Source organism: Kitasatospora sp. NPDC056273 (genome assembly GCF_042268845.1).
Lineage (GTDB): Bacteria > Actinomycetota > Actinomycetes > Streptomycetales > Streptomycetaceae > Kitasatospora.
Genome location: NZ_JBHJSJ010000005.1, coordinates 122,288 through 231,923 on the forward strand (window position 1 = coordinate 122,288; position 109,636 = coordinate 231,923).

Here is a 109,636-nt window from a genome sequence, read left to right on the forward strand (position 1 = left end):
GGTCGTGCTCGCCCGCCGCGGCCCCGAACAGGCCGTGCTCGAACTGCTCGCCCTCGACCGGCGGTTCCACCTCTTCGCGGACGCCGTGACCGGACGGGACGGCCTGGTGCACCGCTGCACGCCGGGCGGCACGGTGGAACTGTGCGCCGCGGGCACCAGCGCGATGCCCCCGCTCGACCTCGCCGAGGCGGCCCGCCGGCTCTGGCTCACCGGCCGCCCGTTCGTCGGCTGGACCGACCCCGGCGACCACCGGGCCCGGGTGCTCTACCGCCGCTTCGACGGCCACTACGGCCTGATAGCGCCGGTATCGGAGGGCCGGATCGGGGCAGGAACCCTGTCGGCACAGGACTGACACCACGACCCGACGACCACACCACCAACTCTCCACGACAGGGGCCGGGACCATGGACTGCGACGAGGTCATGCTGACCGTCCGGATCACCGCCGCCGAGCGCGCGCTGCTGCGCGACCTCGCGCGCGGGCACGGCGGCGACGTCTCCGACGTGGCGGTGGACGGGCTGCTGGAGGTCATCCCCGCGCTGCACGACGACGCCTGCGTCCTGCCGCTGCTACGCGTTCTGGCCAGACCGGCGCCGTTCGCGCTCACGCTCTGGCTGCCCGCGGCGGTCGCGGACCTGCTGCCGCTGCTCGGCGAGCGGCTGGTGCGGACCGGCGGCCCCGCGGCCGGGCCGGCCAGCGCCGCGCTCTCGGCGGCCCTGCGGCTCTGGCTCGGCGGGGACCGGGTCGTCCTGGCGGCCGGGCTGGCCCGGCTGCACGGGGGCTGCGGCACCGGCGCGACGGCGGCGGTACGGCCCTGGGCGGGTGCGGCGGCCTTCGGTGCGGAGCCGGTGAAGGCCGCGGCCTGACCGTCCGGCGATGTGACGGTGCGTCGGATCTGACGGTGCGTCGCAGCCTGGCTGGCAATGGCATGTCCGGGGCGGAAAATCCGCTGGTCAGAGCACTGGTCAGCACCTGCCGACGGGTCTAGCATTCCGTCACGGCCGACGGAGTCGCACGCCCCGGGACTCCGGCCGGGTGGCCGCCACCACCTCCTGCCGGGGAGCGCCCGCCCCCCTGCTCGCGCTCCCCGGCTCCGCCCCCTGTTCGCTCCCCGGCTCCGCCCTGCGCGGTTGCGCCTTGCGCCCAGGGCCGGTTCGGCGTCCCCGGCCGCCATTCGATCGAACGGCCCGGGGATTTTCGCAAGAGGTTTCTGTTATTCCCGCTCGCCCCTCCCGCTCTCCGGAGTGTCGGAAGGCCCGAGCCCCTCCGTCGCAGGGGCACGGGCCGTCGCGCGAGGAGAGGAACGCGATGGGACACCGGAGCAGCGGGCCGCGCCGACGCCGCCGGCCCACCCGCAGGGCGCCCTGGCCGCCGCGACCCCGCCCCCGACCCCGCCCCCGACCCCGGGGGGGACCGGCTCCCGAGGCGGCCTTCAGTCAGATCACGCCGAATTCCGCCGACCCGGGCCGCCGCGCCGTGCTTGGCGGCACGGCGGCCCCGGTTCGGCGCACCACCCGGCTGCCGCACCCCGAAGCGGCCGCGCGGACGTGTCAACTCGCCGCTGACGGAGGCGGGTTCACCCTCGACGCGGGCGGTGGCCGGAGTCTCCGCAGTCGAACGGCGGCCTCTCTTACCAGAACTGTTCGTTGCTGAAGTCCTCGTGTGCCGAACGGGGTAAGGCTGTTCCTGTGAGCCCGTAAAACCGGTCGGCCCGTACGCCGGCCGAACCCTCCGACCCGAGCCGCCGACGCCCGCGGGCCCCAAGACCCGCAGGCCCGAAGGTCCGTCGCGCCGGGACCGGCCGCCGCCCACCCAGTGGCGGGCCGTTCCCGGCGCCGGCCGTTCCCAGCGTCCCTGCCCCCACACCGCCCCGAGGACCCTCCCGTATGCGAACCCGCCCCCACCTCAGCGCCCTCGCCCTCGCCGCGGCGGCCCTGCTCGCCGCCGCCGCACCCGCCGCCGCCCACGGCGAGAGCGTCCACCTGGACGTCACCGGCCAGCAGAACGGTCGCGTCAGCACCGTCGCCACCTGGGAGAACGACCACGACCCGGTGACCGGGGAGTTCGCCGGCACGCTCTCCGCGACGGCCACCGACGGGCGCGCCGTCGGCCCCTGGCGCCTGGTCACCGCCCCCGGCCGTCCCGGGACGTACACCACCCGGGAGATCCTGCCCGTCGGGCACTGGCGGGTGACGGTGGACTGCTCTTCCCCCGCCCCAGGGCACGGCGAGGGCGAGCTCGACATCGACACCGCGGTGGTCGCCGACCCGGCGCCCGCGGGGACGGGGGGCTCGCCGCTCGTCGAGGCCCAGCCGGGGGACGGCTCGCCACGCTCCGCCGAGGTGACCCCCGCCCCGCTCCGGGAGACCACCGCCGGGACGGGGACCACCGCGGCCCCCGTCTCCGCCCGGGAGGCCGCGCCCGGCCGCGTCCACGCGACCACCTCCGACGCCACCGCCTGGGCGGCCATCGGCACCGCCTGCGCGGCCGTCGTCCTGGTCGCCACCGGCCTCTGGCTGCGCCGCCACCGCGGCTGAGCCGCCCGGCGCGGGCCGGCCGTCTCAGGGGGAGCGGCCCCGTCGTGGAACCGGCCGGGTGCGAACCGACGTCCCTTCCGGTCACCGGGCGCCACCTGGCGCCCGGACGACCGCAAGGGAGCGCTCGCGCATGAAGAAGGTCCTGATCACCGGCGGCGCGGGATTCATCGGCAGCACCGTCGCCTCCGCCCTGCTCGACCGGGGGATCACCCCGGTCGTGCTGGACGACCTCTCCCGGGGGCGGACCGAGTTCGTCGCGGACCGGCTCTTCTACCGGGGCGACATCGCCGATGCGGCCCTGCTCGACCGGATCTTCGCCGAGCACCCCGACATCGACGCCACCGTGCACTGCGCCGCGAAGATCGTCGTACCGGAGTCCGTGGCCAAGCCGCTGTACTACTACCGGGAGAACGTCGCCAAGACGGTCGAACTCCTGGACGCCCTCCAGCGCCACGGCTGCACCCGGGTCGTCTTCAGCAGCTCCGCCTCGATCTACGCCCCCACCCCCGACGCCCGGGTCGACGAGAGCAGCCCGGTCGACGCCGGCAGCCCGTACGCGCGCACCAAGCAGATGATGGAGCAGGTCCTCCAGGACTGGACCCGGGGCGAGGGCGCCGAGCGCCAACGCGTCATCGCCCTGCGCTACTTCAACCCGATCGGCGCCGACCCGCAGCTGCGCACCGGCCTCCAGGACCTCCGGCCCACCCATGCCCTCGGCAAGCTGATCGAGGCGCACACCACCGGCACCCCGTTCACCGTGACCGGCACCGACTGGGCGACCCGCGACGGCTCCGGCATCCGCGACTACGTCCACGTCCAGGACCTCGCCGAGGCGCACGTCGCGGCGCTGCTCCGGTTCGACGAGGTGATCGCCCCGGGCGTGGCGGACCGCTACCGGGTGATCAACGTCGGCACCGGCGACGGGACCACCGTGCGGGAGCTGATCGCCGCCTTCGAACAGGCCGTCGGCGCCAGTCTCGAGGTGCGGGAGGCCGGGCCGCGGCCCGGGGACGTGATCGGCTGCTACGCCGTCGTGGACACCGCGCGGGACCTGCTCGGCTGGCAGCCGCGGCGCGGCATCGCCGAGGGGGTCGCCGACGCGCTGGCCTGGCGGAGGGTCTGGTCCGCCCGGATCGCCGTCAGCTGACCGCCCGGAGGCGCTACTTCACGGCCTCGCCGGACTTCGACCAGTTGTCCCGCAGGCGGTCGAGGTAGGACTGCGCCTGGGAGCCGATCTTGACGCCCCGGGCGAAGGCCAGCATGTTGCCCGCGCCCGCGTTGTAGCCGAGGGCGACCAGTTCGTCCCGGCTGAGCGACACTCCCGGGCGCGCGGGAAGTTGGGCGGCGAGGTCGTGCAGGTGCCAGGCGGCCGCCTGGACGGCCAGGTCCCGGTCGTCCGGGAGCTCCTCCCACTGGCGGGAGGCGAAGGGGCGGCCGGGCTTGGTGTCGTCGAAGGCGGCCCGGTGCATGTTGGCGATGCCGAAGGAGGCGTCCGGTTTGCCGCGCTGCCAGGCCCGTTCGAGTTCGGGGTCGTGCGGCTTGTACGACTCGTTGTAGAGGATCGCCATCAGCAGCTGCGGGTTGACCCCGGCCTCGGTGGCGTACCGGCGGACCGGCTCCGCGTAGTCGGCCGGGTCGTAGCGGCCCGAGGGCTTCGAGGGCTTCGCGGAGCCGCCGGCCGACGGCGCGCCGCCGGACCCGGGGACGGACGGGGCGGCGGCGGTCGGGGAGGGGTCGGCGGAGGCCGCGCCGTCGTGGTCGTTGCCGCGCAGGAGGCCCAGCCCGACCACGACCGCGACGGTGAGCACCAGCCACTGCCCCCAGCCCGGCCCCTTCTTCTCCTCGCTCACCGCTGCCGCCCCTCCCCGTTCGCCCGTGCGGTCGTTCGACCGTCGTGCGGCCGATCGTGTCCTGCGGCAGGTTACTCGGCGGGCTTCTGGTCGCCGTCGAGGTTGCGCAGGAAGTCCTTCGCCTTCTCGACGCCGGTGTCGATCTGCCCGCTGTACTTGCCGTCCGTGCGGTCGTCGATCGCGTCGCCGACCTTGTCCAGGCCCTGCCCGATCACGTCGCCGTGGTCACGGGCGAGGTCGGTGGCCTTGCCCGCGAGGTTCTTCAGACTCTCAAACATGGTGACGCTCTGCTCCTCTGATGCGTTCCTGATGGTGTGCCGACGTGGCGGGGATCATGACCATCCTAACGACGGTCCACCAGGCGGTCGGTCGCTGCCGGGTGGCAGCGGATGACTTTGCTGAAATGGGTTTTGTATGCTCCAGCCCAGCCTCTACAGCAATGTAGAGGCTTGGTCCCCACCAGGACGTCACCAGGGCGCCGCCAGGGCCCCGGCAGGACCGACGGCGTCCCGGCACGCGCGGTGGTGCGATCGCGCCGCCGCAGCCGCAACGATCGAGGGAAGTGCGCATGGCCGGTCAGCGGGCGAGAACGCCGTACCAGGACGCGGGGCCCCGCACCGAGGACCGCGCCCTGCCCGCCCAGCGCTCCTGGCCGGCCGGTGCGGGAGCCGCAGGCGCCCCCGGGAGGCGCGCGGACACCGCGGCGCCCCGGCAGGTCCGGTCGCCGCGCCCCGGGGCGGCCCGCCGCAGGCAGCAGGCGCGCCGGCGCGGCGGGACGGCGGCCGCGTTCTCGGCGGTCGGGCTGCCGCTGCTCGGAGCGGTCGCGGACGAACTCGACGGGCCGGGCGTCGGCCTCCTGTTCGCGGTGGGCTCGGTGCTCGGGACGGCGGCCGCGGCGCTGCTCTGCAGCCGCACCGGCCGGTGGTGGGTGGTGACGGCCGCTCCGGTCGTGGTGCTGCTCACCGCCTCGGGCGTCGAGTACCTGGCGCACCCCGGGAAGTATCAGGGGAGGAACCTCGGCACCGGCGCGCTGCGCTGGGTGGTCGGGGCGTTCCCGGTGATGGCCGCGGCCGTGGCGGTGGCGCTCGTCGTGGTCGCGGTCCGGGTCACGGCGGCCCGCCGCCGGGCGGTGCCGGAGCGCCGGCGGACCGGCAGGACGGCTGTCCCGGCCGGAAGGGGCCGCCGTGGCTGAGCGCGGCAACAGCCGTACCGGCGGCCGCGGCCAACACGGGCAGCGCGGTCTGCGCGGCCGGCGCGGCTACGACCCGCGCCGCGCCGCCGCCCCGCTGACCGTCGCCGGGCGCACCCTGGCCTGCACCGTCTCGGTCGCGGTGCTCGGCGCCAGCGGCTTCACCTGGTACGAGTACCGCAGCCTGGACGACGGCATGATCAAGTCCACCGCGCTGAGCGAGGCCAGGAAGAACGCTCCGCCGCACCTCGACAAGTCCGTCAACCTGCTGCTGATCGGCCTGGACAGCCGCAAGGACATGGACGGCAACGACCTGCCCCGGCAGTTCGTGGAGGACGAACTGCACGCCGGCTCCAGCGAGATCGGCGGGTACAACACCAACGCCCTGATCGTGCTGCACATCCCGGCCAACGGCGGCAAGGTCACCGCGCTCTCCGTCCCGCGCGACGACTACGTGCAGACCGTCGGCGCGGACGGGAAGATGCACAAGATCAAGGAGGCGTACGGCATCGCCAAGGAGGCCGCCGAGCAGAAGCTGGCGGGCAAGGGGCTCTCCAAGGCGGCGCTGGAACGGCAGAGCCGCGAGGCCGGCCGCTCGGCCACCATCCGGACCGTGCAGAGCTTCCTGGACGTCCCGATCGACCACTTCGCGGAGGTGAACCTGATCGGCTTCTACGACATCGCCAAGGCGGTCGAGCCGGTCCAGGTCTGCCTCAACCACCCCGTGGACGACCCGATCATCGCCCGGACCGCCACCCACGAGGGCGGCGGCACCGGCCTCAAGCTCCCGGCCGGGATCAGCTCCCTCGACGCCGCGCAGGCGCTCTCCTTCGTCCGCCAGCGCCACCACCTCACCAACGGCGACCTCGACCGCACCCACCGGCAGCAGGCGTTCCTCTCCTCCGTCGAGTACCGGCTCAAGCAGCAGGGCATCCTGAACGACCTCGGGCAGATGCAGAAGCTGTTCGCGGTGGTGAAGAAGGACGTGGTCATCGACAACGAGTGGAACATCCTCGACTTCGCCCAGCAGGCGCCCAACCTGACCGGCGGCAACGTGGAGTTCAACACCCTGCCGATCAGCGGCTTCAAGACGGTTGGCGGGCAGGAGGTCAACACCGTCAACCCGGACCTGATCAGGAAGATCGTCCGGCAGCTCTTCAAGCACGAGCCGGCGCCGGCCGTCCCCGCCGTCGTGCCCGTCGCGCCGTCCGGGGACGCGCCGGGCGAACCGGCCCCGTCGCCCTCCGCGACCCCGACGCCGAGCGCGACGCCCAAGGCGGTGGTCGACATCAACGCGGTCGCGGGGGCGGGGGCGGCGGCCAACGAGTCCCGGGCGCTGGCCGAACTCGGCTACCAGACGGGCCGGATCGGCGACGCCCCGGCCAGGACCCGGGCCACCGCGGTCGGGTACGGAGCCGGGGCCAAGGCCGAGGCGCAGCGCCTCGCCGCCCGCTACGGGGTGAACGCGGTCTTCTCGTCGGGGATCCCCGCGGGACGCGTCCTGCTCACCCTCGCCGTCTCCCGCACCCCGAGCCCGACGGCCGTACCGTCGGCCGCGCCGGGTGAGACCTCCGCCGACTCGGCGGCGGGGCTGCCGATGCAGGGGCCGGCGGTGAAGGCGGGCGGGATCCCGTGCGTGGACTGAAGCCCCTGCGGCGGCGGGGAGTTCAGCCCCGGCCGGGGCTGGTGTCCCGGAGTGGCCGCCGGGTCGAGGGCCTCGACGTACCCGATCCGCCCGCCGACGACGTCCGGGACGAGCATGCCGTGGGCCGGCGGGAGCGGACGCACCGGTGGTCCGGACCGTAGGGCCGGCCGTCCGGGTGCGGTTCCGTCACGGGCGTGCTGCCGTCACGGGCGCGGCGCCGTCACGGGCGCGGTGCCTTCACGCCGTGGACGGCGGCGTACTCGGCGGCGAGCCAGGGGCCCAGGTCGTCGACGAGCACGGTGAGGGCGGCCCGGTCGGGGGTGCGGCCGCGGGCGAGGGCGGCGGCGAGGCGTGCTTGGGCGGCGCGCTCGGGGTAGTAGCCGGCGAATATCTCGGCGGAGGCGGCGAGGTCGCTGGTCCAGCCGCCCCAGCGGGGCATGACCAGGGTGAGGCAAGTGCGGACGAGGCGGCGGGAGACGGCGCGGGTGAGGCCGCGCAGTTCGGCCTCCGTGGTGGCGGCGGCCAGGCGCTCGTGCCAGAGCGGGAGGACCAGGGCCAGGTCGCCGTTGGTCTCCCGGGCGAGCAGCGAGGTGGGGCGGTAGCGGGGGAGCCGGGCGGCGAGGTCCTCGCCGAGCAGCGGGGTGCAGAGGCAGGCGACGAACCAGCCGAGGTCGTGGCGTTCGAGCTCGCTCAGCAGGGTGACCGTGCCGGCCAGCACCACGCCGACCCCGTTCACCTGCGCGAACTCCCCGTCCAGCGCGGCTTCGAGGGCGTCGGCCTCCGCCCGGTCCGCGGCGGTGGGCTCGTGGCGCAGGGCGAGCAGCAGGTCGAGGTCGGAGACGCCGGGGGTCGCGGTGCCGCGCGGGAGGCTGCCGTAGAGGTAGGCGCTGTGCAGCCGGTCGGGGGCGAAGGCCGCGGCGATCCGCTCCCGGGCCGCGGTGACCACCGGCGCGAACGCCGGCGGCACGCGGTCGAGCGAGCCCTCCCGTGCGATGTACCCGTCCCGGTCCAGCCCCTGAATCGTGGTCATGGGGGCACTCTGCCCCACCGCGGTTGGCCCTGACCAGCGAATATCCCTCGGCCCGGCCGATTGTCAGTGCCGTGTGCAAGCATCCGTCGCACACGAACACGAACGGCGTGAGGGGATCGGCATGGGCACCTGGGACATCGGGCACTTCGACAACGACTCGGCGGCGGACTTCTGCGGCGGACTGGATGACGCGGCGCCGGGCGAGCGGGAGGCGCTGCTCCGGTCGGCGCTGCTGTACGCCGTCCGGGCGGAGGAGTTCCTGGACTCGGACGAGGCGGTGGAGGCGGTCGCCTCCGCCGCGCTGGTGGCGGCGCAGTGCCCGGGCGGGGCGGCGGTGACCAGCGCCTACGGGCCCAAGGAGCCGGTCCCGCCGCTCTCCGCCGAGCTGCGCCCGCTCGCGGTGGCGGCGCTCGACCGGGTGGTCGCGGAGGAGTCGGAGCTCGCGGAGCTGTGGGACGAGTCGGGGGAGGCGGCGGCCTGGCGCGAGGGCATACGGACGCTGCGGGAGGTCCTCGCCGCGGCGTCGGCGGCGGAGGCGCCGGTGGCGGACGCGTAGGTGACGTACGCGTAGGGGCCGGAGGCCGGTGGCCGATCGGCCGTCAGCGGCGGGCCGCCGTCCACCAGTAGCCGAGCGCGGTGAGGCTGGTGGCGGCGCCGAGCAGGCAGACGGCCGTCCAGCCGCCGTGGTCGTAGACGACGGTGGACAGGATCGCGCCCGCGCCGCATCCGGCGGAGTAGAGCAGCATGTAGCCGGCGGTCAGGCGGCTCTGCGCCTCCGGGCGGACCTGGTAGAGGAGGTGCTGGTTGGCGACGTGGACGGACTGCAGGCCGTAGTCGATCACCACCATGGCGAGCACCAGCCACCAGACCGAGTGCGGCAGCAGCGCGGCCGGGAGCCAGCCGACCAGCATGGCCAGCAGACCGATGCCGGCGGTGCGTTCGGCGCGGCCGCGGTCGGCCTGGCGGCCGGCGTATCCGGCGCCGAGCGCTCCGGCGGCGCCGGCCAGGCCGAAGAGCCCGATCTGGGTGTGGCTGAGGCTGAAGGGAGGCGCGGCGAGCGGGAGCACCATCGGGGTGAGCAGCACGGTGACGGAGGTGAAGCCGAGCAGCGCGAGGACGGCCCGGACCCGGAGCACGCGCTCCTGGGCGAAGAGCGTGAACACCGAGCCGACCAACCGCGGGTAGCCGATCCGCTCGGCCGCCCGGTGCCGCTCGGACGGGACGGCGGCCGCGACGGCGAGGGCCATGGCGGCGGTGGCGACGGCGGAGACCACGTAGACGGCGCGCCAGCCGGCCAGGTCGCCGATGGTCCCGGCGACGGTGCGGGCGAGCAGGATGCCGACCACGATGCCGCTGGTCACGGTGCCGACCACCCGGCCCTGGTCGCCCGGGGCGGCGAGTTGGGCGGAGTAGGCGACGACCACCTGGGCGACGACGGCGAGGACGCCGACGGCGGCCATCGCGAGGAGCAGCAGCGGAGCGGAGGGGGCGAGTGCGACGGCGAGGAGGGCGAGGACGGACAGGCCGAGCTGGGAGGTGATCAGGGTGCGGCGGTTGACGTGGTCGCCGAGCGGCACGAGCAGGAGCAGGCCGAGGGCGTAGCCCGTCTGGGTGAGGGTGCCGACCAGGCCGATGGTCGCCGGGGCGATGACGTAGTCCCGGGCGATCAGGTCGAGCAGTGGCTGCGAGTAGTAGACGTTGGCCACGGCGAGGCCGCAGGCGACGGAGAGCAGCCAGGCGACGGTCGGTGACAGGCCGCGCGGCGGGGCCCCGGTGGGGGTGTCGGCCGGGGCTTTGGCCAGGGCGTCGGCGGTCGGGTCGGCGGCGGTCGGGTCCTCGGCGGACGCGCGGGCGGGTGAGGTCATGGGCGGGACTCCCTCGAAGGGGCATGGTGGTTTCAAAGTGCTACCGCGACACCATGGCATACCCTGGTTTTAATAAGCAACCACGCTCTGATCGGTACGCTGGGCGCCGACCGGTGAGAGCTGAGAGGTGGGAGAAGTGCCGAAACGCACCACGCACGAGGAATCGGCCTGCCCGGTCGCCCGTCCGCTCGACGTCGTCGGCGACGGCTGGACGCTGCTGATCGTCCGTGACGCCTTCGACGGACTGCGCCGCTTCGGGCAGTTCCAGAAGAACCTCGGCCTGGCCAAGAACATCTTGTCCTCCCGCCTGGCCGGCCTGGTCGCCAACGGCGTGTTCGAGCTCGCGCCGGCCGCCGACGGCAGCCCGTACCAGGAGTACGTGCTCACCGAGAAGGGCCGTGCGCTGTTCCCGGTGATCACGGCGCTGCGGCAGTGGGGCGACCAGTGGTTCTTCGAGGAGGGCGAGCCCCGGGCGCGTCTGGTGGACCGCGAGTCCGGTGCGCCCGTCGCGCCGGTCGAGGTGCGCTCGGCGGACGGCCGGGTGCTCGGGCCCGAGGACGCGAAGGTGCTGCTGCCCTGAGGTCCGTGCCCTGAGGCGCGCCGCTGCCACCGGCCGGGTGAGGGTCGATGGCAGCGGGGCGGAGTGGGGCGTGCGCCGGGTCAGCTCGGCGTGGCGGCGCTCGCGGTCGGGCAGGGCGGCAGGGTGGACGGCGCGGTGCTCGCGCAGGTCGCGGTCGGCGCCTGGGTGGTGGTGGTCGCCGTCGTGGTCCCGGTTGCCGTCGTGACGGCGGTGGTCGTCGTCGCGGGGGAGGGCGTCCTGGTGACCGGTGTCGGCGTCTGTGTCTGAGTCTGAGTCGGTGTGCCGGTGGTCACCGTGGACGGGGGCGGGGTGCTGGTCGTCGTGGCCGTCCCCGGCGGCTGACCCGAGCTGGTCGGGGACGTGGCTCCGGGGGTCGTCGGGCCCGAGGAGGTGACTCCGGCGCCTGTGGAGCCTGAGGGGGTGGCACCCGAACTCGTCGGCGTGCCGGGCGATGGCGTGCCGGGTGGGGTCGTGCCCGGCGATGTTGCACCCGGTGACGTTGCACCGGGCGAGGTCGTGCCGGGGGAGGTCGTACCGGGGGAGGTCGAGGAGGTGGCCGAGGGTGTGGACGGCGTCCACGGGCCCGGCGGCGGGATGCCGGGCACCAGGGGCCCCTTCGGGGGTTCGGCCGGTCGGTCCACGACCTCGACCCGCCCGGTCATCCGGGAGAACCACCCGCCGGTCTCGACGTTCACCAGGATGATCTCGGTCACCGGTCGGGCTGCCGGCACCACGATGATCAGCGTGGACGGCTGGAAGCCCGCCCAGGCCTTCCCGGTGTACCTCGCGTTGCTCACCAGCGCCGGCGGCTTCAGCGGGTTGCCGCAGGAGCAGCGCACCCGGGGCACGCCCTGGGCGTCCACCAGGACGGCGGTGCCCGCCTGCAGTGCGGACTGGTACTCGACCACCGCGCCGCTCTTGTAGGTGTGGTTGGTCACCCGGGTGTCCACCCGCAGGTAGGCGGAGGTCAGCGAGCGCAGGTAGCCGGGGACGTCGGCCTGCGCGATGCCGGCGGCGGAGGCCCAGGCGCGCCCGGTGTCCCCGGTCGAGAGCATCCCGACCAGGCGCTCGGTGTCGCAGCTCGGCTTGCCCATCGACCCGGCGTACAGCCCGGCCGAGCTGCCCTCGACGCTGTGGAGCGCGGTCGGCGAACCGCTCCGGGACGAGGCGCCGCCCGGGTGCTGCGCCGTCGGGGTGACGGTCGGGGCGGGGGTCGGCACGGCGGTCGGGATGGCGGAGCCGGGTGCGGGGGCGCTCACCCCCTGGGTCTCCACCGACGGGGTGAACGGGTCCGGCCCGGGATCGGCCGGGGCCTGCAGGGCGACCTCGTTCGCGGTCGGCACGGCCGGGTGGTTGCCGCCCTGGTTGTTGACGATCAGCACGGTGGCCACCACGGCCACCGCCACCGTGCCCGCCGCCAGCGCCAGCCCCTTCCCGGAGCGCCACCACGGCGTGCGCGCCCCGCGTCCGGGCCCGCCGGACGACGGCCCGCCGGGCCCGCCCGCGCCGCCCGGTCCGGACGGCCCGCCCGGCCCGCTCGCACCGCCGGGACCACTCGCACTCCCGGCCCCACCCGCCCGGGCGGCGCCGGACGGGCCCGAGGGCGGAGGGGGCGTGGACGGCGGACCGGCCGTACCGCCGCCGGACGGTTGACCGGCCAACGGCCCGGACGGGGGACCGGACGGCGGACCGTGCGGAGGTTCACCAGGCGGGCCGGGCAGGCCGGACGGAGGCGGTTGGGCGGTCATCGAGGCTCCGTTTCGCAGGCGGTCGGCCGACCGGGGCCGGCTCGGGAGGCTCCTGCCAGTGGCTTCCCTTTCTCCCCCGTTGCCCCGTTCGCCGCAACAGCAGGTGCCGGGGCGTCGCCGAGCGTGCCCGCCGACCGTCGGCCACCCTGGAAACCCGGCCGGAACCCGGCCGGGAGTCGACCGGACGTAGAACGGGCGTAGATCGGAGATCGATCGCGCCGCGCCCGGGCCGGACCCCTGTGCACCCCGCGAGCGACGAGGAGGCGGCATGCAGCAGCCCACCACCCGGGCCGCGGGCCCGCCCGGCGCCGTACGCGGCTGGCTGGACGCGCTCGCCGTCGTGCTGGCCGGGCTGGTCGCGATGGCGGCGGTGGCCGCGCTCGGTCTCTGGCTGGCCGGCGCCGACGACCTCCCGGACGGCGGCTTCCCCGCCGTGCTGGCCGCGACGCTCGCGCTCGCCGTCGGCGGCACCGTCGAACTCGACGGCGGGGCCGGGGACTTCGCGGCGGTCGGGGCCGGGATCAGCGCGATGCCGCTGAGCGTCTCGGTGGTCGGCGCGGTCGCGATGGCCGAGGTGTTCCTGCGCCAGCTGCGCTTCCGCGCGGTCGCGGGCGGCGGTGAGCTGCTCGGGCGGATCGGCCGGACGCTGCTGCTCTGGGTGCTCGCCCTGGTGCTGCTCACCCTCGGCGCCCGGCACAGCTTCGTCGTCCCGCTCGGCGGCGACCTGGCCCAGTCGATCGGCGGCGCGCTCGGGCTGACCCCGGAGGTCGGCTTCCGCGCGGACGGCCCGACCACCGTGGGCATCGGGCTGGCCTGGCTGCTGGTGGTGCTCGCGGTCACCTTCGCGGTGTCCCGGCGGGCCCCGCTGCCGCCCGCCCTGGTGCGCTACCAACTCGCGGTCCGCCCGCCCGCGTTCGCGCTCTGGCTGGTCCTGCTGGCGTACCTGGCGATCGGTGCGGTGGCCGGGGTGCTGACCGCGGTCGTGCACGGGAACCCCCGGCAGACCCTGGCCGTGGTGCTGCTCGCGCTGCCCGACCTGGTCTGGCTGGCCTTCGGCATCGGGCTCGGCGCCACGTGGCACGGGCGGCTGGTCGGCGGGCTCGGCCTGCCCGTCCCCAAGCCGCTCAGCGCGGTGCTGCGCACCCCCGGGGGCGGGCCGGCGACCATCGACCTCGGCACCCTCGCGGAGCAGGACGCCCGCAGCTGGTGGCTGCTGCCGTTGGCCGCCGTCCTGCTGCTCGCCGCCGCCTTCCTGGCGGCCCGCCGCGCGCCGCGCACCGTCCGGCCCTGGCGGCACGCCGTCCGGTTCGCGCTCGCCACCGCCGTCACCGTGCTGCTGGTGGGCCTGTGGACCCGGGTGGACGCCGACTACGGGCTCTCCGTGCTCGGTGTCGGCCTCGGCCAGGGCGGCCTGGGCGACCTGCTGGGCGCCGTGCTCGGCGGCGGCAACCCGCTGGCCGGTCTGGGCGGCGGCAGTCTCACCCTGCGCCCGGTGCTCTGGACGGCGGTGCCGCTCGCGGCGGGCTGGGGGCTGCTGACCGGCGCGCTCGGCGCCCTGCTCGCCACCCGGGTGCGGCACCGCGGCGAGGTACCGGCGGACGCCGAGTGACGGGCGTGGGGGGCGTGGCCCGGCTCAGAACAGCCGGTGGCCCCGCACCCACATGGTCTTGCGGCCGTCGGCCCGGATGAGCCGGAGTTTCCCGATGCCGTCGTGGATGCCCGCACTGAGCAGCAGCGACGGTCCGACGACCACGCCCGCGGCGGCCAGCGCGAAGAGCAGGCCGATGTTGTCGACGGCCTGCTCGTCGCCCTCCTCGACGGTCCGGCCGCCCAACTGGACCAGCATCGGGACGAGGGCCAGCAGCGAGAGCACCAGCAGCCAGCCCACCGTCCGGTGGACCAGCCGCTTGACCCGCGCCCTGGTGGCGGTCTCCACCCGGACGGAGAAGGAACGCCGGCAGCGCGGGCAGATGACGCCGATCTCCTTGTTCCCGCCGGTGGGCCGGGGCGAGCCGCCCTCCGGCAGGTGTGCGACGCTCCAGCTGACCTTCGTCGAGGTGAGGCCCTGCTGGACGCTCACCCGACAGCCGAGGCCGACGACGTACCGGTCGGTGATCGGGATCTTCGCCACTGCTGCCACCCCCAGCCGCCGCGACCGTCGCGGGGTAGGCGGAGTTTAGCCGTACGCCTGAAGAGATGGTGATGAAACGTCAGAAAGCCTCCGTCAGAAGGATGATCGGCGCCGGGACGGCCTGGCCGAGTGCACCGCGCCACAGCTTCGGCTCCGAGGTGAACAGGGTGATCCCGCCCGCGACCATGAACGCGGCGACGTAGAGCACCACCGCCCGCCCGGCCTCCGGGTGTCCGGTGTGCAGCAGGACCAGGCCGGCGACCAGGCCGAGGGCCAGGAAGAGGTTGTAGAAACCGACGTTGACGCGCCACAGCCGGACCTCCGGGGCGTCCGCCGTGCTGCCGGTCAGCATGCGGCGCACCCGCGGGTGCCCGTACAGGAAGCTCTCCAGCGGCCAGACGATCAGGTGGATCGCCGCGGCGACCACGGCGAAGACCTGGCTCACGGCGTTCATGACGGACGGCTCCCTGCGGGCGGCGACGGCGGCGGGTGGACGACCGGCGCGGCCCAGGCGGGCGGCCCGGGCACCGGGGTCGGGTCGGGGGCGAGCGCGGGGACGACCCGGGTGGGCGGCCCGTCGGCGCGCCACGGTTCCGGCGCGGCGGCGGTGCTCGCCGCGCGCAGCTCGGCGACGAAGTCCAGGCAGTTCGGGTACCGCTCCCCGGGCGTCTTGGCCAGCGCCCGGGCGACCACCGCCCCGACGGCGGCCGGCAGGTCGGGCCGGTGGTCGCGCAGTGCGGGCGGCGGGTCGTTGAGGTGCGCCCAGAGCAGCGCGAGGTCGCTCTCCCGGCGGAACGGCGGGGCGCCCGCGAGCATCTCGAAGACCACGCAGCCGAGGCCGTACTGGTCGCAGCGCCCGTCCAGCGGCCTGCCGGAGATCTGCTCGGGCGCCGCGTAGTCGAGCGTGCCGACGATCTGGCCGACGGTGGTCAGCCCGCTGAGCGAGAGGGACTTCTTGGTCAGGCCGAAGTCCGCCAGGTACAGGTGCTCGGGGTGCTCGCTGTCCGTCCCGGCGGCGACCAGGACGTTGCCCGGTTTGACGTCCCGGTGCACCAGGCCGTGGTCGTGCGCGGCGTCCAGGGCCGAGGCGATCTGGAGGGCGAACCGGACGGCCCGCCCGACCGGGAACGGGCCGGAGCGGTTGATCAGGGCGCGCAGGTCGCCGCCCTCCACGTAGCGCATCGCGAGGTACAGGATGCCGTCCTGCTCGCCCGCTTCGAACACCGGGATGATGTGCGGGTGGTCGATCGCGGCGGCGGCCTCCGACTCGTGCATGAACCGCTGCCGGAACACCTCGTTGCGGGCCAGCTCGGGGGCGAGCAGCTTGACCGCGACGGTCCGGCCGAGCCGCAGGTCCTTGGCCCGGTAGACCACGGCCATGCCGCCGCGCCCGATCTCGTTCTCCAGCCGGTAGCCGGCGACCCGCCGCCCGACCAGCCCGGCGGGCAGACCGGTGGCGTCCCGCTCGGTGGCGTCCCGCTCGGGGGCATCCCGCTTGGCGGCCTCGCGTGCGGCGGACGGCCGCTCGACGCCGTCGCGCTCGGCGGAGGTCACGGCTCACCGGTCCGGGTGGGGGCGGACGGGCCCTCCGCGGGCGGGCCAGGCGAGGGGCTGGGTCGGTCGGTGGCCGCGTACGTCTGGAGCTGGAGCCCGTCGCCGTAGCACCAGCGGTCGTGCACCGGGTCGAACAGCCAGACCGCCTCGCCGTCCACCACCAGGCCGATCCGCAGGCCCCGGGTGCGCTCCCGGAAGGCCCCCAGGTCGAGGGCGCCGCCGGCGAGGTCCTCCAGCAGGGCGCGGTAGTGGTCGAGTGCGCCCCCGGCCTCGGCGAGCGCCGGTCGCGGGTCGGCGGTCCGCGCGGGCGGGCCGCCGGCGGCGGGCGGTGGCTGCGGCAGCGCGACCAGCAGGCGGCCGTCCACCCAGGCGGTCCAGCCGTTGGAGCAGAGGATCCGCGCCCAGTCGCCCCGGCGGTCGAGCAGTTGCAGCGGCAGCAGCGCGTCCAGCCGGGCGTCGGGCCGGGCCGGGTCGGGTGCCGCCCAGGAGGCCATCCCGTCCGGCGGGGCGACGTGGGTGGGGCGGAACGCGAGCTCGTCCATGCGGCGGTCGCCCTTCCGCTAGCGCCGCATGATGCTCGGCTCGTGCCGCCGCAGCAGGGCCAGCACCACCAGGCCGTACAGCAGCGAGAGCGCGGGCAGCAGCGCGATGCCCACCAGCCAGCCGGAGCGCTGGTGCCGGAACATCGGGTCGGCGGTGATCGCGTTCGGGAAGATGCCGTGCAGCTCGACGGTGCGCGCCATCGCCGACAGGCCCCAGCGCGACGGGACCAGCCAGGCGAACTGCTCCAGCCCCGGGACGCCGTGCAGCTTGAGCATCAGGCCGCTGAAGACGATCTGCACCACCGAGAGGAGCACCAGCAGCGGCATGGTGGCCTCCTCCTTGCCCACCAGCGCCGAGACCACCAGGCCGAGCATCATCGCCGAGAAGGCGAGCAGCGCGACCGCGAGGATCAGTTCGGGCAGCTGCGGCATCACCACCCCGGTCGGCACCGCGAAGGAGAGGTCCACCCCGGCCAGGCCGACCACGGTCAGCACCGCGGCCTGGGCCACCGTGACCGTGCCGAGCACCACCACCTTGGAGACCAGGTAGGCCGATCTGGACAGCCCGACCACCCGCTCCCGCCGGTAGATCGCGCGCTCCTTGACCAGCTCGCGCACCGAGTTGGCGGCGCCGGTGAGCAGCCCGCCGATGCAGAGCGTGAGCAGGCAGTTGACGGCGTTGTCGGGGGAGAGCCGGGAGCCGGCCATCGCCCGGCACATCAGGCCGATCACGAAGGGCAGCACCACCATGATGGTGAGGAAGAGCCGGTCGGCGGCCAGCACCGCGGTGTACCGGCGTACCAGGGTGCCCAGTTGGGAGAACCAGCCCTGCGGCTTGTCCCAGTCGATCACGGGAGGGGCGGGCGTGGCCGACGCGGCGGGCTCGTGCGGGGGCGGGTGCGAATGCGGGTGCGGACGGGGGGACGGCGTCGGCCCGCCCTCGGCCGCCACGTAGCGCGCGTACTGCGGGGAGCCGCGGAACCGCTGCTGCCAGCTGTCGTGGTCCTCGTCCTCGAAGGCCTCGAAGGCCTCCGGCCACTCCTCGTAGCCGAAGAAGCCCAGCGCCTCGCCGGGCGGCCCGTAGTACGCCGTCCGCCCGCCCGGGGCCAGCACCAGCAGCCGGTCGCAGACGCTCAGGCTCAGCACGCTGTGCGTCACCACGACCACCGTCCGGCCGTCGTCGGCGAGCCCGCGCAGCATCCGCATCACCGAGCGCTCCATGCCCGGGTCCAGCCCGGAGGTCGGCTCGTCGAGGAAGAGCAGGGACGGCTTGGTGAGCAGCTCCAGCGCGACGCTGACCCGTTTGCGCTGGCCGCCGGAGAGGCTGGCGATCACCTGGTCGGCCCGGCCGTCCAGGCCCAGTTCGTGGATCACCTCGCGGACCCGGGCCTCCCGCTCGTGCGGGTCGGTGTCGCCGGGGAAGCGCAGCTCGGCGGCGTAGGACAGGGCGCGGTGGACGGTGAGCTGGGTGTGCAGGATGTCGTCCTGCGGCACCAGGCCGATCCGGCGGCGCAGCTCGGCGTAGTCGCGGTAGAGGTCGCGCCCGTCGTACAGCACCGTGCCCTGGTCGGCGGGGCGCAGCCCGGTGAGCGCGTTGAGCAGGGTGGACTTGCCCGCGCCGCTCGGCCCGGCCACCGCGAGCAGCGCCTTCTCGGCGAGCGGGAAGCCGACGTCGTCCAGCAGCACCCGGTGGTCGGGGCCGACCCGGACCACCAGGTGCCGGACGTCCAGGGAGACCTCGCCGGTGTCGGTGTACTCGACCAGCCGGCCGTCGGCCAGGCAGAGCGCGGAGTGGCCGATGCCGACGATGTCCGCCGGGCCGACCGGGGCGCGCTGGACGGGGCGGCCGTTGAGGTAGGTGCCGTTGTGGCTGTCCAGGTCGACGATCTCGTGGCCGCCGTCGGGCAGCGCGCGCAGTTCGGCGTGGTACCGGGAGACCACCAGGTTGTCCAGGACCAGGTCGTTGTCGCGGGAGCGGCCGATCCGGACGGTGCGGCCGAGCAGCCGGTGGACGGCGCTCGGACGGCGGAAGGTGCCGGAGAGGTGCGGGGCGACCAGCGACGGCCGCTTGTGCGCGGTGGGTGCCGGAAGGCCGGCGAAGGCCGCGGACGGGCCGTCGGCCGGGTCGCCGAAGCGCAGCCGGGTGCCCGGGCCGACCTCCTCGCGGCTGACCCGCCGGCCCTCGTCGTACGTGCCGTTGGTGCTGTCGACGTCCTCCAGCAGCCAGTGCCCTCCGGTGGCGCGCAGGATCGCGTGGTGCCAGGACACCCGGGGGTCGTCCAGGACGATCTCGCTGGTCGGGTCGCGGCCGAGGTGGTAGGCCCGGGTCGGGTCGATCACCCGCGACGCGGTGCCGGTGACCAGGACGAGGGGCGGCGCGGAGGGTGCGCCGGGGCGCTCTCCCATGCTGCGCATTCTATCGCCGTCGCTGTCGCCGCACCGGCCGAAGAGCCCTGCCGGAGTGCGGGATTGGACTGGACCACTGCCTCCGCGCGCCACTATCGTTCGGCGTGCCCGCGGATCGCGCGCCGCCGGAACGCGCCCGCGCGTCACCGGGAGTCGTCGAGTGCTTCGGAACGGAACCCATGAGCATCTGGCCGCAGTTGCGAAGATCCCGGACCGTCCGGGCCGGGCACGCCACCGGCCGGGTGCTGCGCTGCGGGCTGATGGACACCATGCTCGCCGACCTCGCCGTCTCGGTCGTGCTCTGCTTCGAGCACCCGCTGGACGACGACCGGCTCGCCGTCGGCCTGGCCCGGGCGCTGGAGCGGGTGCCGGTCTTCGCCGGAAGGCTGCGCACCGTCGAGGGCGTCCTGGAGGCGGTCTGCGACGACACCGGTGTGCCGTTCGAGGTCTACACCGTGGAGGGCACGCTCGCCGAGGCGATGGGCCGGGCGACGGCGGCCGGCGCCGAACTGGTCGCCCCGCTGGACGCCCCCGCCGCCCGCGACGGCGGCGTCCCGCTGCTCACCGTGCGCCTCACCCGCACGGCCGACGGCGGCACGGTGCTCGGCTGCTCCTGGCACCATGCGATCGGCGACCTGCACAGCTTCATGCTGCTGCTGCGGACCTGGTCCGCGGCGGTCGAGGGCGAACCGCTGCCGAAGGCCGAACTCGTCGACGACCAAGACGAGTTGCTGGCCGAGGTACTCCCGGACGGGGACTGCGGACGGCCCGGCTTCCGGCTGCCCTCGGCGGCGGAGGCGGAGCTGCTGGCCCGCGAGGTGGCGGTCGGGCCACGCGCCAACCGGATCGTCCAGATCGCCTTCACCGACGCCGAACTGGCCAGGATGCGCGAGGAGTTCGGACTGGCGGCCGGGCGCCGGCTCTCCTCCGGGGATGTGCTCTGCGCCCACCTCCTCAGCACCCTGCGGGAGTTGGACGGGGACGACGCCGAGCGGATGCTGACCGTGCCGGTCAACGCGCGCCGCTGGCTGGGCCTGTCGCCCGCGCTGCTCGGCAACCTCCTCAGCGAGGTCCATCTGCCGCACCGGCCCGAGGAAGGACCGGCGGTGCTCGCGGGCGCACTGCGTACGGCGGTCGAGGAGTTCCCGACCGCACACCTCAACCTCCGCGCCAACCTGTGGTTCCTGGCCACCCTCGGCCGCTCCCGGCTGCGCGACTGCGTGCCGCTGGGCTTCGACCCGGCGGCGCGCCGGTTCAGCTTCTCCAACTGGAGCGGCTTCGGCGCCTACGCGGTGAGCTTCCAGGGGAAGCGGCCCGTGCTGTTCAGTCCGGCGGCCAACTATCCGATTCCCTGGGTCTGTTGGACGGTCGAGGGGTTCCGGGGCGAGGGCCGGCTGGCCACCGTGGTGCTGCCGGCCCGGCTCGCCGCCCGGGTGCGCGGGGCCGAGGGCCGGGCGGCGCTGCACCGGTTCCGCAGGGCCGGGGACCGGCCGCCCGCCTCGGCCGGGGTGCTGCCCAAGGTGCTCTGAGCCGCCCCGGCGGCGCGAGTGCGAAGGCAGGCCCCGGCGGCGGAAGGGCGCCCACGGGGGATGTCGGTTCCCCATGGGCGCCCTTCCGCAGTGGCCGTGGACGTCCTCCGGCAGGCCTCAGAAGGACTGCTCGATCGCGGTCCACAGCTGGAGCCGGGCGCGCAGCGCGGTGCGGACCGTCTCGGCGCAGGAGTCCCACTTGTCCTGGTCGTCGCCGCACAGGTCGATCAGCATCTGCATCGCCATCGGGGTGTGCTGCTCGCCGTCGACCTCGATGTGACGGGCCAGGTAGTCCTTGAAGACGGTGAGCGCGCCCTCGGGGTCGTCGATCCGGATGACCTGGGTGAACATGTCCGGGATCAGGTCCTCGCGGCCGAAGGCGAAGGCGGCGGCCCGGCAGTGCACCGGCGCGTTCTCCACGATCGACCAGGTGGTGGAGGTGAAGTCCAGGGCGGGCTGCGGCACTCCGGCGTTCTTCAGGGCATCCGGTACGGCGGTGCCGGAGCCCAGCAGGGCCAGGAACTCCTCGATCGGGCGCGGGTCGGCACCGGCCTGCCGCATGCCCTCGACGTACAGCTCGAAGTGGCTGGTGTAGCCCTCGCCGAGCTCGTCGCTCTCCTCGACCAGCACGATCTCGTTGATCAGCCGGCGGCTGGCGGTCGGGCCGTTCGGGACCCACGGCACGTCCACACAGGTGAGGTCGCGCTGGAGGCTCTTGAGCAGCGACATGAAGTCCCAGACGGCGAAGACGTGGCTGCCGAGGAAGGTGCGGACCCGCTCGATGCCGGTGAGCGAGCGGTACACCGAGTGCTCGACCACCTCGCGGCGCAGCGGGTCGATGGCCTGCTGGAGGCTGGTCAGGCCGGGGTGCGAGCGGTCCCAGTGGTAGCGGTTCGTGGACAACGGGGCTCCTTGGTCGGGCTGTTGGGCGATCGACGTGTTCGGGGTGCGCGAGGCACGCGGGGGCTGCGCCGCGTCGGGGCGCGGTCAGCGGTGCTTCAGCACGAGGTCCAGCGCGTGCCGCAGCTGCTCGCGGCCGGGCTGGACGGCGCGGTCGAGGGCGGGGGCGAAAGGCAGCACGGCGCCGTCCGGGCGGGTGATCCGGCGGGGCGGGGCGACCAGGCGCATCTCCTCGGCGGCGGTGGCCAGCACCTCGGCGCCGAAGCCGCAGCTGCGGTTGGAGTCGTCCAGGACGACCAGGCGGCCGGTGCGCTCCAGCGAGTCGGCGAGCGCCTGCCAGTCGAAGGGGTACACCGTGCGCGGGTCGAGGACCTCCACCGAGACCTCCGGCGCCAGCTCCTCGGCCACCGCGAGGGCGTCGTGCACCAGGTGCCCGAGGGCGACCACGGTGACATCGCTGCCCGGCCGGTGGATCCGGGCCCGGCCGAGCGGGACGGGGACGAGGTCCCAGGTGACGGTCTCGCGCACCGGCATCGCGGCGGCGGGCGCGAACACCACGACCGGGTCCGGGTCGCGGATCGCCGAGCGCAGCAGCCCGTAGGCGTCGGTCGGGGTGGCGGGCACCACGGTCTTCACCCCGGCGTGCGCGAACAGGCTGTACGGGTGGTCGGAGTGCTGCCCGGCCCAGCCGTCCCGGGAGCCCGAGCCGGGCACCAGGCAGGTCAGCGGGACGGCGGCCTGGCCGCCGGTCATCAGCGAGAACTTGTGGGCCTGGTTGACGAGTTGCTCGAAGACCAGGAACAGCAGCGACGGGATCTGGAACTCCAGCACCGGGCGCCGGCCGGCCAGCGCGGCGCCGACCGCCATCGAGGTGAAGGCCTGCTCGGACAGCGGGGTGTCGACGATCCGGCCCGGCCCGAAGCGGTCCAGCAGGCCGAGGGTCGGCCCGGCCAGACCGGCGCCGATGTCCTCGCCGAAGACGCAGACCGCCGGATCGGCGGCGAGTTCGTCGGCCAGCGCCCGGTTGAGCGCCTTGGTGTACGAGAGCCTGGTCACGGCGTCGCCCCCGCCCGGGGCCGCAGCCCGTCGGCGTACAGGTGGTCCAGTGCGCCCGCCGGGTCCGGGTGCTCCGAGGCGAGCGCGAACTCCTCGGCGGCGGCGAGCTGTTCGGCCACCGAGCGGTCCAGCTCGGCGACCGTCGCCGGGTCGAGCAGGGCGGCGGCCCGGGGGAGCGGGTCGCGCTCGCGCCAGGCGTCGACCTCCTCGGGGGAGCGGTAGCGCAGCTTCATCCGGCGCTCCATGGTGTGGTGGCCCTCGTATCGGTAGGTGCGGCAGGCCAGGAAGCCCGGGCCGCGGCCGCCGCGGGCCCGGTCGACGGCGCGCAGCGCGGCGGTGCGGACGGCCTCGGTGTCCATGCCGTCCACCTCCTCGGCGGGGATGCCGAAGGCGGCGGCCCGGCCGGTGGCGCTGCCCGCGACGGCGGTGGCGGCGGGCAGGGTGGTGGCGTAGCCGTTGTCCTCGCAGACGAACAGCACCGGCAGGCGCCACATCGCGGCGAGGTTGAGCGACTCCAGCAGGACGCCCTGGTTGAGCGCGCCGTCGCCGAAGAAGGCCACCGCGACCGGGGTCCGGCCGGCCTCCGGGCCGTCGGTCCCCGGGCCGTCGGTTCCCGGCCCTTCGGTTTCCGGCCCTTCGGCCGTCGTCCGTCCGGGATTGACAGCCGCCCAGGCCGCGCCGACCGCGATCGGGGCACCGGCGCCGACCATGCCGTTGGCGCCGAGGATGCCCAGCGAGAAGTCGGCGGCGTGCATGGAGCCGCCCCGGCCGCCGTTCGACCCGCCGACCCGCCCCAGGAGTTCGGCGAGCAGCCGGTGCGGCGCGGTGCCCCGGGCGAGCACGTGGCCGTGGCCGCGGTGGGTGCTGGCGAGCCGGTCGCCCGGGCCGAGCGCCGAGCAGACGCCGACCGCGACGGCCTCCTGCCCGATGTACGGGTGGATGCCACCGGGGATCGCGCCGGACTTCACCAGGCCGAGCGCCAGCTCCTCGAAGCCGCGGATCAGCCGCAGCATCCGGTAGCGCTCGGCGGGGGTGTCCAGCGGGGCAGGGCTGTCGGGCAGTGCGGCGCCCTCGCCGGCCGGGTGCGCGGGAGCGGTCACGGCCGCCCCCGCCAGACCGTCGGGCAGAACCGCGGGTCGGCGTAGTCCGGCCGGCCGTCGTCCGTACGGCCCACCAGCACGTCGTGGTTGTACACCACCGGCTCGCCGTCCGGCCGGTCGTGCCGGCGGTACTCGTTGGCGCCGTCCTGGAGGTGCAGCGAGACCGCCCGGCGCGGGAAGGAGGCGAGGTTGGGGCCGCTGCCGTGGTAGGTGCGGCAGTGGTGGAAGGACAGGTGGCCGCGCGGGATCAGCATCGGGACCTTGCGCACCCGCTGCCCGTTGTGGGCGGCGTTGGCGGCCAGGATGGACTCCAGCTCGGAGCCGTCGCGGTCGGCGAAGTGCCGGGTGGAGTCCTCGCCGGAGGGCAGCTCCCGCCAGCGGTGGCTGCCGTCGACCATGGTGATGGTGCCGTTCTCCTCGCGGCAGTCGTGGAACGGGATGAAGGCGGTGAGCATCTCCTCGGAGCCGCAGGTCTGCCAGTAGTGCTTGTCGAAGTGCCACGGCACCCGGTTGCTGGGCTCCTCGGGCACCGGGGGCTTGTAGATGAGCGTCGACTGGAAGACCCGGATCTCCTCGGTGCCGGCGAGCAGCGCGGCCACCGCGCCGACCAGCGGCTTGCGCAGGATCGCGCCGATCGCGTCGCTCTCGTAGTGCACGTAGTCGTTGTGCCGCTGGACCGGCCCGTCCTCGGGCCGCCAGGAGGCCAACCGGGGCGGCCGGACGGGCAGTTCGCGGTCCCGGTGGCCGGCGTAGTACGCCTCGGTGGCGGCCTGGAGGGTGTCCAGCTCCTCGTCGCTGAAGAGCCTGCGGGAGAGGTACCAGCCGTGCTCGCGGTAGTGCGCCACCTCGTCGGGGGTGGGCAGCAGGGCGCGCTCGGCCTCGGTGAGCCGGAACGCGGGGGCGGCGGCCGTCGGCCGGGCCTGCTTCGGCTGTGCGGGGGCGGGCCGGTCCTCGGCGGCGGGGCCGTGCCGTTCGACGGCCTCGTAGAGGGCCTTGATGTTCGCGGTGCCGAAGGTGCCCGCTCCCTGCCGTTCGATCAGTTCGAGGAAGTAGGTGCGCCGGGGGTGGGTCGAGCGGGCGAAGATCTGGAACAGCTGGCCGCCGTGGTCCTGGTCGACCAGGACGTGCAGGTCGCGCAGGGTCGCCACCGGGATGGCCGTCTCGCCGAAGCGGTCGGCCAGGGCGTCGAAGTAGGCGTCCGGCGTGGTCAGGAACTCCACGCCGCGCTCCCGGGCGGTCCGGACGGCGCCGGCGATGTCGCGGGTACTGAAGGCGAGGTGCTGGACGCCGGCCCCGCCGTGGGCGGCGAGGAACTCGTCGATCTGGCCGGGGCGGCGGGTGGTGTCGGGCTCGATCAGGGTGAAGGTGACGCCGCCGGAGGCGCTCTGCACCACCTTGGAGTCCATCGCCTGCTCGCCGACCTCGATGTACTCCTCGAAGATCGTGCGGAAGTCCAGCGCGTCCTCGCAGAACCGTACGGCCTCCGCGAGCGTGCCGGCCGGCAGGCAGATCGCGACGTGGTCGAGGCCGTCCAGCAGGCGGGGCTCCGGGGTGGCCTCGGCGTCCGGCAGCGGGACCAGGCGCAGCGCGGTGTCGCCGAAGCCCTCGATCAGGGCGCCGGCCCGGTCGAGCACCCGGGCGCCGTGCCGCTCGGCCCGCTCCAGTGCGGCCGCCGGGTCGGCGCAGCCGAGGGCGAGGACGGCGACGCCGTCCCCGTGCCGGGTGACGTACTCGGCCACCGGGTGCTCCGGGTCGGCGGCGGAGGTCAGCCGCAGCCGGATGGTGCCCTGGCGCAGCCCGATGGTGCGGGAGCCGTCCGGGGCGGTGGCCGGGGCGTCGGCGGTGAAGCCGAGGTCGGCGCTGAGTCCGGCCGCGGTCTTGTCGGCGTCCGCGCAGTGGAACTCGACGTGGGTGATGGTCTGGATGGACAACGGGATCTCCCCCCGGGAGGGATGGTGGATCGAGGATCGGGGCGCGCCGGCGCCGCGCGGCGGTGCGCGGCGGGCGACCGCGGTCGGGTGGCGGCAGTCGGACGGCGGCTGTCGGCGGTACCGCTAGCGGGCGGTCCGGGTGGAGGCCGGGCCGAGGATCAGGCTGAGGTTGTGGCCGCCGAAGGCGAAGGCGTTGCTCAGCGCGGCGCGCACCGGGACGGTCCGGGCGGCGCCCCGGACGTGGTCCAGGTCGCAGGCCGGGTCGGGGTCGGTCAGGTTGAGGGTGGGCGGCAGCGTCCCCCGGGCCACCGCCAGGGCGGTCACCGCCGCCTCCAACGCGCCCGCGGCGCCCAGCAGATGGCCGGTGGCGCCCTTGGTGGAGCTGACCGCGGGCGGCTCGGCGCCGAAGACGGCGCGCAGCGCGGCGGTCTCGGCCACGTCGCCGAGTTTGGTGCCGGTGCCGTGGGCGTTCACGTAGTCGATGTCACCCGGGGCCAGGCCCGCGTTGGCGAGCGCGGCGCGCATCGCGTCGGCGGCGCCGGTGCCGTCCGGGCGGGGCATGGTCGGGTGGTGGGCGTCGGTGGAGGCGCCCCAGCCGAGGACGTCCGCGTAGCCGGCGGCGCCGCGCGCCTCGGCGTGCTCGGCCCGCTCCAGGACCAGGACGGCGCTGCCCTCGCCGAGAACGAAGCCGTTGCGGCGGGCGTCGAAGGGCCGGCTGGCCTGCTCGGGGTCGTCCCAACCCTGCGCCAGGGCACGGGCGTTGGTGAAGGCGGCGGCGATGGTCGGGTGCAGCGAGGACTCGGTGCCGCCGCACACCACCACGTCGGCGTCCCCGGCCCGGATCAGCCGCAGCCCCTCGGCGATCGCCTGGGCGCCGGCCGCGCAGGCCGTCACCACGGCGGAGCTGTAGCCCCGGATGCCGTGCTTGATGGCGATCCGGGCGGCGGCCATGTTGGAGAGCATGCCGGGCAGCAGGTACGGGCTGACGCCGGGGCGGCCGCGCTCCAGCCGGCGGTGCGACTGCTGCTCGAAGGTCTCCAGTCCGCCGCCGCCGGTGGCCAGCACCACGGCGGTGCGGTGCGGGTCGGCGTCCCGGCCGACGGCCAGTCCGGCGTCGGCGAGCGCGTCGTCGGCGGCGGCCAGGGCGAGCAGCACGAAGCGGTCCACGCAGCGGGTCTCGGTCGGCGGCAGCACCTCCCGGCCGTCCAGGGCGGGGGCGAGCCCGGCGGCGGGCAGCCAGCCGTGCGCGGCGTGGCCCTCGGGGACGGCGCGCAGGCCGGTGCGGCCGGCGGTGAGCGCCTCGAACACCTCGGCGGGCTCGCGGCCGAGCGGGGAGACCAGGCCGATGCCGGTGACGACGGCGCCGGGGCGCGCGGTCGTGCGCCCACCCCGCTCGCCTGCTCGCACACTCCGCTCGCTCATGCGCCCACCGCCGCGAGGTGGGTCTCCCGCAGCAGGACCTTGCGGACCTTGCCGGTCGGGCCGAGCGGGATGTCGTCGGGGGAGACCACCAGCACCTTGCGGACGGTCGCGGCGGCGGCCTCGTCCAGGGCGGCGACGACCGCCCCGGTGCGGTCCGCGGCCGGATCGGCGTCCGCGGCGAGGAGCAGCAGCACGTCGGTGACGACGCGCTCGCCGTCCCGGACCGCGACCACCGTGCAGTCCAGCACGTCCGGGCAGGCGGCCAGCACCCGCTCCTCCGACATCGCGGTGAACAGCCGCTTGCCGCCGCCGAGTTCGACCGAATCGACGGCCCGGTCCACGTGGTAGTAGTAGCCCTCCTCGTCCCGGTACATCAGGTCCCCGGTGAGGAAGCGGCCGCGCAGCCGGGTGCGGAAGGTGGTGGCCGAGTCGTTCCAGTAGCCGAGCGCCAGGGTCGGTGAGGCGGTGGCGAGTTCACCGACTTCGCCGGGCCCGAGCGGCTCGCCGTCCGGGCCGACCACCTCGCAGTCGACGAAGGCGTGCGGGCGGCCGACGCAGCGGCCGTAGCGCTCGGTGCCGGGGCCGTGGGTGATGAAGAAGTGCGAGTGCCCCATCTCGGTGGAGCCGAGGCCGTCCACGAACAGCGAGCCGGGCAGCCGGGTGCGGCCGGCCCGGGTGACGGTCTCCCGGCTGCCGGTGGCGATCAGGCGGCGGATGTGCACCTCGTGGGCGCAGTCGCCGGTGTTCCACCAGAGCGCCACGGAGGTCAGGTCGCGGGTGGCGAGGTCGTGCCGGGCGAGGTCGGCCCAGGTGGCGGCGAAGCCGATCACCCCGGTGGGCCGCCACCGCTCGACGGCCTCCAGCACGCCGTCGCCGGACTGCCGGGAGAGCACGGCGAGTTCGGTGTGCGAGCTGAGCGCGAGGTTGAGCGCGATCAGGGTGGCGGCGTGCGGGGCGGGCAGCGCGCTGAGCATCCGGTCCTGGCCCTGCGGGCGGGGCAGCCGCAGCCGGTGGCGGATCGCGGCGTACAGGCTCGCGTGGGAGTGGACGACGGCCTTGGGCATGCCGGTGGTGCCGGAGGAGTGGGTGATCGCCACCGGGTCGCCGGACCAGTGCCGGTACGGCTCCGGGGCGGCGTCCGGGTCGCCGGCGCCGAGGGTGGCGATCTCGGGCAGCAGCGGCGCGCCCGGGTCGTGGCCGGCCAGTGCGGCCAGGTGGGCGGGGTCGGCGAGGACGCCGGCCGCGCCGAGGCGGGCGATGTAGCGGGCGGCCCGTTCGCCGTCCAGGTTGGGGTTGAGCAGCGCGGGGACGGCGCCGAGCCGGGCCAGGGCGAGGAAGGCGAGCACGTGGTCGGCGGCGTCGCTCGCGTACACCACCACCGGGTCGCGCCGGGTGATGCCCAGGCCGTGCAGCGCGGCGGCGCGGGCCCGGACGGCGCGGTCCAGCTCGCGCAGGGTGAACGGCTGCCAGGCGGGGTGGTCGTCCACCGGGGTGTCGAAGCTGAGCAGCGGTACGTCCAGGTCGAGCCCGAGCGCGATCCGGGCGGTGAGGACGTTGCCGGCGCCCACGTCGGGGTCGTCCGCGAGCTGGGTGCGGAGGCTGCGGATGGTCACGGGGGTGGATCCCTCCCTCGGGGCCGGTGGACGGCCCGGGCGGCTGATCGGGTGGCAGGGTCGGTCGGCCGCGCGGGGGCGGCGGGTGCGGTCGGCTGCTCGGGCGGCGTGCGACGAATGGCGTGCGGCGAGTGGCGGGCTGCGTGCGGTCGGTCGCTCGGGCGGTGGGTGCCGGGAGCGAGGCGGGGACGGGCGGGGGCGCTGGTGTGCCGGGTGCGGCTGCGTCAGGCGCCGGGCCTCGATGGTTCCTACGGCCGGGGGCGGTCGCGGGGTTCAGTCCGGGTGGCGGTTCGGGCGGCGGTTCGGTCCGGTCGGACGGTTCGGAGGGGTCAGTCCGGCCGGTTCCCCGCCGCCGGACCGGCGAGCAGGACGGCCGCGGCCAGGTCCCCGTCGGGCGTCTGCTCGACGGCCACGGCCAGCACCAGATCGGCGTCGCCGTCCTGGAGCAGCAGCGCGGCGAGTTCGAACGCCTCGGCCGGGACCACGCCGGGTTCGGCCTCGGCCGGGCAGATCGCCACGATCGGGCCGGTCAGGCCCCAGCGCGCGGAGACGTGCCCGAGGACGGCGTTGGGGTTGGACTGGAAGAACAGCAGCGGGCCGGTCCGCTGTCCGGGTTCGGCGCTGCGCTCGATGGCCCGTGCGGTGTCGAGGTCGCCGCTCGTGCTGGCGAGCAGCAGGGCGGTCCGTCCGGGGGCGGGCGGTTCGCCGTGGTGGGCGCGCAGGCAGCGTTCGGCGGTGTCGGCGACCAGCGGGTTGAAGGCGGAGGCGGCGAAGCCGGGCAGCGGTGGCGGCGGCCCGTCCAGGCCGGGTGCGGGGCGGCGGGCCTCGGCGAGGATCCGCAGTCCGTGGGTGTGGTCGGCAGGGGTGTTCTCGGCGGTGGTCATGGCGGTGGCGGTCATCCCGGGGCCAGCAGGAGGGCGGTGTTGGCGCCGCCGAAGGCGGAGTTGAGGCTGAGGGCGTACGGCGGCCTGGCGGCGTGCGGGCCGTCCAGGACGAGGTCCAGCGCGAGGTCCGGGTCGGGGCCGAGCCAGCCGGCGTTGACCGGGAGCAGGCCGGTGCCCAACGCGCCGATGGTGACGGCGAGTTCGAGCAGTGCGGAGGCCTCCAGGGCGTGCCCGTGCACGGACTTGCTGGAGCTGACCGGCAGACGGTCGGTGTGCGGGCCGAACACCCGCCGCAGGGCGCGGGCCTCGGCCCGGTCGGCGAGGGTCGAGCCGGTGCCGTTGGCGTTGACGTAGCCGACCTCGGCCGGATCGACGCCCGCGCGGGTGAGCGCGGCCCCGATCGCCCGGGCCGTCCCGTCGCCCTCCGGTTCCGGGCGGCAGACGTGGTGGGCGTCCCCGGCCCGGCCCCAGCCGGCCAGCCGGGCGAGCGCGGGAGCGCCGCGCCGTTCGGCGGCCGGGGCGGACTCGACCAGGACGGCGGCGGCCGCGTCGGCGAGCAGGGTGCCGGTGCGGCCGGCGCTGAACGGGCGGGCCTCGCCGTCCCGGGCCAGCGCCCGTCCGGCGTCGAAGACCGCGAAGACGCCTGGTCCGACCAGGTGCCCGGCCGCGACCAGGACCCGCTCGTGCCGCCCGGCGGCGACCAGGGCCGCCGCGTCGGCGACGGCGGTCGAGGCGGCCACGCAGGCGCCGTTGTACACCCGGGTGACACCCGGCGCGCCCCACCCGGAACGGACCCCGGCGGCCACCGCGTCGGCGGTCGCCCGGGTGCGCTCGTCGCTGTGCAGGGCGAGCAGGACGGGCAGGCCGGCGCCCTCGGCGGCGGTCAGCCCGGCCTGCCCGCAGGCCTGGCCGATCGCGTCGAGCACGGCCCTGGCCAGGGGGAAGGTGCAGGCCAGGGGCACGGTGTCGGGGAACAGCGCGGCCCGGGTGGTTCGGCGGGCGCTCACGTCGAAGCGGGTGACCGGGCCGGACAGCGCCTTGCCGTGGGTGGCGGCCTCGGTGAGCGCGGCGAGCCCGCGCCCGGCGGCGCTGAGCACCCCGACGCCGGTGACCACCGGGCGGTCGGCCGCCCGGCCGGGCGGGCCGGAGCCCGTGCCCCCGGGGATCACGGCCGGGCGCCCGCGCGGTCGGCGAGGACGGCCTCGCGCAGCAGCCCGGTGGCGTCGTCGACGGTGCGCACCGCGCCGAAGCGGTCGTCGTCCAGGTCCAGCTGGAGTCCGTACCGTTGCTCGAACTCGGCGACGAGCCAGGTGAGTTCGAGCGACCCGAGGTCTTCGGGCACGGTGTCGACGGCGCGCTGCCCGAACGCCGCCAGCATGGTCAGGACCTCGGCCCGGTCCGGCAGGGCGTCGGGGAGCGGGGAGCCGGTCACGCGGCGCTGCCGGAGGTGGCGGCGAGGGCGTCGACCCGGCGGGCGACGTCGCCGGTGAACTCGTCCAGCGTCATCAGCGCGGTGGTCTCCATCTCGTCCAGGTCGAACTTGATCCCGAACTCGTCCTCGACCTGCACCGACAGGTCGGCCAGGGCGAGCGATTCGAGGTCCAGCCCGGCCGGGCCGAGGTCAGTGTCCCCGGTGACCTCGGAGACGTCGTACTGCATCTCGGCGAGTGCCGCCAGGACGAAGGCGCGGATGCGGTCCTGCATGGTGGGCTCCTTGTCGGGGTGGTGGTGCGAAGGGGTCGGGGCGCGGCCGGGTGCGGCCCGCGCGCCGGTGGGCGCGGTCAGCCGGCGGTCGCGGTCGCGCGCAGGGCGGCCGGGTCGCGCAGCAGCTTTCCGGTGGCGGTGCGGGGGAGGCGGTCCAGTCGGGCGAGCCGGCGCGGCCGCTTGTAGGCGGCCAGGCGGCGGGCCAGCCCGTCCTGGACGGAGGAGAGGTCGGTCCCGGGTTCGGTGGCCAGGTAGGCCTCGATCGCGCCGCCGTCGAAGACCACCACGGCCTCGCGGACGTCGGGCAGCGCGGTCAGCGTCTGCTCGACCTCGGTGAGGTCGACCTTCAGGCCGCCGATCGAGACCTGGGAGTCCAGCCGGCCGAGCACGGTGACCGGGCCGTCGGCGGCCAGCTCGGCCGCGTCCCGGGTGTGCAGCCAGCCGTCGGACCAGCGGGTTGGATCGTCCAGTCCGGGGTATGGGGAGGAATCCGTGCCGATCTGCAACTCGCCCTTCACCAGGCGCAGTCGCATGCCGTGCACGGGCCGCTTGGCAGGGTGGAGCGTACCGGAGAGGTCGGTGGCGATCACCCCGGTCTCGGTCATGCCGTACATGGTGCCGAGCGGGACGCCGTACCGTTCGGTGAACAGCGCGGGCAGTCCCGGGCGGACGAGTTCGCCCGCCACGACCATCCGCCGCAGCCGGGGCAGTGGCGGGGGAGCGACCGCCCCCGCCAGCAGTTCGGCGTGGAAGGGCACCCCGATCACGGTGGTCGGCCGGTCGCTCGCGGCGACCTCGGCGAGGATGCCCGCCGCCGTCATCCGCTCCGGCACGGTGAGCGCGACCCGGGCGTGCAGGCTGTTGAGCAGCCCGCCGACCAGGCCGAGCACGTGCACCACCGAGGAGAGCAGGACGACCCGCTCGCCCTCGCCGGGGAACTCCACCAGCCTTCGGTAGCAATCGAGTTCGCGCAGCAGATCGGTCGCGGTGCGGGCGATGACCTTGGCCGGACCGGTGGATCCGGAGCTGAGCTGGATCAACGCGTGTCCGGTGCGGGCCGGGCGCCCGTCCGCCAGCGGGACGGCCACCGGCTCGACTTCGGAGAAGCCGCGCAGGGCCGCCGCCGACCGATGGGCGGAGCCTACCAGCACCTGCGGGGCCAGCCGGGCCACCGCCGCGTCGATCTCGTGGTCGGTCAACCGGTGGTCGAGCAGGGCGACTTGGGCGCCGAGGCGCCAGCACGCCAGCAGCACCGCGACGAACGCCACCGACGGCGGCAGCCGCAGCGCCGCCGTCCCGCCGGGTCCGAGCCCGGCGGCCGTCAGTCGTTCGGACTGCTCCTCGACCAGGGCGCGCAGGGCGTCCCGGTCGAGCGGTGCGCCGAGGCGCAGGCACTCCTCGCCGCCGGGTCCGGCCAGCAGCAGCCGGTCGACCCAGGAGTCCGGGGCGTCGGAGTGCGGCAGGAGGGCAGGCGGAAGTACGGAGGGGAGAAAGCCGGTCAACGCGGCTCCACACAAGTGAGGGGATTTTGACATGAACGCCGTTAACAAATCCGAACGGCCAATTCCGTGGCCAGACCTTGGCACAGACGTTTGGTCAAATCAAGGTCTATACCAATGTGGTCGTTGCTCCTACGCTGCCGAAGCAGGACCGGCCCGCGTGTGGCCGTCCTGGAACGAGGAATGCCCGTGGGACTTCTCACGCTGGCCGGGATCGAGCGTGCGGCGCACGCCCAACTCCCACCGGAAATCTGGGATTTCATCGAAGGCGGAAGCGGCGCCGAACGCACTCTGACGGCCAATCGGGAGATGTTCGGGCGCCATGCGCTGCGCCCGCGCACCCTGGTCGACGTCTCCGCCTGCGACCCCGCGCTGACCCTGCTCGGCGCACCGCTGCGCCTCCCGCTCGGCATCGCCCCGATGGCCTACCACCGGCTGGTCGACCCGGAGGGGGAGACCGCCACCGCGCGCGCCGCCGGCCGGGCCGGCGCCCTGCTGGTCGCCGGGATGTTCGCCAGCCGGACGCTGGAGGAGATCGCCGCGGCCGCCACCGGCCCGCTCTGGCTCCAGCTGTACTGGCTGCGCGAACGCGCCGTCCTCGCCGCCCTGGTGGAACGCGCCGAGGCGGCCGGCTACGGCGCGCTCGTGCTGACCGTGGACGCCCCCAGGATCGGCCGCCGGCTGCGCGACCTGCGCAACGGCTTCGCCGTCCCGTCGGCCGTCCGCGCGGTCAACCTGGACCAGGCCCTGACGGCCACCAGCCACCGCGCCACCGCCGGACGTTCGGGCATCGCCGAGCACGCCCGCGAGCAGTTCGACCCCGTACTGAGCTGGACCGACCTGGCCTGGCTGCGCGAACGCACCCGGCTGCCGCTGGTCCTCAAGGGGATCCTCACCGCCGAGGACGCCCGGCTGGCCGTCGAGCACGGCGTCGACGCCGTCCTGGTCTCCAACCACGGCGGCCGCCAACTCGACGGTGCGATGCCGGCCCTGGCCGCCCTCCCCGAGGTGGTCGACGCCGTTCCCGCCGAACTGCCGGTGCTCTTCGACGGCGGCGTGCGCAGCGGCACCGACCTCGCGATCGCCCTCGCCCTCGGCGCCCGCGCCGTGCTGGTCGGCCGCCCCGCGCTCTGGGGCCTGGCCACCGACGGCGAGGCCGGGGTGCACCGGGTGCTCGACCTGCTGCGCGAGGAACTGGAGCACACCATGGCCCTGTTGGGCCGCCCCCGGCTCGCCGACCTGGACCGTACGGTCCTCGCGCCCTGGCCCTGCCCGGCCGGCTGAACCCTGGCCCCCCGTGCGGCCGTTGAACCCGTACCCCCGCGCGGCCGGCCGGGCCCGAGCCCCGCGCGGCTGTTGAACCGCGCGGCTGTTGAACCGTGCAGTCGTTGAACCACGCGGCCGTTGAACCGCACCGCCGTTGAACCGCGCCGTACCCGAACCGCGTTCTCCCCCATGGAGGTCCGACACATGACCGAGCAGAACGAACGATTCCCGGGCTGGGACTGGGACGACCCGGACGGGCTGGCTCCCCGGCTGGACGCCTTCAGCGAGCAGGTCGCCACCTGCGACACGCTCGAAGCGCACCCCGGCGGGCTGCCGCGCGACCACCAGGGCCTGCGCGAACTCGGCATCACCGGAATCGAGTTCGCCGCCTTCCGGACCGCCCACCCGGAGGGCCTCGGCACCGACCTCGCCACCCTGCGCAGCCCCGACGCCGCCACCGCGCCCGGCACCCTCTACCGGGTCGACGGCGACCGCTGGTTCACGCAGCTCGACATCGCCGAACCGCTGCCCTTCGCCGACGCCAGCGTCGACTGGGTGTACGCCGAGCACCTGATCGAGCACGTCACCATGCCCGTCGCCGTCGGCTGGCTGCGCGAGGCCCGCCGGGTGCTGCGCCCCGGCGGCGTCCTGCGCCTGACCACCCCCGACCTCGCCCGCTACCTGGTCGGCTACGCCACCGGCGACGGCTTCCTCGGCAAGCACCGGCGCCGGCTGACCACCCTCGGCTTCGGCCCGCCGATGCCCGAGCGCCCCGCCTTCCTGGTGAACCAGATCTTCCGGTACTTCGGGCACCAGTGGATCTACGACCTGGACGAGCTGCGGCACGTCCTCACCCGGGCCGGCTTCGACCCCGACGGCATCCGTCCGTGCGCCTACCGGCAGGGCGCCCGTCCGGACGTCGCCGACCTCGACACGGCCTTCCGCACCGACGAGACCGTGTACGTCGAGGCAGACTGCTGAACCCGCCGCCGAGCCCCGCGCACCGAACGGATCCGCCCATGCCCCTGCACCCCCAGGCCGAGGCGCTGCGCGCCCGGCGCGCGAGCAGCGGGACCCCGCCGCTCTACACCCTCACCCTCGCCGAGGCCCGTGCCGCCGACCTCGCGGACATCCGCGCGGTGGCCGGCACGCCCGAGCCGGTCGCCGCCGTCGAGGAGCACCGCGTCCCCGGCCCCGGCGGCGAACTCGCCCTGCGGCTCTACCGCCCCGAGCCGCCCAGCCGCCGACTGCCTGTCCTGCTCTACCTGTTCGGCGGCGGCTGGACGCTCGGCTCGCCCGACACCAGCGACGCGATCTGCCGCCGGCTCACCAACGCCGTCGGCTGCGTCACCGCCTCCGTCGGCTACCGGCTCGCCCCCGAGCACCCCTTCCCCGCGGCGCTCCACGACAGCCGCGCCGCACTGCTGCAACTCGTCGAACGGGCCGAGGAGTTCGGCGTCGACCCGGACCGGATCGCGGTCGCCGGCGACAGCGCCGGCGGCAACCTCGCCGCCGCGCTCACCCTCCTGCTGCGCGCCGAGGGCGGCCCCGCCCTGCGCCACCAGCTGCTGGTCTACCCCAACACCGACCACGGCGCCGACACCCCGTCGCTGCGCGACCACGACGACCCGGCACTGTTCAACCGCCGCTCGGTGGACTGGTACTGGGGGCACTACCTGGCCGACCGGGGCGACGGCGCCAGCCCGTACGCCTCCCCGCTGCGCGCCGCCACCCTGGCCGGCCTGCCGCCCGCGACCGTGCTGACCGCCGAGTACGACCCGCTGCGGGACGAGGGCGAGCAGTACGCCGAGGCGCTGCGCGCCGCAGGGGTCCCGGTCGAGCTGCGCCGCTACCCGGGCATGCCGCACGGCTTCTTCGCCATGACCGGCACCCTGGACGACGCCGCCGAGGCCCAGGCCTTCGCGGCCGGCTGTCTCCGGGAGGCGCTGCGGTGACGGCTCCGCCCGCTCCGGGAGGCGCCGCGGCGGACCTCCGACTGGACGACCTGCACGCCTCCCTGGCCGATCCGCTGCTGGACGCGATGACCTTCCTCAACGAGGTCACCACCCGCTACCCGGACGCCGTCTCCTTCGCCCCCGGCCGCCCCTACGAGGGCTTCTTCGAGCCCGAGGACGTCCCGGCCTACCTGGAGACCTACCTCGCCCACCTGGCCGACCGCGGCCTCGGCCGGGACGCGGTGCGCACCGCGCTGTTCCAGTACGGCCCGACCAAGGGCCTCATCAACGACCTGGTCGCCCGCGCGCTGGCCAACGACGAGGGCCTGACCGTCGACCCCGGGTCCGTGGTGGTCACCGTCGGCGCCCAGGAGGGCATGCTGCTGACGCTGCGCGCCCTGTGCGCCGGCCCGGAGGACGTCCTGCTGGTGAGCTCGCCCTGCTACGTCGGCGTCACCGGCGCCGCCCGGCTGCTCGACCTGACCGTCCGCCCCGTCCCCGAGGGCCCGGACGGCGGCCCCGACCCGGCGGCGGTCCGCGCCGCCGCCCGCGCGGTGCGGGCCGAGGGGCGCCGTCCGCGCGCCCTCTACGTCGTCCCGGACTTCGCCAACCCCTCCGGCACCAGCATGCCGGTCTCGGCCCGCACCGGGCTGCTGGAGGCCGCGGCCGAGGAGGGCGTGCTCGTCGTCGAGGACAACCCGTACGGCTTCTTCTCCCGCACCCCGGGGCAGCGGCCCACCCTCAAGGCGCTGGACCGCCGCCGCCAGGTCGTCTACCTGGGCTCGTTCGCCAAGACCTGCTTCCCCGGGGCCCGCCTCGGCTACGTGGTCGCCGACCAGGAGGTGGCCGGCCCCGACGGGCGGCGCAGCCTGCTCGCGGACGAGCTGGCCAAGCTGAAGAGCATGACGACGGTCAACACGCCCGCGCTCAGCCAGGCCGTCATCGGCGGCATGCTGCTGACCCACGACTGCCGCCTGCGGGCCGCCAACGCCCCTGCCACGGCCCACTACGCGGCGGGCATGGACACCCTGCTGCGGGAGCTGGACCGGCACTTCCCGGCCTCCGTGCGGCGCCGGCTGGGCATCTCCTGGACCCGGCCGGACGGCGGCTTCTTCGCCGTGCTGACGGTGCCGTTCGTCGCCGACGAGGCGGCCATGGAGCGCTGCGCGCGCGACCACGGGGTGCTCTGGACGCCGATGGCGCCGTTCTACCCGGCGGGCGGCGGCGAGCACCGGCTGCGGCTGTCCGTCAGCTCGCTGACGCAGGCGCAGATCATCGACGGTGTGGCGAAGCTGGCGGCCTTCCTGACCGCCTGAGGTCGCGACGGGGACGACGGAGGGGCCCGGCTCATCGCGAGCCGGGCCCCTCCGTGTCGTCCGTCAGCGCACCCGGGTGGAGAACAGCCGGGCCGACCAGTACACCGCCAGGACGGTCATCACCGTGACCACCAGCAGCCCCTGCCAGACCACGTCGTCCCCGGCGTGCCCGGAGAACAGCGCGCGCATGCCCTCCACCGCCCAGTAGAAGGGGTTCCACCTGGCCGCCTGCTGCTGCCACTCCGGCGCCAGGGTGAGCGGCAGCAGCACCCCGGACAGCAGCGCGATCGGCTGCGCGATGGTGTTGACCACCGGGGACATCGCCGCGTCGGTCGGCACCATCAGCGCGATGCCGAAGGAGATCGCCGAGGTCATCAGCGCCAGCAGGCCCAGCAGCAGGTAGGCGAGCAGCAGGTTCAGCGGGCTCACCCGCAGCCCGAACGGCAGCGCGATCAGGGTGATCAGGACGGCCTGCACCAGCAGCGCCACCATCTCCCGCATCGCCCGCCCGAGCAGCAGCGCCAGCCGGCTCACCGGGGTCACCCGCGAGCGCTCGATGATGCCGGACCTGAGCTCGCCGAGCAGGCTGAAGCCGGTGTACAGCCCGCCGAAGATGCACAGCACCGCCAACAGGCCCGGTACGTACACCTGGTAGACGTCGGCGTAGCTGCGCGCGCCTTCCGAGGCGAGCACCTTCTTCAGCAGCGGGGCGAACAGCAGGAGGTAGAACACGGGCTGGATGATGCCGACGGCGATCCAGATCGGGGTGCGGATCATGAGCAGCAGCTGGCGCTGGAAGACCAGCCAGGTGTCGCGGGCGAGCTTCACGGTCTCCCCAGGGAGGTGTGCGGGGCCGGGTGGTGCGGGTCCGGGTGGTGCGGGGTCGGGACTGCCACGGCGGGCGGCCGCTGCGGGCCGGGACTGCTGCGGCGGGCGCCCGGTGCGGGGTCAGGACTGCTGCAGCGAGCGCCCGGTGCGGGCCAGGAACACGTCGTCCAGGCTGGGCCGTTGGAGCTGCACGGTGCCGGGCGTCAGGCCCGCCGCGTCCAGCGCGCGCAGCAGCTGGGGGATGGCGGCGGCGCCGTCCTCCAGGTACAGCCGCAGCCCCTCGTCGCCGTTCTGCTCCAGCCGGTGCAGGTACGGCTGCGGGCGCAGCACCGCGGCCGCGCGCTCGAAGGCGGCCTCCGCGGCGTCCAGCCCGACCAGGACGACGTCGCCGGAGATCTCGCGCTTGAGCGCCTCGGGGGTGCCCTCGGCCACCACCTGGCCGTGGTCGACGATGGCGACCCGGTCGCAGAGCGCGTCGGCCTCGTCCAGGTAGTGGGTGGTGACGACCACCGTCATGCCCTCGGTGCGCAGCCGGCGGATCTCCTCCCAGACGTACGCCCGGCTGGCCGGGTCCAGCCCGACCGTGGGCTCGTCCAGGAACAGCACCCGCGGCTGGTGGATCACCCCGAGCGCGATGTCCACCCGGCGGCGCTGGCCGCCGGAGTAGGTGGCGCACGGGCGGTCGCCGAACCCGGTCAGGTCGAAGGCCTTGAGCGCGTCCGCGGCGGCCTGGCCGGCCTGTGCCTTGGCCGCGCCGTACATCCGGGCCTGGAGCACCAGTTCCTCGCGGGCGCTGACGTTGTCGGTGGTGCCGCCGCCCTGGGCGACGTAGCCGATCCGGCGGCGGACCCCGGCGGGGTCGGTGAACAGGTCGGCCCCGGCGATGACGGCCTGTCCGCCGTCGGGGCGGATCAGGGTGGCCAGCATGCGCAGGGTGGTGGTCTTCCCGGCGCCGTTGGGGCCGAGGAAGCCGTAGATCTCGCCGGCGGCGACCGACAGGTCGATGCCGCGGACGGCGTCGACGGTGGTGTCGTCGCCGCCGCGGCGGGAGGTCTTCTTGCGGTAGGACTTGCGCAGTCCCGTGGTCTCGATCAACGGGAACTCCCGTGCGGGGATGGGCTGCCACGGCACCTGGGAAGGCGGGGCCCGGCACCTGCGGAGGGCGGTGCCGCTGCGACACCCTAGGGCGAACCCCGCCCCGGAAACAATGGCCTAGACCAATGGACGTGCGGTCTCCCGGTCTGCTACAGGGCGCCGGCCCGGGCCCGTTCGGCCGAGCGCCTCCAGCCGGTCCGCCGCGACCACCGCACCGCCCCCGGCCAGCAGTTCCGCGCCGACCTGAACCGCCCGCCGCCGGTACTCCGTGGAGTCGAGTACGGCCCGCAGCGCGCCCGCCAGCCGTTCCGGCGCGACGCGCGCGAACGGCACCCGCAGCCCCGCGCCGGCCGCCGCCACCTGGCCGGCCACGACCGGCTGGTCGTGCCGGATCGGCGCGGTGACCAGCGGCAGGCCGTGTGCCAGCGCCTCGCCCACGGTGTTCATCCCGCCGTGGCAGAGCACCGCGTCCAGCTCGCCGCGCGCCATCAGCTCCAGCACCGGCGCCCGGTCCACCGCCACGGCCCGGGGCGGGAGTTCGGGCAGCAGCCCGCGCGGCGCGGCGAACACCGGCTGCACGTCGTCGCCGCACAGCTCCAGCGCCCGGACGGACCGGGCCAGGAAGTCCGCGCCCAGCTCGCCGGCCAGCGTGCCCATGGTGACCAGCACCCGCCGCCGGCCGGGCAGCAGCCGCTCCCACGGGAAGTCCGGGTCGTGCGGCCGTACCGACAGCACCGGCCCGACCAGCGCGTGCTCCGGCGGCGGGGCCGAACCGGTCAGCGCCGGACCGGTGGTCGCCAGCACCAGGGCGGGGGAGAAGCGCGGGTCCAGGTACTCCTCCGGAGGCAGCGCGGCACGCTCCCACAGCCCGCGCAGCAGCCCGGCCATCCAGGCCTCGACCTGCGGCAACGCCCGGTAGGGGTGGCCCAGTTCCATCGCCCCCGGCGCGAAGGACGCCCACGGCAGCCCGTGCCGGTGCGCGACCAGCGCGCCCGCCGGGGTGTGCTGGTCGACCAGCAGGACGTCCGGCCGCCACTCCCGCACGATCGCGTCCAGCGGCTTCGCGGTGAACCGCGCGTACGGGACGATGAAGCCCTCCCAGAGCGTGCGCAGCGCGGCCAGTCCGTGCCCGCCCTGGGCCCGGAACGCCCGGGTGCCGGTGCCGAGCACCTCGGCGTGCGGGTCGAGCAGCGGGCGCAGCACGGACTCGGTGCCGGTCCAGGCGACCTGGTGGCCGCGTGCGGTCAGCTCGGCGGCGATGCCCGCGGCCGGGTTGACGTGGCCGGTCAACGGCGGCATCACCAGCAGGAACCGGGTCATCGCGCGTCCTCCTCGGGGAGCAGTCGCCGCAGGTCGGCGACGGTCAGGGCCTCCAGGGCGGCCAGGTCCAGCCCGGCGCGCAGCGCGGCCAGGTCGGCCCGCGGACCGAAGCGCTGGCGCAGCCGTAGCGACAGATCGGCGAGTTCGTCCTCGTCCAGCAGCAGGTCGCCGTCCAGTCGGGCGTCCGGGGTGACGTGGCGCGCCCAGTCGGGCGGCGCGCCGGCCGCCTCGACCAGCAGGGCCACCAGCTCCGGGTCCAACGGGGCGTCGGGGTGGAGGGGTTCAGGGTTCGGCATGAGAGATCTCCCACCTGCTCGACGGCACGGGGGTGAACGCGGCCGCACCGGAGCGCAGTTGGCGGCTTCCGGGGAGCGACGGCGACGGTGGAGGGGCCCGGGATCACTTGTGCGACCCGGCGGGCGTCGGAATACTAGCCCGGGTGACCGCACTGGAGGCAGTGGCCGTCCACCTCCCCCCACACGCCGTTCCCATCGAGGCGGTGGGCGAGCGCATCGGCCTGACCCCACGTCAACTCCGTCTCTTCCGCCGCTTCCACGGCCTGGACCAGCTACGTCTGGACCCGACCGGGACGCTGCCCGACCTGCTCGAAGCCGCCCTGGACAACCTGCCGGAGCTGCGCGGACGCGAACGCGACGTCCGCTTCGTGATCCATGCCCGCAGCATGCCGGTGGCGGTGCCCCATCCGCTCAACCCGCTGCACGACCTGCTCGAAACCCGTGGACTGGTGCACGCCGACGCCTTCACGGTGACCCACCACGCCTGCGCGGTGGGCCTGCTGGCCATCGACCTGGCCGGCCGGCTGCTCGCGGCCGAACCCGACCCGGCGGCGCTCGCCCTGGTGCTGACCGGCGAGAAGACCTTCACCAGGGACGCCCAGGTGGTGCCCGAGACCGGCATCTTCGCCGAGGGCGCGGCCGCCTGCCTGGTCAGCGCCGACGGCGAGCGCCACCGGATGCTCTCCTTCGCGGTGCGCCAACGCCCGGAGTTCGACGGCCGGCTGGCCGAGGACCCGGACCTGCTCGCCCGCTACCAGCGCGAGTACCCGAACGTGATGGTGGAGGCGATCGAGGCCGCCCTGGACCAGGCCGGTCTGGACCTCTCCGACCTGGCCGCGATCCTGCCGCACAACGTCAACCAGGCGTCCTGGCGGATGATCGCGCGCCGGATCGGCTATCCGGTCGAGAAAGTCGTGCTGGACAACGTGCGGTCGGTCGGGCACAGTTTCGCCTCAGACGGCCTCATCAATCTCCACACCGCCACCACGCGGGGGCTGCTCCGCCGCGGCGACCACTACCTGATCGCCGCCGCCGGTGTCGGAGCCACGTTCTCCGCGATGGCCATGCGGTACTGACGGCCCGCCGACTCCTCCGGCGGCCGTCGTCCGCACAGCGACGCCGCATTTCCCACACCACATTTCCCACACCACCCCAGAGCTCCGGGGCGCCTGCAAGCCCCGGAGCACACATCCCACGTACGACGGGACGGGACACCCATGTCAGAAGCCGCGGTCCAGACCACCGACCCCGAACTGCGCGAGCGCATCCTGCACGGCATCGGCGAGCTCCTGCCGCGCGTCCTCAAGCGCGAGCTGCCCGAGATCCCGCAGGACGCCTGCCTCTTCGACGACCTCGGCCTCACCTCGGCCGGCACCATCGAGCTGATCCTGGAGCTGGAGGAGTCGCTCGACATCCAGGTGGACGTCGAGCAGATCACCGAGGACGACCTGCGGTCGGTCACCAGGCTGGCCGACTACGTCGCCGGGCACGTCATCCCCGAGGACTGACCGGGTGGCCCCCGGTCCCACCGGCCTGCGGATCACCCGGGTGCTCGCCCGCCGCTCCGACGGCCGCTCGGAGACCTCGCTCGACCCGGACCTGCGGGTCTTCGTCTCCGACCTCGTCCGCCCCTACGGCCTGCCGCTGCGCGAGGACCTGCTGGGCGAGGGCGTCGGCCACTCCTACGAGGAGCTGGCCGCCGGACCGCTGCGCGAGGCGCTGGCCGAGGACGAGCCGGCGGACCTGCTGATCCTGGCCTTCGACACCCCGGACGTCCGGCCCGGCGCGCCGTCCTCGCTGGCGCTCAGCCGGTCCGTCCCGGGGAGCCCGCTCTCCTTCGCGGTCTGCGACCAGGGCGGCGCGGCGGCCTTCACCGCGCTGCGGCTGGCCGCCGCCCACCAGCGCACCGGCACCTGCCGCCGGGCTGTGGTGGTGCTCGCCGAACAGAGCGCGCTGCACTACGAACCGTCCGGGCCGGTGCCGTTGCCGGAGCGGCACGCGGTGGTGGTGCTGGTCTGCGAGGAGGCCCCCGGCGAGGGCCTGGCCGTCCGGCAGACCCGGGGCGAGGCCTCCCCGGCGGAAGCGGTCCGGGCCGAGGCCGAGAAGCTCGGGCCGGAGCCGGCGCTCCTGCTCGGCCCCGGCTTCGGCGCCGGGGAGCCCCCGCCGGCCCAGCCGTTCACCGGCCTCTGGGCGGAGCTGGCCGACCACCTCCCGCGCTGGCGGGCGGACGGCCGGCCCGCGCTGCTGGCCGGGTACGACCGGCGGCTCGGCGTGCTCAGCACGCTGGCCCTGCCGTGACGGCGATCGACCTCTGGCTGATCGATACGCGTCAACCAGCTGTGCCGGCCGCCGAGTTGTGGCCGCTGCTCGACCCGGACGAACGCGCCCGGGCGGCGCGGATGGACCCAGGGGCGGGCGAGCGCTTCACCGTGGTGCGCGGCGCCGTCCGGCGGCTGGTCGCCGCCCGGCTCGGTGTGCCTCCGGCCGCACTGGTCTGGCGGTACGGTCCGCACGGCAAGCCCGAGCCCGCGGCGGCCGGTGGGCTGCGGGTCAGCTGGTCGGCCTCGGGGGCGTTCGCTGCGCTGGCCCTCGCCGAGGGGCGGGCGGTCGGCGTCGACGTCGAGCGGCTCCACGACCCCCGGACGGCCGAGCGGATGGCCGCCCGCTGGTTCCCGTCCGAGGAGGCGCGGTTCGTCGCCGAGCCCGTCGAACCGGCCGAGCGGGCGGCGCGGTTCACCACCCTGTGGTGCCGCCGCGAGGCCTGCGTCAAGGCGTACGGCGGGCGGCTCGCGCAGTCCTTCGGCGTGCCCGTGGGCGGCCCCTCGCCGGTGCTGGTGACCGACCCGGGCGGGCTCGGAACCGGCCCGTCCCGACTCCGCGACGTTCCCGTGGCGGAGCCGTTCCGGGCTGCCGTGGCGGCCCTCGGGGAATCGCCGATACATGTCAACTGCCGTGTGTGGAAAGAAAATTGACGATGGATCGGGCCCGTCGAGGTTTGGTCTGGACCAGCTCGCGAGGGCGCTGGTAGCGTCCCGGTCACACCCCCTGCCGAACCCTCCCCGGCCCTCCCCGGCGAGCCGAAAGGCGCGTACGACGTGACACCGCAGGACGCCCCACCGAACGATCCGACGTCACTCGGCGCGACACCGCGCGGCACGACAGCGACCCCCAGGCGGATCACCGTCCGGTACGCCGTCGAGGGCGGCGGCTCCGGCCCGCTCACCCGGGGCCAGGGCAACATGGTCCTCTGCATCCGGCGCGACCCGCCCGAGGGGATCAACAAGGACTCCGTCTGGCCGGTGCCCGACGGAGTCTCGGTCCCCGCCGGGCTGGTCGCCCTGCGCCTGCTGGTCGAACGCCACGAGTCGCTGCGGACCTCCTTCCCCGCGGGCCCCGGCCCGGACGGCTTCCCGGACCGCCAGCTGGTGCACCGGAACGGCCGGTTCGCCGTCACGGTGGTCGAGGCCGGCAATCGGAGCGATGCTGAACTGGACGCGCTGGCCGCCGAGTTGGGCCGGGTGGATGTCGCCGTCCCGGTACCCCTCGACGCTCCGCCGCGGGTCCGGTTCACCATGCTCGCCGCAGGCGAGCGGCTGCTGCGGCTGGTCGCCGTGGTCTGTCACGCGGGTGCCGACGGCGCCGCCACCGCGGTGCTGATCCAGGACTGGCACGCCCTCGCCGCCGGGAAGGAGCTGCCGCCGGTCACCGCTCCGACCCCGCTGGAGGTCGCCGTCGCGGAGCAGAGCGCCCAGGGCCGCCGCAGGGCCGCGGCCGCGCTGCGGCACTGGGCCCGGGTCCTTACCGCCGGCCCGCAGGTCGTCTTCGCCGACGCGCGGATCACCGGCCCGCCCGGCGACCACAGCGCTCTGCTGGTCCGCTCGCGCACCGCCGCGGACCACCTCGCCGCCGTCTGCCGGCGCACCGGCGCCAGTCCGTCGGTCGTCCTGCTCGCCGCCTTCGCCGCGCTGGTCGCCCACCGGTCCGGCAGCCGCGAGCTGGTGCTCTCGGCGCTCTCCGCCAACCGCCAGCGCGCCGCCCTGATCGACCACGTGGGCACCCTCGCGCAGGACGCGCTGATCCTGCTCGACACCGGCGCGGCCGACCTCGACCAGCTGATCGGCCGCGCCAAGTCCGCCTTGCTGAGCGCCTACTGGCACAGCACACTGGATGCCCAGCAGGTCTGGCAGCTGGTGGACGACGCCGCCCACCTGCGCGGGGCCCGGTTCTCCCGCCAGGTGGTCGTCAACGACCTGAGCCTCACCATCCCGGCCGCCGTCGCCGACGCCCAGCCGCCCCCGGTCGTCGACCCCGAACTCACCGTCCTGCCCGCCCCGCCGCTGCCGGTCCGGCTGATGTTCACCATCCTGCGGATCACCGGCAGCCTCGACTTCGCCCTGATCGCCTGCCCCCAGGTGCTCGACCCCGAGGAGACCGAGGGTTTCGCCCGGGCCCTGCCGGCCCTGCTCGCGGCCGCCGCCGAGGGGCCGGTGCTGCTGTCCGACCTGCCCGCCGTGCTCGGCCCGCCGGGGGGTGAAAGGGGCGGCGAATGGCGGCTGGTCGACGGTGCCTGGATCGACCTCGCGGCCGTCCGCGAACTGCTGCGGACCGCCCTCGGGGAGCACCGACTCTCCGAGGAGGAGGGGAAGTTGGTGGTGGAACTGGCGACCGTTGACCCCTCGTTCGGCCCGGTCGAGGCCCACCGTGCGGTGGTCGCCGCCCTACCCGGACGCGACACCGCGATGGCGCCGCACCACTACGTCGTGCGGCAGGACCTCCCGGCGGGGGAGCGGACCGAGGCGGGCAGCGGGCGCGACCCGGCCGTCGCCGCCCGGCTGTCCGTGCTCACCTGAAGGGATGATCACGGCGGCCCGTACGGCGCTCACCCCCACGGGGCGTCGTGATCATCCACCGGGTCCCATGGAAGGTCCTCCCAGGAACAGGCGGAGGTCGCCCCCGAGGTGAGCCCCCAGGGGCTCGGCACCTCCTCCTCGCCGCCGTCCTGCACCGGCAGCCGGTCGATCACCGCGACCAGGGCGGGCGGCAGCTGCGGAGCCAGCCCGTGGTGCACCCGGGAGAGGATGTCGCGCCGCACGTCGTCCGGCAGCAGTGGCCGGTTCATCCGCAACGCCCGTGGCCCGGGCGGCCGTTCGGCCGTGGCCAGCTGGTCCGACCAGGCCCGCCAGTAGTCGGCGTCGTCGGTCTCGCCGAGCATCAGGTGGTGCAGGTGCAGGCAGTACGCGGCCGTCCCGCTGCCCGAGCCGGCCGCGAAGCGCCACCAGAACTCGGCGCCCTCCTCCTTGCCGGTCGCGTACAGCAGCGCGCCGAACACCTCGGCCCCCTCCGGCTGGATCCGGCGCGCGTTCACCAGCAGGTCGAGTCCGTGCGAGGCGTCCGGCGCGCCCAGCACCAGGGCCACCACCAGGCCGAGTTCGAACGCCGCCTGCTCGTGCTCCGAGGGCAGGTGCGCGGGCGCGGCGGTGAGCCGCGCCCGGCGCACGGCGGCAATCCGCTCCGCATGGGCGCGTTCGGGCCGCGGGACGCGGAACACCGTGCGCCCGCCGTCGGCCCGGCCCGGGCCGTCCGGGGCCCGGTCCTCCGGTGCCGCCGTCACAGCTCGCCGCCGCCGTCCGGGAGTTCGCCCACCCCGAGCCGTCGGGCCAGCCTCTCCCGGGCGTGCCGGAGGTTGGAGTGCACCGTCGCCACCGGCCGCCCCAGGTACGCCGCGATCACCTTGACGTGCAGGCCGAGCAGGTACCGCAGGATCACCACGTCCCGCTGCCGGTCCGGCAGTTCGAGGATCGCCGCGTACAGCCGCACCTCGTCCGCCTCGCTGTGCAGCAGCCCCTTCGCCACCTGCTTGAAGGCGCCGATCACCGCCGCGAAGGTGACCGCCTCCACCTCGACCGGCTCCTCGGCGGCCACCCAGTCCGCGACGTGCCGATTGGCCAACCGCCAGGCGTACGCGGCCGGTTCCTCGAACCGGAGCACCTGCGACCAGCAGCGGGCCAGGTCGGCCTTCACCGCCGAGACCACCAGCTCCGCGTCGGACTGGCTGCCTATCCGGGTCAGGGCCAGGGCGCGCCAGGCGGGTTCGTGGGTCTCGCAGAAGGCCGCGTAGGGGAGGCCCAGGCGAAGTTCGGGGTCGGAGCGGAGTCCGGGGTCGGTGTCGGCCGTCGGCTCCGCCGCCGTCCCGCGGAGGTACGCCACGGCCGTTCCTCCCCGGTGCCTGCGCGTCGGGGCGCCCCTGTCGATCGTCATCGGGCCTGCTTTCCGTGGCCGCCGGCTGCGCACCGGGCCACCCGAGGGTCGGGCTGTCTGCGCCCATCCTCATTCCATCAGGCCTGTCACTCCAGGCTGCAATCCGAATACAGATTGTCATCTCATGGGAACCAGCGGTTGGTTGGAATGCCCGGAAGCTGTTCGGAACACGAGGGGCCGCGCCTATCGTGGGCGGGGAGGATCGATCGGGCACGGCACCGGGGGGAGAACACGGATGGGTCTCTACGACGGGGTGGACCTGCGGCTCAACGTTCCGCACTCGGCGCGGATGTACGACTACTTCCTCGGCGGGTTCACCAACTTCGCCGCCGACCGCGAGGCCGCCGGACACGCCCTCGCCGTCGCGCCCTGGCTGCGCGCCGCCGCCCGCGTCAACCGCTCCTTCATGCAGCGCTCGACCCGTGCCCTCGCCGAGCTCGGCTTCGACCAGTTCCTCGACATCGGCACCGGCATCCCCACCTCGCCCAACCTGCACGAGGTCGCCCAGGGCGTCCGGCCGGACGCCCGGGTGGTCTACGCCGACAACGACCCGATCGTGCTCTCGCACGCCCAGGCCCTGCTCACCGGCACCCCCGAGGGCCGCACCGCCTACGTCGAGGCCGACGCCACCGACCCGGCCCGGCTGCTCGCCGCCCCCGGACTGCGGGAGACCCTCGACCTGTCCCGTCCGGTCGCGCTCTCCCTCAACGCCCTGCTCCACTTCGTCCCCGACACCCACGGCGCGTACGAGCTGGTCGAGCACCTCAAGTCCGCCCTCGTCCCGGGCAGCGCCCTGGTGATCACCCACGTCAGCCCCGAGTTCGCACCCGAGGACATCGCCACACTGACCCGGATCTACGAGGCGGCCGGCACCGCGGCCCAGGCCCGCACCCGGCCGCGGATCGCCCGCTTCTTCGACGGCTGGACCCTCCTGGAGCCGGGGCTCGTCCCCATCGCGCAGTGGCGGCCGTCGCCCGACGAGGCGCCCGTCGCCGCCGAGGAGGTCTCGCTGTACGCGGGGGTGGCCGTCCGGCCGTGACGGGGCGCCCCCGGCCACCCCCGCCGCGGGTCACATGGTGTTGACGATGAGCCCGATGTGGGTGAAGTAGTTCAGCCCGCCGAACGCCAGGAAGGCGAGGCCGGCCAGCCCCCACACGACGCCGATCACCGGGCTCATCCACCGCCGGGGGTCCCGCAGCGCGAAGGGGAAGAGCAGCGCCCCGATGCCGACCAGCACGTACAGCCCGGACATGAAGCTCGCCTCCAGCCACGGCCAGTCCGAGAACTCCCCGGAGATCGGCTCCTCCGGCGGGGCGGCGAAGAGCGTGTACTTCCAGCCCGCGGCGGCGATGCCGAAGCAGGCCAGCCCCATGCCGAAGACGAACACCGAGATCGGCGCGGCCACCCGGACCGTCCGGTCGACGCCGTCCGCGGCGAGCAGTTCGCTGCCGCGCTTCCAGAGGTAGAAGGAGGCGGTCAGCAGGAAGACGCCGAACGCCAGGGCGGGTTCGCCGAAGATGACGTTGTCGAACGGGAACCCCTGCCCGGCCAGCGGCCAGGTCAGGGTCATGTGCAGGCCGGTGGTGACGAGCGTGAACCCGAGGGCCCCGAACGCCAGCGCCCAGCCCTCGAGCGTGGTGCTGCGCCCCTGGACGAGGAGTCGGCGCCCCAGGGCGACCACCAGCAGGAGTCCGGCGCCGGCGGCCACCGACATGATCGTGTTGTAGGTCGGCATCCTGGCCCAGTCGATCTTCAGACCGGATGCGGCGAGCGGCATGGCGTGCTGAATCATGGATCAGGGATGACGCGACACCGTCCGTCGGCAAACCGCGCGCCGCCCGGGTCCACCCGGCGGGCCCAGCCGATCCCGTCCGGCGCCGCTCCCGTCCCACCCGCTCCACCCGTGCGACCCCGTCCCCCCGGCCCCAGACTGGTGGTGGATCGACGCTGCCCCGGGAGGCTGGGAGAGGCATGCTGCTGGGACTCACCACCGCCTTGGTCGCGACCGTCTGCTTCGGCTTCGGGGCGGTCTTCCAGGCGCGCGGGGCGCGGTCGGCCCCGCGCGCCGACCGGGTCCGGGCGGGCCTGCTCGCCGCGCTGGCGCGGTCCTGGCAGTTCCTCCTCGGCACCCTGCTGGACATCGTCGGCTTCGCGCTGAGCATCGTCGCCCTGCGCACCCTCCCGCTCTTCCTCGTCCAGGCCGTCACCAACGCCAGCCTGGCCGTCACCGCCCTGGCCGCCGTCTGGCTGCTGGGCGCGCGGCTGCGCCGCGGCGACCTCGCGGGCATCCTCGCCGTGGTCGTCGGCCTGACCCTGCTGGCGCTCGGCTCCGGCCGGGAGGGCCGTGACCACGCCGCGCCCGCCTTCCACTGGGCGCTGCTCGCCACCACCGCCGTCCTGCTGCTCGCCACCCTGGTCCTGGTGCGGCGGGAGGGCAACGCGGCCGCGGCCGGACTGGGACTGCTGGCCGGGGCCGGCTTCGGCGTGACCAGCCTGGCCGTGCGGGTGCTGGACGCCTCCGGCCCGGTCGCCGTGCTCACCGACCCGGCCGCCTACGCCCTCGCCGTCGGCGGCCTCGGCGGCTACCTCGCCTACGCCCTGGCCCTGCAACGCGGCACGGTGACGGCCGCGACCGCCGCCGGGACGGTGACCGAGACCTTCGGCCCGGCGCTGGTCGGCGTGACGGTGCTCGGGGACGCCGCGCGCCCCGGGTTCGAGTGGTGCGCGCTGACGGGCTTCGCGGTGGCGGTGGGCGGCACGTTCGTGCTCTCCCGCTTCGGCGAGCCGGAGGGCGGGCCCGCGGAGCCGACCGCCCCGCACCGGGACGCCGAGGCGGAGCCCGCCGTACCGCCCCGGTAGCCCGGACGGCTCCGCCGTGCGAAGGTGACTTGCCGGACAAAACGGACGGCTAGGCGGTCACAGAGCGGCAGGTGCCCGATGGCGGAGGAGCCCCACTCCCGACCCCGGCGGTCGGACCCGAAGGAGGTCACCGACCTCGCGGCTCCCGCCGACCGGAAGGCCCTGAAGCCCCCGCCGGACCCGGCCGACCGCCCCGTCGCGCTGATCACCGGCGCCTCCTCCGGGATCGGCCGCGCCACCGCCACCCGCCTGGCCGACGCCGGCTGGCTCACCCTGCTCTCCGGCACCGACCGCGCCCGCCTCGACGAACTCGCCGACCGCACCGGCGGCCGCGCCCTGCCCGAGGACCTGAGCAAGCCGGACGGCCCGGCCCGCCTCGCCGAGGCCGCCCTGGCCGACACCGGCCGGGTGGACGCCCTGGTCGCGAGCGCCGGCCTGGGCTGGCGCGGCCCGTACGCGCAGACGCCCTCCGACACCCTGGACCGGATGATCGAGGTCAACCTCGCCGCCCCGCTGCGCCTGGTCCGCCTGCTGCTGCCCGGCATGCTGGAGCGCCGCCGCGGCCGGATCGTGCTGCTCGGCTCGATCGTCGGCCAGGTCGGCTCGCGGGAGGAGTCCGGCTACGCGGCCACCAAGGGCGCGCTGACGATGTTCGCCGAGAGCCTCTGGTACGAGCTGCGCGGCACGGGCGTCGGGGTGCGCCTGGTGCTCCCCGGCGCGGTGGACACCCCGTTCTTCGAGCGGCGCGGCACCCCATACGAGCGCGACTGGCCGAGGCTGGTCCCGGCGGACCGGGTCGCGGACGCGGTGGTGGCGACCATCACCACCGAACGCGACCGCCTCTACGTCCCGCACTGGCTCGGCTTCCCGTCGCGCCTCCACGGGGTGGCACCGGGCGTGTTCCGCCGGATGGCCGCCCGCTTCGAGTGAGCGCCGCCGCCGTGCACCGGACGGGCACCGCCGCCGTCGCCGCCACTGCCCTCGCCGTCGGCGCGGAGTTCCTGCACCTCGCCCCGGCCGCCGTCCGCCTGCCGCCACTGCGCCGCACCCTGGCCCGCCGCACCGCCGGCCACGGCGCCGCGCCCGGCCACGTCGCCCTGACCTTCGACGACGGCCCCGATCCGGCCAGCACCCCGTACGTCCTCGACGCGCTGGACGAACTCGGCGCCCGCGCCACCTTCTTCCTGCTCGGCGCGATGCTGGAGCGCGCCCCCGGGCTCGGCCGCGAGCTGGTGCTGCGCGGCCACGAGGTGGCCGTCCACGGCTGGCACCACCGGCAGCAGTGGTACCCGGCCCCCGCCCGCGACCTGCGCGAACTGCGCCGCGCCAGCGAGGCCGTGACCGAACTCTGCGGCGCCCGCCCGCGCTGGTACCGCCCGCCGTACGGCGTCCTGACCGCCGGCCCGGCCCTGGCCGCCCGCCGGCTCGGCCTGCGCAGCGTGCTGTGGACGGCCTGGGGCCGCGACTGGACGGCGGAGGCCACCGGCGAGTCCGTCTACGCGACCGCCCGCCCCGGCCTCACCGGCGGCGCCACCCTCCTGCTGCACGACTCCGACTGCACCTCCGCCCCCGGCTCCTGGCGCGCCACCCTCGCCGCCCTCCCACTGATCGCCGCCCACTGCCGCACCCACCGCCTCACCCTCGGCCCCCTCCGCGACCACCGGGTGCCGTCGGGCGCGGGGAACCGTCCGGGGTGACGGACACACCGGCCGCCACCCGCGTGCCGCACCACGTCCCCCGCGCGGCTAGCCCAGCCCCACCCGTCGCAGCACCGCCCCGAACCCGGCCTGCCAGGCCTCCGGTGTGGCGCCGGCGGACGGTGCGGGCTCGGGGCGGCCGAGGGCGGCCAGGGCGTTGCGGACCACCTCGGCCGGGCGGGCGGTGGCGACGTCGGCGTGGCCGAGCTCCAGCTCGTGCTGGAGGTTGTCGCGCCCGTGCCCCTGCACCACGTCGAGGAGCAGCAGCCGCCGGCCCAGCGCCCGGGCCTCGCTGCAGGTGTCGCCCGAGCTGGTGACCACCAGGTCGGCGGCGGCCATCAGCGCGGGGACGCGGTCGGTGTAGCCGAAGGGGTGCAGCCGGGGCTCCCGGCGCGCGGCGGTCCGCAGCCGGCGCTCCAGTTCCCGGTTGCGCCCGGCCACCGCGAGCACGTGCGGGCCCGCGGCGGCCAGCGAGGCGGCGGTGCGGGCGAGCGGGCCGAGCCCCCAGGAGCCCGACATCAGCAGCACGCAGGCGGCGCCCGCCGGTACGCCCAACTCGGCGCGCGCCGCGGCCCGTTCCGGCGGCCGGTAGAACGGCTGCCGCAGCGGCGCCGGCACGACGGCGACGTCGGCGTCCGGCCGGTACCGCCGCACCGCGCACGCCGCGACCTCCGAGGTGACCAGGAACAGGTCCGTCCCCTCCTGCACCCAGAGCCGGTGCGGCGTCACGTCGGTGCAGAACACGAAGTGCCGGAACTCCCGCTCCGGGGCCTGCCGCAGCAGCCGGTTGACCGCCGAGGTCGCGGTGGCGAACACCGAGACCACCAGCTGCGGCCGCTGCGCCGCGATCAGCTCCCGCAGCGCCGGGACCAGCCGGGCGCGGGCCGCCGCGTCGGCGAGCAGGGCGAGCCGGGCGCCCGGCCGCAGCGCCGAGAAGTGGAAGGCGTCGTACACCCCGGGCAGGTCGAGCAGCCGGCGGAACACCGCCTCCCCGGCCGCGCCGGAGCGCTGCCCGAGCAGGGCCATGGCGTCGACCGTGCCGGTGGTCCAGCCGCGTTCCCGCAGGGTGTCCGCGCAGGCCTGCGCCATCACGTCGTGGCCCTGCCCGAGCGAGCCGGAGACCAGCAGGGCGTGCGGCATCGGGCGGCCCCCGTCAGGCGCCGGCGGCCGAGCCGACGGCGGCCCGGTACCAGTCCGCGTACTGCCGCACGCCGGCGGTGAAGTTGGTGCTCGGCGACCAGCCCAGCAGCCGCTTCGCCTGTGCCGAGGAGATCCGCCGCCCCGCGTAGTCGGCCTTCCGCCCGTCGATGTGCTCGATGGTGACGGGCCCCAGCAGGGCGTCGACGGTGTCGGCGATGTCCCGCACCGAGACGGCCGCCGAGCCCTCCAGCGCGAAGGTCTGGTCCTCGGCGGCGGGGGAGAGGGCCCGGACATGGGCGTCGGCGAGGTCCTCGACGTAGACGAAGTTGCGGCTCTGCCGACCGTCCCCGGCGATGGTGATCGGCCGACCGGTCAGCGCGGCCTGGACGAACCGGGCGACGACCAGCTCGTCCCGCATCCGGGGGCCGTACGGGATGCCGTAGCGCAGGATGGTGAAGTGCTGCCCGTAGAGCTCGCGGTAGCTGTGCACCAGCATCTCGGCGGCGAGCTTGGTGGCGACGTACAGATGGCCGCTGTGCTCCAGCTCGATCGGCACGTGCTCGTCCAGCTCCTGTTCGCCGCCGTCGATCTGCCCGTCGGTGAGGGCGGCCCCGTAGACCCAGACGGTGCTCGCCAGCACGGTCCGGCTCAGGCCGCTGCGCCGGGCGGCCTCCAGGACGGCCTCGGTGCCGTCGATATTGGTCCGCACCGCGCGGACGGGGTCGGCGGAGACCTGCTCGACGTCGGCCATGGCGGCCAGGTGGTAGACCACCTCGCTGCCGGCCAGCGCCGCGGTGAGGGCCCCGAGGTCGAGGATGTCGAGCCGCGCGTGCTCGGCGTCCGGGTTGAGGTACTTGTCGGTGGTGTCCACCGCGAGGACGTCGTGGCCGGCCGCGATCAGGTGGTCCACGACGTGTGAACCGATGAACCCGCAGCCTCCGGTGACGGCTATCCGCACGATCCTGCTCCCTTCGCTCCGGCTACCCGGCCAGGCGCCGGTACACCGCGGAGACGGCGTCGACCACCTGCTCCGTCTCGTCCTCGGTCATGTCGGAGTGCACCGGCAGGCAGACCTGCCGGGCGCAGACGTCCTCGGCCACCGGCAGCGGCCCGCGCCGGTAGGGGGCGAGCACCGGCTGGAGGTGCAGCGGCAGGTCGTAGACCTCGCCGGACAGCCGCACCCCGTGCTCCTCGGCCACCGCCCGTTTGAACTCCGCGCGGTCCACCCCGGGCGGCAGCAGCGCCACGTACTTGTAGTAGTTGCCCCGGCAGCCGGGCGGTTCGAGCACCGGGTCGAGGCCGTCCAGCCCGGCCAGCGCCGCGTCGTAGCGGCGGGCGACGGCCCGGCGGGTCTCGATGAACTCCTTCAGCCGGCGCAGGTGCACCGCCCCGATCGCGGCGTGCGGCTCGCTCATCCGCCAGGAGTAGCCGAGCTTCACGTGGTGGTTGGTGGTGAAGGAGCCCTTGCCCTGGTCGCGGTAGATCCGGGCCTCGTCGCGCAGCTCCGGCGACTCGGTGAGGATCATCCCGCCCTCGCCGCTGGTGGTGACCTTGGTCGGGTAGAAGGAGAAGGCCCCGGCCAGGCCGAAGGTCCCGGCGGCGCGCCCGTCGAAGCTGCTGCCGTGGGCGTGCGCGGCGTCCTCGACCAGCGGGATACCGCGCCGGTCGCACAGCGCCCGCACCGCGGTGACCTGCGGGCCGACCAGCCCGCCGATGTGCACCAGGACGACGGCGGCGGTGTCCGGGGTGAGCGCCGCCTCCAGGGTCTCGGGGGAGAGCGCGAGGGTGGCCGGGTCGACGTCGGCGAAGACCGGACGCCCGCCCGCGTGCACCACCGCGCCGGCGGTGGCGTAGAAGGTGACGGCGGGGACGACCACGTCGCGGCCCCGGACGTCGATGCCGCGCAGGATCACCTCCAGCGCCGCCGTGCCGCTGCTCACCGCGACGGCGTGCGAGGCGCCGTGCTCGGTGGCGAAGGCCTGCTCGAAGCGCTCGGTCCACGGACCGAGGGTCAGCGCGCCGGTGGTGAGCATCTCGGTCACCGCTTCGGCGACGGCCGCACGGTCGCTCTCGTCGAACACGATGCGGGCGGCTGGAACGCCCATGGGGCACCTCCGGCGGCGGGCTGCGAAAGCAGCACCGATCGGGTCGGATCCTCCCGAACCGCACGTCAGCGGACGGGTCAGGCACATCACGCTACTTCGCCCACCGGCCCGCGGCCCGCCGCCGCGGACCGCACGGGTGACCGGATCTGCTTCCGCCGCAGGTCCAGGGGCTGCTTCCGGGGTAGGACGCGCGCTCCTCCGTACGGGGGAGGGCACTACTGCGTCCGCAGTACGCAAACGGCCTGCGCAGGGACGACGACGGAGTAGGGGTCGGCGATCAAGGATTGGTCATGCTGCGGCGGACCGCGTCCACCAGGACGTCCGGCCGGCCGCGGCACCTCCCGATCCCGAGAACCGCATCCGAAGGAGTCCGCTCTCCCGTGGCCACGTTCCTCTACCGTCTGGGCCGATGGACCTTCGTCCGGCGCCGGCTGGTGACCTTCCTCTGGGTCGCCGTGCTGGCGGCCGTCGGAGTCCTCGCGGCCAAGGCGCCCGCCGCACCCGACGACGGCTTCGCGATGCCCGGCACGGAGGCGCAGAAGGCCTTCGACCTGATGAACGAGCGCTTCCCCGGCGGCCACGCCGACGGGGCCTCGGCACGCCTGGTGTTCGTCGCCCCCTCCGGCCAGAAGATCACCGCCGCGCCGAACCAGCAGGCCGTCGAGCGCACGGTCGGCGAGCTCGCCGGCTCCGAGCAGGTCACCAGCGCGGTGGACCCGTTCAAGATGAAGGGCGCCGTCTCCGCGGACGGCACCACCGCCTACGCCACGGTGAGCTACTCCGCCAAGGCCGGCGAGGTCTCCAAGACCGCCACCGACACCCTCGAGCAGGCCGCCCAGCACGGGCGGGACGCCGGCCTCAAGGTCGAGATCGGCGGCACCGCGCTGATGGCCAAGCCCGACGCGGGCGGCAGCAGCGAGGCGATCGGCATGGCGCTGTCCGCCGTCGTCCTGGTGATCACCTTCGGCTCGCTGCTCGCGGCCGGCCTGCCGCTGCTCACCGCCGTCATCGGCGTCGGCCTCGGCATGGCGCTGATCACCGCGCTCGGCAGCACGCTCGGGCTCTCCACCACCACCGGCACGCTCGCGATGATGCTCGGCCTCGCGGTCGGCATCGACTACGCGGTGTTCATCGTCTCCCGCTACCGCGCCGAGCTCGCCGAGGGCCGGACGCCCCAGGAGGCGGCGGGCCGGGCGGTCGGCACGGCCGGGTCCGCGGTGGTCTTCGCGGGCCTCACCGTGGTGATCGCGCTCGCCGGCCTCTCCGTGGTCGGCATCCCGATCCTGGCCAAGATGGGCATGGCCGCCGCCGGGACGGTCGTCATAGCCGTGCTGGTCGCGCTCACCCTGGTGCCCGCGCTGCTCGGCTTCCTCGGCCGCAAGGTGCTGCCGCGCAAGGCCCGCAAGGCCCGCGGTGCGGCGGCCCCGGGCGCGAAGGAGAACGGCGGTGCCCGCTGGGCCCGCTTCATCCTGCGCCGCCCGCTCGCGGTGCTGCTCGGCGGCGTGATCGGCCTCGGGGTGCTCGCCGCCCCGGCGCTCGACCTGCGGCTCGGCCTGCCGGGGGACGAGTCCAAGCCCACCTCCACCACCCAGCGCCGCGCGTACGACCTGCTCTCCGAGGGCTTCGGCCCCGGCTTCAACGGCCCGCTGACGGTCATGGTGGACGCCAAGGGCGTCGCCGACCCGAAGGCCGCCGCCGACGAGGTCGCCAAGAAGGTCTCGGGCCTGCCCGGGGTCATCGCGGTGACGCCGCCGATGTTCAACCAGGCGGGCGACACGGCCCTGCTCAACGCCGTCCCGGCGACCGGCCCGAGCGAGGCCGAGACCAAGGACATCGTGCACGCCATCCGCCACGACGCGGCCGGCCTGAAGACGGCCACCGGGGCGACGGTCCTGGTCAGCGGCACCACGGCGATGAACATCGACGTGTCGCAGAAGATGTCCGACGCGCTGGTGCCCTACCTCGCCGTGGTCGTCGGCCTCGCCGTCATCCTGCTGATGATCGTCTTCCGCTCGCTCCTCGTTCCGCTGAAGGCGGCGCTCGGCTTCCTGCTGTCGGTGGTCGCCGCGCTCGGCGCCGTGGTCGCGGTCTTCCAGTGGGGCTGGCTGGCCAACCTGATCGGCGTGGAGCAGACCGGCCCGGTGATGAGCATGATGCCGATCTTCATGATCGGCGTGGTCTTCGGCCTCGCCATGGACTACGAGGTGTTCCTGGTCACCCGCATCCGCGAGGGCTTCGTCCACGGCGAGGAGCCCGGTGAGGCGATCGTCACCGGATTCCGGCACAACGCCCGGGTGGTCACCGCCGCCGCGTTCATCATGATCGCCGTCTTCGCGGGCTTCATCGGGATGAGCGAGCCGATGATCAAGATGATGGGCCTGGGCCTCGCCGCGGCCGTCGCCTTCGACGCCTTCATCGTCCGGATGACCATCGTCCCGGCCGTCCTCGCCCTGCTCGGCCGCCGCGCCTGGTGGCTGCCGCGCTGGCTCGACCGCCTGATACCGGACGTGGACGTCGAGGGCAGCAAGCTCGCGACCGCCGCCCCGGAGCCGGCCCCGGCCCGGGAGTCCGTCACCGTCTAGGGCGCTGCCACCCGGCCCGGCCCCGCCACCGCGCGGGCCCGGGCCGGGCACCGCCCCTCGGACCGACCCCGTACGGCTCGGACAGCGGTTCGAACCCCAACCGTTACCGTTGCTGTCGGGGACCGCCGTACGTCCGGAGCCCCCGACCCCGCCCGCCGCTCCCACCGGGAGCCGGCGCGGCACGAACTGGCGATGCCCGGGCGCGGGCGCGACCAGCGTCCCCCGACCGGAGAGCACGAGCATGAGCGACATCTGGCAGCGCCTGCGCCGCGACCATCCCCGGTTGCTCGACGCGGCAGGCGGCGCGGGCGTGATCACGGTCACCGGCCTCGGTGCCACCATCGACCAGAACGGCGGCCACTTCACCCCGTTCGCCGCGCCCACCTTCGCCATCGCGCTGTTCTCCGCCGTCACCGTGCTCGCCCACCGCCGCCACCCGCGCGCGGTGGTCGCCGTCACGCTGCTCTGCACGATGGCGCTCGCCATGGTCAGCCCCCGGCTCACCCCGACCGTGGCCACGCCGCTGTTGCTCGCCCTCTACTTCCTCGCCATCCGCACCGACCGTGCCACCGCACTGCGCGCCTCGGTCGTCACCGCCGTCCTGCTCACCGGGATCACCTTGCTGCTCGGCCCCGGCGGGCCGATCAGCGAACGGCTCGGCGTGCTCGCCTGGGCCCTGCTGCCCGGCGCCCTCGGCGACTCCATCCGCAACCGCCGCGCCCACCTCGCGGCCATCGAGGAGCGCGCCGAACGCGCCGAGCGCACCCGCGAGGAGGAGGCCCGCCGGCGGGTCGCCGACGAGCGGATCAGGATCGCCCGCGACCTCCACGACGTCGTCGCCCACCACATAGCCCTCGCCAACGCCCAGGCCGCCATCGCCGTCCACCTCATGGACAACCACCCCGTCCAGGCCCGGGAGGTGCTCAGCCACATCACCGACGCCACCGGCTCGGCCCTCCAGGAACTGCGCGCCACCGTCGGCCTGCTGCGCCGCGCCGAGGACCGCGCCCCGCTCGAACCCGCCCCCGGCCTCGACCGGCTGCCCGAACTGATCAACACCTTCGAGCGGGCCGGTCTGCCGATCCGGCTCTCCGTCGAGGGCGAGGCCCGCCCGCTGTCGCCCGGCGTGGACCTCACCGCCTTCCGGATCGTCCAGGAGTCGCTCACCAACGTGGCCAAGCACGCCCACGGCGCCGACGCCGAGATCACCCTCGCCTACAGCGGCAGCCGGGTCGCGGTCAGCGTCGCCAACGGCCGCCCGACCGCGACCGGCCGCCGCCGCGCGGTGCCACTGCCCCAGCACCCGCCGAGCGAGGGCGGCTTCGGCCTGATCGGCATGCGCGAGCGGGCCGGGGCGGTGGGCGGCCGGCTCAGTGCCGACCGGCGGCCCGACGGGGGCTTCCTGGTCACCGCCGAACTGCCGCTGCGCACCGGCGCCCGCGACGACGGCCCCGAGTCCGTGGGCGCCCTCACCGCCGCCGACGTCGCCCGGGCCGCCAGGGCCGCGCGCGCCGCCCGCACCGATCGCCCGGCACCAGCCGATCGCCCGACACCAGCCGAAGGACAGGACGGCGCCGCCCGAGCGGACGGCGCGGTCCGAGAGGAGAGGGACCACGCATGACCATCCGGGTACTGCTCGCCGACGACCAGGCCCTGCTGCGCGGCGCCTTCCGGCTGCTGATCGACGCGGAGGAGGACATGGAGGTGGTCGGCGAGGCCGCCGACGGTCGGGAGGCCGTCGAACTCGCCCGGGCCACCAGGCCCGACGTCGTACTGATGGACATCCGGATGCCCGGCACCGACGGCCTCGGCGCCACCGCCGAGATCTGCGGTGACGAGGCGCTGTCCGGCACCCGGGTGCTCATCCTCACCACCTTCGAGATCGACGAGTACGTGGCCCAGGCGCTGCGCGCGGGCGCCGGCGGGTTCCTCGGCAAGGGCGCCGACCCGAAGGAGCTGCTCGCCGCCGTCCGCACCGTCGCGGCGGGCGAGGCACTGCTCTCGCCCGCCGCCACCCGGGCCGTGATCGACCAGTTCCTGGCCCAGCCCGAGCCGGCCTCCGCCGCCTCCACGAGCGAGCGGCTGTCCGTCCTCACCGCCCGCGAGCGCGAGGTGATGTCGATGGCCGCCACCGGCCTCACCAACGAGGAGATCGCCGAGCGGATGTTCGTCAGCCCCTTCACCGTCCGCACCCACGTCCACCGGGCGATGTCCAAGCTCGACGCCCGCGACCGCGCCCAGCTCGTCGCCATCGCCTACCAGACCGGCCTGGTCCCGCCCGGCCGCCCGAACTGAGGCCCGCCCGGCCGGCGGTGGCCGGTCCGGCCCCGCAGCTCAGGGCTTGCGGGCCACGGCGCCGTACATGCTGACGCGGTCGGCGCCCGGGGCGGGGGTGGTGTCGGGTCGCCAGAGGGGGACGGTGGTCACACCGGGGTCGAGGAGGTCGAGGCCGTCGAAGAAGGCCCGGACCTCCTCGCGGGAGCGGCCGACGAGGGGTGCGGTGGCCTTGTCGTAGACACCGGTGACCCGGTCGCGGATCTCGGCCGGGATGAAGTCGGCGGTGCCGTGCGAGAGGACCAGGTGGCTGCCGGAGGGCAGGGCGTCCAGCAGGGTGGCGAGGGCCTGGTGGGGCTGGTCCTCGTCCCGCAGGAAGTGCAGGACGGCGGCGAGGACGAGTCCGACCGGGCGGGAGAAGTCGAGCAGGTCCGCCGCCCGGACGGCGTCCAGCAGCGCGGCGGGCTCGCGCAGGTCGGCCCGGATGACGGTGGTGTGGCCGGGGCCCGAGCCGGCCATCAGGGCGCGGGCGTGGCTGAGCACGATCGGGTCGTTGTCCACGTAGACGGTCCGCGCGCCCGGTCGGGCCGCCTGGGCGATCTCGTGGGTGTTGCCGGCCGTGGGGATGCCGGTGCCGATGTCGAGGAACTGGTCGATGCCGAGTTCGGCGACGCACCGCACCGCGCGGGTGAGGAAGCCGCGGTTGGCGCGGGCGGTGGAGCGGAACTCCGGGTTGGCGGCGAGCGCCTTCTCGGCGGCGGCGCGGTCGGAGGGGAAGTTGTCCTTCCCGCCGAGGTAGTAGTCGTACATCCGGGCCGGGTGCGGCACGTCGGGCCGCAGGTCGGCCGGGATCCCGGCCCCGCCGGACTCCCACATGTTCTCGTATCCCACGGTTGCCGTCTCCTCTGTCCCGGGCGCCACGGACGATCCACTCGCGGCCCTGTTGGCGGACAGCCTAAAGCCCAGGTCACGGCCCGGGTGCCGGTTGGTCGGGTCACCCCCGTATGTCCCTTTTCGTCGGGCGGGGCGGGCTCCCGGGCTCGCCGCGCGCCCCTGCCGTTCCCGGCGCAGGATGGAGGTCCGGGCGGGGGAACAGCCGGGGACGGGAGGTCAGGCCCGTGGGCATCGCGATGGCGGACATCCGCGAGTGGCGCGGCCACGCCGTGGTCGACGAGAAGGGCCACCGCATCGGGTCGCTGGAGTCGGTCTACGTCGAGACGGCCAGCGACGAGCCGTTCTTAGGCACGGTCACGGTCGGTTTCGCGGGCCGGCGCCGCCTGGTCTTCGTCCCGCTGGACGGGGCGGTGGCCGGGCCGGACTACCTCCGGGTGGCCTACCCGCGCAACCAGGTCAAGCAGGCCCCGGCGATCGGCACCGACGACGTGCTGCCCGCCGAGGACGAGCCCGCCGTGTTCGCGCACTACGAGCTGCCGTACGCGACCGGTGCGGGCGGGGAGCGCCGCCTGGCCCGCCGCTGAGCCGAGCCGTACCCGGGGGCGCCGAGCACGGCTTTCGCCAGCCGGGAATGAATACCCCGCCGGGTACACTTGTCCATCGACAGTCGATGTGAAAGGCGGCCCCGACATGCAGGTGGACGAGGAGGCGGTCGGCGCGGTCCTGAACCGGCTGCGCCGCGCGCAGGGCCAGTTGGCCGGAGTGATCGCGATGATCGAGGCGGGCCGGGACTGCAAGGACGTGGTGACCCAGCTCGCCGCCGTCTCGCGCGCGCTCGACCGGGCGGGGTTCAAGATCGTCGCGAGCGGCATGCGCCAGTGCATGGCCGCCGCCGACCAGGACGCCGCGCCGATGAGCGAGGCCGAGCTGGAGAAGCTCTTCCTCGCCCTGGCCTGACCGGGCGGCACCCGGTTCAGCGGTACGGTCCGACGAGGGCCGCGGCGGATCCTCCCGCCGCGGCCCTCGCGGCATGTCGGCGGAAACACCGGAGGAAGCATCCGCGAACCTGCCCGCGACCGCACCCGTGCCGCGGGCCGACGGCCCCGCCCAGCGAAGTTCCCGTACCGCCCGACGCTCCGTCATGCGTCGTTCACGCGCCGGTCGCCGGCCTTCGGGTGAATGAGGGCCGCCCGCAGTTGTACAGCCAACTGCGTGCGCTCCCCTCCTCCCAGCCTCCGTGACCAGCCGAACCCGGCCCCGGCGAACCGTCCCCCGGCGGTCCGGCCCCGGGCGGCGGACAGGACAACCGTGGCCGCAGGCAGCGCCCTGACGTTCAGTTCCTCCACCAACCCCACCGAAGGCGACCGGCTCACCTTCCACTGGAGCACCGACGCCCCCGACGCCAAGAACTGGGTCGGCATCTACGACGGCGACCGCCAGCCCGGCAACGGCGGCTCGCTGCTGTGGAAGTACACCGCGGGCACCTCGGGCGACGTCCAGCTCGACACCTCCGCGCTGACCGGCGGCCCGTACACCGCCTACCTGCTCGCCAAGGACGGCTACGGCATCCTGGCCCGCACCGGGCCGTTCACCTTCCGCCCCAAGCCCGCCGTCGTCCGCCCGCACGCCGCCGTCGACGCGTTCACCGCCACGCCCGTCGCCCCGGGTGCCGCGGTGACGGTCCGGCTCGGCGGCCTCTGGTCCCGCCCGGCCGGCAACCCGGCCGGCTCCGCCACCTACCGCAAGGTGAGCGGCCCCGCCTGGGCTGCGGTCGGCGCCGACGGCACGCTCACCGGCACCGCCCCCGCCACCCCCGGCCGGAACCCCGAGCCGGTGGTCGTCGGCGTCAAGGACAGCGCGGGTGCCACCGACACCGTCACCGTCCTCGTCCCGGTGGCGGACCCGGCCGCCCCGCCGCGCCTCAAGGCCGCCAGCTGGAACCTGCACGACGCGGGCTCGGCCTACACCGACGCGCTGGAGAAGCAGCTGCGCGTGGTCCTCGCCCAGGGCCTGGACGTGCTCGCCCTCCAGGAGACCGCGGGGGAGCGGGCCAGGACCCTGGCCGACGCCCTCGGCTGGTACGCCTACCAGAGCCCGGGCAGCGTCGGTATCCTCAGCCGCCACCCGCTCACCGACGTCACCCCGCCGACCGCCGAACTGCCCGCCGCCGCGGCCACCCTGCGGCTGCCCGGCGGCCGCACCGTCCGCTTCTGGGCCGCCCACCTGGACGAGGCGGGCTACGGCCCGTACGCCGTCCAGGACGGCCGGACCGCCGCCGAGGTGGAGGCCGCCGAGAACGGCTCGCTGCGGCTGAGGCAGGCCAAGGCGCTGGCCGCCGCCGTCCGCGCGGACATCGCCCGGCGCACCCCGGTGGTGCTGGCCGGTGCGCTCTCCTCGCCCTCGCACCGGGACTGGACGGCCGCCACCGCCGCCGCCCACCAGGGGGTCGGCGCGCTCGCCTGGCCGGTCACCGTGGCCCTCCAGGGCGCCGGACTGACCGACACCTTCCGCGAGGAGAACCGCGACCCGGTCAAGGCCCCCGGCACCACCTGGTCGCCCACCCGCAAGCGGCGCGGCGACCGCCCCGAGCCGCAGGACCGCACCGACTACGTCCAGTACGCGGGCCCGCTGAAGCTGGTCGAGGCGCACACCCTGGCCGTCGGCTGGCCGCAGCCCGAGCCCGGCTCCGCCGCCAACGAGTGGCCCTCCGACACCGCCGCCGCGGTCGCCACCTTCCAGCTCTGAGCTCCCAGGCTCCCCGACTCCCAGCTCCGAGAGGCCAGTTCGTCATGCCCGAGCTCTCCCGCCGCACCTTCGTCGGCGCCACCGCGGCCGCCGGCGCCACCGCCCTGAGCGGTCTGACGGCCGTCCAGGCCGCCGCCGCCCCGGCCCCCGCTCCCGCCGCCGGTGCCAAGCCCGGCACCCCGCTGACCGGCACCGTCAAGGACGTCAGGCACGTCGTCGTCCTGATGCAGGAGAACCGTTCCTTCGACCACTACTTCGGCACCCTGGCCGGCGTCCGCGGCTTCGGCGACAAGCAGGCGCTCCAGTTCCCGGACGGCACCGACGTCTTCCGCCAGCCCGACGGCCGGCGCAGCGACGGCGGCGTGATGCTGCCGTACCGGATGGACACCGCCAAGTACAACGCGCAGAACGCCGGCGGCCTGCCGCACGACTGGGCCACCGGCCACCAGGCCATCAACAACGGCGCGATGAACAAGTGGATCGCCGCCAAGGGCGAGCGCACCATGGGCTACTTCACCCGGGACGACATCCCCTACCAGTACGCCCTGGCCGACGCGTTCACCGTCTGCGACGCCTACTTCACCTCGCTGGCCGGTCCGACCGACCCCAACCGGCTCTACCTGTGGACCGGCACGTCCGGCCCCGGCCGCGACGGCACCACCGGCCCGTGGATCGACAACACCCCGGTCACCGACAACCCCGTCGCCGACTGGACCACCTACGCCGAGCGCCTGGAAGCGGCCGGCGTCAGCTGGCGCGTCTACCACAACCCCAGCAAGGACGAGCGCACCGGCGACTACGACGACAACGCGCTCTCCTACTTCAAGCAGTTCCACAACTTCCCGCACGACGACCCGCGTTACGTCAACGCGATGACGAAGTTCGACCCCGCCGACTTCGACCGCCACTGCAAGGACGGCACCCTGCCGACCGTCTCCTGGCTGGTCGCGCCGTACCTGTTCTCCGAGCACCCGGAGGCCGGCCCGGCCTACGGCGCGCACTGGGTCGACCAGGCCCTGCGGTCGCTGACGTCCAACCCGGAGGTCTGGCGGCACACCGTCTTCCTGGTGATGTACGACGAGAACGACGGCTACTTCGACCACATGGTCCCGCCCACCCCGGAGCCCGGCACCCCCGAGGAGTTCACCCAGGGACGGGCGATCGGCCTCGGCAACCGGGTGCCGCTCTGGGTCGTGTCGCCCTGGTCGCGCGGCGGCTGGGTCAACTCCCAGGTCTTCGACCACACCTCGGTGCTGCGCTTCATGGAACTGGTCACCGGGGTGGCCGAGCCCAACATCTCGGCCTGGCGCCGGGCCGTCTGCGGCGACCTCACCAGCTGCTTCGACTTCGCCGCCCCCGAGCTCTCGATCCCGGTGCTGCCCGACACCAAGGCCCTGATGGCCAGGGCCGACGCGGGCACCAGGCTGCCCGGCGTCGCGCTGCCGGCGGTCGGCGCCCAGGCGATGCCCGTCCAGGAGCGCGGCGAGCGCCCGCACCGCCCGCTGCCGTACCAGCCGTGGGCGGACGTCGAGGTGGACCGGAAGACCGGCAAGGTCACCTGCACGATGAGCAACGACGGCTCGGTGGCCTTCCCGTACACCGTCTACCCGAACATCCTGCTCCCCTTCGCCGGCACCCCGTACACCGTCGCCCCCGGCGCCACCGCCCGGTACGTCTGGGACGCCGCCACCACCGACGGCCGCTACGACTTCACCGTGCACGGCCCGGACGGCTTCGTCCGGCGCTTCGCCGGCACCGTGGTCCGCGACGGGCAGGACGGCCAGAACGACATCGGCGTGCCGATCGTCACCGTCGACCTGCGCGGCAGCCGCAAGCTCACCCTGCAGCTCGTCAACGACGGGATGACCGACGTGGCCTTCACCGCCGCGCCCAACGACTTCGCGGGCACCGCGCAGACCGTCTGGGTCAAGCCCGGCAAGCAGGCCAACCTGGCCTGGCCGCTGGACGAGCAGGGCCGCTACGACGTCGTGGTGACCGCCCACACCGGTCAGCGCTTCGTCCGGCGCTTCGCGGGCTGGGTGCACTGACCCGGCGACGGCCGGGGGCGCCGATCCGGTGACCCCCGGCCGTGGCTCGGCCGCCCCGACGGACCCCGCCGTTACCGTCGGGCGCATGCAGAAAATCACCACCTCCCTCTGGTTCGACGACCAGGCCGAAGAGGCCGCCGCCTTCTACACCACGCTGTTCCCGAACTCCCGGGTCCTCAGGACCACCCGCTACGGCGAGACCGGCCCCGGCCCGGCGGGCTCGGTGATGACCGTCGAGTTCGAGCTCGCCGGCCGCGCGTACGTCGGCCTCAACGGCGGCCCGGCGTTCCACTTCACCGAGGCGATCTCGCTCCAGGTGGCGTGCGACGACCAGCAGGAGGTCGACCGGCTCTGGGCGGAGCTCACCGCCGACGGCGGACAGCCCGGCCCGTGCGGCTGGCTCAAGGACCGCTACGGCCTCTCCTGGCAGATCACCCCCCGGGTGCTGCTCGACCTGGTCTCGGGCGAGGACCGGGCCACGGCGGACCGCGTCTTCGCGGCCATGCTGCGGATGCAGAAGATCGAGATCCAGCCGCTGCTCGACGCGGCGAAGGGGTGAGCCCGTGACCGCCTTCAGCCACCGCGGCATCACCTACCTGCGGGCCACCCCCGAGCGGGTCTGGCACGCGCTCACCAACGCCGACGAGTCCGGCCTCTACTGGGGCCACCGCAACGTCTCCACCTGGCTGCTCGGCGCGCCCTGGGAGCACCAGCGGACCGACGGCTCCGGGACCGCCGACGTCATCGGCACCGTCGAGGCGGTCGACCGCCCGCACCTGTTGGTCACCACCTGGGCCGGGCCGCAGGAGGGGCGCGCCGCCTTCCCCTCCCGGGTCACCTTCGAACTCCAGGGCTGGCACGACCTCACCCGGCTCACCGTCACCCACGTGGACCTCGCCGACGAGGCCGCCCGGGCGGACGCCGAGCAGGGCTGGTCGGCGGTGCTCGCCAACCTCAAGACCTACCTGGAGACCGGCCACCCGCTGCCGCAGGAGCCCTGGCTGATGCCCTGAGACCCCGGCGCCCGCCAAACCGCCGGGTGTTCCACCGCTACGCCGCCGGGCGGTCCGCCGCAGCGGACGTCCGGCCGCCGCGGGCCCGTTCGCCCCGCAGCAGGCGGCGCAGCCAGGCGTAGCGGGAGAACCGCTCCCGGTTCGCCACCGAGGCCCGGTCCAGTTCCTCCATCAGCCGCCGGCCGCGGTGCTCCAGGTCCATCTCGTCCAGGATGCGGTCCACCTCGGCCAGTATCGAACCGTGCAGCTGCCAGGCCTCCGGGTGCTCCTGGACCTTGCGCAGCAGCACCTGGGCGACGTTCTCCCGGCAGGCCCAGGCCGCCGCCAGCTCGGCGGTCAGCCGCTCCTCCGCCTCCTCGGCGCTGCGGCTCACCTGGGTGGTCACCAGCACCGCGTAGCTCACCATCGCGCCGCCGACGTGCGCCAGCAGCTCCTCCAGCCCCGTCGCGACGTCCGGCGGGAAGAGCCGTTCGCCGGGCGCGCGCCGCTTGGCCAGGTCGGTCAGCGAACGGGCCAGCACCCGGATCACGACGACGCAGATCTCCAGGGTGTCCAGCCCGGTGCGCAGCACCAGCCGGGACAGCAGCCCCTCGCTGATCCGCGGGTTGAACCGCAGGCTGTCCTCGGCCTGGCGCAGTGCCGCGTCCACGTCGGCGATCGCCTGGTCCAGCCGGCGGGCCTCGTGCAGCCGCTCGGCGGCCCGGGCCACCGGGGTGGGGCGGCCCAGCTCCTCGGAGATGTCGAGCAGCAGCTGGCGGGCCCGCCGGGCCAGGTCCTCGATCGACTCCCCGGCGGTGTCCACCCAGACCGGCGGCGCGAACACCAGGTTGAACAGCAGGCCGACGGCCGCGCCGATGAGGGTCTCCAGCACCCGGTCCCAGGCCTGCGAGGCCAGCTTGGTCACGCCCAGGATCAGCATCGCGCTGATCGCGACCTCCTGGACGAACTCCTCGACCCGGACGAACCGGCCGACGACCAGCGAGGCCAGGATGATCAGCCCGAGGCTCCACCAGGAGAGCCCGACCACCGCGCTGAACCCGATCGCGATCAGCACCCCGACCACCACCGAGTTGACCCGGCGGATGCTGGTCTTGAGCGTCGAGTAGACGGTGACCTGGACGACCAGCAGCGCGGTCAGCGGCGCCGTCAGCGGAGCGGGCTCGCTGCTCAGCCGCGTCGCCACCGCGAAGGCGATGGTGGCCGCGACGGTGGCCCGGACGCTCTGGACCACGAACGGTTCTCGGGCGCCGCGGCGGACCAGGTCCGTGAGTGTCTCCGGGAGAAGGGCCATGTCGCCCTTCTTTCCCCGCGACGGCCGTTCACACCGCTCCGGCGGCGGTCCGGCACCCGTACGACCGCACCGGGCCGGCGTCCTGCCGTGCCCGGTCCCGTCCGGTTCCGCCCGGTCCCGTCGGTGCCTCGTCAGCCCTCGCGGTTGAAGCGCAGCTTCCAGGGCGCCAGCGCGGACTCGACCTGCACGCCCATGCTCATCTTCGAGGCGCCCTCGATCCGCTCCTCGAAGCGGATCGGCACCTCGCGGATCGTCATGCCCTGCTTGACGACCCGGTAGTTCATCTCGACCTGGAACGAGTAGCCGTTGCTCCGCACGGTCGGCAGGTCGATGGCGCGGAGGGTGTCCGCCCGCCAGGCCTTGAACCCGGCGGTGGCGTCCCTGACCCCGAGGCTGAGGATCGTGTTGACGTAGAAGTTCGCCCAGGCCGAGAGCGCCTTGCGGTGCCAGGGCCACTCCTCGGCGGTGGAGCCGCCGGGGACGTAGCGGGAGCCCAGCACCACGGCGGTGTCGCCGCCGAGCAGCAGCTCGACCATCGCGGGTATCGCCGAGGCCGGGTGGGAGAGGTCGGCGTCCATCTGCACCACGACGTCGGCGCCCTCGTCCAGGGCCCTGGCCATGCCGGCCAGGTAGGCCCGGCCGAGGCCGTCCTTCTCGGTGCGGTGCAGCACGCCCACGGTGCCGCCGGAGTCCGCGGCGAGCTTGTCGGCGATCTCGCCGGTGCCGTCGGGGGAGTTGTCGTCGACCACCAGCAGGTGCAGGTCGGGCACCGGGAGCTCCGCGAGCAGGCCCGCGAGGACCGGGAGGTTCTCCCGCTCGTTGTACGTGGGGACGACCACAACGACCTTGGGGGAGGCCTCGACCATGTTCTGTTTCCCTCGTGCCTGCTCCGGATGAGACCGTGCGAGTGTATCGGGCGTTCCGACCGCCTCCTGCCCCGGCCGGAGGTCGGAAGCCCGTTCGATCACGATGCGGTACCGTGACGGGCCGCGAACGCCCGGAACAGTAGCCCCGGAGACCTCCCATGACGATCCGTCGCACCACTGTCCTGCCCGCCACCGCCACCGCCACCGCCACCGCCCTCGCCGTCGCCGTCGCCGTCGCGCTGGCCGCGGGCTGAGCCGGGGCGGCTACGCCGGGCCGTAGACGGCGTCGAGGTTGTCCTGGGCCGGGCGGGTCCGGCCGGCCGGGCCGGCGGCGAAGGCGCGCAGGACGTTCTCGGTGACCTGGCGGACCAGGTCCCCGGCGTGCGAGTCGATGCCGTGGTCGGCCCGGCCGCCGCCGGGGCCGCGGGCCTCCAGCGCCTCGACCCAGCGCATCGTCCCGGTGGCGAACACCCCGGCCCCGCTCGGCACGGTGTAGTAGGCGGTGTCGGAGTGGGAGCGCCGGCCGTCGCACACCACGGGGGAGTGGGCGATCACCTCGATCGGGCGCGGGGTGGGGAAGCCGGTGTGCACCCGGTCGTACTCCACCCCGACCAGGTGCGGGAAGGAGGCCCCCGCCGCGACGCCCGTCCCCTCGTAGGCCCAGTGCCCGGGGGAGGTGACCACGTACGGGGCGTCCACCGGGTAGCCGTCGTAGATGACGCCGAGCATCGAGCTCTCCGGGTCGGCGCCCGGGCCGGTCCGGAAGTCGGTGGTCGCCGGGGCGCCCGCCTGGTGGCCCGGGTCCTGCGCCCAGGCGTCCTTGTAGCAGACCACCGTGCGGTCCGGCCCGAGGTCGGACGGCTCGAAGCGGATCCGGCGGTAGCAGCAGTTGGCGCCCAGGACCGCCAGGTTGGTCCCGGCGTCGCGGGCGGCGACCACGTTGGCCCGCTGCTCGGGCGACCAGTACTCGTCGTGGCCGAGCGACAGGACGGCGCTCGCCCCGGTCAGCAGGCCGGGTTCGCGGGCCACGTCGACGCCAGTGGTGTAGGCGAGCGGCAGGCCGAGCCGTTCGGCGAGGGCGACCAGCGGCGCCTCGTAGACCAGGAACAGCCCGGCACCGTGGTCGTAGTCGTACGGCCGGTCGAAGACGACCTTCAGCGAGCGGGTGGCCAGGCCGCCGGTCGGGCCGTTGTAGAGGCTGTAGCCGCCCCACTCGTTGTAGGCCTGCCAGGTCGCCGGGGCGCTCATCACCACGGTCCGGCCCGCGGTGCTCGCCGAGCGGACGGTGAGCGGGACGTAGCGCCGCCCGGAGCCGTCCTCGGCGTCCAGCCGCAGCAGGTAGGCGCCCTCGGGCCAGCCGGTGGTGTCCACCGTGAGGGTGCGCTGCCAGCCGGTCAGGACGGTGCGGGTCGCCGGGTCCACGTGCGGCGCGGCCTGCTTGCCGCCGGGGACGTGCTCGCGGCGCCAGACCAGCCGGGCGCGGGCGCCGTCGTACCAGCCCATCCGGTAGGCGGAGACGGTGAACGCGGCGGCGGGGGTGGAGACGTGCAGGCCGAAGGGCTCGCCTGGCAGGACGCTGACCCGGTCGGCGAAGCCCTCGATGGCGCCGTCCGGGCCGGGGTCGGTGATCTCCCAGTCGGCGTTGCCGGGGCGGGAGCGCTCGCTCGTCGGGCCGGTGTGGCCGTCGGCGGCCGGGCCGGCGGTGCCGGGTGGCGTGGACGCCGGGGCGGCCGGCGCGCCCGCCGCCCCGGCGGACGGGTGCGCGGCGGGGGCCGCATCCGGGCGACGGGGGCCACAGGAAGTGACGGCGGCCGCCATCAGGCCCAGGCCCAGGATCCTCCGCCGACTCGGCTCCGCCACCGCTTCCTCCGTTTTTCCTGTCCCTGCCCGGTCCGTGGGCGCGCCGGCCCGGCCGGTGGCGCGCTGTGCGGCGCCGGCCCGGTGCGTCGGTGCGCGCGGACATCCTCGCGTGTTCCGCGAGGTCCGTGCAGCCTGGCACACCGGATCGGGCGCGGCCGCACCCGCCTCGGGACGGCCCGCCACCGGGGAGGGCCGTACGGGCGCACCCGGGCGTGTCGGCCCGCGCGGTTGACCGGCCCCGGCGGGCCGGTCCCCTAGCCTGACCAGGCCCGCCGTCCGGCGGCCACAGGGGGTCCGGAGCCGTACGAGGCCGGCCGAGTCGTGGACAGGGGTGCCCGTGGTGTCGTCGGGGTCGGCCGAAGCAGGGGCGGGGCCGGTCACCCGGCGCGGGCGGTTCCGGGAGTGGATGCTGGAAGGCCTGGCCGACCTGGCCAAACAGCACCCCGGCCCGCACGCCGAGGCGCCGCACGAGAAGGGCCAGCGCTGGTGGCGGGTCATGTGCCTGACCGGCCTGGACTACTTCTCCACGCTCGGCTACCAGCCCGGCATCGCCGCGCTCGCGGCCGGACTGGTCTCGCCGCTGGCGACCATCGTGCTGGTGGTCGTCACCCTGCTCGGCGCGCTGCCCGTCTACCGGAGGGTCGCCCAGGAGAGCCCGCACGGCCAGGGCTCGATCGCGATGCTGGAACGGCTGCTCTCCTTCTGGCAGGGCAAGCTCTTCGTGCTCACCCTGCTGGGCTTCGCGGCCACCGACTTCATGATCACCATCACCCTGTCCGCCGCCGACGCCAGCGCCCACCTGGTGGAGAACCCGCACCTGCACAGCGCCCTGACCGGCAAGCAGGTCATGCTGACCCTGATCATGATCGCGCTGCTCGGTGCCGTCTTCCTCAAGGGCTTCAGCGAGGCGATCGGCCTGGCGGTGGTGCTGGTCGCGGTGTACCTCTCGCTGAACGTCGTGGTGGTCGCCAACGGGCTGTGGCACGTGCTCAAGGCCCCGCACGTGTTCAGCGACTGGACGCACGCGCTGACCGTGGAGCACGGCAACGCGATCGCGATGATCGGCGTCGCGCTGATCGTCTTCCCGAAGCTGGCGCTCGGCCTGTCCGGCTTCGAGACCGGCGTCGCCGTGATGCCGCACATCGAGGGCGACCCGGACGACACCGAGGAGAAGCCCACCGGCCGGATCCGCGGCGCCCGCAAGCTGCTGACCACCGCCGCCGCGATCATGAGCGTGTTCCTGATCGCCACCAGCTTCATCACCACGCTGCTCATCCCGGCCGACCAGTTCAAGGCCGGCGGCCAGGCCAACGGGCGGGCGCTCGCCTACCTCGCCCACGAGTACCTGGGCAGCACCTTCGGCAGCGTCTACGACCTGTCCACGATCGCCATCCTCTGGTTCGCCGGGGCCTCCGCGATGGCCGGGCTGCTCAACCTGATGCCGCGCTACCTGCCCCGCTACGGCATGGCCCCGCACTGGGCCCGCGCGGTGCGGCCGACCGTCATCGTGCTCACCCTGATCGCCTTCCTGGTCACCTGGATCTTCGACGCCAACGTGGACGCCCAGGGCGGCGCCTACGCCACCGGCGTGCTGGTGCTGATCAGCTCCGCCGCCATCGCGGTGACCATCGCCGCCCACAAGGCCGGGCAGCGCCGTTGGCGCACCGGCTTCGCGGTGATCGCGGGGGTGTTCCTCTACACCACGGCGGTGAACATCGCCGAGCGGCCGGACGGGGTCAAGATCGGCGCCTGCTTCATCGCGGGCATCATGCTGCTCTCGTTCCTGTCCCGGCTCAAGCGGGCCTTCGAACTGCGCGTCACCGACGTGGTGCTGGACGACGTCGCGGACCGGTTCGTCCGGGACTACACCCACCGCCCGCTGCGGCTGATCGCCAACGAGCCGAACAGCCGGGACCTCGCCGAGTACCGCGACAAGATCCACCAGATCCGGCGGGACAACGACATCCCGGCCGAGGACGACCTGGTGTTCGTCGAGGTCACCGTGCTCGACCCGTCCGACTTCGAGGCCGTGCTGACGGTCCGCGGCGAGGTGCTGCACGACCGCTACCGGGTGCTGGCGCTGGAGAGCTCCAGCGTGCCCAACGCGCTGGCCGCGCTACTGCTCGAGGTGCGCGACCTCACCGGGCAGCAGCCGCACATCTACTTCGAGTGGACCGAGGGCAACCCCTTCGCCCAGTTCCTGCGGTTCTTCCTCTTCGGACAGGGCGAGATCGCCCCCGTCACCCGCGAGGTGCTGCGCGAGGCCGAACCGGACCGGTCCCGCCGGCCGGCCGTCCACGTGGGCTGAGCGGGCGGCCCGGCCGGCTGGTCGGCCGGGCCGGGTGCCGGGGGTCGGTCGGTCAGCGGTTCTGGTGGGACTTCGTCCACGCGGGCGCGACGAAGGCCACCAGGGCGACGGCGAAGGCCAGTTGCAGGATGTGCCGGATCCAGTCGATGCCCGAGGTGTGGCGGACGCCGATCCAGCCGGAGACGGCGTTGCCGAGCCAGGCCCCGGCCGCGCCGAGCAGCATGGTCAGCCACCAGGGGATCGACTGCGGTCCACGCAGGATCAGTTTGGCGAGCACGCCCAGCACGAAGCCGATGAGCAGAATCCACAGGAGCTGGAACATCGCAGTCCACCTTCCGGGCGCTCCCGGGGCCGACGGCCCGGTGCGCCGAATCGCCGATGACGCGGTTCGTCCCATGATCACCCGGATCCGGCGAACGGGCATGTCGACGGGAGAGTGCGCAGGTCAGCCGCGTACCGGTGGAGCGCTCCCGGCGGGGAATGGGCGAGAACGCGCCGCAGGTCGGGCCGGAAAGTCGCTGTCCGTCATCGGCTCCGCACGGATAGGAATGGGCGGGACGCGGACGCGCCGCGTCACCGAGAGGAGCCGCCCCGTGATACGCCTTCGTTCCGCCGTCCTGACCCTGGGCTGTACCGCCGCCGCGCTGACCCTGACCATGGGGACGGCCCAGGCCGCGCCCGGTGACACCAGCACCAGCTGCTCCTCCTCGCTGACGCCGGGCGGCTTCGTGGACGTCCAGTGGTGGAACAGCGCGGGCTGCGGCTCCGGTTTCACCCCGAACACCAAGAAGATCATGCAGCTCACCGGCTACCCGGTCGGCACCGTGGTCAACGCCTGCGCCTCCACCTGGCCGCCGGCCGGCTGGACGATCGTCAGCACCTACTACGGCTCCGGCTGCAACTACTCGGCGGTGCCGAGCCTGGAGAAGAACTCCTGGCAGCTCAAGCGCGTCTCCTGACGGCGGCGCACCGGCCGGCGGAGCGGTGCTGCCCGTCCGGGGCGGGCCGCCGGCCGGGGCTCAGCTCTCCCTGACCGCCTCGACGGCCCCGCGGACCAGCGGGTCCGGATCGTCCGCCAGGCCGTCCAGCAGCTCGGCGACGCCCGGGGTCGACCAGCCGCCGACGGCCCAGACCAGGTCCGTCCGCACGCCCGGGTGCGGGTGGTCGGCCAGTCGGGCGAGCAGGTCCACCGGGCCGCGGCGGCGCAGCCCGAACCAGTGCAGGGCGGTGCGCAGTTCGTACGGGTCGCCGGGTTCGCCGGCCGCCGCGATCCGGGCCAGCAGCACCGGGACGGGCGGCGGCGGGCCGTCCAGCGGGTGCGGGTGGCGCTCGCGCAGCCGGCGGCTGCCGTACTCGCCGCGGATACGGCAGCCGAAACAGGTGCAGGGCCGGGTGCCGTGGGCGTCCGGGACGTAGCGCCAGCCGGTGGCCTGCGGCACGGCGCGGACCCGGTGCACCTCGCGGGCGCCCACCGCGCGCGGCAGGAAGACCTCCCAGCCGCGCGGGTCGGGCAGGGCGCCGATCCGCCGGACCGCCTCGGCGGCCCGCACCGGCCGCTGGGCGTCCTGGGCGCGGTCGCGGTAGTGCCCGGTCAGGACCTCCTGCCCGTCGTCCAGCCGGAGGTGCACCGCGACCAGTGCGCCCTTGGGGCCGAACCGGGCCAGCTCGCGCAGCCACTGGTGGGTCAGCGTGTACGAGGGCAGCACGGGGAAGCAGTACACCCCGCGTGCGCCGCCCTGGCCCCGGCTGTCGGCGCGGATCCCGGCGCGGCGGATGCGCGGCGCGTTCGCCGCGGCGGTCAGGTGCACGAACATCGCCATGGGGCGCGATCCTAGCGAGCGACCGGGTGGCCGGCCGAGCGGTTTTCCCGGGCCTCCGGTTCCTCGCCACCGGGCGTTCCGGGACGCTGCCGCGGGTCAGGCGCCGGCCGTGCGGCGGTCGATCAGGGCGGCCAGTCCGTCCAGGATGCGCTCCAGGCCGAACTCCAGCGCCTGGTCGCGGCCGTCGGGGTCGGCCATGGCGGCGGCGACGGCCGGGAAGCGGTCGGCGTTCTCCTGGACCACGGTGCCGAGGGCGGCGAGGAGTTCGGCCTCGGGGGTGTCGGCGGGGCCGGCGGCGCGGGACTGCGCGGCGATTCCGCGCACGTGCCCGGTGAGCAGGACGGCGGCGTCCATCCGTTCGGGGCCGGTCAGCCCGTGGCCGTCGAGCGCCGCCACCACCCGCTCCAGCCAGGCGAGTTCCCTCGGACCGAGCGCCCGCGCGCCGACGGTGGCGTCCAGCAGCCACGGGTGCCTGGCGAAGGACTCGGCCAAGTGGTGGGCCCAGGCGGTGAGTTGCTCCCGCCAGTCGGCACCCTCCGGTGCGTCCGGAGGCGCGTCGACGGCCGACTCGACCATCAGGGCGACGAGTTCGGCCTTGCCGGGGACGTAGCGGTAGAGCGACATCTTGGTGAAGTCGAGCAGCCCGGCCACCTTCTGCATGGAGACCGCGCCGAGCCCCTCCGTGTCGGCGACCTCGACCCCGGCCGCGGCGATCCGCTCCAGGCTGAGGGCCGGCTTCGGCCCGCGGGTGGGTTTGGGGGCCGGGCCCCAGAGTAGCCGCACCGTGTCGTTCGCCGCCTCGGCCATCATCCGCTCCCGTTCTGGGGTTCCGTTCGGGGCTTGCCACCTGGGGGGTTGCCCTTCCCGCTCAACTGTGTCTACCGTACACAGCAACAAACAGTGTCCGCCAGACACAGTTTCACGATCCTCGGACGGAGTGGATTCCCATGAGCACCAAGGTCCTGATCTCGGGCGCGAGCATCGCCGGCCCCGCGCTCGCCCACTGGCTGGGCCGGTACGGCTTCGAGGTGACCGTGGTCGAGCTGGCCCCCGCGCTGCGCGACGGCGGCCAGGACGTCGACTTCCGTGGCCGCACCCACCTGACCGTGCTGGAGCGGATGGGCGTCCTGGAGGAGCTGCGCACGCTCGGCACCGGCGGCAGTCCGATGACCTTCGTCGGCCCCGACGGGCGCCAACTGCTGCACCTGCCCGCCGAGTTCGCCGGAGGTGACCTGGAGGTCCCGCGCGGGGAGCTGGCCCAGCTGCTCCACCGGCACAGCAGCGCCCGCGCCGAGTACGTCTTCGGCGACTCGATCACGGCGCTGGAGGAGACTCCGGACGGGGTCCGGGTCGCCTTCCGGCACGGGGCGCCGCGCGAGTTCGACCTGGTGATCGGCGCCGACGGACTGCACTCCACCGTCCGCCGGCTCGCCTTCGGCCCCGAGCAGCGCTACGTCCGCCACCTCGGCTACTACTCGGCCACCTGGCAGCTGCCCAACGACCTCGGACTGCCCGTCGGCGGGGTCGGCCTCAACGTCCCCGGTCGGCTGATGTCCGTCGGCGCCGACCACCGCGACCCGAGCCGGGCCGGTGCTTTCTGCCTCTTCGCCTCGCCCGAACTTCGCTACGACCGCCACGACCCGGCGCGGCAGAAGGAACTGGTCCGGGCCGCCTTCGCGGGCCTCGGCTGGCGGGTGCCGCAGCTGCTGGAGAGCCTGGACGCCGCCCCCGAGCCGTACTTCGACTCGATCAGTCGCGCCGACGTGCCCGCCTGGTCGACCGGTCGGATCGCCCTGATCGGCGACGCCGCCTGCGGCGCGACCATCGGGGGCATGGGCACCGGGACGGCGGTGGTGGCCGCGTACGTCCTGGCGGGCGAGCTGGCCCGCGCCCGCGGCGACCACCGGGCCGCCTTCGCGCGGTACGAGCACCTCCTGCGCGGCTACGCGCAGGGCTGCCAGAAGGGCGGCGACCGCACCGGTCCGTTCCTCGCGCCGCGCACGGCCACCGGGCTGCGGTTCCGCAACGCGCTGCTCAACCGGCGCTGGGCGCTGGAGAAGATGCTGGAGCTGGGCAAGCAGGTCAGCAGCGTCGAACTGCCCGACTACGAGCGGGAGCTGTCCCGTCGGCCGCGGGCCGCGGTCTGAACGGGAGCGCTCGGGGTGGAAGGGAGACGGGGCGCGGGGCTCAGTGCGGTGGGTCGATCCGGGCGCCGTTGTCGAGCAGCGCCTCCACCTGGACGGCCGCGCGGGCTGGGCGTTCGACGGCCAGGGTGCGGTCCGGCGCGGGCCGGTCGGCGGACCAGCCCGAACCCTTGACGGTGAGCCGGGTGACCCGGCGGCTGCCCGCCGCGAGCACGAACTCCGTCCCGTGCGGGGAACGCCACCAGGTCCAGGCCACGGCGTCCCGCTCGAAGCGGCCGCAGGCCCGGCCCGGTCCGCCACCGGTGCGCTGCGCGCCGCGGGCGCCCGGCAGGACGACGGCGGTGGCCGCACTGCCCGCGCCGTCCCAGCGGTCGGCGCGCAGGCAGACCCAGGAGGCCGAGCCCGCGTTCTGCGGCAGCGGCTGGAGGGCGAAGGCCCAGAGGTTCAGCTGTTTGACGCCCGGTGTGCCGTCCGGAACGGCGCAGCCGGCCCGGGACCAGGCCTGCAGCGCGTCCTGGGCGGTCGCCTCGCGCGGCTCGCGGTCGGCCTGGGCGCGGTCGGGTGGTGAGCCGTCCGGCTGGGGGCGCTCCGGTGGCGGGGCGTAGGTGAGGTGTGCGGGGACCAGGCCGCCCAGGTCGGCCAGCAGGAAGGCGGACCTCTCGGCCTTCTCGGCGACCACCGGGGACGAGTGCAACTGGAGCAGGGTGGCGCCCTGGCAGTCGGCGGGCCCGCCGGCCGGGGCCGGGGAGGTGAGGCCGTCGGGGTGCTCCAACGGGTGGGCGGGGGTGTCGGGCCGGTCGATCCGGCGGGTCTCCGCGGAGTCCACCCAGGGCGCCAGCAGGTAGCGGACGGTGGCGCCCTGACGGCGCAGGACCACCGCGCCGGCCGTGGTCGGGTCCGCGTCGTCGGCCCGGGCGAGGTCCAGGTCTCCGCTGTCCCGACCGCCCTGACCGTTCTGGCTGTCGGTGTAGCGGGCGATCCGCTCGCCGTCGGAGAACACCACCACACCGGTGCCGTCCACCGTCCCGGCGAACAGCAGGTGCGGCGCGGGCGCGGCGGGCGGGCCGGCGTCCGTACCCGGCTCGGCGTGGGTCCGGCTGCCGGGCCGGGCCCAGGCGGCCAGGGCGCGGCCGAGCAGCGCGCCGTCCTCGCGCCGCTCGCCACGGGCGGGCCAGGCGGTGAAGTCGACCCGGCTGGTGTGCTGCCAGGCGTCGGGGGCGACCCGGACCAGGTGGGACGGGTCGGTGTCGGCGCCCGCGAGCGGCACCGTCGTCGGACGGCCGGGCGCCGCCGGGTGCGAACCGCCCAGCACGCCCGCCGTGGTGGTGAGGCCGAGCACGCCGACCGCGAGCGCGGCCGTCAGCGTACGGCGCCGGCGCAGCAGGTCGGTGGGTTGCACCCGGACGGCGCAGGGGTCGAAGGCGGGCGGCAGCGGATCCGGACCGGACGGCACCTGCCCGGCCACGGCCACCGCCACCGCCGGGTGCGCCACTCCGGCCTGCCGTAGTACCTCGGCGGCCCGTTCGACGCCCAGCCCCTCGACCGTCCGCAGGGCGAACGCCGCCCTGGCCGGGGCGGAGAGCGCGGCGAGCGCGTGGTCGAGTTCCGCGTCCCCCTCGCCGCCGTGCGGGGTGAACAGCCGCAGGCCCCAGACCCGGGGCGTGAGGAGACGGGCGGCCGGGCGCGGCCGGAGCGCGGCGCGCAGCACCCGCAGGCGCAGTGCGGCGTAGTCCGGGTCGTCCGGGGCGTCCGTGCCTTCCGGAGCGTCGGAGGGCCCGGGCCCGGGCGCGGACGGTCGGACGGTGGCTCGGTCCGTGCGGGCCCAGCGGGTGGGCAGGGCGCGCTGGACGGCGCAGTGGGCGGCGAGCACCCGGGTGTGCCGGTCGCGGTCGGCCGGCAGCGCCAGGTAGGCGAGCCGGACCAGCCGTCGGTAATGGCGCACCAGCGAGGCCTCCGCCAGGGCCACCGGGCGCGCCGCGACATCCCGGCGCAGCGCGGCCGTGCTCACCGTCCGTACTGCCAAGGGGCCCTCCCGGGAGCCGTACCGCTGTCGTGGTGGATGGTCCAACGAGTCGATCATGTGATGGTTGCGCCGTCCGGGGTGATCGGCGGGCATATGACGGACGTGCGGCGCGCCACCTCTGGAAGAACGTCCGGCGAGCGATGGCGGCCCGCCCGGTGCCGACCAGCGGCGCTGGCCGCCGCCGACCTGGTCGGCGTGGGCGCCCCGGCCGCCGACGCGCTCCTCAACCAGCTCGCGGCGGACTACAACGCCTCGCTCGCGGCGGCCGGGGACACCACCTCGCCCCGGCTCTACAGCTGGGACGCCCGGGGAACCAGCAGGATCACGCCCAAGACCGGGGCCTACGAGATCTTCCGGCCGACCAACACCCGGAGCGCCCTCAACGCCCTGGTGTTCAACAGCAGTGGAACGGTCGACTTCGCCCGGCTGAGCAGGCCGCCACAGCAGGGCGACCCGACCTCGATCGACTTCGTCCCGCTCATGAGGGACGCGGTGACCTGGGCGGCCCCGGCGGGCGGTAACGCACCGAAGAACCTGACGACCGCCGATCTGCGGTGGATCTACTCCTGCGACATCACCAACTGGCGGCAGATCGACCCGAGCCTTCCGGACGCGACGATCAGGCCCGTGGTACCCGGTGTCCACGTCTCGGACCCCGCCACGCTTCGGTCGTCCTATCTCTCCGACGAGATGACCGCCTTCGCGGCCGCCGCCTCCCCGAACGGCGATCCGGGCACCTTCTACGCGGGCCCGTGCGTGACCTCCGGCGTCGCCGAGGACCAGGGGGAGGACGCGGTCCTGCACGACCCGAACGCGATCGTCCCGTACTCGGTCGGCCGCTGGGTCGGACAGGTCACCGGCGGTCACCGGAAGCCGGGCGACGACCCGGGAGTGCTCGTGCCGCAGTCCCTGGACGGAACGGCGCCCACGGTCGACGGCGGGACCAACCCGGCCTTCCTGACGACCTGGCACGGCCGGACCCTCTACCTCGGGGTGCGGGACGGCGACTGGACGAGTGCCGACGCGCAGGGACGGGCGCTGCGGGCCGTGTTCGGTCGGAACGGCTGGTTCTGCACCTCCCCGGCGGCCGCGGCGGCCGTCCGGAGCCACGGGTTCCTGCGGGTGCCCGTCTTCGTCTGCGGGGCGACCACGCACGCCTGACGGCGTCGTTCCCGCGGCTGCCCCGGCCGGGGACGTGGTGCCGGTGTCCGGTAGGGGGTGTGGTGCCGGGCCCGTGGTGCCGGTGCCCGGTCGGGGGCGTGGTGTTGGGGCCGTGTCAGCAGGTCGGGGCCCAAGGTCCCGCCCGTTCGGCCCCTTGGCCCCTGGCGGTCGCGGCCGTTACGGGCGATGCTGCCGGTACCGGCCGGGACGATCCGCGTCCGGTCGGACCAGCATCGTTGGACGAGGTGAACCGGCGTGCGGCATGCCACCGTCGAATCCGTGATGACCAGCCCCGTGGTCCTGGTCTCGCCCGAGACCGGATTCCGGGAGATCGTGACGCTGCTGAGCGAGTACGACATCACCGGCGTACCGGTGGTGGACCCGGAAGGGCGACCGCTCGGCGTGGTCTCGGAGGCCGACCTGCTGCGCACCCTGGCCGCGCAGGAGGACCCGGCCAGCCTGCTGCCCGCGCCCGAGTCGGCGCAGGCGGGCCCGGACGGCGAGGTGACTGCGGCCGACCTGATGACGGCGCAGCCGGTCTGCACCACGCCCGGCACCAGCGTGGTCGCGGCGGCCCGGCTGATGAGCCGGCACGGCCTGAAGCGGCTGCCGGTGCTGGACGAGGAGGGGCGGGTCGTCGGCATGGTCAGCCGCGGTGACCTGCTGCGGGTCTTCCTGCGCGAGGACATGGTGATCCGGCGGGAGATCGTCGAGGAGGTGCTCGGCCGGATCGACGGGGTCAGCCCGGCGGAGATCGGGGTGGAGGTCACCCAGGGGCGGGTGGTGCTCAGCGGCACCGTGCCCGAGCAGCACCTGGTGCCGATCGTGCTCAACCTGTGCCGCTCGGTGGACGGGGTGGTCTCGGTGACCGACCGGCTCGGGGCCGGAGGCGCGGCTCCGGTCGGCTGACCTGCTCGGCGCCGACCCCTGACCGGCCGTACCGGTCCCGAATCGCACGTTCGTCCCGGACCCGAACGATCCACTTCGCATACTGCGGAGGGTATCGGGTAACTCACCCTGTGTGCCTGGCGGTGCGGACTGCCGGGACGCCAGCGCTCCGGGGAGGCGGCCGTGGCAGTCGTGTTCGACGCGGACTTCACTTCGACCAGGCAGTGGATCGCCGGGCGCAGCAGCGCCTATCCCCGGATGGGGCCGACCAACCGGAGCGACCACAAACTCGACTACCTCAGCCGCGACTACTGCCCCGACGGGCAGTTCACGGCGGTCAGGAGGCACAGTGGCGGGCTGTGGAGCTGCAGTCTGCTGACCACCGAGGGCAGTCCCGACGGATTCCAGCTCCGCGCCGGGGATGTGCTGTCGGCGAGCGTGACACTGCCGGTCGAGCTCGGCGCCTGGCCGGCGATCTGGACCTGGCGGGACGGCGGCAACGAGGTGGACGTCTTCGAGTACCACCCTGACAACCCGGACCTGCTGGAGATCTCCAACCACGTCCGCGGCGGCTTCCGGTACTGGCACGGTGCGAGCGCCGGGATCGGGCCGGGGGCCACCTTCGGCCTGCGGGTGGTGCTCGGCGCGAACTCGGTGGACTGGTACGTGGAGGACGAGCTGGTCTACGCGGACCTGCACGGGGTCGGGTCCGCGTGGCACGCCTACCTGATCGTCAACATGTCGGTGGCGGACGGGACGTATCACGACCGGCCGCCGTACGGCGGGCCGGACCGGCTGAGCTGGGTGTGCCACAGCCTCCAGGTCGAGCGCTGAGGGAGGCGGGGCGGGCGAGGGCGGGCAGGGGCGCCCGGGGCTACGGTTCGTGGGGCGCGAAGGAAGCGGTGATCGGGCCGCGGGGGGCGTACCCGCCGCGTGCGTCGACCGGGGTGAGCAGGCCGCGGGGGCCCTGCGAGCCGTACGGGTTGTGCGGGTCGCGTGGGGCGTGTGGGCCGTGCGGGTTGGAACGCTGGAACCAGATCGCCCGGCGGTACGGGCCGATGTGGGCCGGGTCGGCCACGTACAGGTCGTCGCGTGGGGCGCGCTCGTTGCCCGGGGCGAGCGCCGCGTCCACGGCGCGGTCGGCGATCGCGCGCAGCAGTGCGGTGGCGGTGGCCTCGGCGGCCGCCGGCGCGATGGCGAGGGCCGTGAGCTCGGCCCAGAGCGCGGTGGCGACGTAGCCGATCGGGGAGTGGCCGAGCGCCGGGTGGGGGCGCGGGTCCGGGTGGCGCCGCAGCACCCCGGCGGCGACGAGCTGCTCGGGGGAGCGGTCGTCCTCCGGCGGGTGGAAGGCTATGGGCGGCTGGTGAGCCGTGGGCCGCTGGGGGTGGAACGCGGGCGGCGGGTGGTGGGTCACCAGTGGCACGCTACCCCGGTGGGGCCCGGGAACGGTTGCCGGAACGTTTTCTCAGCCCACCCTCACACCGCTTTCACCACCGGCGGGAGCACGATGGTGGTAGGCGCTGCTCACCTCGGCGGGCCCCGAAGGGGCCGGAGGAGGAGGTCCTGATGAGGTACTGGCACGGGCACGGCCACTACGTGGGTGGCTGGGGCTGATGGCGTTCGGGACGCTGATGTTCCTGGTGATCGTCGTCCTGCTCGCCGTGGCCCTGTTCCGCTACGTAGCGCGCTCGCGGCAGCCGATCCCGCCCGGGCGGGCGGCACCCGGCGCCGGTGGATCCGGGGTGGGCGGTCCGCACGGCTGGGGCCCGGTGGGGCAAGGGGGCCAAGGGGGTCAGGGAGGTCAGGGAGGTCAGGGGGTGTCCCCGGAGCAGTTGCTCGCGGAGCGGTTCGCGCGGGGTGAGATCGACGCGGAGGAGTACCGGCACCGACTGGACACGCTGCGTTCGGCGAACGGGCCGGGAGGCGACTGAGCCCAGGGGTGACGGACCGGGGCCGCCGCAGTTCGCGTGCGGCGGGCCCGGTCCGTCGGTGGGGCGGTCGGAGGCCGCTCGGGGTGCTCTTCCCCCGGGGCGCTCCTTCTCGGGGGTGCTTACTCGACGACCAGCTCGACCGGGATGTTGCCCCGGGTGGCACGGGAGTACGGGCACACCTGGTGCGCCTGCTTGACCAGCAGCTCGCCGGTCTCGCCCGCGAGGGACTCGGGCAGCTCGACGCGCAGCACGACGGCGAGGGCGAAGCCGGCCTCGTCGTTGCCGATGGACACCTCGGCGGTCACCGAGACCTCGCTGGTGTCCACCCGGGCCTGGCGGCCGACCAGGCCGAGGGCGCTGGCGAAGCAGGCGGCGTAGCCGGCGGCGAAGAGCTGCTCCGGGTTGGTGCCCTGGCCGCTGCCACCGAGCGCGGGCGGCATGGCCAGCGCGAGGTCCAGCTGTCCGTCGGAGCTGACGGCGCGGCCCTCCCGGCCGTTGGCGGTGGCGGCTGCGGTGTAGAGCGCGTCCATGGTGGCTTCCCCTTCGGGTCCTGGGTGTTCCTGCGGTCGGTTGTCCGGGCGGTCGCCGGCCCGGCGTGCTGGGCGGCGGCCGCCCGGTCGTTGGTGCGTTGGTGCGGTGGTGCGGTGGTGCGGTGGTGCGGTGGTGCGGTGGTGCGGTGCGACAAGTAGAGCACGCAATTCAATTGTGCACAACTAAATGGCGCGATGGTGATCAGTACCATGGGTTCATGACGACTCACCCCGGCATGGCGGACGAGGAGCTGCTCCGCCTCGACCAGCAGATCTGCTTCTCGCTCAACGCGGCCTCCCGCGCCTTCGGCGGCGTGTACCGGGTGCTGCTGCGGGACCTCGGGCTGACCTATCCGCAGTACCTGGTCATGCTGGTGCTGTGGGAGGAGGGCGAGCTGCCCGTCAAGCGGATCGGTGAGCGGCTGCGGCTGGACTCCGGGACGCTCTCCCCGCTGCTCAAGCGCCTGGAGGCGGCCGGGCTGGTGCGCCGCGAGCGGAGCCCGGAGGACGAGCGGTCGGTCACCGTCCGCCTGACCCCCGAGGGGTCGGCGCTGCGAGAGCGGGCCGGGCAGGTTCCGCGTCGACTGCTCGCGGCGACCGGGCTGCCGGTCGAGGACCTGGTCGCACTGCGCGGGCTGCTGGAGCGGGTGACCGCCACGCTGGATGCGGCGGAGGTGGAGCCGGCGCCGTAGGGGGCGTGACCCGCTGGGGGCGGGGGGCGCTGCGCGGAGTGGGATCCGCAGGGTTGCGGGGATGGTGCGGGTGGTGCCGTGGGGCTTGTCAAGCGACGCCCTCGCGCACTGTGATCTGGGTCACGTTGCGAGTCTTCCGGTTGGGTGCGCGAGGGTGAAGCGGCAGGTCAGCCGCACTGTTCAAAAGTGAACGGAAACGTTCGGCAATTGTCTGCCCGATCCGGTCAACATCCCGGACCTCCCGGACGGTTACACCACGAGCCCCAAGGGGCCGTCGGCGTGCCACCAGGCGGGCCGGCCAGCCGACCACGAAAGGGGGGTCGCGTGAGCACTCCCGGGCCGGGCGAGGAGCGGGGTCTGCGAGCCGACCCGCTCGGCGACCTGCCGAACGACTTCGAGGCCTTCTTCACCCGCGAGAACTCCGGCTACCTCCGCTACGCCCAGCAGCGCCTGCGGCACCGTGAGGATGCCCAGGACGCCGTCCAGAACGCGGGCACCACGCTCTACAAGAACTGGCGCCGGGCCCTGGCCAGCCCCGATCCGCAGGCCTTCGCCTTCAAGATCGTCAAGGACGCGGTGGTGGACGTCATGCGCGAGCGCCGGCGCACCGAACGCAAGCGGCTGCGGGTGATCGCCCAGCGCCGCCCCGACACCAGCCAGGACGAGCTGAACGAACTCGCCGAGCTGGACGCCCTGGACTGGGCGATGGAGGAACTCGCGCGGGCCGCACCCGTCCAGGCCGACGTGGTCCGGCTGCGCCAGGCGGGGCTGTCGTACCACGACATCGGACGGTCCCTCGGCATCGCGCACACCACTGCCCGCACCTACTACAGCCTCGGGCGGCGTCACCTGGAGTACCTCCTGGAGCACCAGGACGACGGCGGGGCGCAGACATGAGGGTCGTGGACCTGCTGCGCGCGCACGCCGTCGAGCTGGAGCGGGAGTTCGACGACCATGATCCGGTGGACTTCACCCGCCGACTGGCCGAGCGGCTCGCCGCTGCCCGGCGGACCGCCCCGGCGCTGCGCGAACGCCCCGCCAGGCCGCCCGCCGGGGCCCGGCCACCGCACGCTCCGCTTTCGGGGCCGAGCCCGGGAGCGGCAGCGGGGGCGGGTTCAGGGCTCGGCGCGGGAGCGGGGGCCGGAGCCGGTCCCGGCCTGCGGTCGGGCTCCGGTTCGGGGGCGGGATCCGGTCCAGGCTCGGGGTCCGGTCCGGGGTCGGTGCCGGGGCAGTCCCGGTGGGCCGGGGGACGGGCGGAGCTGCGGCGCGACCTGCGGCACCTGTGCGCGGGGGTGGCGGGCGCGGTCGAGCCGGGGGAGCTGGCCCTGGACCTCGAACTCGCCGAGAAGACCGCCTTCCGGACCCTCGGCTGCCTGCTGTACGGCATGGGACGTGCGGCGGACGGCGTCTTCTGGTGGCGGATAGCCGCCCAGTACGGGGACCAGCTGGCCGTGCACTGCCTGGCCGTGCACTACACCGCCGAGGGCGAACGGTGCGACGCGGCCCGCTGGGCCGCCCAGGCCCAGGACCTCAGCGCCCCGGGCCGGCTGCCGGAGCTGGCGCCCGACGTCCGGCCGGGCGGGGCGGCGGAGCTGGCGCGGGTGCTGGCGGAGCGCTATGACGGCGAGATCCTGCTGACGGTACGGGAGGCGGTGGCGGCGCGGCCGACGGCCGACCCCGGGCGGTTGGGGGTCCGGGCCGTGCGGGGGCGGGGGGTGGTACGGATCCGGTGACGGGGATGGGGCGGGTAGGGAAGCGGGCCGGCCCGAGGGGTGGGCCGGTCGGGGTCGGGTAGGCGGGGGGCTCACATGAGCCCGGAGACGGCGTCGCCCAGGTACTCGGCGCCGAGTAGCAGCGGGACGGTGATCATGATCGCCGCGCTGTGCGTGGCCGTCCAGGCGCGCCACTCGCCGAGGGTGCGTCGTGCCTGGACGCTTCCCCGGAGGTGCGCCGCGAGCGGCAGCAGGGTGCCCAGCGAACCGAGCAGCACCATCAGGGCGGCGGCCACCGCCTTCTCCCCGCCGCCGGTCGGCGCGGCGGCGATGGAGGCGGCGCCGCCGACGGCCGGGACCAGGGTCTTCGGGTGGGCGATGACCAGGACCACGGCGAGACCGGCGGACCGGGCGGCGGTCAGCCGGTCGATCGAGAGCAGCCAGGCCGGTGGCGCGGTCACCCGGCCGGGTCGCGGTCGTTCGCGCCACTGCCGGGCGGCCAGCAGGACGAGTACGGTGCCGAGGGCGAGCTTCAGCCAGGACGACCAGGTCGGTGTGGTGCGGGCGGGGTTCAACGCGGTGCCCGCGGCCACGACGGCGGCCGACACCGCGGCGAGGCCGAGCAGCCAGCCGGCCGTGAAGGCGAGCCCGTTGGCCCGGCCGCGCGGTGAGGCGAGGACCAGCAGGACGGCGATCAGCGGCAGCGGGCTGAGCGCGACCGCCACTGCGGAGGCCAGCATCGGGCCGATCGCTTCACCCATCCCCGGACTTGCCTTCCCGTCGCCGGGTGCCGTCCGCCATTCAGCTCCCGTCGGGCGGGCGGCGCACGGCCGGTGCCGCCGTTGGAGTGAGGGCGGGGCGGGGCGGAGCCCGGACGGGGAGCGGTGGCGGGTGCCGGGGCCGGGAGGCGGGGGCGGAGCGGAGGCGCCGGGAGAGCGGCCGAGGGCCGCCGCACCGCTGGGGTGCGACGGCCCTCCGTGGGCGTGAGGTGCGTCAGTCGGTGCCGGACTCGAGCGCCGCGTGGTCGAGCGCGTTCGGGTCCTCCTCGTCACCGTTGCCGGCGGCGATGGGAGCCGCGCCGCCCGGGGCGAGCTCGCCGATCAGGCCGCTCCACGGCGCCAGCTGGCCGTGCACCGCGTACTGCTCCAGCTTGCTGCGCGAGTCGGCGATGTCGAGGTTGCGCATGGTCAGCTGGCCGATGCGGTCGTCGGGGACGAACGCGGCGTCGACGCTGCGCTCCATCGACAGCTTCTCGGGGTGGTAGCTGAAGTTGGGGCCCTGGGTGTCGATGACCGAGTAGTCCTGGCCGCGCCGCAGCCGCAGGGTGACGCTGCCGGTGACCGGGTGGCCGATCCACCGCTGAATGCTGTCCCGGAGCATCAGCGACTGCGGGTCGAACCAGCGGCCCTCGTACAGCAGCCGGCCGAGCCGCCGTCCCTGGGTGTGGTACGTGGCGATGGTGTCCTCGTTGTGGATGGCGTTGAGCAGCCGCTCGTAGGCGATGTGCAGCAGCGCCATGCCGGGGGCCTCGTAGATGCCGCGGCTCTTGGCCTCGATGATGCGGTTCTCGATCTGGTCCGACATGCCCAGACCGTGCCGGCCACCGATGGTGTTGGCCTCGTGGACCAGGTCGACGGCGCTGGCGAACTCCTGGCCGTTGATCCGGACCGGGCGGCCGAACTCGAACTCGATGGTGACGTCCTCGGTCTGGATCTCGACCGCCGGGTCCCAGAAGGCCACGCCCATGATCGGGCTGACGATCTCCAGGGAGGCGTCCAGGTACTCCAGCCGCTTGGCCTCGTGGGTGGCGCCCCAGATGTTGGCGTCGGTGGAGTAGGCCTTCTCGGCGGAGTCCCGGTACGGCAGGTCCCGCTCGGCGAGCCACTCGGACATCTCCTTGCGGCCGCCGAGCTGGTCGACGAACGCCTGGTCCAGCCACGGCTTGTAGATCCGCAGGTTGGGGTTGGCGAGCAGGCCGTAGCGGTAGAACCGCTCGATGTCGTTGCCCTTGTAGGTGGAGCCGTCGCCCCAGATGGAGACGCCGTCCTCCTGCATGGCGCGCACCAGCAGCGTGCCGGTCACGGCGCGGCCGAGCGGGGTGGTGTTGAAGTACGTCTGCCCGGCGGAGCGGATGTGGAAGGCACCGCAGGCGAGGGCGGCCAGGCCCTCCTCGACCAGCGCGGCCCGGCAGTCCACCAGTCGGGCCTGCTCGGCGCCGTACGCGCGGCCCCGGGCCGGGACGTCGGCGAGGTTCGGCTCGTCGTACTGGCCGATGTCGGCCGTGTAGGCGTAGGGGAAGGCACCGTGTTCGCGCATCCACGCTACGGCGACGGAGGTGTCCAACCCACCGGAGAATGCGATGCCGATCCGTTCACCGACCGGCAGCTTGCTCAAGACCTTCGACATGGATGCACCCTTGACCCGCGTGAGCGGGCCCCTGATCTAGCGATGTGTGACGGGATTCGGCGTAATCGATCCGATGCCCGAACTCTGGCATAGATTTGCAGAGTAATGCAAGAGCATACGGAGCCCTGGGTGGCGACGAAGGTTCTCCCGGCTGCTGCGAGTCGACCGGCCCGTTGGTCAACTTGCTTGACTGGACGGGTGGTTGGGGTGGATCAGGAGGCCGTGGCGGGCGCTCGGGTGCGCATCCAGACGGTGCGGGAGGCGAGGGCGCCCAGCCCGAGGGCGACGAGGTGGCCGGCGTCGGCCAGCTGCTGGTCCAGCGCCCAGGCGCCGGCGAGGGCCAGAGCGAGCGCCGGCAGGCCGTAACGGCGCAGCGGGCGCGGGCCGAGCGCGAGGAGGCAGGCGCCGGTGGCGACCAGGCCGTAGCTGATGCCCACGTCCCGGGCGCGGGAGAGTGCGCCGGGGATGCGGGCGGTCAGCATCACCCACATGGCGCCCTCGGTGAGCAGCGTGGCGCCCAGGTGCCCGAAGACGAAGACCGCACCGGCCCGGGCCGGACCCCAGCGCCACTCGGCCAGGCCCAGGACGGCGGCGACCGCCGCGATCCCCGCCCAGGCCGGAACCCCGTCGACCACCAGGCCGCTGGTGAACAGGGTCCACCACTTGCCCACTTCCATGTGATGGACGTTGCTGCTGTTGTGCCGGACGAACCGGGCCCGCTCGGCATGGCCCTGGCTCGCCAGCCAGGAGGCCGTCACGGTCAGCAGCAGGACGTACGCCGTGGTGAGGCGCAGGCGGACGGCGGCTCTCAGCGCCGGGTGCCGGAGAGCGGCGGGGCCGGTCGGTGTCCTCGTCGCGAGGCGATCGCTCATCGTGCCTGGTGCCCTTGCTCGGCGGTTCCCGGTACCGGCCCCGCCCGGTGCGTGGAGGGGAGGCCGCGACCGGGACGGTCCGAGCGCCAGCGTACGCGAGCGCCGTGGAGGCCGTCGGGGCCGGCGGCGGGGCGTGTGAGGTGGGCGGATTCCCGCGGGCTGCACAGGGACGGCGGGTGGCGGGTGGCGGCGAGGTCGGGCGGGGGCGAGGGTGAGGGGGAGGAGTGTCGAGGAGGCGCCGATGGCCGGCAGCACAGCCAGGGGCGCCAGGGCGCACCGGCGGCCCTGGTGGGCGCGTGCCGTCCACGCGGTGTGGGCCTATGTCCGGCGCGCGCCCGGTACCTACACCTGGCTGGCGGTCCTGCTCGTCACCACGCAGGTGATCCGGCACGTCGATCCGGCGACCGCGGACCGCATCCTGGAGCGGCGTTCGACCAACCTCCACCACCTCCAGGTGTCGCCGGTGCGTGTCCTGGTCACCAGCGCCCTGTGGATCGCGGGCGGCGGCTGGCCGTTCTACTTCCTGCTGTACAACCTCTTCCATGTGCCCGCCGAACGATGGCTCGGCACGTTGCGCTGGATCTCGGTGGCGGCGCTCGCGCACGTCGGCGCCACCTATCTCAGCGAGGGCGTGCTCGGCTGGGCGATCCACCGGGGGCTGGCCTCGCCGAGGGCCCTCTACACCCTGGACTACGGCGTCAGTTACGCGCTGGCCGGCGTGGTCGCGGTCCTCACCTACCTGATCGTGCGTCCCTGGCGGTACCTGTACGCGGTGGGAGTGCTGGTGGTCTACGGACTGGGCGTGCAGCAGAGCCGGGACTACACGAGCATCGGCCACTTCAGCGCGGCGCTGATCGGGTTCGCCTGCTACCCGCTGACCCGGGACCGCCCGGGCTCCTTCGACCCGGTCGCCTCGGTCCGTGCGGGCTGTCGGCGGGTGCGCGGGCGGTCGGGTCGTCCGACGCCGTCGGCGCGTTCGTCGGTGTGGCGGGTGTGGCGGGTGACCAGTGCCGGGGCGGCTGGTCAGGTTCCGCGCCGTTCGGGGCCGGTCGGCCCCAGGTAGGCGCTGAGCGGCCTCTCCTGGGCCAGTACCGCGCCGGCCGTGATGGCGAAGGTGACGGCGATGCAGAAGGCGATCAGCCAGGACAGCACCATCAGCACCAGGCCCAGCGAGCCGTACTGGGCCAGTGAGCGGTTCAGTGCGATCGGCATGTAGATCCGGGCGGTCAGCGACATCGCGGTGGACGCGATGGCGGTGAGCAGTGCTCCCGGCACCAGGGACAACCAACGGATCCGTGCGCTCAGCAGCAGGCGGGCGGTCCACCACCAGACCAGGAAGGAGGCCGTGAAGGTCAGTGGCAGGCCCAGCCAGAGCCCGGCGCCGAAGCCGTTCCGCAGCACGCCCTGGAACAGCAGCACGACCACCCAGCAGGCGATCCACAGCAGCCACCGCCAGGCCGCGACCCGGGTGCCGGACTTCGGCAGCTGCCAGGCGTGTTCGCAGACCCGGGCGACCGCCCGGCTGCAGCTCGTGCCGGACAGCAGTGCCATCAGCAGGCCGATGATCCCCGTGGTCTGCCGCAGGTCGCCGGGGCTGTACAGCGCCTGGCGCAGTTGCTCGGCGGAGGCGCCGGAGATGCCGAACAGCGAGCGCAGTGAGGAGTTCATCTGGTTCCGCACGCCCTCGGGGGCGAAGGCGGCCACGGCGAACAGGAGGGGGATGGAGGTCAGGAACAGCTGGGAGGCCATCCGGGTGGCGGAGTCCAGTAGGCCGGGGGAGAACAGGCGGGCGGTCAGCTCGGTGATCACCGGGAAGCGCCGCTCGGCCTCACTCCGTGCCCGCACGACCCGCATGCGGGCCAGGAGCAGCTGTTCCTTCCGGCGGCCGCGGGTGCCCCTCGGCAATCTCATCCCTCGGTCCTCCCGCATCCGGGCGGCGGTCCGCACCAGTCAAGGCGAGGCGGTGGCGGGCCGCCACCGGAGCGAGGCGTCCGGAGCGGCCGCGACTCGGGGGCGGCCGCTCCATCGGCGTGGCCGTTCTTCATGTTCGGGTGGGTCCAGCCTGGGATGGCCACCTGGCACCTGCCGCCGCTGCCCGGTCCGCTCCGTACGAGCGGGCCGGGCAGCGGCGCCGTGTCCGACGGGTGCGGTGCAGCGCTTGACGGGTGGGCCGGGTGCGGGACGGCTACTGGCCGACCCGCTGGGACACGCAGACGATGTTGCCTTCGCTGTCCTTGAACCAGGCCGCGCGCATGCCCTCGCCCTCGGCGACCCCGTTGACGGTCTGCAGACCGGGGAAGTCGTACTCCTCGAAGGTGATGCCGCGGTCGCGGAGGCCGGCCATCTCGCCGTCGAGGTCGGCGACCTTGAAACTGGCGAGGGTGTGGGCGGCCTGTCCGCCGCTGGGAGTGCGGTAGACGGTGAACTGGGTGCCGCCACAGTCGCAGACGAACTCCTCCTCACCTTCCTCGGCGAGCTTGAGGCCGAGGGTGTCGGTGTAGAAGGCCTTGGCGCGGGCGAGATCGGTGGCGGGGATGACTGCTTGCAGCGGAGCGTCTCCAAGCATGGTGTTTCGCCTCCTCTCTGTCACCAGGCTAGGGACGTGCGGGCCGGGTCGCCCGGTGGGCGCAGGGCTGCTTCGGGCTGTGTGCGGCAGGTCGCCGGGAGTCATGCGGGGGCTAGCCTCCAGAGCGAGGTGACCTCTGCGGCGCGGGCGGTGTGGAGGAGGGGGTCGGCCCGGTCGGGGGTGGTGGCCCTCGGGTGGCGGGGGACGGTGTCGAGGCGCCCGGTGACGCGCAGCCCGGCTCCGGAGACGGCACCGAGCAGATCGGCGCGGGAGCGCAGGCCGAGGTGTTCGGCGAGATCGGAGAGGACGAGCCAGCCCTCGCCGCCGGGCAGCAGACGGTCGGCCAGGCCGTCGAGGAAGCCGCGGAGCATGCGGCTGCCCGGGTCGTAGACGCCCTCGTCGAGCGCGGAGCTCGGCCGGCCGGGCAGCCACGGGGGATTGCAGACGACCAGGGCGGCCCGGCCGCGGCCGGGAGGGTAGAGGCCGGTGCCGGCGGTCTCGATGCGGTCGGCGAGACCGAGCCGGTGGGCGTTGTCGCGGGCGCAGGCGAGGGCGCGCGGATTGGCGTCGGTGACCAGGACCTCGTGCAGGCCGCGCCGGGCGAGGAGCACGGCGAGCACACCCGTGCCGGTGCCGAGGTCGTAGGCGGTGGGGTGGTCATGGGCGGCCGGCGGCAGCGGCGCCCGGGCGACGAGGTCGACGTACTCGCCGCGGACGGGTGAGAAGACCCCGTAGTGCGGGTGGATGCGGGCGCCGAGGGCCGGGACCTCGACGCCCCTGGCGCGCCACTGGTGGGCGCCGATCACACCCAGGAGCTCGCGCAGGGACACGATTCTGTTGTCAAGGAGCGGTCCGTAGGCCGCCCAGCAGGCCTCGCGGACGTCGGGCGCCCGGTGGAGCCGGACGCGGTGATCCGCGCCGAGCGGTACCAGCAGCATGCCCAGGACGCGCGCGAGGCGGGCGCGCTCCCGGCGGTGCTGCCGGAAGGCCTCGGCCGGGGAGCCGGGGGCGGATCGGGGCCGGCGCCGCTCGGCGCGGCGGCGCATGGCGTGCAGGAGGCGGAGCGCGCCGGGGTAGTCGCCCTGCCAGAGCAGGGCGGTGCCCTCGCAGGCCGACCGGTAGGCGGCCTCGGCGCGCAGGGTGTCGTCGGCGGCGATCAGGCGGCGCGGCGGGGGCGTGCCGTTCTCGCTGTGCCAGGGTGCGGGCAGGGCGGAGGTGGTGGGCAGGGTGACGATGCTTGGCCGGTGGGTGTCGGACACCAGGGGTTCCTCGTGGTCGAACGTGCAAGGGGCACGAAGAGCACTTCGACGAGGAGGCGAGCAGCAGGCGCGTCGGGCCGTGGCGCCGCCGGGACGGCGGGCGCGGGCGTCAGGCCGGGTGCGGCTCGCGCGTCGAAGCGCGAGCCGGGGTGTCACCGAGCACGAGGCCCGGCACGACGGCGAGCCGTATGCCACTGATCATCTGAGGGCCTCCCTTCCGAACCAGCTGGTCCTGCGCGGTTGTTCGTACGCTTTCACACAGAGTGGCCGACTGGCAACCGATTTATGACCGGCCCCCGGACCAGCCGTGCGGCACGCGCTCCAGCACACCCGCGCCGAACAGCTCGTACAGCGGCAGCGTCTCCAGGTGGACGTAGCCGATGTGGCAGTCGCAGACCGGCAACGGGCAGGCTCGCGGCAGCAGTTGCGCGCGGTAGCTGCCGTCGTAGAGGTTGCCGAGGACGTCCCGGACGAAGTGGCAGCGGCGCACGGTGCCGTCGCCGTCCACCGACAGCACGGACTCCCCGGTGCGGCACGGCAGCCCGGCGCTGGGGTGGGCGTGCCGGCTGTAGCCGAAGTGCGGGTCGACGGCGGCCCATTGGGCGGCCTCGGCGTCGGTGTAGGCGAGGCCCTCGGCGGCGTTGACCCACAGGTAGACGCCTTCGGGGAGCTCGGCGCGCAGCCGGCGGGCCTCGGCGAGGTGCTCGGGTTGGCCGACGACGCCGACGCTGTAGCGCACGCCGAGTGCGTCCAACTCCTGGCACTTGGCGAGGAAGCGCTCGCGGCTGACCTGGCCGGGATGGAAGGTGACCCAGAGGGCGAGGGTGTCGAGGTCCGCCTCGGCGAGCCAGCCCGTGCGGCAGCTGAGGTTGGTCTGGATCGCGACCCGGCGGACGTGCGGCAGGCGGCTCAGCTCGACCAGCGCGCGGCGGTACCAGGACCGCACCAGCCCCTCGCCCCAGGGCGTGAACAGCAGCGACAGGGTGTCGCCGGTGCCCGCGCGCCCGGCGGCCCAGCCGGTGAAGCGCTCCAACGCGGCCCGGTCGGACCGCAGTTGCTCCGGGCTGTCGCGCCGCTTGGCGAACGGGCAGTACGGGCAGTCGTAGTCGCAGGAGGCGAGCGGGCCGCGGTAGAGCAGGGTGAGGCTCCGCGCCCCGTCCTCCGGCAGCGGTGAGGCGGAAGGCATGCCGAGGAAGGTCATTTCGCCTCGTACGCCGCCATCAGGGCCCGGACCTCGGGCGAGAACAGCATCGGCCCGGCGGCGTCCGAGTGCGCCAGCCCCTCCGGGCTGAGCCGCAGGAACTCCGCGTCGCCGTCGTCGAGCCATCCGCGCTCCGCGAACTCGGCCAGCTCCGCCGGGAAGTCCTCGGCCGGTGAACCGCCGAACCGGGCGCGGTAGTCCGCCAAGGGCAGGCCCTCGGCCTGGAGCAGCGACTGCACCAGGTGCCGCCGGCGCGGCTCCGCGCCGCCCATCCGGTGGCCCACCTCGGCACGGTGGAAGTCCTCGGTGGCGACGTAGTCGTCGATGATGCCGCGCACCTCGGTGGCGTTCACCGCGTAGTCGAAGGAGTAGTGCAGCTGGGAGGTGTAGGAGCGGGCGCCGCAGCCCAGGCCGACCATGCCGTCGGTCTGGCAGGCGTACTCGCCCGCGCCGGCCTGCGGGGAGGCGGCGCGACGGAACATCCGCATCGACACCTGCTGGTAGCCGTGGGCGAGCAGGTGGTCGCGGCCGGCCCGGTAGAGCGCGAGCCGGCGCGCGTCCCAGGCGGCCCGGCTCTCCTGCTCGCCGCGCCGGGCCAGGCCGGTCAGCGGGCGGACGTACAGCGGGTAGAGGTACAGCTCCTCGGGCTGCCAGGCGAGCGCGGTGTCCAACGAGCGGAGCCAGCTCGCCTCGGTCTGGCCCTCGATGCCGTAGATGAGGTCGATGTTGAGCACCGGGAACCCGGCCGCGCGGATCCGGCCGAGGGCGGCCTCCACCTCGGACCGCTTCTGCGGGCGGACGGCGGAGCGCGCCTCGGCGTCGTCGAAGGACTGCACGCCCAGGCTCAGCCGGGTGGTGCCCCGGGCGGCCAGCACCTCCAGCCGGTCGGCGGTCGCGGTGGCGGGCGAGGCCTCCACCGAGAGGGGTATCGCCCGCAGGTCGGCGCCCATCCGCCGCTCGGCGATGTCGCACAGCCGCTCCAGCTCACCGGCCGTCAGATAGGTGGGCGTGCCGCCGCCGAACGCGGCCAGCGCGAACCGGGCGCCCCCGTCCAGCGCCGCGCGCACCGCCGTGGCCTGGCGCTCCAGGGCGTCCAGGTAGGCCGTGGTCAGGCCCTCGGGGCTGCCGATCCGGGTGAACAGGTTGCAGAAGCCGCAGCGGACCTCGCAGAACGGGATGTGCAGGTAGAGCGAGAGCGCGTGCTGCGCCTCGCCGGCCCACAGCTCGCGCAGCGGCGGGCGCTCGGGCAGCGGGCGGTAGGCCGTCTTGTGCGGGTACGCGTAGACGTACGACTGGTACGGCGAGTCCGGGCGAGGGGGTGCGGTGGTCATGCGCGCTCCTCGGAGGTCGTGGCGCTGCCCGCCGCTCGGGCGGGGAGGGTGAAGTGCGCGTACGGGACCGACCAGACCACCTCGTGGCCGATCCGGTGGCCGGTGTAGCCGTCCTCGCCGTAGGCGGTGCCGTGGTCGGAGCAGACGATCGCGAAGCAGGGGCGGCGGGCGCTCATCGCGGCGAACAGCCGGCCGATGTGCGCGTCCACGTACTCCAGGGCCGCGGCGTGGGTGGCCCGGGAGTCCCCGTGCTCGCGGGTGGCTCCGGGCAGGTGGAACCAGTTCGGCTGGTGCAGCGCCGAGACGTTCAGGAAGAGGAACAGCGGCTGGTCGGCGGACTGTTCGGCGGCGACCCGCTCGGCCCGGGCGACCTGCTCCTCGAAGGACGTCGGCGAGGCCACGCCCAACCCGGGCGCCCAGTGGCTCTCCTGGAAGAGGCCCGGCAGCACCGAGCCCAGCGGGCCCTGCTTGTTGAAGAACCCGACACCGCCGATGCACACCGTGCGGTACCCGGCCGCGGCCAGGGCCGTCGGCAGGTCGGGGGCGTCGAAGACCCAGGTGCGCGGGGCGGTGCTCTCGGAACCGGCGAAGCGGGCCGCGAACAGGCGCGGGTGCGGGCCGTCCGGGGAGGCGGGCGTCGGCAGGAAGCCGGCCAGGATCGCCTGGTGGGAGGCGTAGGTGAAGCTGCCGGGCGCGTGCCGGTGCTCCCAGCGGCCGCCGGGGAGGACGGCGGCGAGGTTCGGGATGCGGCCGGCGGCGGCCAGCTCCTCGGCGACGTCGAGGCGGAGCGTGTCGAGGGTGACGAGCAGCAGGTCGTGGCTGCCCACGACGGCGTTCATGTCGGGGGACGGGAGGGTGGTCGGGTGGTTCATCGAGCGGGTTCCGTGATCTGGTGGTCCGTCGCCGCGGGCGACGACGGGGAGGGGGCGGTCAGCGCGGCCAGTTGGGCGCCGTAGGTGTCGAGGCCCTCGGCGGGGCCGCCGGGCAGGCCGGTGAGGTTGGGGAGCAGGTCGCCGAAGGCGTTCACCTCGCCGACCAGGGCGCGCCGCCAGCCGGTCGTGGGCAGCACGTCGACGCCGACCATCGGTGAGCCGGGGAAGCAGGCCGCCGCGCGCTCGGCCGTCTCCAGCAGGGCCGGCCAGGCCGGCCCGGCGGCCTCCCGGGCCTGGTCGAGGCTGCCGCGGGCGCCGCCGAGGTGCAGGTTGGTCATCGGCTGGCCGCTGGTGCGCACCACGGCGTGGGTGGCGCGGCCGGAGACCACCACGACCCGCAGGTCCGCCGAGCGCCCGGACTGCGAGGCCTTCGGGATCCACTGCTCGACGTGCAGCCCGTCCGGTGCCAGGCCGTCGACGATCGCGGCGACCTCCCGCTCGCCGCGGTAGCGGCGCACCCGCAGCGAGTTGTGGAGCCGGCCGTCGGCCAGCTCCACCGAGGTGGTGGCCTGCAGCTGCCCGCGCGGTCCGAACTCCAGGGCCATCACCCCGGAGGCGGAGGAGCCGTGCGCCGGCTTGACGAAGACCCGGTGCAGGCCGGCCTCGGCGAGGCGCCCGCGCAGGTGCTCCCAGCCGGTGACCTCGCCGCCGAGCGCCCTGGGCACCGGCACCCCGGCCCCGGCGAGCAGCGCGTGGGTACGGCGCTTGTCGAACATCACGGCGACCTCCTCCGGATCGCCGAGCAGCCGTACGCCGGGCCGGGCGGCCAGCCCGCGCAGCGCGGCCATGACCCCCGCGTACCAGACGGCCGTGCCCTCGACCCTGGTCGGGGCGTAGCCGGGGCCGAGCGCCTGGCCGCGCAGCAGCCGGTCGACCTCCGGCTCCTCGCCGGGCGACTCGATGCGCAGCAGACCGCCCTCGGGCAGCCGGTACCGGCCGCGCAGCACGTCCAGCCAGGGCAGGACGGCGGGCTCGGGCAGCCCGGCGGCCCGGGCGGCGGCCGCGAACAGCGTCACCCGTCGGTGCCCCGGGTTGCCCAGGACGGTCAGTCGCACGGTCATCGCCTCCGCCGCCCGCCTACTCGGAGACCGAGACGTAGCGGTCGTCCTCGTCGTCCGGGTCGTCACCCTCGGCCTCGTCGAGGTCGACCCCGACCCCGGGCAGGGCCTCGGACAGACGCTCCTGCATCGCGTCGCTCAGGTAGTGGTGGTGCAGGTCGAGGGAGTTCAGGTGGGTGAGGGGCTGGCCCTCCAGCAGGGCGGTGGCGCCCTCGTCCGTCAGCACGCCCATGGAGAGGTCGAGCGACTCCAACCGGGCGACTATCGGGGCGTGGGCGAGGGCGGCGGCGATCTCGTCCTGGAACTCGCTGTTGGACAGCCCGAGGTGGCGCAGCTCCGGCAGCCGGGAGCCGTCCAGGAACGGCGCCAGGTCGTCCATCGTGGCGTCACCGCCGTACTCGTCCACGCCGAGCCAGAGGTCCAGACGCTCCAGTGCGGGCAGCTCGGAGGCGGCCACCGCGCGCACCACGGTGGCCGGCAGGCCGCCGGACTCGAAGCGCAGGCTGGTCAGGGCGTCATGACGGACCGGATCCAGGCCGAGGTCCGTACCGCCGCGCACGGCCAGCGACTTCAGCGCGGGGAAGGCGGCCAGCAGCGGGGTGACATCGTCCATCACCAGCCAGGAGACCTCGCACTCGTCGTAGGTCACCTCGGCGAGGAACAGCGCCTCCAGGGCGGGCAGGCGCCCGGCCTCGGCCGTGAGGGCCTCGATCACCGGGCCGACGGAGCCGTAGCCCTCGGCCCCGTTCCACCAGGGACCGATCACCAGGGCACGGACGCTCGCCGGATCGACGTCCTGGAGGAAGGACTGCCAGAGCTGGGCGAAGTCCTGCTCGGAGCGGTACGCGAGGGCGAGCCGCCAGGCGACGCTGTCGGCGGCGGGCCGCGGCCGGGTGTCGTCGGGGGCGAACTCGTGGATCGGCAGCTCGTGGAAGCGTTCGATGTGGCGGGAGATGGACATATCGGATCCTGGTCGGTCGGGGTGGGCGAGTACGCGGGCTGTCGGGCTGTCGGGCGATCAGGCGGGCGCGGGGCGTTGACGACTACTCGGCCACGGCCACGTAGCGCCACTGGTCGTCGGGCTTGCCGGGCTCGGAGAGGTCGACCTCGACACCGGCCAGGGCCTGGCGCAGGCGCTGCTGCATCTCCTCGGTGAGGTAGTGGTGGTGCAGGTCGAGGGAGTTCAGGTGGGTGAGGGGCTGGCCCTCCAGCAGGGCGGTGGCGCCCTGGTCGGTCAGCACGCCCATGGAGAGGCTGAGCGACTCCAGCCGGGCGACGACGGGCGCGTGTGCCACGGCGGCCGCGATGTCGTCCTGGAACTCGCTGTTCTGGAGGCCGAGGTGGCGCAGCTTGGGAAAGCGGGTGCCGTCCAGGAACAGCGCGACGTCGGCCATCGTCGCGTCGCCGCCGTAGTTGTCCACGCCCAGCCAGAGCTCCAGCCGCTCCAGGGCGGGGAAGTCACAGCCGGCCACCGAGCGCACGACCGAACCCGGCAGGCCGCCGGCCTCGAAGCGCAGCGCCTCGAGGGCCTCGTGCCGCAGCGGCTTCAGGGCCAGACCGCCCTTGCCGTCCCAGTCCTGCGAGGCGCCGCGGACCACCAGCTCGGCCAGCCGCGGGAAGGCCGTCAGCAGCGGCGTGATGTCGCACTGCTGGATCCAGGAGATCTCGCACTCCTCGAAGGTGATGTCGCCGACGAACAGGGCGCGCAGGGCGGGCAGCCGGCCGGCGGCGGCGACGATCGCCTCCATCGGCTCCTGGAAGCCCTCCGGCTCCTCCGGGGACCACTGGCCGATCACCAGGGCGGTGACCCGCTCGGTGTCGACGGCGCCGAGGAACTGCTCCCAGCGTTCGGCGAACGTCGCCTCGGACTCGTAGTCGAGCTTGACCCGCCAGGCGGCCGAGGCCGCGTCCGGCAGTTCGAGGGCGCCCGATCCGCCCTTCTCCTCGGCCTCCTCCAAGGCCTCCACGAAGTCGAAGACGGGAAGGCCGTGGAACCGCTCGATGTGGTCGTTGACAGTCATGCGCTGCTCCTCTGGGGTCTGGGCCGAACAACTGTCTACCAGCCGGGACTGACAATCCGGCGGCCGGGTCGCCGTCCGGGCGCGTTGTCAGACCCTTGCTCTATGTTCGGGTCCTGGCTCCGGAGAGTGACCGCGGCGGACGCGGCGGAGCCATGGGTTCCGGCGTCCGCCGGAGCCCCTCCGTACGGCGAGGGAGGACTGATGTACCGCCAGGGCGATGTGCTGATCGTGCCGGTAGAGGAGGGCGCGGTGCCGCCGAGGGTGGTGGAGCTGGCCGTGCAGCCCCGGGACGCGCGGGGCCGGATGGTGCTCGCGCTCGGCGAGGTCACCGGGCACGCGCACGCCGTGGTCGGCCCCGGCGTGCTGCGCCGGGAGACCGGGCCGTTCGGCGCGGGCTGGCTGCACCTGCCCGAGGGCGGCCGGGTGGTGCACGAGGAGCACGCGGCGATACCGCTGCCCAAGGGCTGGTACCGGGTGGTCCGCCAGCGCGAGTACGTGCCGGGTGCGGTGCGGATGGTCGCGGACTGACGACCGCTCCGCCCGCCGTACGGGGGTCGGCGGGCGGGTGCGGACACGAGGGCGGAGCGCGGCCGTGGCCGCGGCACGGAACGGGAACGGACGGCCGGGCGGGGAGCCCGGCCGGGAACGGAGCAGGGATGGAGACGGTGATCCACGACGAGGTCCACGGCGACCGGGCGCAGGCGCGGGAGCTGCCCGGGCCGGTCGAGGTGACGGCCCGCTGGCGGGCGGCCGCGGCGGCCACCGGACCGGGCGACCGGGCGGCGGCCGAGCGCGCCGTCCGGGCCGCCTACCGGGCGGCCGGGCTGCCCGAGCCCGCGGCGATCCGGTGGTTCGGCTCGCCGCTCGCCGCGACCGGGGCGGCGCTGGAGCTGCGGGCCGCCGGGGCGGAGAGCGTGCGCGAGGCCGTGCGCACCAAGCCCTGGGAGGAGGCCAGGCGGCGGGCCGTCGAGCAGGTCGGCGCCGCCGGGTGGGCGGGCCACTGGGCGCTCACCGGGGGCGAGCTCGGCCCGGTCACCACCCCGCTCGCCGACCGGCTGCGCAACGCGGTGCTCGACCGGCTCGCCCCCGAGGCCGACCGGGAGGCCGACGCCGCCGTGGCCGAGGAGGCCCGGGCCCGTCGCACCACCGTCCGGCTCGCCCTGCTGGACGCCGTGCGCGGCCAGCACGACGCGCCGTGGTTCGCCGCCTTCGAGGCCGCCGGGGCGAGCGCCGCCGCCGCACCACTGGCCGAGCTGGCCCGGGAGGTCGGCTGGTGGTGGCCGTACCGGGACGTGGCCCTGCTCAGCGAACGGCCGACCGGCCTGCACCGCGACGAGGCCGGGCGGCTCGACCGGGCGGACGGGCCCGCCCTGGAGTACGCCGACGGCTTCGCCCTGCACGCCTGGCGCGGCATGCCCGTCCCGCCGGAGTTCCTGGCCGGCCTGGCCGAGGTGACGGCCGAGCGGATCCGCACCGAGGAGAACGCCGAGCTGCGCCGCGTCCTGCTGGAGCACTACGGCTACGAGCGCTACCTGGCCGACTCCGGCGCCGAGCCCGTCCACCGGGACGAGACCGGCGTTCTCTGGCGGATCGTCCTGCCCGACGACGAGCCGGTGGTGATGGTCGAGGTGGTCAACTCCACGCCCGAGCCGGACGGCACCCACCGCACCTACTGGCTGCGCGTCCCCCCGAGCACCCGCACCGCGCGAGCCGGGGTCGCCTGGACCTTCGGCATACCCGAGACCGCCTACCACCCGCAGCGCGAGACCTGACCGAGGACGCCGTCCGGCATCCGGAGCAGGCCCCTGAGCTGCGCGTGTTGACCCTTACCCCACGTCAGGCCGCACGGTGGGGCGCAGTGAACGCACGGATGATCGGAGGGACGCATGAGCTGGTCGGTGGGCCAGGTCTCCGGCTTCGCCGGGGTCACGATCCGGACCCTGCACTACTACGACCGGTCCGGGCTGCTCACGCCCAGTGAGCGAAGCCCGGCCGGCTACCGGCTCTACAACGGCGCGGACCTCGCCAGGCTCCAGCAGATCCTGTTCTACCGGGAACTCGGCTTCCCGCTCGACGAGATCGCCGACATCCTGGCGGACCCGCAGGCCAACGCCCTCGACCACCTGCTGGCGAGACGACACGCCCTCACCGAGCAGATCGCCCGGCTGCAGAAGCTGGTCGACGTCGCCGAGCGGGCCATCGAGGTCCAGCGCACCGGGGTCGAGCTGAGTCCGGAGGAGCGCTTCGAGGTCTTCGGGGACGTCGTCTTCGACCTCAGCTACGCGGCCGACGCCCACCTCAAGTGGGGCGAGCGGGACAGCCACCAGGAGGCCCTGGCCCGCGCCGCCACCCACTCCAAGGAGGACTGGCGGCAGCTGATGGCGGAGGCCGCGGAGTGGCGCGGCCGACTGCTGGAGGCCTTCGACCGGGCACTGCCGGTCGACCACCGGACGGTGCTGGACCTCGCCGAGCAGCACCGGCAGCACATCACCCGGTGGTTCACGCCCTGCCCGCCGGAGATGCACTGCCGGATCGCCGACGACTACGAGGCGGACGCCCGTGCCTTCGCCCTCGTCGTCCCGCCGGCCGAGCAGCGCCCGGGGTTGGCCGGCTACCTGCGTGCGGCGATCGGCGCCAACGCCGAGCGGCGCAGCGGGAGCGACCCCGAGGAGGCGGCCCGATGAGAATCCTCGTCACGGCCGCCGGATCGCACGGCGACGTCGCCCCCTACACCGGTCTCGGGGCGTACCTGCGCGGTGCGGGGCACGAGGTCGCGCTCGCGGCGCCCGAGACCTTCCGCGAGCTGGTGGCCGGCAGCGGCCTCGACTTCCGCCCGCTCCCGGTCGATCCGCGCGGGGCGGGCACCGGTCCGACGGGTGGGCGCTCCGAACTGCTCGCGCGGGCCGCGGCGTTCATCGGGAAACTGGGTGACGGGCTCGCGGACGCCGCCGCGCCCGGAGCCGATCTGCTCCTGCTGAGCACCACCACCGCGCCGCTGGGCTGGCACCTCGCGGAGGCGATGGGCGTCCCCAGCATCGGGGTCTACCTGCAACCCACGCTGCCGACACGGGAGTTCCCGCCGGTCGTCGGGGGCGGCCGCTCGCTGGGGAGCTGGGGCAACCGGGCGGCGGGCGCGCTCGGCCAACGGGTCGTCGACCGCCTGCACGCCGGGGCCGCACACCGGCTGCGGTCGCGGCTGGGCCTCCCGGCGCTCTCCCAGACCGCGCGCCGGCGGGCCGTGGAGCGGGCGCACTGGCCGGTGCTGCACGGCTTCAGCCCGACCCTCGTACCGCGCCCGGCCGACTGGCGGCAGGGGCTGCGGGTGGTCGGCAACTGGTGGCCGTACGTGGCGGAGGACTACGGCTTCCCGGCCGAGGTCGAGGACTTCCTGCGGGCAGGGCCGCCGCCGGTGTTCATCGGCTTCGGCAGCATGGCGGCGGGGCAGGGCGAGCGGCTGAGCGCCCTGGCGGTGGAGGCCCTGCGGCGGGCGGCAGTCCGGGGCGTGGTGCAGGCCGGCTGGGCCGGGATCGCCGGGGAGGGCGACGACGTGCTGACGGTCGGCGAACTGCCGCACGCCCGGCTCTTCCCGCGCATGGCGGCGGTCGTGCACCACGCGGGTGCGGGCACGGCGGCTGCGACGCTGCGCGCGGGTGTGCCGAGCGTCCCGGTCCCGGTGACGGCGGACCAGCCGTTCTGGGCCGACCGGCTCCGCCGGCTCGGTGCCGCCACCGCTCCCGTCCGGTTCGCCGACCTGACCGCCGACCGGCTGGCGCAGGCCATCCGTCAGGCCGTCGAGGAGCGGCGACTGCGGGAACGGGCGCAGGAGGCGGCCCGCGCCCTGGCGAAGGAGGACGGCGCGGGCCGGGTCGCGGAGGCGGTGGTGGCCTTGGGCGGGTAGTGGAGGAAGCGCGGACGGCCCGGCCCCGTTCCGGTCAGGCCCGCAGGCCGTGGCGCCTGGTGTACCGGAGGTGGAAGACGAGCAGCGGCGCGGCGATCACCGGCCAGCACAGGTTCATGGCCGCCGGGGCGGTGTCGATGGGAAGGAGGTACGCGAAGGCCAGTTGGGCAAGGGCGTTGAGCAGGCTGGCCGCGCCCCAGACCGCGGTGAGCACCCGGACGCCGTGACGGAACGCGGAGTCCTGCTCCCAGCGTCCCTCCCAGGCACGCAGCCCGTCCTCGCCCGCCTTGGCCTGCACGAAGGAGCGGAAGACCACCATCAGCGCCGGGCGCCCGTAGCCGACGGAGGCCAGCAGCCAGATCCCGAGGAGCCCGCCGAGCATGCCCGTCCAGGCCTCGCGGATCAGCAGGGTGCGGGCGTCCCCGGTGAGAATCGAGAGCACCAGACCGAGGGCGATCATGCTGAGGATCAGCAGGGCCAGGAAGTCGACGCGGCGGGTTCGGACCAGCCGTACCACCACGGTGACCGCAGGTACGGCGGCGGACCACAGCAGGGCCCACCACTGGTCCGCGCCTGCCGAGCGCAGCCCGTAGTAGACGGCGAGAGGAAGGACGAGATCGATCAGCAGGGGTAAGAGGAGGGCGGTTCGGCGCGGGGCGGCGTGGAGGGTCACTTCGTCTCCTCGGTCCCGGCCCCGGCCTCGGTCCCCGTCGCGAGGGCGAAGAGGGTGACCAGCTCGCGCCCGTAGGCGCGGACGTCGAAGTCGTCCCCGGCGGACAGGCGGTTGGCGGCCGCATCGATCGAGGCACGGATCGCCAGGGCCATCGCCTCGGGGTCGAACGGCCGGAAGTCACCGCTGAGCTGTCCGTCCCGCAGGTGTCGGACCAGCAGCGAGACGGGGGTGTCGAAGCCGGCGGAGCTGACCAGCGGGCTGCCGTCCTCCCGGCGGGCGTTGGCGAGGACGTCCACCAGCGCCCGTACCTCGACCGGGTGTTCCGCCAGGAACTCCAGGTTCGCCTCGATGTAGGCGGCCAGCTGTGCGGCGGGTGCGGACCGGGCATGGATGCGCGGCTGCATGAAGGCCTGCGCCGACTCCTGGACGGAGTCGACGAGGGCCTGGAAGAGGTCCTCCTTGTCCTGGAAGTGGTACGAGATCAGCCGCACGCTGGAGAGCTTCGCCCGCTTGGCGATCTGCGCGAACGAGGCCCGGGCGTAGCCGAGTTCGGCGACGGTCCCGATCGCGGCGGTGACGATCTGGGCGCGTCGGGCATCAGTGGTGACGCTCCGGCCGGAGGCGGGAGCGGCAGGAGAGGAGCCAGAATTTACTCGCATGAGTAAAAATTAACATGGATCGGCAAAAGTGAAGGCGCAAAAGGGCCCTGCCACGGCAGGCCGTTGCGTCCGCGCAGGTCAGGGCGTCCGGGCGATCAGGACGGGCTGGAAGAAGCCGGTGTCGGCGGGCTGCTCCCAGCGGATGCCGGCCAGGCCGGCCTCGGCGGCGAAGGCGCTCAGCTCGTCCTGGGTGAGCGCCCAGTACGTGGAGCGGCGGACTGCGACCCGCCACTCGTCGGCCTCGTCCGGCAGCAGCCGGAAGAGCTCCAGGTCGTACCGCTCGCCGTCCTCGTGCCACTGCCAGAGCTGGAAGAGGACCGACCGTCGGCCGCCGTGCTCGGCGGTCTGCGGCGGAGTGGAGGCGGGCCGGGTGCGGCGCAGCTCGTCGTACGGGCGGGTGGTGACCAGGAGCAGTCCGCCCGGGCGCAGAACCCGTCGCATCTCACCGAGCGCGGCGCGGACGTCCTCGGCCGTGAGCAGGTGGGGCAGCCCGTTGTCGGCGCAGACGACGACGTCGAACCGGCCGTCCGGGAAGGGGAGTTCCCGCATGTCGGCGGCGGCGGTGGGCAGCCGGAGGCCGCGCTCGGCGGCCTCTGCGGTGGCGCGGGCGGCGGCGACCGGGCTGAGGTCGGTGCCGGTGACGCGGTGGCCGAGGGCGGCCAGGCCGATCGCCTGGGTGCCGATACCGCAGGCGCAGTCCAGCACCTCGGCGGGGCCGTCGCCGAGAGCCGCGCGGACCACGGCGTCCAGCGCGGAGCCCTGACGGGCGAGCGAGGCGTTCCAGTCGGCGTAGAGGAGGTGGTAGTCGTCGGCGAAATCGTCGTAGAAGCGGCCGAGGGCGGACTGGCTCATGGTGTCAGGACCTCCAGGGGGCGTCGGCGGGAGCGGCAACGGTCCGCCGTGGCGCCATCATGGCGCGGCCGTACCGGCGGCGAGTACCCGTTTTCCGGGGCCGTCACGGAACCGCCGAGAGGCGGGGAGCGGGGAACGGGGGCCGCTGGACGGCCGGCCGATCCACCGGCAGGGACCCTGGACGTCCAGACCGGTGACGGCGACGTGCTCGCGGGCACCGGGCGGCTGGACGGGCGCCCGTCCGTGCTTGTCGCCACCGAGCCCTGGTCGCCCAACCCGGACCGCGCCACGTGGTTGCTGAACCCGCTGGGCGCGGGGGCTGCCGAGCATGCGTAGCGGGAGGGCGTTCAGCGTGCTGATGAGCTGACCGCGCAGCAGGAAGCGTCGGACCGTGAGCCGGTGGGGCCAGTCGACGCCGGGCCCACCGGGCCCGGGTGCCAGGCGAGATCGGGCGGCGGCCGGCCCAGGTCCGAGGAGCTGCCGACGGCGTCGACCCGGGCGCGTAGCGGCCGCAGCGGGGCTCGGACCGGGCTCGACGTCGTGGTACCTGCCCGGCCCCGGGCGGTCAGGGATGGGGTTCCGGGTGGCTCACCCGGTGGCAGGCGGTCAGGACGTGACGGCGCCCGGGCGGTTCAGGTCGGCCCGAGTCCTCAGGAACCCGAGGTACTTGGGGTCGTCCTCCTCGAAGATCTCGGGCCCGCCTCCCATGAAGGCCCTGATCAGCTCGTCCGCGGCGCGGTCGTGGTCGCCCAGCTCGAAGGCGGTCTGGCCCAACCGTAGGTGGACGTACGGATTGCCGAGTCCGTCGGGGCACTGGACCGCGTTGTGGAAGCACTTGTAGGCCCTGTCGTGGACGCCCAGTCGGAGGTGCACGTCTCCGATCGCGACGTAGATCCAGGTCGCGGCCGCCCATGCGCGGTGGTCGCCCGGCAGCAGCCGAAGGGCTTCGAGGTAGCGCTGCTTGGCATCGGCGAACTCTCCCAGTCCGACCAGCGCATCACCCTCCTGGCACAGGGCCCTGATCTCCGTACGAATCCCGTCGGGCAACTCCACGGTCGTCCCCCCGTCCTGAGGTGCTTCGCGCGCACCGGGCGCGTCACGTTCCTCGATGCTCCCGAACCCCGGGCCGTGATCGTACCGGTGGGCTGCCGGGCCGCTGCCACGGCCGCCGCTGCTACCGACGGGCCCGTCGCTGCCGAAGGGCCCGTTGCCGCCGACGACGGCACCGCTGGGTCACGAGTCACCGCCGTCACGACCGTGGTGACCACCGTCCATGCCGACCTCCTCCGTTCACGCGTCCGTCCGCACCGCAGGTGCAGGCGCGGGCGGTACGGACGGGCGGCACGGGCCTCAGCCCAGTTCCATCAGTATGTCGGCGCGGGCGTAGTAGTCGGCCACCGGGAGCCGGTCGCGGGTGATTCTGACGAACCCGGCGTCCTCGTAGAGGTGGACGGCGGGGGCCAGCCTGCTGTTGGTGCCGAGGAACAGCCTGGTCCCGCCGAGTTCGCGGGCCCGGTCGATCGCGGCGGCCACGAGCAGGCGGCCGATGCCACGCCCCTGCGCGTCGGGGTCCACGGCCATCTTCGCCAGCTCGAACACGGCGTCGGGGTGGGCCAGGAGCGCCACGCAGCCCACGACGGTTCCGCTGTCCGGCTCGCGGGCCAGGAGCACGTCGCCGCCCGGGTCGACGATGCGGCCGAACGGATCCCCGAGCACGGCCCGGTCCGCCTCCTCCAGGGTGAACAGTCGCGCGATCCATTCCTCGTTCAGCGTGCGGAACGCCTCGGCGTCGCTCGGCGAGGCGATCGAGGAGACCACGGGCGGGGTTGAGGCGTACGGCACGGGGCGGCTTCCTTCCCTGGATGGCACCACGTCAGCCTGCGGCCGCGCCCACCCAGGTGTCCAATACGTACGCCGGCCGCCATCCATAGGCTGGAGATATGGATCAGCGAATCGAGCTCCGGCACCTGCGGTACTTCCTGGCGCTGGCCGAGGAGTTGCACTTCGGCCGTGCCGCGCGGCTGCTGCACATCGCCCAGCCGGCCCTGTCCCAGCAGATCAGGCAGTTGGAGAGGATCGTCGGTGTCGAGCTGTTCCGGCGGACCTCCCGGAGTGTCCGCCTCACGGACGCCGGGGTGACGTTCCGGCCGCGGGCGAGGGACATCCTGGGCCGGCTGGCCGCCGATCTGGACGAGGCCGGCCGGGTCGGCCGCGGTGAGGCGGGCCGCCTGGACGTCGCCTTCATCACCTCCGCCACCGCGATCGTCAGTGAACGGCTCCGCGCCTTCTCGCTCCGCCGCCCGGACGTCCAGGTCAGGCTGCACGACGGCTTCACCGTCGACGTCCTGACAGCCCTGGAACGCGGCACGGCCGACATCGGGATCGTCCGGGACGCCGAGGAGCGCGACGACATCGACCTCGCCCTCCTGGCGACGGAACGGTTCGTCGCGGTCGTCCCCGCCGACCACCCCGCCGCGCGGGGGGAGCGGGTGCAACCGGCGGCGCTGGCCGCCGACCCCCTGATCCTCTTCCCGCGCTCGGCGGGGGCCCGCGCCTTCGACGTGAACACCCAGCCGATCCGGGACACCGGCAACGAGGTCCGGGTCGCGCAGGAGTGCTCGAACTGGCACACCATCACCATGCTGGTCGCCGCCGGCCTGGGTGTCACCATCGCCCCCCACAGCGTCACCACGTTGCTCCCCGAGGGCGCCCGGAGCCTCGAACTCGACGGGCCCTCCGCCGTGAGCCGGGTCTTCCTGGCCACCCGCCGAGGAGACGACCGCCCCCTCGTGCGGGCCTTCGTCGCGGTGTCCGAATCCGTGGCGGGCCGGGGTGAACGGTCGAACGACGGGGGAGCGTGGGCCCGTTGAGCGGTCCGGCTCCTCGGCCGCCGGAAGGCCCTGTCGGTGTCTCCGGAGCCGGAGCCGGAGCCGGAGCCGTCGCCCGAGCCCGAGCCGTCGCTTGAGCCGTCGCCGCGACCGGACGGCCGCCCGGCGGTGTCAGTGCCGCCTGCTTCGATGGCGGGGACAGACGGCGGCACCCTTCAGAGGAGACCTCGTGGGCACGTGGGGCAGTGGGAACTTCGAGAGCGACACGGCGCTGGACCACCTGTCGGTCCTCATCGACCGGCTCGTCACCGAGGTCGCCGAGGCGATGGCCGGCGATCCCGTCGAGCTCGAACCGGACGAGTACTGGGGCGTCGCCGTGCCGTGCAACCTGGAGCTGCTGCACGTCATGGCGCGGGCCGGCCACGGTGTCCACCAGCTGCCGGAAACCGACGTGATCACGGGCTGGAAGACGGCGTTCATGGCCGTCTGGGAGCGGACCGTCGACGACCTGGAACCCTCCCCGGGCTACAAGGACGAACGCCGGTCGGTACTCAACCGCACGTTCGACCAGCTGGCCGAGGTCACCGCCGGGGTCGGGGCGGAGGAGCCCGGACGGTAGCGGAACGCACGGCCGGCGCCGACGGGGACACCGCGGCGGGTGGGCGGGGTCGCTCCGAAGGGGCGCCCCGCCCACCCGCCGTCCGTCCGATCGTCAGGCGCTCATGACCAGTGGCGGTTTCAGCCGTACGTCGGTGCTGCCCCGTGCGGTGTGCTGGTCGGCCCAGGTGAGCAGGGCGCTGCGGCAGGCGTGGTCGAGGTGGCGCAGTTCGCTCCAGTCGAGGTCGACCGCGCGGTCCGTCGGCAGCGACTCCAGCGTGTCCAGCAGGCGGGGCAGCCGCAGGAAGGTGGCGTTGCCGCTCAGCCGGACCTGCAGCGGTCGACCGTCACCGTCGTCGGTGAGATCGATGTGCAACCGGGAGGTCTGCCAGGCGCTCTTGGCGACGGCGAGGGCCACCCCGAGCAGCACGCCCTCGAAGAGGTTGGTGACGACGATCGCGCCGGCGGTGGCGGTCAGCACCACGACCTCGCCGCGGTGTGCCCGCCACTGGTCCGCGCCCTGCCGCAGCGGGATCAGCTTGCCGCCGGCGTGGATGAGGACGCCGCCGAGGACGGCGAGCGGGATCAGTCCCAGGACGGCGGGCAGCAGTGCGGCGAACAGCAGCAGCCAGACACCGTGCAGGACGCGGGAGGTCCTGGTCCGGGCGCCGGCCTGGACGTTGGCGGCGCTGCGGACGATCACGGCGGTCATCGGCAGCGCGCCGAGCAGCCCGCACAGGGCGTTGCCGACGCCCTGGGAGGTGAGCTCCCGGTCGTAGTCGGTGCGGCGTCCGTCGTGCATCTGGTCGACCGCGGCGGCGCTGAACAGGCTCTCGGCGGAGGCGATGACG

109 protein-coding genes (2 of these 109 cut by a window edge) are annotated in these 109,636 nt (G+C 74.7%); 50 read left to right on the forward strand and 59 right to left on the reverse strand.

Features of this window, described 5'->3' with window-relative positions; all coding sequences use genetic code 11:
* The 4 genes from ACFCY1_RS06485 to galE all read left to right on the forward strand — a co-directional run.
* Positions 1 to 352: the 3' portion of a sigma 54 modulation/S30EA ribosomal C-terminal domain-containing protein gene (locus tag ACFCY1_RS06485; RefSeq protein WP_375873753.1), read on the forward strand. It extends 413 nt beyond the left edge of the window; only the last 352 of its 765 coding nucleotides appear in the window; the start codon falls outside the window, past its left edge; it ends in the stop codon at positions 350 to 352.
* A 52-nt stretch (positions 353 to 404) separates the two neighbouring features.
* Positions 405 to 866, forward strand: coding sequence for a hypothetical protein (locus tag ACFCY1_RS06490; protein WP_117492977.1), 462 nt, complete (start codon positions 405 to 407; stop codon positions 864 to 866).
* Positions 867 to 1,886: 1,020 nt separating this feature from the next.
* Positions 1,887 to 2,537, forward strand: coding sequence for a hypothetical protein (locus ACFCY1_RS06495; RefSeq protein WP_375873754.1), 651 nt, complete (start codon positions 1,887 to 1,889; stop codon positions 2,535 to 2,537).
* 130 nt (positions 2,538 to 2,667) lie between these two features.
* The gene (gene galE / locus ACFCY1_RS06500; protein WP_049660328.1) at positions 2,668 to 3,684 is read left to right on the forward strand and encodes a UDP-glucose 4-epimerase GalE; all 1,017 of its coding nucleotides are present in this window, start codon (positions 2,668 to 2,670) and stop codon (positions 3,682 to 3,684) included.
* 13 nt (positions 3,685 to 3,697) lie between these two features.
* Here galE and ACFCY1_RS06505 read toward each other — a convergent pair whose 3' ends face one another.
* The gene (locus ACFCY1_RS06505) at positions 3,698 to 4,387 is read right to left on the reverse strand and encodes a transglycosylase SLT domain-containing protein (protein ID WP_074004892.1); all 690 of its coding nucleotides are present in this window, start codon (positions 4,385 to 4,387) and stop codon (positions 3,698 to 3,700) included.
* A gap of 71 nt (positions 4,388 to 4,458) precedes the next feature.
* The gene (locus tag ACFCY1_RS06510; RefSeq protein WP_049660325.1) at positions 4,459 to 4,665 is read right to left on the reverse strand and encodes an antitoxin; all 207 of its coding nucleotides are present in this window, start codon (positions 4,663 to 4,665) and stop codon (positions 4,459 to 4,461) included.
* 290 nt (positions 4,666 to 4,955) lie between these two features.
* On the opposite strand from ACFCY1_RS06510, the gene ACFCY1_RS06515 reads away from it, so the two are divergent.
* Both ACFCY1_RS06515 and ACFCY1_RS06520 read left to right on the forward strand, forming a co-directional pair.
* A complete protein-coding gene (locus ACFCY1_RS06515; protein WP_074004891.1) occupies positions 4,956 to 5,579 on the forward strand; it encodes a DUF6542 domain-containing protein in 624 nt (207 codons plus the stop codon).
* A complete protein-coding gene (locus ACFCY1_RS06520; protein WP_375873755.1) occupies positions 5,572 to 7,221 on the forward strand; it encodes an LCP family protein in 1,650 nt (549 codons plus the stop codon). Before ACFCY1_RS06515 ends, ACFCY1_RS06520 begins: the two co-directional genes overlap by 8 nt.
* A 220-nt stretch (positions 7,222 to 7,441) precedes the next feature.
* On the opposite strand, the gene ACFCY1_RS06525 is transcribed toward ACFCY1_RS06520, so the two are convergent.
* Positions 7,442 to 8,251 (reverse strand): nucleotidyltransferase domain-containing protein, encoded by an 810-nt coding sequence (locus ACFCY1_RS06525; RefSeq protein ID WP_375873756.1) that lies wholly within the window; start codon positions 8,249 to 8,251, stop codon positions 7,442 to 7,444.
* Between the two features lie 121 nt (positions 8,252 to 8,372).
* Here ACFCY1_RS06525 and ACFCY1_RS06530 point away from each other — a divergent pair, with 121 nt between their 5' ends.
* Entirely contained in the window at positions 8,373 to 8,807 is a 435-nt protein-coding gene (locus tag ACFCY1_RS06530) for a DUF4259 domain-containing protein (RefSeq protein WP_375873757.1), read from the forward strand.
* A 43-nt stretch (positions 8,808 to 8,850) separates the two neighbouring features.
* On the opposite strand, the gene ACFCY1_RS06535 is transcribed toward ACFCY1_RS06530, so the two are convergent.
* Positions 8,851 to 10,116, reverse strand: a complete 1,266-nt coding sequence (locus ACFCY1_RS06535) for an MFS transporter (protein ID WP_375873758.1) — start codon at positions 10,114 to 10,116, stop codon at positions 8,851 to 8,853.
* 136 nt (positions 10,117 to 10,252) lie between these two features.
* On the opposite strand from ACFCY1_RS06535, the gene ACFCY1_RS06540 reads away from it, so the two are divergent.
* Complete coding sequence (locus ACFCY1_RS06540; protein ID WP_049658043.1) at positions 10,253 to 10,696, forward strand: helix-turn-helix domain-containing protein; 444 nt, start codon at positions 10,253 to 10,255, stop codon at positions 10,694 to 10,696.
* Positions 10,697 to 10,776: 80 nt separating this feature from the next.
* Here the strand turns inward: ACFCY1_RS06540 and ACFCY1_RS06545 are convergent, their stop codons facing one another.
* Entirely contained in the window at positions 10,777 to 12,090 is a 1,314-nt protein-coding gene (locus tag ACFCY1_RS06545; RefSeq protein WP_375873759.1) for a DUF6777 domain-containing protein, read from the reverse strand.
* Here ACFCY1_RS06545 and ACFCY1_RS06550 point away from each other — a divergent pair.
* Positions 12,080 to 12,349, forward strand: coding sequence for a hypothetical protein (locus ACFCY1_RS06550; RefSeq protein ID WP_375873760.1), 270 nt, complete (start codon positions 12,080 to 12,082; stop codon positions 12,347 to 12,349). The genes ACFCY1_RS06545 and ACFCY1_RS06550 overlap by 11 nt on opposite strands.
* A gap of 363 nt (positions 12,350 to 12,712) precedes the next feature.
* Positions 12,713 to 14,053, forward strand: coding sequence for a streptophobe family protein (locus ACFCY1_RS06555; RefSeq protein ID WP_375873761.1), 1,341 nt, complete (start codon positions 12,713 to 12,715; stop codon positions 14,051 to 14,053).
* Positions 14,054 to 14,077: 24 nt separating this feature from the next.
* Here the strand turns inward: ACFCY1_RS06555 and ACFCY1_RS06560 are convergent, their stop codons facing one another.
* From ACFCY1_RS06560 to ACFCY1_RS06580, 5 genes are all read right to left on the reverse strand, one after another.
* A complete protein-coding gene (locus ACFCY1_RS06560; protein ID WP_117492986.1) occupies positions 14,078 to 14,575 on the reverse strand; it encodes a hypothetical protein in 498 nt (165 codons plus the stop codon).
* Positions 14,576 to 14,654: 79 nt separating this feature from the next.
* Positions 14,655 to 15,029 (reverse strand): DUF1304 domain-containing protein, encoded by a 375-nt coding sequence (locus ACFCY1_RS06565; RefSeq protein WP_375873762.1) that lies wholly within the window; start codon positions 15,027 to 15,029, stop codon positions 14,655 to 14,657.
* On the reverse strand, positions 15,026 to 16,024 hold the full coding sequence (locus tag ACFCY1_RS06570; protein ID WP_375873866.1) for a serine/threonine-protein kinase: 999 nt from the start codon (positions 16,022 to 16,024) through the stop codon (positions 15,026 to 15,028). The genes ACFCY1_RS06565 and ACFCY1_RS06570 overlap by 4 nt, the downstream gene beginning before the upstream one ends.
* Positions 16,025 to 16,125: 101 nt before the next feature.
* On the reverse strand, positions 16,126 to 16,671 hold the full coding sequence (locus ACFCY1_RS06575; RefSeq protein WP_375873763.1) for a hypothetical protein: 546 nt from the start codon (positions 16,669 to 16,671) through the stop codon (positions 16,126 to 16,128).
* An 18-nt stretch (positions 16,672 to 16,689) separates the two neighbouring features.
* Positions 16,690 to 19,077 carry an FHA domain-containing protein gene (locus ACFCY1_RS06580; RefSeq protein WP_375873764.1) on the reverse strand — a complete coding sequence of 796 codons (2,388 nt, stop codon included), beginning with the start codon at positions 19,075 to 19,077 and terminating at the stop codon, positions 16,690 to 16,692.
* A gap of 179 nt (positions 19,078 to 19,256) precedes the next feature.
* Here ACFCY1_RS06580 and ACFCY1_RS06585 point away from each other — a divergent pair, with 179 nt between their 5' ends.
* The gene (locus ACFCY1_RS06585; protein WP_375873765.1) at positions 19,257 to 20,606 is read left to right on the forward strand and encodes an acyltransferase; all 1,350 of its coding nucleotides are present in this window, start codon (positions 19,257 to 19,259) and stop codon (positions 20,604 to 20,606) included.
* A 117-nt stretch (positions 20,607 to 20,723) separates the two neighbouring features.
* Here ACFCY1_RS06585 and ACFCY1_RS06590 read toward each other — a convergent pair whose 3' ends face one another.
* From ACFCY1_RS06590 to ACFCY1_RS06640, 11 genes are all read right to left on the reverse strand, one after another.
* On the reverse strand, positions 20,724 to 21,509 hold the full coding sequence (locus ACFCY1_RS06590) for a DUF3050 domain-containing protein (RefSeq protein ID WP_375873766.1): 786 nt from the start codon (positions 21,507 to 21,509) through the stop codon (positions 20,724 to 20,726).
* 84 nt (positions 21,510 to 21,593) lie between these two features.
* Positions 21,594 to 22,562: an alpha-ketoacid dehydrogenase subunit beta gene (locus ACFCY1_RS06595; protein WP_117492990.1), complete on the reverse strand. Its 969-nt coding sequence runs from the start codon at positions 22,560 to 22,562 to the stop codon at positions 21,594 to 21,596.
* The gene (locus ACFCY1_RS06600; RefSeq protein ID WP_375873767.1) at positions 22,559 to 23,662 is read right to left on the reverse strand and encodes a thiamine pyrophosphate-dependent dehydrogenase E1 component subunit alpha; all 1,104 of its coding nucleotides are present in this window, start codon (positions 23,660 to 23,662) and stop codon (positions 22,559 to 22,561) included. The genes ACFCY1_RS06595 and ACFCY1_RS06600 overlap by 4 nt, the downstream gene beginning before the upstream one ends.
* Positions 23,659 to 25,593 (reverse strand): 4-hydroxyphenylpyruvate dioxygenase, encoded by a 1,935-nt coding sequence (gene hppD, locus ACFCY1_RS06605; RefSeq protein WP_375873768.1) that lies wholly within the window; start codon positions 25,591 to 25,593, stop codon positions 23,659 to 23,661. Before hppD ends, ACFCY1_RS06600 begins: the two co-directional genes overlap by 4 nt.
* Before the next feature lie 123 nt (positions 25,594 to 25,716).
* Positions 25,717 to 27,015 carry a beta-ketoacyl-[acyl-carrier-protein] synthase family protein gene (locus ACFCY1_RS06610; protein WP_375873769.1) on the reverse strand — a complete coding sequence of 433 codons (1,299 nt, stop codon included), beginning with the start codon at positions 27,013 to 27,015 and terminating at the stop codon, positions 25,717 to 25,719.
* Complete coding sequence (locus ACFCY1_RS06615) at positions 27,012 to 28,628, reverse strand: class I adenylate-forming enzyme family protein (protein WP_375873770.1); 1,617 nt, start codon at positions 28,626 to 28,628, stop codon at positions 27,012 to 27,014. Before ACFCY1_RS06615 ends, ACFCY1_RS06610 begins: the two co-directional genes overlap by 4 nt.
* 329 nt (positions 28,629 to 28,957) lie before the next feature.
* Complete coding sequence (locus ACFCY1_RS06620) at positions 28,958 to 29,512, reverse strand: beta-ketoacyl synthase N-terminal-like domain-containing protein (protein ID WP_375873771.1); 555 nt, start codon at positions 29,510 to 29,512, stop codon at positions 28,958 to 28,960.
* A gap of 11 nt (positions 29,513 to 29,523) precedes the next feature.
* Entirely contained in the window at positions 29,524 to 30,681 is a 1,158-nt protein-coding gene (locus ACFCY1_RS06625; RefSeq protein WP_259317007.1) for a beta-ketoacyl synthase N-terminal-like domain-containing protein, read from the reverse strand.
* Positions 30,678 to 30,944: a hypothetical protein gene (locus tag ACFCY1_RS06630; RefSeq protein WP_074004875.1), complete on the reverse strand. Its 267-nt coding sequence runs from the start codon at positions 30,942 to 30,944 to the stop codon at positions 30,678 to 30,680. Before ACFCY1_RS06630 ends, ACFCY1_RS06625 begins: the two co-directional genes overlap by 4 nt.
* Positions 30,941 to 31,216: an acyl carrier protein gene (locus ACFCY1_RS06635; RefSeq protein ID WP_049653814.1), complete on the reverse strand. Its 276-nt coding sequence runs from the start codon at positions 31,214 to 31,216 to the stop codon at positions 30,941 to 30,943. The genes ACFCY1_RS06630 and ACFCY1_RS06635 overlap by 4 nt, the downstream gene beginning before the upstream one ends.
* 77 nt (positions 31,217 to 31,293) lie before the next feature.
* Entirely contained in the window at positions 31,294 to 32,718 is a 1,425-nt protein-coding gene (locus ACFCY1_RS06640) for a class I adenylate-forming enzyme family protein (protein WP_375873772.1), read from the reverse strand.
* 180 nt (positions 32,719 to 32,898) lie between these two features.
* Between ACFCY1_RS06640 and ACFCY1_RS06645 the strand changes: the two genes are divergently transcribed.
* From ACFCY1_RS06645 to ACFCY1_RS06660, 4 genes are all read left to right on the forward strand, one after another.
* Positions 32,899 to 33,999: an alpha-hydroxy acid oxidase gene (locus ACFCY1_RS06645; protein ID WP_375873773.1), complete on the forward strand. Its 1,101-nt coding sequence runs from the start codon at positions 32,899 to 32,901 to the stop codon at positions 33,997 to 33,999.
* A 186-nt stretch (positions 34,000 to 34,185) separates the two neighbouring features.
* On the forward strand, positions 34,186 to 34,962 hold the full coding sequence (locus tag ACFCY1_RS06650; RefSeq protein WP_074004873.1) for a class I SAM-dependent methyltransferase: 777 nt from the start codon (positions 34,186 to 34,188) through the stop codon (positions 34,960 to 34,962).
* A gap of 38 nt (positions 34,963 to 35,000) precedes the next feature.
* On the forward strand, positions 35,001 to 35,936 hold the full coding sequence (locus ACFCY1_RS06655) for an alpha/beta hydrolase (RefSeq protein ID WP_375873774.1): 936 nt from the start codon (positions 35,001 to 35,003) through the stop codon (positions 35,934 to 35,936).
* Positions 35,933 to 37,252, forward strand: coding sequence for a PLP-dependent aminotransferase family protein (locus ACFCY1_RS06660; RefSeq protein ID WP_375873775.1), 1,320 nt, complete (start codon positions 35,933 to 35,935; stop codon positions 37,250 to 37,252). Before ACFCY1_RS06655 ends, ACFCY1_RS06660 begins: the two co-directional genes overlap by 4 nt.
* 63 nt (positions 37,253 to 37,315) lie before the next feature.
* Here the strand turns inward: ACFCY1_RS06660 and ACFCY1_RS06665 are convergent, their stop codons facing one another.
* The 4 genes from ACFCY1_RS06665 to ACFCY1_RS06680 form a co-directional block, all read right to left on the reverse strand.
* Entirely contained in the window at positions 37,316 to 38,080 is a 765-nt protein-coding gene (locus ACFCY1_RS06665) for an ABC transporter permease (protein ID WP_074004870.1), read from the reverse strand.
* A 120-nt stretch (positions 38,081 to 38,200) separates the two neighbouring features.
* Positions 38,201 to 39,175 carry an ATP-binding cassette domain-containing protein gene (locus ACFCY1_RS06670; RefSeq protein ID WP_049653828.1) on the reverse strand — a complete coding sequence of 325 codons (975 nt, stop codon included), beginning with the start codon at positions 39,173 to 39,175 and terminating at the stop codon, positions 38,201 to 38,203.
* Positions 39,176 to 39,292: 117 nt separating this feature from the next.
* Positions 39,293 to 40,495 (reverse strand): glycosyltransferase, encoded by a 1,203-nt coding sequence (locus ACFCY1_RS06675; protein WP_375873776.1) that lies wholly within the window; start codon positions 40,493 to 40,495, stop codon positions 39,293 to 39,295.
* Positions 40,492 to 40,791, reverse strand: coding sequence for a hypothetical protein (locus tag ACFCY1_RS06680; protein ID WP_375873777.1), 300 nt, complete (start codon positions 40,789 to 40,791; stop codon positions 40,492 to 40,494). The genes ACFCY1_RS06675 and ACFCY1_RS06680 overlap by 4 nt, the downstream gene beginning before the upstream one ends.
* A gap of 143 nt (positions 40,792 to 40,934) precedes the next feature.
* On the opposite strand from ACFCY1_RS06680, the gene ACFCY1_RS06685 reads away from it, so the two are divergent.
* The 5 genes from ACFCY1_RS06685 (at position 40,935) to ACFCY1_RS06705 (ending at position 45,641) form a co-directional block, all read left to right on the forward strand.
* Positions 40,935 to 41,867: a 3-oxoacyl-[acyl-carrier-protein] synthase III C-terminal domain-containing protein gene (locus tag ACFCY1_RS06685; protein ID WP_375873778.1), complete on the forward strand. Its 933-nt coding sequence runs from the start codon at positions 40,935 to 40,937 to the stop codon at positions 41,865 to 41,867.
* A gap of 141 nt (positions 41,868 to 42,008) precedes the next feature.
* Positions 42,009 to 42,299 carry a phosphopantetheine-binding protein gene (locus ACFCY1_RS06690; RefSeq protein ID WP_049653836.1) on the forward strand — a complete coding sequence of 97 codons (291 nt, stop codon included), beginning with the start codon at positions 42,009 to 42,011 and terminating at the stop codon, positions 42,297 to 42,299.
* A gap of 4 nt (positions 42,300 to 42,303) precedes the next feature.
* The gene (locus ACFCY1_RS06695) at positions 42,304 to 43,089 is read left to right on the forward strand and encodes a hypothetical protein (RefSeq protein ID WP_375873779.1); all 786 of its coding nucleotides are present in this window, start codon (positions 42,304 to 42,306) and stop codon (positions 43,087 to 43,089) included.
* The gene (locus ACFCY1_RS06700) at positions 43,086 to 43,763 is read left to right on the forward strand and encodes a 4'-phosphopantetheinyl transferase family protein (RefSeq protein ID WP_375873780.1); all 678 of its coding nucleotides are present in this window, start codon (positions 43,086 to 43,088) and stop codon (positions 43,761 to 43,763) included. Before ACFCY1_RS06695 ends, ACFCY1_RS06700 begins: the two co-directional genes overlap by 4 nt.
* 123 nt (positions 43,764 to 43,886) lie before the next feature.
* Entirely contained in the window at positions 43,887 to 45,641 is a 1,755-nt protein-coding gene (locus ACFCY1_RS06705; RefSeq protein ID WP_375873781.1) for a condensation domain-containing protein, read from the forward strand.
* 29 nt (positions 45,642 to 45,670) lie between these two features.
* Here the strand turns inward: ACFCY1_RS06705 and ACFCY1_RS06710 are convergent, their stop codons facing one another.
* Both ACFCY1_RS06710 and ACFCY1_RS06715 read right to left on the reverse strand, forming a co-directional pair.
* A complete protein-coding gene (locus ACFCY1_RS06710; RefSeq protein WP_375873782.1) occupies positions 45,671 to 46,402 on the reverse strand; it encodes a hypothetical protein in 732 nt (243 codons plus the stop codon).
* Positions 46,399 to 46,998 (reverse strand): RNA polymerase sigma factor, encoded by a 600-nt coding sequence (locus ACFCY1_RS06715; protein WP_375873783.1) that lies wholly within the window; start codon positions 46,996 to 46,998, stop codon positions 46,399 to 46,401. Before ACFCY1_RS06715 ends, ACFCY1_RS06710 begins: the two co-directional genes overlap by 4 nt.
* A gap of 286 nt (positions 46,999 to 47,284) precedes the next feature.
* Here ACFCY1_RS06715 and ACFCY1_RS06720 point away from each other — a divergent pair, with 286 nt between their 5' ends.
* Entirely contained in the window at positions 47,285 to 48,088 is an 804-nt protein-coding gene (locus ACFCY1_RS06720; protein ID WP_375873784.1) for an SAM-dependent methyltransferase, read from the forward strand.
* Between the two features lie 30 nt (positions 48,089 to 48,118).
* Here the strand turns inward: ACFCY1_RS06720 and ACFCY1_RS06725 are convergent, their stop codons facing one another.
* Complete coding sequence (locus ACFCY1_RS06725) at positions 48,119 to 48,826, reverse strand: DUF981 domain-containing protein (RefSeq protein WP_375873785.1); 708 nt, start codon at positions 48,824 to 48,826, stop codon at positions 48,119 to 48,121.
* Between the two features lie 194 nt (positions 48,827 to 49,020).
* Here ACFCY1_RS06725 and ACFCY1_RS06730 point away from each other — a divergent pair, with 194 nt between their 5' ends.
* The 3 genes from ACFCY1_RS06730 (at position 49,021) to ACFCY1_RS06740 (ending at position 51,605) form a co-directional block, all read left to right on the forward strand.
* A complete protein-coding gene (locus ACFCY1_RS06730; protein ID WP_049656234.1) occupies positions 49,021 to 49,908 on the forward strand; it encodes a DMT family transporter in 888 nt (295 codons plus the stop codon).
* Positions 49,909 to 49,986: 78 nt separating this feature from the next.
* Positions 49,987 to 50,838 carry an SDR family oxidoreductase gene (locus ACFCY1_RS06735; protein WP_074004863.1) on the forward strand — a complete coding sequence of 284 codons (852 nt, stop codon included), beginning with the start codon at positions 49,987 to 49,989 and terminating at the stop codon, positions 50,836 to 50,838.
* Positions 50,835 to 51,605 carry a polysaccharide deacetylase family protein gene (locus ACFCY1_RS06740; RefSeq protein ID WP_375873786.1) on the forward strand — a complete coding sequence of 257 codons (771 nt, stop codon included), beginning with the start codon at positions 50,835 to 50,837 and terminating at the stop codon, positions 51,603 to 51,605. The genes ACFCY1_RS06735 and ACFCY1_RS06740 overlap by 4 nt, the downstream gene beginning before the upstream one ends.
* A 48-nt stretch (positions 51,606 to 51,653) precedes the next feature.
* Here the strand turns inward: ACFCY1_RS06740 and ACFCY1_RS06745 are convergent, their stop codons facing one another.
* Genes ACFCY1_RS06745 through ACFCY1_RS06755 form a run of 3 tightly spaced genes read right to left on the reverse strand, consistent with a single transcriptional unit; the run spans position 51,654 to position 54,850 of the window.
* On the reverse strand, positions 51,654 to 52,745 hold the full coding sequence (locus ACFCY1_RS06745; RefSeq protein WP_375873787.1) for a hypothetical protein: 1,092 nt from the start codon (positions 52,743 to 52,745) through the stop codon (positions 51,654 to 51,656).
* Between the two features lie 13 nt (positions 52,746 to 52,758).
* The gene (locus ACFCY1_RS06750; RefSeq protein ID WP_049658039.1) at positions 52,759 to 53,703 is read right to left on the reverse strand and encodes an NAD(P)-dependent oxidoreductase; all 945 of its coding nucleotides are present in this window, start codon (positions 53,701 to 53,703) and stop codon (positions 52,759 to 52,761) included.
* Between the two features lie 22 nt (positions 53,704 to 53,725).
* A complete protein-coding gene (locus ACFCY1_RS06755; protein ID WP_375873788.1) occupies positions 53,726 to 54,850 on the reverse strand; it encodes a DegT/DnrJ/EryC1/StrS family aminotransferase in 1,125 nt (374 codons plus the stop codon).
* A 380-nt stretch (positions 54,851 to 55,230) separates the two neighbouring features.
* Between ACFCY1_RS06755 and ACFCY1_RS06760 the strand changes: the two genes are divergently transcribed.
* From ACFCY1_RS06760 to ACFCY1_RS06770, 3 genes are all read left to right on the forward strand, one after another.
* Positions 55,231 to 57,432, forward strand: a complete 2,202-nt coding sequence (locus tag ACFCY1_RS06760; RefSeq protein WP_375873789.1) for an MMPL family transporter — start codon at positions 55,231 to 55,233, stop codon at positions 57,430 to 57,432.
* A 241-nt stretch (positions 57,433 to 57,673) separates the two neighbouring features.
* Positions 57,674 to 59,053, forward strand: a complete 1,380-nt coding sequence (locus ACFCY1_RS06765; RefSeq protein WP_074004856.1) for a sensor histidine kinase — start codon at positions 57,674 to 57,676, stop codon at positions 59,051 to 59,053.
* Positions 59,050 to 59,727, forward strand: coding sequence for a response regulator transcription factor (locus ACFCY1_RS06770; RefSeq protein ID WP_049651497.1), 678 nt, complete (start codon positions 59,050 to 59,052; stop codon positions 59,725 to 59,727). Before ACFCY1_RS06765 ends, ACFCY1_RS06770 begins: the two co-directional genes overlap by 4 nt.
* A 39-nt stretch (positions 59,728 to 59,766) precedes the next feature.
* Here the strand turns inward: ACFCY1_RS06770 and ACFCY1_RS06775 are convergent, their stop codons facing one another.
* Positions 59,767 to 60,582, reverse strand: a complete 816-nt coding sequence (locus ACFCY1_RS06775) for an SAM-dependent methyltransferase (protein ID WP_117493013.1) — start codon at positions 60,580 to 60,582, stop codon at positions 59,767 to 59,769.
* Positions 60,583 to 60,836: 254 nt separating this feature from the next.
* Here ACFCY1_RS06775 and ACFCY1_RS06780 point away from each other — a divergent pair, with 254 nt between their 5' ends.
* From ACFCY1_RS06780 to ACFCY1_RS06805, 6 genes are all read left to right on the forward strand, one after another.
* On the forward strand, positions 60,837 to 61,184 hold the full coding sequence (locus ACFCY1_RS06780) for a PRC-barrel domain-containing protein (RefSeq protein WP_375873867.1): 348 nt from the start codon (positions 60,837 to 60,839) through the stop codon (positions 61,182 to 61,184).
* A gap of 106 nt (positions 61,185 to 61,290) precedes the next feature.
* Positions 61,291 to 61,557 (forward strand): metal-sensitive transcriptional regulator, encoded by a 267-nt coding sequence (locus ACFCY1_RS06785; RefSeq protein ID WP_049651499.1) that lies wholly within the window; start codon positions 61,291 to 61,293, stop codon positions 61,555 to 61,557.
* Between the two features lie 351 nt (positions 61,558 to 61,908).
* Positions 61,909 to 63,345, forward strand: coding sequence for an endonuclease/exonuclease/phosphatase family protein (locus tag ACFCY1_RS06790; RefSeq protein WP_375873790.1), 1,437 nt, complete (start codon positions 61,909 to 61,911; stop codon positions 63,343 to 63,345).
* A 44-nt stretch (positions 63,346 to 63,389) separates the two neighbouring features.
* Positions 63,390 to 65,393 (forward strand): phosphocholine-specific phospholipase C, encoded by a 2,004-nt coding sequence (locus ACFCY1_RS06795; RefSeq protein WP_375873791.1) that lies wholly within the window; start codon positions 63,390 to 63,392, stop codon positions 65,391 to 65,393.
* 85 nt (positions 65,394 to 65,478) lie between these two features.
* On the forward strand, positions 65,479 to 65,952 hold the full coding sequence (locus ACFCY1_RS06800; protein ID WP_049651503.1) for a VOC family protein: 474 nt from the start codon (positions 65,479 to 65,481) through the stop codon (positions 65,950 to 65,952).
* 4 nt (positions 65,953 to 65,956) lie between these two features.
* Positions 65,957 to 66,406 (forward strand): SRPBCC domain-containing protein, encoded by a 450-nt coding sequence (locus tag ACFCY1_RS06805; protein ID WP_049651504.1) that lies wholly within the window; start codon positions 65,957 to 65,959, stop codon positions 66,404 to 66,406.
* A 37-nt stretch (positions 66,407 to 66,443) separates the two neighbouring features.
* Here ACFCY1_RS06805 and ACFCY1_RS06810 read toward each other — a convergent pair whose 3' ends face one another.
* The 3 genes from ACFCY1_RS06810 to ACFCY1_RS06820 all read right to left on the reverse strand — a co-directional run bounded on the left by ACFCY1_RS06810 (position 66,444) and on the right by ACFCY1_RS06820 (position 70,423).
* Positions 66,444 to 67,697, reverse strand: a complete 1,254-nt coding sequence (locus tag ACFCY1_RS06810) for an aromatic acid exporter family protein (RefSeq protein ID WP_074004852.1) — start codon at positions 67,695 to 67,697, stop codon at positions 66,444 to 66,446.
* Between the two features lie 131 nt (positions 67,698 to 67,828).
* On the reverse strand, positions 67,829 to 68,563 hold the full coding sequence (locus ACFCY1_RS06815) for a polyprenol monophosphomannose synthase (RefSeq protein WP_049651506.1): 735 nt from the start codon (positions 68,561 to 68,563) through the stop codon (positions 67,829 to 67,831).
* Positions 68,564 to 68,827: 264 nt separating this feature from the next.
* Positions 68,828 to 70,423 (reverse strand): N,N-dimethylformamidase beta subunit family domain-containing protein, encoded by a 1,596-nt coding sequence (locus tag ACFCY1_RS06820; RefSeq protein ID WP_375873792.1) that lies wholly within the window; start codon positions 70,421 to 70,423, stop codon positions 68,828 to 68,830.
* Between the two features lie 406 nt (positions 70,424 to 70,829).
* Between ACFCY1_RS06820 and ACFCY1_RS06825 the strand changes: the two genes are divergently transcribed.
* Complete coding sequence (locus ACFCY1_RS06825) at positions 70,830 to 72,731, forward strand: APC family permease (RefSeq protein ID WP_049651508.1); 1,902 nt, start codon at positions 70,830 to 70,832, stop codon at positions 72,729 to 72,731.
* 52 nt (positions 72,732 to 72,783) lie between these two features.
* Here ACFCY1_RS06825 and ACFCY1_RS06830 read toward each other — a convergent pair whose 3' ends face one another.
* Positions 72,784 to 73,053, reverse strand: a complete 270-nt coding sequence (locus ACFCY1_RS06830; RefSeq protein WP_049651509.1) for a GlsB/YeaQ/YmgE family stress response membrane protein — start codon at positions 73,051 to 73,053, stop codon at positions 72,784 to 72,786.
* Between the two features lie 271 nt (positions 73,054 to 73,324).
* On the opposite strand from ACFCY1_RS06830, the gene ACFCY1_RS06835 reads away from it, so the two are divergent.
* The gene (locus tag ACFCY1_RS06835; protein ID WP_049651510.1) at positions 73,325 to 73,690 is read left to right on the forward strand and encodes a hypothetical protein; all 366 of its coding nucleotides are present in this window, start codon (positions 73,325 to 73,327) and stop codon (positions 73,688 to 73,690) included.
* A gap of 60 nt (positions 73,691 to 73,750) precedes the next feature.
* Here the strand turns inward: ACFCY1_RS06835 and ACFCY1_RS06840 are convergent, their stop codons facing one another.
* Positions 73,751 to 74,551 carry a HEAT repeat domain-containing protein gene (locus ACFCY1_RS06840; RefSeq protein ID WP_375873793.1) on the reverse strand — a complete coding sequence of 267 codons (801 nt, stop codon included), beginning with the start codon at positions 74,549 to 74,551 and terminating at the stop codon, positions 73,751 to 73,753.
* A gap of 96 nt (positions 74,552 to 74,647) precedes the next feature.
* Positions 74,648 to 75,358, reverse strand: a complete 711-nt coding sequence (locus tag ACFCY1_RS06845; RefSeq protein ID WP_375873794.1) for a TetR/AcrR family transcriptional regulator — start codon at positions 75,356 to 75,358, stop codon at positions 74,648 to 74,650.
* Between the two features lie 140 nt (positions 75,359 to 75,498).
* Between ACFCY1_RS06845 and ACFCY1_RS06850 the strand changes: the two genes are divergently transcribed.
* The gene (locus ACFCY1_RS06850; protein WP_375873795.1) at positions 75,499 to 76,698 is read left to right on the forward strand and encodes an FAD-dependent monooxygenase; all 1,200 of its coding nucleotides are present in this window, start codon (positions 75,499 to 75,501) and stop codon (positions 76,696 to 76,698) included.
* A gap of 40 nt (positions 76,699 to 76,738) precedes the next feature.
* On the opposite strand, the gene ACFCY1_RS06855 is transcribed toward ACFCY1_RS06850, so the two are convergent.
* On the reverse strand, positions 76,739 to 78,718 hold the full coding sequence (locus tag ACFCY1_RS06855) for a hypothetical protein (protein ID WP_375873796.1): 1,980 nt from the start codon (positions 78,716 to 78,718) through the stop codon (positions 76,739 to 76,741).
* Positions 78,719 to 78,811: 93 nt separating this feature from the next.
* Here ACFCY1_RS06855 and ACFCY1_RS06860 point away from each other — a divergent pair, with 93 nt between their 5' ends.
* The 3 genes from ACFCY1_RS06860 (at position 78,812) to ACFCY1_RS06870 (ending at position 81,601) form a co-directional block, all read left to right on the forward strand.
* On the forward strand, positions 78,812 to 79,879 hold the full coding sequence (locus ACFCY1_RS06860) for a substrate-binding domain-containing protein (RefSeq protein ID WP_375873797.1): 1,068 nt from the start codon (positions 78,812 to 78,814) through the stop codon (positions 79,877 to 79,879).
* Positions 79,880 to 80,161: 282 nt separating this feature from the next.
* Positions 80,162 to 80,788 carry a CBS domain-containing protein gene (locus ACFCY1_RS06865; RefSeq protein WP_241853098.1) on the forward strand — a complete coding sequence of 209 codons (627 nt, stop codon included), beginning with the start codon at positions 80,162 to 80,164 and terminating at the stop codon, positions 80,786 to 80,788.
* Positions 80,789 to 80,950: 162 nt separating this feature from the next.
* On the forward strand, positions 80,951 to 81,601 hold the full coding sequence (locus ACFCY1_RS06870; RefSeq protein WP_063780338.1) for a hypothetical protein: 651 nt from the start codon (positions 80,951 to 80,953) through the stop codon (positions 81,599 to 81,601).
* Positions 81,602 to 81,641: 40 nt separating this feature from the next.
* On the opposite strand, the gene ACFCY1_RS06875 is transcribed toward ACFCY1_RS06870, so the two are convergent.
* Positions 81,642 to 82,181 carry a hypothetical protein gene (locus tag ACFCY1_RS06875; protein WP_375873798.1) on the reverse strand — a complete coding sequence of 180 codons (540 nt, stop codon included), beginning with the start codon at positions 82,179 to 82,181 and terminating at the stop codon, positions 81,642 to 81,644.
* A 403-nt stretch (positions 82,182 to 82,584) separates the two neighbouring features.
* Here ACFCY1_RS06875 and ACFCY1_RS06880 point away from each other — a divergent pair, with 403 nt between their 5' ends.
* Entirely contained in the window at positions 82,585 to 82,698 is a 114-nt protein-coding gene (locus ACFCY1_RS06880) for an SHOCT domain-containing protein (RefSeq protein WP_375873799.1), read from the forward strand.
* Between the two features lie 119 nt (positions 82,699 to 82,817).
* Here ACFCY1_RS06880 and ACFCY1_RS06885 read toward each other — a convergent pair whose 3' ends face one another.
* The gene (locus ACFCY1_RS06885; protein WP_375873800.1) at positions 82,818 to 83,228 is read right to left on the reverse strand and encodes an organic hydroperoxide resistance protein; all 411 of its coding nucleotides are present in this window, start codon (positions 83,226 to 83,228) and stop codon (positions 82,818 to 82,820) included.
* Positions 83,229 to 83,446: 218 nt separating this feature from the next.
* Between ACFCY1_RS06885 and ACFCY1_RS06890 the strand changes: the two genes are divergently transcribed.
* The 3 genes from ACFCY1_RS06890 (at position 83,447) to ACFCY1_RS06900 (ending at position 85,653) form a co-directional block, all read left to right on the forward strand.
* The gene (locus ACFCY1_RS06890) at positions 83,447 to 83,920 is read left to right on the forward strand and encodes a MarR family winged helix-turn-helix transcriptional regulator (protein ID WP_049658111.1); all 474 of its coding nucleotides are present in this window, start codon (positions 83,447 to 83,449) and stop codon (positions 83,918 to 83,920) included.
* Positions 83,921 to 84,244: 324 nt separating this feature from the next.
* Positions 84,245 to 84,817 carry an RNA polymerase sigma factor gene (locus tag ACFCY1_RS06895; protein WP_049658113.1) on the forward strand — a complete coding sequence of 191 codons (573 nt, stop codon included), beginning with the start codon at positions 84,245 to 84,247 and terminating at the stop codon, positions 84,815 to 84,817.
* The gene (locus ACFCY1_RS06900; protein WP_375873801.1) at positions 84,814 to 85,653 is read left to right on the forward strand and encodes a hypothetical protein; all 840 of its coding nucleotides are present in this window, start codon (positions 84,814 to 84,816) and stop codon (positions 85,651 to 85,653) included. The genes ACFCY1_RS06895 and ACFCY1_RS06900 overlap by 4 nt, the downstream gene beginning before the upstream one ends.
* Positions 85,654 to 85,724: 71 nt before the next feature.
* Here ACFCY1_RS06900 and ACFCY1_RS06905 read toward each other — a convergent pair whose 3' ends face one another.
* The 3 genes from ACFCY1_RS06905 to ACFCY1_RS06915 form a co-directional block, all read right to left on the reverse strand.
* The gene (locus ACFCY1_RS06905) at positions 85,725 to 86,393 is read right to left on the reverse strand and encodes a GAP family protein (protein WP_375873802.1); all 669 of its coding nucleotides are present in this window, start codon (positions 86,391 to 86,393) and stop codon (positions 85,725 to 85,727) included.
* 232 nt (positions 86,394 to 86,625) lie between these two features.
* A complete protein-coding gene (argG, locus tag ACFCY1_RS06910; RefSeq protein WP_375873803.1) occupies positions 86,626 to 88,038 on the reverse strand; it encodes an argininosuccinate synthase in 1,413 nt (470 codons plus the stop codon).
* Between the two features lie 212 nt (positions 88,039 to 88,250).
* A complete protein-coding gene (locus tag ACFCY1_RS06915) occupies positions 88,251 to 88,910 on the reverse strand; it encodes a rhomboid-like protein (RefSeq protein ID WP_375873804.1) in 660 nt (219 codons plus the stop codon).
* Between the two features lie 241 nt (positions 88,911 to 89,151).
* On the opposite strand from ACFCY1_RS06915, the gene ACFCY1_RS06920 reads away from it, so the two are divergent.
* The gene (locus tag ACFCY1_RS06920; RefSeq protein ID WP_375873805.1) at positions 89,152 to 89,973 is read left to right on the forward strand and encodes a rhomboid-like protein; all 822 of its coding nucleotides are present in this window, start codon (positions 89,152 to 89,154) and stop codon (positions 89,971 to 89,973) included.
* Here ACFCY1_RS06920 and ACFCY1_RS06925 read toward each other — a convergent pair.
* From ACFCY1_RS06925 to ACFCY1_RS06965, 9 genes are all read right to left on the reverse strand, one after another.
* Positions 89,934 to 90,821: a YhjD/YihY/BrkB family envelope integrity protein gene (locus ACFCY1_RS06925; RefSeq protein ID WP_079272594.1), complete on the reverse strand. Its 888-nt coding sequence runs from the start codon at positions 90,819 to 90,821 to the stop codon at positions 89,934 to 89,936. The genes ACFCY1_RS06920 and ACFCY1_RS06925 overlap by 40 nt on opposite strands.
* A 274-nt stretch (positions 90,822 to 91,095) precedes the next feature.
* On the reverse strand, positions 91,096 to 91,476 hold the full coding sequence (locus ACFCY1_RS06930; protein WP_049652838.1) for a VOC family protein: 381 nt from the start codon (positions 91,474 to 91,476) through the stop codon (positions 91,096 to 91,098).
* Between the two features lie 101 nt (positions 91,477 to 91,577).
* Positions 91,578 to 92,735 carry a methyltransferase gene (locus ACFCY1_RS06935; protein ID WP_375873806.1) on the reverse strand — a complete coding sequence of 386 codons (1,158 nt, stop codon included), beginning with the start codon at positions 92,733 to 92,735 and terminating at the stop codon, positions 91,578 to 91,580.
* A gap of 283 nt (positions 92,736 to 93,018) precedes the next feature.
* Positions 93,019 to 93,921, reverse strand: coding sequence for an STM4011 family radical SAM protein (locus ACFCY1_RS06940; RefSeq protein ID WP_375873807.1), 903 nt, complete (start codon positions 93,919 to 93,921; stop codon positions 93,019 to 93,021).
* 11 nt (positions 93,922 to 93,932) lie between these two features.
* On the reverse strand, positions 93,933 to 95,267 hold the full coding sequence (locus ACFCY1_RS06945) for an STM4012 family radical SAM protein (protein ID WP_375873808.1): 1,335 nt from the start codon (positions 95,265 to 95,267) through the stop codon (positions 93,933 to 93,935).
* The gene (locus ACFCY1_RS06950) at positions 95,264 to 96,106 is read right to left on the reverse strand and encodes an STM4013/SEN3800 family hydrolase (protein WP_375873868.1); all 843 of its coding nucleotides are present in this window, start codon (positions 96,104 to 96,106) and stop codon (positions 95,264 to 95,266) included. The genes ACFCY1_RS06945 and ACFCY1_RS06950 overlap by 4 nt, the downstream gene beginning before the upstream one ends.
* Before the next feature lie 29 nt (positions 96,107 to 96,135).
* Positions 96,136 to 97,260: an STM4014 family protein gene (locus ACFCY1_RS06955; RefSeq protein ID WP_375873809.1), complete on the reverse strand. Its 1,125-nt coding sequence runs from the start codon at positions 97,258 to 97,260 to the stop codon at positions 96,136 to 96,138.
* Positions 97,261 to 97,276: 16 nt separating this feature from the next.
* Positions 97,277 to 98,218, reverse strand: a complete 942-nt coding sequence (locus tag ACFCY1_RS06960) for an STM4015 family protein (RefSeq protein WP_375873810.1) — start codon at positions 98,216 to 98,218, stop codon at positions 97,277 to 97,279.
* 82 nt (positions 98,219 to 98,300) lie between these two features.
* The gene (locus tag ACFCY1_RS06965; RefSeq protein WP_375873811.1) at positions 98,301 to 99,278 is read right to left on the reverse strand and encodes an STM4015 family protein; all 978 of its coding nucleotides are present in this window, start codon (positions 99,276 to 99,278) and stop codon (positions 98,301 to 98,303) included.
* A gap of 201 nt (positions 99,279 to 99,479) precedes the next feature.
* On the opposite strand from ACFCY1_RS06965, the gene ACFCY1_RS06970 reads away from it, so the two are divergent.
* From ACFCY1_RS06970 to ACFCY1_RS06985, 4 genes are all read left to right on the forward strand, one after another.
* Entirely contained in the window at positions 99,480 to 99,806 is a 327-nt protein-coding gene (locus tag ACFCY1_RS06970) for a hypothetical protein (protein ID WP_074004833.1), read from the forward strand.
* Positions 99,807 to 99,934: 128 nt separating this feature from the next.
* On the forward strand, positions 99,935 to 101,050 hold the full coding sequence (locus ACFCY1_RS06975; protein ID WP_375873812.1) for a DUF6745 domain-containing protein: 1,116 nt from the start codon (positions 99,935 to 99,937) through the stop codon (positions 101,048 to 101,050).
* Positions 101,051 to 101,164: 114 nt separating this feature from the next.
* Positions 101,165 to 101,962 carry a MerR family transcriptional regulator gene (locus tag ACFCY1_RS06980; protein ID WP_375873813.1) on the forward strand — a complete coding sequence of 266 codons (798 nt, stop codon included), beginning with the start codon at positions 101,165 to 101,167 and terminating at the stop codon, positions 101,960 to 101,962.
* Entirely contained in the window at positions 101,959 to 103,176 is a 1,218-nt protein-coding gene (locus tag ACFCY1_RS06985; RefSeq protein WP_375873814.1) for a glycosyltransferase, read from the forward strand. Before ACFCY1_RS06980 ends, ACFCY1_RS06985 begins: the two co-directional genes overlap by 4 nt.
* Before the next feature lie 34 nt (positions 103,177 to 103,210).
* Here the strand turns inward: ACFCY1_RS06985 and ACFCY1_RS06990 are convergent, their stop codons facing one another.
* The 5 genes from ACFCY1_RS06990 to ACFCY1_RS07010 all read right to left on the reverse strand — a co-directional run bounded on the left by ACFCY1_RS06990 (position 103,211) and on the right by ACFCY1_RS07010 (position 107,202).
* Positions 103,211 to 103,849, reverse strand: a complete 639-nt coding sequence (locus ACFCY1_RS06990) for a VC0807 family protein (protein ID WP_049653406.1) — start codon at positions 103,847 to 103,849, stop codon at positions 103,211 to 103,213.
* Positions 103,846 to 104,508, reverse strand: coding sequence for a TetR/AcrR family transcriptional regulator (locus ACFCY1_RS06995; RefSeq protein ID WP_375873815.1), 663 nt, complete (start codon positions 104,506 to 104,508; stop codon positions 103,846 to 103,848). The genes ACFCY1_RS06990 and ACFCY1_RS06995 overlap by 4 nt, the downstream gene beginning before the upstream one ends.
* A 78-nt stretch (positions 104,509 to 104,586) precedes the next feature.
* On the reverse strand, positions 104,587 to 105,360 hold the full coding sequence (locus ACFCY1_RS07000) for a methyltransferase domain-containing protein (protein WP_375873816.1): 774 nt from the start codon (positions 105,358 to 105,360) through the stop codon (positions 104,587 to 104,589).
* Between the two features lie 606 nt (positions 105,361 to 105,966).
* Positions 105,967 to 106,413 (reverse strand): tetratricopeptide repeat protein, encoded by a 447-nt coding sequence (locus ACFCY1_RS07005; RefSeq protein ID WP_375873817.1) that lies wholly within the window; start codon positions 106,411 to 106,413, stop codon positions 105,967 to 105,969.
* A gap of 297 nt (positions 106,414 to 106,710) precedes the next feature.
* Positions 106,711 to 107,202, reverse strand: a complete 492-nt coding sequence (locus tag ACFCY1_RS07010) for a GNAT family N-acetyltransferase (protein WP_074004827.1) — start codon at positions 107,200 to 107,202, stop codon at positions 106,711 to 106,713.
* Positions 107,203 to 107,300: 98 nt separating this feature from the next.
* Here ACFCY1_RS07010 and ACFCY1_RS07015 point away from each other — a divergent pair, with 98 nt between their 5' ends.
* Positions 107,301 to 108,230, forward strand: a complete 930-nt coding sequence (locus ACFCY1_RS07015; RefSeq protein WP_375873818.1) for a LysR family transcriptional regulator — start codon at positions 107,301 to 107,303, stop codon at positions 108,228 to 108,230.
* A gap of 187 nt (positions 108,231 to 108,417) precedes the next feature.
* On the forward strand, positions 108,418 to 108,807 hold the full coding sequence (locus ACFCY1_RS07020) for a DUF4259 domain-containing protein (protein ID WP_375873819.1): 390 nt from the start codon (positions 108,418 to 108,420) through the stop codon (positions 108,805 to 108,807).
* 93 nt (positions 108,808 to 108,900) lie between these two features.
* On the opposite strand, the gene ACFCY1_RS07025 is transcribed toward ACFCY1_RS07020, so the two are convergent.
* Positions 108,901 to 109,636 carry the 3' portion of a SulP family inorganic anion transporter gene (locus tag ACFCY1_RS07025; protein ID WP_375873820.1) on the reverse strand. The gene runs 836 nt beyond the window's last position, so 736 of the gene's 1,572 nt are visible here — the last part of the coding sequence; its start codon lies beyond the right edge, outside the window — the gene reads right to left on this strand; the stop codon is at positions 108,901 to 108,903.

What these genes read in the sequence shown, in the direction of transcription:
- ACFCY1_RS06490 (WP_117492977.1), top strand. Translation starts at nt 405, where the DNA reads ATGGACTGCGACGAGGTCATGCTGACCGTCCGGATCACCGCCGCCGAG.
- ACFCY1_RS06495 (WP_375873754.1), top strand. Translation starts at nt 1,887, where the DNA reads ATGCGAACCCGCCCCCACCTCAGCGCCCTCGCCCTCGCCGCGGCGGCC.
- galE (WP_049660328.1), top strand. Translation starts at nt 2,668, where the DNA reads ATGAAGAAGGTCCTGATCACCGGCGGCGCGGGATTCATCGGCAGCACC.
- ACFCY1_RS06510 (WP_049660325.1), bottom strand. Translation starts at nt 4,665, where the DNA reads ATGTTTGAGAGTCTGAAGAACCTCGCGGGCAAGGCCACCGACCTCGCC.
- ACFCY1_RS06515 (WP_074004891.1), top strand. Translation starts at nt 4,956, where the DNA reads ATGGCCGGTCAGCGGGCGAGAACGCCGTACCAGGACGCGGGGCCCCGC.
- ACFCY1_RS06525 (WP_375873756.1), bottom strand. Translation starts at nt 8,251, where the DNA reads ATGACCACGATTCAGGGGCTGGACCGGGACGGGTACATCGCACGGGAG.
- ACFCY1_RS06530 (WP_375873757.1), top strand. Translation starts at nt 8,373, where the DNA reads ATGGGCACCTGGGACATCGGGCACTTCGACAACGACTCGGCGGCGGAC.
- ACFCY1_RS06535 (WP_375873758.1), bottom strand. Translation starts at nt 10,116, where the DNA reads ATGACCTCACCCGCCCGCGCGTCCGCCGAGGACCCGACCGCCGCCGAC.
- ACFCY1_RS06555 (WP_375873761.1), top strand. Translation starts at nt 12,713, where the DNA reads ATGCAGCAGCCCACCACCCGGGCCGCGGGCCCGCCCGGCGCCGTACGC.
- ACFCY1_RS06565 (WP_375873762.1), bottom strand. Translation starts at nt 15,029, where the DNA reads ATGAACGCCGTGAGCCAGGTCTTCGCCGTGGTCGCCGCGGCGATCCAC.
- ACFCY1_RS06575 (WP_375873763.1), bottom strand. Translation starts at nt 16,671, where the DNA reads ATGGACGAGCTCGCGTTCCGCCCCACCCACGTCGCCCCGCCGGACGGG.
- ACFCY1_RS06580 (WP_375873764.1), bottom strand. Translation starts at nt 19,077, where the DNA reads ATGGGAGAGCGCCCCGGCGCACCCTCCGCGCCGCCCCTCGTCCTGGTC.
- ACFCY1_RS06585 (WP_375873765.1), top strand. Translation starts at nt 19,257, where the DNA reads ATGAGCATCTGGCCGCAGTTGCGAAGATCCCGGACCGTCCGGGCCGGG.
- ACFCY1_RS06610 (WP_375873769.1), bottom strand. Translation starts at nt 27,015, where the DNA reads ATGAGCGAGCGGAGTGTGCGAGCAGGCGAGCGGGGTGGGCGCACGACC.
- ACFCY1_RS06620 (WP_375873771.1), bottom strand. Translation starts at nt 29,512, where the DNA reads ATGACCACCGCCGAGAACACCCCTGCCGACCACACCCACGGACTGCGG.
- ACFCY1_RS06635 (WP_049653814.1), bottom strand. Translation starts at nt 31,216, where the DNA reads ATGCAGGACCGCATCCGCGCCTTCGTCCTGGCGGCACTCGCCGAGATG.
- ACFCY1_RS06645 (WP_375873773.1), top strand. Translation starts at nt 32,899, where the DNA reads ATGCCCGTGGGACTTCTCACGCTGGCCGGGATCGAGCGTGCGGCGCAC.
- ACFCY1_RS06650 (WP_074004873.1), top strand. Translation starts at nt 34,186, where the DNA reads ATGACCGAGCAGAACGAACGATTCCCGGGCTGGGACTGGGACGACCCG.
- ACFCY1_RS06655 (WP_375873774.1), top strand. Translation starts at nt 35,001, where the DNA reads ATGCCCCTGCACCCCCAGGCCGAGGCGCTGCGCGCCCGGCGCGCGAGC.
- ACFCY1_RS06675 (WP_375873776.1), bottom strand. Translation starts at nt 40,495, where the DNA reads ATGACCCGGTTCCTGCTGGTGATGCCGCCGTTGACCGGCCACGTCAAC.
- ACFCY1_RS06680 (WP_375873777.1), bottom strand. Translation starts at nt 40,791, where the DNA reads ATGCCGAACCCTGAACCCCTCCACCCCGACGCCCCGTTGGACCCGGAG.
- ACFCY1_RS06690 (WP_049653836.1), top strand. Translation starts at nt 42,009, where the DNA reads ATGTCAGAAGCCGCGGTCCAGACCACCGACCCCGAACTGCGCGAGCGC.
- ACFCY1_RS06720 (WP_375873784.1), top strand. Translation starts at nt 47,285, where the DNA reads ATGGGTCTCTACGACGGGGTGGACCTGCGGCTCAACGTTCCGCACTCG.
- ACFCY1_RS06725 (WP_375873785.1), bottom strand. Translation starts at nt 48,826, where the DNA reads ATGCCGCTCGCCGCATCCGGTCTGAAGATCGACTGGGCCAGGATGCCG.
- ACFCY1_RS06730 (WP_049656234.1), top strand. Translation starts at nt 49,021, where the DNA reads ATGCTGCTGGGACTCACCACCGCCTTGGTCGCGACCGTCTGCTTCGGC.
- ACFCY1_RS06735 (WP_074004863.1), top strand. Translation starts at nt 49,987, where the DNA reads ATGGCGGAGGAGCCCCACTCCCGACCCCGGCGGTCGGACCCGAAGGAG.
- ACFCY1_RS06745 (WP_375873787.1), bottom strand. Translation starts at nt 52,745, where the DNA reads ATGCCGCACGCCCTGCTGGTCTCCGGCTCGCTCGGGCAGGGCCACGAC.
- ACFCY1_RS06755 (WP_375873788.1), bottom strand. Translation starts at nt 54,850, where the DNA reads ATGGGCGTTCCAGCCGCCCGCATCGTGTTCGACGAGAGCGACCGTGCG.
- ACFCY1_RS06765 (WP_074004856.1), top strand. Translation starts at nt 57,674, where the DNA reads ATGAGCGACATCTGGCAGCGCCTGCGCCGCGACCATCCCCGGTTGCTC.
- ACFCY1_RS06770 (WP_049651497.1), top strand. Translation starts at nt 59,050, where the DNA reads ATGACCATCCGGGTACTGCTCGCCGACGACCAGGCCCTGCTGCGCGGC.
- ACFCY1_RS06775 (WP_117493013.1), bottom strand. Translation starts at nt 60,582, where the DNA reads ATGTGGGAGTCCGGCGGGGCCGGGATCCCGGCCGACCTGCGGCCCGAC.
- ACFCY1_RS06780 (WP_375873867.1), top strand. Translation starts at nt 60,837, where the DNA reads ATGGCGGACATCCGCGAGTGGCGCGGCCACGCCGTGGTCGACGAGAAG.
- ACFCY1_RS06785 (WP_049651499.1), top strand. Translation starts at nt 61,291, where the DNA reads ATGCAGGTGGACGAGGAGGCGGTCGGCGCGGTCCTGAACCGGCTGCGC.
- ACFCY1_RS06795 (WP_375873791.1), top strand. Translation starts at nt 63,390, where the DNA reads ATGCCCGAGCTCTCCCGCCGCACCTTCGTCGGCGCCACCGCGGCCGCC.
- ACFCY1_RS06800 (WP_049651503.1), top strand. Translation starts at nt 65,479, where the DNA reads ATGCAGAAAATCACCACCTCCCTCTGGTTCGACGACCAGGCCGAAGAG.
- ACFCY1_RS06810 (WP_074004852.1), bottom strand. Translation starts at nt 67,697, where the DNA reads ATGGCCCTTCTCCCGGAGACACTCACGGACCTGGTCCGCCGCGGCGCC.
- ACFCY1_RS06815 (WP_049651506.1), bottom strand. Translation starts at nt 68,563, where the DNA reads ATGGTCGAGGCCTCCCCCAAGGTCGTTGTGGTCGTCCCCACGTACAAC.
- ACFCY1_RS06825 (WP_049651508.1), top strand. Translation starts at nt 70,830, where the DNA reads ATGCTGGAAGGCCTGGCCGACCTGGCCAAACAGCACCCCGGCCCGCAC.
- ACFCY1_RS06830 (WP_049651509.1), bottom strand. Translation starts at nt 73,053, where the DNA reads ATGTTCCAGCTCCTGTGGATTCTGCTCATCGGCTTCGTGCTGGGCGTG.
- ACFCY1_RS06840 (WP_375873793.1), bottom strand. Translation starts at nt 74,551, where the DNA reads ATGGCGATGTTCGTGCACCTGACCGCCGCGGCGAACGCGCCGCGCATC.
- ACFCY1_RS06845 (WP_375873794.1), bottom strand. Translation starts at nt 75,358, where the DNA reads ATGGCCGAGGCGGCGAACGACACGGTGCGGCTACTCTGGGGCCCGGCC.
- ACFCY1_RS06850 (WP_375873795.1), top strand. Translation starts at nt 75,499, where the DNA reads ATGAGCACCAAGGTCCTGATCTCGGGCGCGAGCATCGCCGGCCCCGCG.
- ACFCY1_RS06860 (WP_375873797.1), top strand. Translation starts at nt 78,812, where the DNA reads ATGACGGACGTGCGGCGCGCCACCTCTGGAAGAACGTCCGGCGAGCGA.
- ACFCY1_RS06865 (WP_241853098.1), top strand. Translation starts at nt 80,162, where the DNA reads ATGACCAGCCCCGTGGTCCTGGTCTCGCCCGAGACCGGATTCCGGGAG.
- ACFCY1_RS06885 (WP_375873800.1), bottom strand. Translation starts at nt 83,228, where the DNA reads ATGGACGCGCTCTACACCGCAGCCGCCACCGCCAACGGCCGGGAGGGC.
- ACFCY1_RS06890 (WP_049658111.1), top strand. Translation starts at nt 83,447, where the DNA reads ATGACGACTCACCCCGGCATGGCGGACGAGGAGCTGCTCCGCCTCGAC.
- ACFCY1_RS06900 (WP_375873801.1), top strand. Translation starts at nt 84,814, where the DNA reads ATGAGGGTCGTGGACCTGCTGCGCGCGCACGCCGTCGAGCTGGAGCGG.
- ACFCY1_RS06905 (WP_375873802.1), bottom strand. Translation starts at nt 86,393, where the DNA reads ATGGGTGAAGCGATCGGCCCGATGCTGGCCTCCGCAGTGGCGGTCGCG.
- argG (WP_375873803.1), bottom strand. Translation starts at nt 88,038, where the DNA reads ATGTCGAAGGTCTTGAGCAAGCTGCCGGTCGGTGAACGGATCGGCATC.
- ACFCY1_RS06915 (WP_375873804.1), bottom strand. Translation starts at nt 88,910, where the DNA reads ATGAGCGATCGCCTCGCGACGAGGACACCGACCGGCCCCGCCGCTCTC.
- ACFCY1_RS06920 (WP_375873805.1), top strand. Translation starts at nt 89,152, where the DNA reads ATGGCCGGCAGCACAGCCAGGGGCGCCAGGGCGCACCGGCGGCCCTGG.
- ACFCY1_RS06925 (WP_079272594.1), bottom strand. Translation starts at nt 90,821, where the DNA reads ATGAGATTGCCGAGGGGCACCCGCGGCCGCCGGAAGGAACAGCTGCTC.
- ACFCY1_RS06930 (WP_049652838.1), bottom strand. Translation starts at nt 91,476, where the DNA reads ATGCTTGGAGACGCTCCGCTGCAAGCAGTCATCCCCGCCACCGATCTC.
- ACFCY1_RS06940 (WP_375873807.1), bottom strand. Translation starts at nt 93,921, where the DNA reads ATGCCTTCCGCCTCACCGCTGCCGGAGGACGGGGCGCGGAGCCTCACC.
- ACFCY1_RS06945 (WP_375873808.1), bottom strand. Translation starts at nt 95,267, where the DNA reads ATGACCACCGCACCCCCTCGCCCGGACTCGCCGTACCAGTCGTACGTC.
- ACFCY1_RS06950 (WP_375873868.1), bottom strand. Translation starts at nt 96,106, where the DNA reads ATGAACGCCGTCGTGGGCAGCCACGACCTGCTGCTCGTCACCCTCGAC.
- ACFCY1_RS06955 (WP_375873809.1), bottom strand. Translation starts at nt 97,260, where the DNA reads ATGACCGTGCGACTGACCGTCCTGGGCAACCCGGGGCACCGACGGGTG.
- ACFCY1_RS06960 (WP_375873810.1), bottom strand. Translation starts at nt 98,218, where the DNA reads ATGTCCATCTCCCGCCACATCGAACGCTTCCACGAGCTGCCGATCCAC.
- ACFCY1_RS06965 (WP_375873811.1), bottom strand. Translation starts at nt 99,278, where the DNA reads ATGACTGTCAACGACCACATCGAGCGGTTCCACGGCCTTCCCGTCTTC.
- ACFCY1_RS06970 (WP_074004833.1), top strand. Translation starts at nt 99,480, where the DNA reads ATGTACCGCCAGGGCGATGTGCTGATCGTGCCGGTAGAGGAGGGCGCG.
- ACFCY1_RS06975 (WP_375873812.1), top strand. Translation starts at nt 99,935, where the DNA reads ATGGAGACGGTGATCCACGACGAGGTCCACGGCGACCGGGCGCAGGCG.
- ACFCY1_RS06980 (WP_375873813.1), top strand. Translation starts at nt 101,165, where the DNA reads ATGAGCTGGTCGGTGGGCCAGGTCTCCGGCTTCGCCGGGGTCACGATC.
- ACFCY1_RS06985 (WP_375873814.1), top strand. Translation starts at nt 101,959, where the DNA reads ATGAGAATCCTCGTCACGGCCGCCGGATCGCACGGCGACGTCGCCCCC.
- ACFCY1_RS06995 (WP_375873815.1), bottom strand. Translation starts at nt 104,508, where the DNA reads ATGCGAGTAAATTCTGGCTCCTCTCCTGCCGCTCCCGCCTCCGGCCGG.
- ACFCY1_RS07000 (WP_375873816.1), bottom strand. Translation starts at nt 105,360, where the DNA reads ATGAGCCAGTCCGCCCTCGGCCGCTTCTACGACGATTTCGCCGACGAC.
- ACFCY1_RS07015 (WP_375873818.1), top strand. Translation starts at nt 107,301, where the DNA reads ATGGATCAGCGAATCGAGCTCCGGCACCTGCGGTACTTCCTGGCGCTG.